This window comes from Arthrobacter sp. zg-Y895 (assembly GCF_020731025.1).
In the GTDB taxonomy this organism is placed as follows: domain Bacteria; phylum Actinomycetota; class Actinomycetes; order Actinomycetales; family Micrococcaceae; genus Arthrobacter_B.
In genome coordinates this window covers 111404-226746 of sequence record NZ_JAJFZY010000004.1, presented here as the reverse complement: position 1 = coordinate 226746, position 115343 = coordinate 111404, and the positions used below count along the sequence as shown (strand labels likewise).

Below are 115343 nucleotides of genomic sequence, written 5' to 3'. Positions count from 1 at the left end.
AACGATCTCGGCCAGCGGCAGGCGGTACCGGATTTCCACCCGGTCCTCGGAGAGATAGTCCATGCCGCCCAGGACACCGCGGCGGGACTGGCACAGCTCCATGATGGCGCCGACAAATTCGTTCGGCGCCAGGATCGTGGCCGAGACCATCGGCTCGCGGACCTCTTTGATCTTGCCTTCGGGGTACTCGCTGGGGTTGGTCACGGTGACCACCTTTTTGTCTTCGAGCGTCACCTCGTACTCCACGTTGGGGGCGGTGGAGATCAGGTCCAGGTTGTACTCGCGCTCGAGCCGTTCACGGGTGATTTCCAAGTGCAGCAGGCCCAGGAAACCCACACGGAAGCCGAAGCCCAGGGCCGCGGATGTCTCGGGTTCGTACACCAGCGCGGCATCGTTGAGCATCAGTTTTTCCAGCGCTTCGCGCAGCACCGGGTAGTCGGCGCCGTCGATGGGGTACAGCCCCGAGAACACCATGGGTTTGGGATCTGCGTAGCCTTCGAGTGACTTCTCGGCCGGCTTCGCGAGGTTGGTGACGGTGTCGCCCACCTTGGACAGGCGTACGTCCTTCACACCGGTGATGAGGTAGCCCACCTCACCGACGCCCAGGCCCTTGGACGGGGTGGGCTCGGGAGAGCTGACGCCGATTTCGAGGAGTTCATGGCTGGCCCGGGTGGACATCATCTGGATGCGTTCACGCGGGGACAGCGAACCGTCGATCACGCGGACATAGGTGACGACGCCGCGGTAAGTGTCATACACGGAGTCGAAGATCATGGCTCGGGCGGGAGCATTGGGGTCGCCCACCGGTGCCGGAATCTCGCGGACAATCTGGTCCAGCAGGGCTTCAACGCCAACACCGGTCTTGCCGGAAACCCTCAGTACGTCCTCCGGATCGCCGCCGATCAGCTTCGCCAGTTCCTCGGCGTACTTCTCCGGCTGTGCCGCCGGCAGGTCGATCTTGTTCAGGACCGGAATGATGGTGAGATCGTTTTCCATCGCCAGGTAAAGGTTCGCCAGCGTCTGCGCCTCGATGCCCTGGGCGGCGTCCACCAGCAGCACTGCTCCTTCGCAGGCAGCCAGGGAACGGGAAACTTCGTAGGTGAAGTCCACGTGGCCCGGTGTGTCGATCATGTTCAGGGCGTAGGACTGCCCGTCCAGCTCCCACGGCATGCGCACGGCCTGGGACTTGATGGTGATGCCGCGCTCACGCTCGATATCCATCCGGTCCAGGTACTGGGCCTTCATGTTCCGGTGCTCAACCACTCCGGTGGACTGGAGCATGCGGTCGGCCAGGGTGGACTTGCCGTGGTCGATGTGGGCGATGATGCAGAAGTTTCTGATGATCGCCGGATCCGTCGCGGCAGGCACCGGCGAGAAGCGGGCCATGGGTGACACTGTGGCGGTTCCTTTACTGTTCCGGGACAAGCCGGACGCGGCGCGGTGCGCGGGTGTCCTTGGTCCTGGCGGTCTGGTGGGTGTTCTATCGAGTTAACAGTCTCCCACGTTTGCCTGCCGCAGCAGGAACCGGACGCACCTGAGGTTTCGTGGCCGGGAGCATAACGTAGTGCCATGCCCTTTAATGCCCGCGCCTTTGCCTCCTTTGCCCGCTCGGCCCTGCGCCTGCTGCGCTCTGCTTCCTCCTCCGCCGGCCCCGCCGAAAGCAGCCGCGAAACCCGCCGCCCGGCCCGCCCTCGCACGCCGGAGACCCGCCGGGCGCCGGAAACCCGCCGGACGCCGTCGCCCTCCCCCGGGACCAAGGCAGCACCCCCGCGCACCCCGGCGAACCGGCAGTCGCCGCCGTCGTCGCCGTCGTCCGCGCGGACTGCGCCGGCGGCCGCCGGGACGGGTTACCTCGGTGACTACTCCGGTCCCGTCACTCCGGTCTACGCCCCGCAGCCCGACGGCGATCCCGATCCCGGCGAAGTGGTGTGGGCCTGGGTCCCGTACGAAGACGACCCCAGCCAGGGCAAGGACCGTCCGGTCCTGCTGATCGGGCGGAGCGGCGGCTTGCTGCTGGGCCTGATGATGACCAGCCGGGACCGGAACAACAGCAGCGGTTCGGACCCGAGGTACCTCGACGTCGGCACCGGCCCGTGGGACAGCAAGGGGCGTCCCAGTGAGGTCAAGCTGGACCGCGTGCTCCAGCTCGAACCGGGCAGTGTGCGCCGGCAAGGTGCAATCATGGATAGGAACGTGTTCCAGACAGTTGCCCGTCGGCTGGCCGTGATGCGCCCGGCACGCTGAACCGGCACTTTAGTTACCGGAGCCCAAACTCTGCTAACATTTATTGCTGTGTGTCCGCGCAGGTCGACGGGCACTTTGGTTCAGACGCCATTACGGTATCCCCACGCCGCTCAGTCAATGTCTGGGCTGAAATACCCTCACCGACCAAGTCCGCAATACAAAGAGAGTTTATAAGTGGCCAATATTAAGTCCCAGAAGAAGCGCATCCTCACCAACGAGAAGGCGCGTCAGCGTAACAACTCGGTGAAGTCCGAGCTGAAGACCGTCATCAGCAAGGTTGATGCCGCAGTCAAGGCCAGCGACAAGGACGCAGCAGCCGAAGCGCTGAAGACCGCCAGCCGCAAGCTGGACAAGGCCGTCAGCAAGGGCGTAATCCACAAGAACAACGCTGCCAACCGCAAGTCGGCCATCTCCAAGAAGGTCAGCGCGCTCTAACCAGCAGCCAGCATTACAGACTTACTCAGCGTGGCCGGTCCCTCGGGACCGGCCACGCTTTGGTTTAAGTCGGCGCTTCCGGACTGTTTCGGGCGTTTCCAGCGTTTCCGGGTGCTTCCGGGCGTTTCGGGCGTTTCGGGCTGTTCCGGACAGCGGTGCGGTGCATGCCGGCGGGGCGGGTGAATGCGGGACACTGGGCGCAGCCCGCTGGTGTGTCGGCGGGCATAGCGGGACCAGCACGTGCCCGCAGGGCATAGCGGGACCAGCGCGTGCCGGCTGGCTAACTGCTGCTAGCGCCCGGAGGCCGCCAGGGCTATGACGGTGACGGCCCGTTCCACGGCGTACACGGGATCCCGTCCGGCGCCCTTGACCTGTGCATCCGCTTCGGCGAGGGCCTGGACGGCTTCGATCAGGGACTCCGAGGTAAACCGCTGGGCATCCCGCCGAGCCTGGTCCACTTGCCAGGGCGCCATGGACAGTTCCTTGGCCATCGAGGCAGAGGAGCCACGCAGGTTGGCTACCCGCGCCACTGCACGGACCTTCATGGCCAGGGCGCCCACGAGCGGCACCGGATCCACGCCGGTGTCCAGCGCATGCCGGAGCATGGACAGCGCCTGCGCAGCGCGGCCGGCCAGAGCGGCGTCGGCGACTTTAAAGGCCGTGGCCTCGACCCGCCCGCCGTAATAGCGCTCTACGAGTTCCTCGGTGACCTCGCCGGTGGAATCGCTGATCAGCTGCTGGCAGGAGGCTGCAAGCTCGGAGAGGCTGGACCCGACGGCGTTTACCAGCGCCCTGGCCGCGCCCGGGTCAATCCTGCGACGGGCAGTGCGGAACTCCGAAGTGACGAAGTCCAGCTTCTCTGCATCCTTCTTGAAGGGCTGGCACTCCACGACCGGGGCTCCGGCCGCCTTGACCGCATCCAGCAGCTTCTTGCCCCGGTTGCCGCCCGCGTGGTGCAGCACCAGAACGGCATCCGGAGACGGATCCTTCAAGTAGGCCAGCGTTTCGGTGAGGAAATCCTCGTTCATCGACGCTAGATTCACGGCCTCGATAAGTTTGGCCTCGCCGAACAGTGAGGGGCTCGACTGCAGTGTGAGTTCCCCAGAGGCATAGGAGGAGGCATCGAAGTGCACCAACTCCGTGTCGGGCTGCTTCTCCCGGAGCAGCCCGCGCAGCCGGTCCCGGGCCCGGGAGGCCAGATAGTCCTCGGGGCCTGCCAGCAGGACCACCGGGGCGGGTTCGACCTCACGCCAGGAGACCGTCGCTGAGGACTTACCTGCCGAAGACTTACTGCCGGAGCTGCGTTTGGAAGGGACTGCCGGATTCACAGCTGGTGCTCCTGGGATTGTGTGGCGGCCTTTCCGGCCTGCCGGGGCGAAGGATCGAAAGGTATCCGCACCGCGGATAGCCTCCCTCCAAGATTGCCACGGTCCCGGTCGGCGGCCAATTTTCCGTCCCCCTGCCGCCGTGTCTGCCGATCCTCAGCAGGACCTACGGGCCTACGGGACCTACCGGACCTACGGCGGCAGGCTCTGGACCTCAAGACCGTTGCCTTCGCGGACCACCACTACCGTGCCGTGCTGGTCGGTCCGTGCCACCCAGGTGCCGGCAGCCCGGAGCTGTGCCAGGATTTCCGGTGCCGGGTGCCCGTACTCATTATCGGCACCAACGGAAATCAGTGCCAGGGACGGTCGGACTGCGCGGAACCAGCCATCACCGCCGTTGCGTGCCCCGTGGTGGGCTACCTTCAGCACGTCGACGCCGGCACGAAGATCGGCCTGCGTTGCGAGAATCTCTGCAGCCGCCTCCTCCTCGGCATCACCGGTGAACAGTATCCGCAGCGGCCGCTCCCCCTGGCCCGGACCCCCAACAGTCACCAGCAGGACGGCACTGGCATTGTTCTCCTCCCCGTCTCCGGCCGCAGGTACCGCACTGTCGGGAGCAGGCGGCCAGAGGACCTCCCACTGTACGAGGCCGGCCGTTCCAGCCATCCCCCGGGTCAGGCGTGTCCGGGGTGCTGCCGTTCCGGCCAACTCCCCGGACAGTTCCTCCGGCAGTTCAGGATCCGCCGATGAGTAGCCCACCTGCAGCACGGACCGTCCGGAAAGCACTCCGGCAGCACCGCCGTAATGGTCCAGATGCGCATGAGTGAGTACCAGGAACTCAACGGTCCGCACCCCCAGCCGATCAAGGCAGGCATCCATGGGGTCGGGTTCTCCGCCGGCATCGATCACCACCGCACTGTCCGGCCCCGCACGGATCGCAAACCCGTCCCCCTGCCCGACGTCGCAGGCGGCAACAACCCACTCATCCTCCTGGCCCCGTTCTCATTGCAGGGCACGGACAGCAAGGACCGCACCGCCCGGCAGGACCAGCGAAGCGGCGGCTCCTGCCGCTACCAAGCGCCGGCGGGGGCTGCGCCACCCTGCGAAGCCTGCCTCCGCGTTTGTTGCCGAAGCACGGCGCCGGGACCCGGCGCGTCTGTCCCCCTGGTCCGCTTCGTCCTTCCCGTCCTTCCCGTTCGCCCGTTCCGCCCGTTCCGCCCGGGCCGGGAATACCCCGCCGCCCGCGCGCCGCGAGAGGTACAGGATGCCAACAACGGCTGCGCCCGCGCACACGCCCATGAGCACCACACCAAGGCTGCCCTCCGGCCACGCCGCCAACGCACCGGGAGCGGACTGAAAGAACCGGGCAGTTTTTGCCACCCACCAGGCTCCCGCGGCCGCAAGCAGAAGCGGCGGTGCCGCCAACGCCGGAGCAACACCCACCAGTGCGACGGCAAGCATCCCCGCAATCGTCACGGCAGGAACAACGGGCGCGGCCGCCAGATTCGCAGGGACCGAGTACACCGGCAGCTGAGGTTGCAGGAGCACCAGGACCGGGGAGCAAAACAGCTGTGCTGCGACGGGTATGGCCAGGGCCGCTGCCAACCAGCGGGGCAGGCGCCTCGACAGCACCCGCACCAGATGCGGTCCCAGGACAATAAGACCCAGCGTCGCGCAGACTGACAGGATGAACGCGTAGCTTCCGCACAACCAGGGATCGATGCACAGCAGTACGGAGATCGACAGGAAGAGCAGTGCTGCCGAAAGCCGTCCCCGTCCGGAGAGCACAGCGAGGGTGCCCAGCCCGCCCATTACCGCTGCGCGCAGCACGCTGGGGTCCGGCCGTACCAGGAGCACGAACGCGGTGAGCCCGGTCAAGGCCAGCAGCACCGCCGGCGCCCGCGGCATCCGCAGCGCCCGGGCACTCAGGAAGATGAATGCCAGCAAATAGCTGCAGTTGGCGCCCGAGACAGCTGTCAGATGGGTCAGGCCGGTATTCTTCATCGCCTGCTCCAGGCCCGGATCGAGGCCGCCCCGGTCACCGAGCACCATGCCCGGAAGCAGTCCCTCGACGTCCGCACCGCGGTCTTCGGCCGCCCGGACAAACGCTCCGCGGAGTCCGGCCGTCACGGTGTACCAGCCGCCGGCAGGCGTAACCTCGGGTGGAACGGCAGCCCGCAGCAGGGCAAGGTTCCGGTCCCCTGCCGGAAGAGGCTGAAGGGATCCGGCACTGCTGAACCGGTCCCCCAACCTGATGGAGGCATAATCCACGCCGCCAACAACCAGGAGCGTTGCCGAGGTACCGAACCGATGGCCGTCCGCAGTGCCCGATTCCGCCACGGCGTCAATGAGATAACGCGGCTTTCCCGTAAACCGGTCCGCCGCCGCAGGCCGCGCGTCCGATGCGGCCCGCAGTTCCGCCGTGATGGCGGCTTTTTCGGCAATAAGGCCGGAGATAGGGCCGCCGGTGCGTGCCGCCAAGCTGGCCGTTGCGCCAGCACAGACCAGTGCTGCCGCCGCGGCAGGGACAGCGGCACCTCGCAGGAACGCAGCGGCACCGGCATGCACGAGGCTGCTTCTGCGGCCGCGGGGGGTCCTCCGGGATGTTGCCGGACGGGTGCTTCCTCCCCGTGGATCCCGCGCCTGCCCCCGTGATGCTGCCACGACCAGGAGGACCGCCAGGACAGCGGCCAGGCCTGCCAAAGCCCATCCCGCCGACGGCGGTAACCGGACCGCGGCAAAGGCTGCGGCCCATACCGTTGCTGCCGCAGGCAGGAGCCGCAGTTCACGGAGCGGAGGCGGCGCGTCAGCGGATGCGGTCTCCCGGTTGTCCCAGGCTTCCCGTGCCCTGCCGATTCCGACCCGGCGCCCCTTCCACCGGCCGCCGACGGCCGCGCCACGGTCCGTGTTTGCCTCCCCGTTAACTGCTTCCGGACGGCCGGTTTCCTGCGGAACCGAGGGCTGCGCTTCCGGATCCAATGCCGACGCGACGTACCGTGACCACCTGCTCTTTTCCCGGCTGGACATTCGTCAACTGCTAGACGGTAACCAGCGGGAGCAACGCAGCCATCATCGCTTCCCCGATCCCGGGAACCGCGTCAAGATCTTCGGGCCGGTTGAACCTCCCGTGCTCGGTACGCCACGCGATGATCCGCTCGGCCAGCACCGGACCGACCCTCGGCAGAGTTTGAAGCCGGGCCAAGTCTGCAGTGTTCAGGTTGATACTGCCCGAAGCGCCGTCGGACTGAGCTCCTAAACCAGCCGCGTTGGATGCACCGCCCTCCGCCGCATTTCCTCCCGTGCCGGCAGGGCGCGGCGGGTTCTCCCCGATCCTCGGAACAAGCACCATCGCGCCGTCCTCCGCCAACGCCGCGAGATTCACGCCCGAGAGGTCCGCGTCGGCTGCCGTTCCACCGGCGGCTTCAACGGCGTCAACGATCCGGCTGCCCGGCGGCAACCGGACGACGCCGGGGCGCTGCACGGCCCCAGCCACGTGAACCACCGTGGTTGCCGGGCCCCCGTCAGGCTCCCCCGGACCTGCCGGCAAAGCCGAAGGCAACGGGGTAGCGGACGCAGGAGACAAAGCATCCCGCCGGCTGCCGCTGCTTTCAGCGGACGGATCGAAGGCAGATGACGGGTCCGCGGCAGGCGGGGACAGTTCGATGCTGGCCACCGGAACCGGATCTCGGTCCCGGAACAGTACGATCGCTGCTGCGCAGCCCAGCAGCAGACACACCGCCAGCACCGCTGCCGGCAGGGAGAACGCCCAACGGCGCCTCAGTCCGGGGCGGGAATCGCCCGACGGCTCCGCCCCCTGCGGATCAGGGACATGGACGTCCGAGGTGTCCCAACGATGCTGTGCCATTGGACAAAACTAGCTATCGCCACCCGCCGGGGTTCCACGGTGTTGAGGCCGGTGGACGGACCGGAGCGAGCCGCCGCTCAGAAACGGCACTGTTGAGGACGAGACAAACGGCCGCGCATTTCCCGAAGCTACTCCTGACCCGTTGGGGTCCCTCACCGTCCCCAGCCGACCTCACGGTCCAAGACCTCTATTCCTGCCGGGAAGCCGTCAGCGAACCGAGGTGGATCCTGGACGGCAGGACGCTGGTCGTACCCGGGCGCCCCGGCATCCTTGAGTCCATTGCCGAGGCCCCCCCCGGTGCCGTCTGGGGTCCACAGGCGGGCTGTACGAGGGTTGCCATCCCCGAAAGGAAATGCTGCGCCAGGGTCCGGTCCGGATGGAACAGAAACTATCGGCCCCTGCATTAATCCGGTCCCGGATTTACTTGAAGATGTTCTTGGATCCTGCATCCATAACAACCTGGCCATTCTGCCAAGCCGGACGGAATTCACTCAGCGACTTTGAGTAACTCTCCAGCGACTCCACGACAACCCCTTCGGGAGTATTGCGAATAACTCCGATGGCAACAGTGAAGACGCTCATACGCTTGGAAGCATTTGCCGAATCGATAGTTACGCTGGTTCCGGAGCCGTTGTCGATTCCCAGCGACACCCCGTACTTACGGAAAGAGCCCATACCATTGGACTGAGCTGAGTAAGCAATGGGAACGACCGCTTCAATTTCGTCGGTCAGCTTGATTTCAATGGTTTCCTGCGCCTTGCCGTTCTGCCCGCGTCCCACGTCGCCAAGATGGCGGACTGCACCGCCGAGCAGTTCCGGTGTGGCAACCGGCTGGGCGTCAGAGCCGAAAGTGGAACAAACCAACTCTGTTCCATCCTTGAGAATGACCAGGGCGTATAGGTCATAGTCGGTGTTGGACGACCATTCGCAGCGGGCGGTGACTACCGGTGTTTTCTCAATGGTGACCCGGTTCCCCTTTTCAAGGGAAATGGCACCGGCTTTTTTTCCAAGGTCTACAGCCGGAGCGGCCGGAGCAGTTTCATTGTTCTTGCCGAATCCAAACGGTGCCATGGCAGTAATCGCTTTCAATCGGGGCAAATTTTCCGCTTACTATAACACCCGATTTTCACGCATTCACCACGATTTGTGCAGGCTAATTCTTGGCGCCGCCGCCGGAAGTCTTACTGCCCTTGGCTTTGGTCCCGGCGGACTTGGTCCGGGATGCCGAACCTTTGGCCACCGGTTTCCCGGCTGCGTTGCCGGTACCAGTGCGGCCGCCTTCATCTTCAGCGGCGCTCCCGTCCACCGGCGCATCACTACCAGCCGGGCCCGCGCCCTGCACGCTCTGCCGGGCAGGATCCGGTGCATCTCCGGCAACCGCTACGGCCAGCACCCCCAGCCCGGCATGCGCGGCCAGGACGGCGGGCAGCGGGCAGATGAGGATTTCCACCTCGGGCACGGCGGCGCCGATGATCCCGGCCAGCCGTTCGGCTTCCGAGGCGTTGCCGAAGTGGTGCACTGCCGCGCGGACCTTCCCGTCGCGTCCGGCAATGTCCTGCTGCACCAGTTCGGCCAGTCGTGCCAGCGCTTTGGGTGCGGTCCGAACACGTTCCAGCGGAACAACCATGCCGTCGCGGACCACCAGGATCGGCTTCACGGCGAGCAAAGTTCCCAGCCAGCCGGCCGCTGCGCCGATCCGTCCGCCCCGGCGCAGCTGGTCCAGGCTGGGGACGTAAAAGAGGATGGTTGCTTCGGCCGCTACCGAGCGGGCGCATGCCGCGACCTCCGCCGCGGAGGAACCGGACCGGGCACTCTCCGTCGCGGCCGCCACGGCAAAACCGAGGCCCATGGCCGCCGTCGCACTGTCGATGACCTCCACCGGAATTTCAGCCGAACGGGCGGCCAGCCGCGCCGAATCCACCGTCCCGGAAAGCTGCCCGGAGAGATGGACGGAAATTATGGACGTGCACCCGGCGGCAGTCAGCTCGCGGTAAGCCGCTTCGAACTGCCCCGGCGCCGGCCGGGAGGTCCGCACTTCGTGGCCCTGTGCCATGGCCAGGGCAAGGGCCGGAATCAGGTCCGCGGATCCTTCGCCGAAGATCTGGTCCCCGATCATCACGGGCATGGGAACCACCCGGACGAAATCAGCGGCGTTGGCCGCTTCCGCCCAGCCAGCCGGCAGTGCCGACGCCGAATCGGTCACCACTCCCACGGACGGCCCGGGGACGGCCGCGGTTTCCCGCTGCCGTCCCCTGGCCCGCGCTGCGAGCCGTTCGAGCCAGTCCATGGTTGTCCGGGCCCTAGGCCGGGACGATGTTGACGAGCTTCGGCGCCCGGACGATCACCGTACGGATACTGCGTCCGTCCAGGAACCGCTGCACTGCGTCGGATGCCAAGGCGGCTTCCCGCAGGTCCTGCTCGCTGATGTCCGCGGCGACCTCGAGCCGGTCGCGGACCTTGCCCTGCACCTGGACAACGGCGGTGACCGTGTCCTGCACCAGCAGGGTTTCATCGACCACGGGCCAGCCGGCGTTTACGACGGAGGCATCGCGGCCCAGCAGGTTCCAGAGATCCTCGGCCGTGTAGGGCGCGAAGAGGCTCAGGATGACGGCGACGGCTTCCGCGGCCTCGCGTACTGCCGGGTCAGCGGCGCCGGCACCGGAGTCGATGGCCTTGCGGGTCGCGTTGACCAGCTCCATCAGCTTGGCTACCACTACGTTGAACTTGTTGTTCTCCAGCAGGTCGGTGGCATCGGCAACGGTCCGGTGCGTGAGCGCACGCAGCTTCCGGTCCCCGGCCGAGTAGTCCACGCCGGGTTCGCTGGTGATGTCCTGCCCCAGGCGCCACGCGCGGGCCAGGAACTTGGCGGAGCCCGACGGCGACACATCCGCCCAGTCGACGTCGTCTTCCGGCGGGGAAGCGAAGATCATGGTCAGGCGCACCGCGTCCACACCGTACTTGTCCAGCTGCTGGCCCAGGTCCACACCGTTGCCCAGCGACTTGGACATGGCCTTGCCGCCGTTGAGCACCTGCCCCTGGTTCAGCAGCGAGCTGAACGGCTCGCTGGCTTCCAGCAGCCCCATGTCGTGGACCACCTTGGTGAAGAAACGCGCATAGAGCAGGTGCAGGATCGCGTGTTCAACGCCGCCCACGTACTGCCCGACCGGCATCCAGTTCTTCGCCGCTTCGGGATCGAACGGTCCCTCCGTGAAATGCGGGGACACGAAGCGCATGAAGTACCAGGACGAATCCACGAACGTGTCCATGGTGTCGGTATCGCGCCGGGCGGGACCGTCGCACTTCGGGCAGGCCACGTTGACCCACTCCTCCGCGGAGGCCAGCGGAGAGGTGCCCTTCGGAGCCAGCGCTTCGCCGCGCAGCCCGGTGGGCAGCGTGACGGGCAGCTGGTCATCGGGGACCGGAACCTCGCCGCAGTTTTCGCAGTGGATGATCGGGATGGGCGTACCCCAGAAACGCTGCCGGGACAGCAGCCAGTCACGCAGGCGGAAGTTCACGAACTTCTCGCCGGTGCCCTGCTCCTCGAGCATCCGGACGGCGGCGGGAATGGCTTCGGCCTTGGGCAGGCCGTCCAGGGCGCCGGAGTTGATCAGGGTGCCCTCGCCGGTGGTGGCCACACCGCTGACGGCGGGATCCTCTTCACCGGTGTCCAGGACCGCCTTGACGGGCAGGTCGAAAGTCTTGGCGAAGTCCAGGTCACGCTGGTCGTGCGCCGGGACTGCCATGATGGCGCCGGTGCCGTAGTCCGCCAGCACGTAGTCGGCGGCCCAGACGGGCAGCTTCTCACCGTTCAGCGGGTTCACGGCGTACCGGCCGGTGAAGATGCCGGTCTTGACGCGTTCGGTGGACTGGCGCTCGATGTCCGAGAGAGCCTTCACCGATTCGCGGTAGTCCAGCAACGCATCGCGGTTTTCGTCCGTCACCAGGTCCAGCGCCAGCGGGGCATCCGCGGCGACAACAAAGAAGGTTGCCCCGGCCAGGGTGTCCGGGCGGGTGGTGAAGACGGTGACCTGCTCGGCGGGCTTGCCGCCGTCGGCCTCGATGTTGAACCGGACGTGCGCGCCCTCGGAGCGGCCGATCCAGTTTTTCTGCATGGCCAGGACACGCTCGGGCCAGTGGCCCTTGAGCTGCTCCATGTCATCGAGCAGGCGGTCGGCGTAATCGGTGATCTTGAAATACCACTGGTTCAGCGACTTCTTGGTGACCTGGGTTCCGCAGCGTTCGCAGGCACCGTTGACTACCTGTTCGTTGGCCAGCACGGTCTGGTCCTTGGGGCACCAGTTGACCGGGGAATTCTTCCGGTAGGCCAGGCCGCGCTCGTAGAACCGGGTGAACAGCCACTGGGTCCAGCGGTAGTACTCGGGGTCCGAGGTGTGGATCCGGCGGGACCAGTCAACGCTGATGGCGTAGCGCTTGAAGGACTCCGCCTGCGTCTCGATGTTGCGGTAGGTCCAGTCACTGGGGTGCGCGTTGTTCTTGATGGCCGCGTTTTCCGCGGGGAGGCCGAAGGAGTCCCAGCCGATCGGGTGCAGCACGTCGTACCCGCGCTGGCGCCAGTAACGGGCGACGACGTCGCCCATCGCGAACGCTTCGGCGTGGCCCATGTGCAGGTCGCCGGAGGGGTACGGGAACATGTCCAGTACATAGCGTCGTTCGCGCGAGCCGTCGTCGGCAGGGGTGAAAACACCGAGGTCATCCCAGACCTTCGGCCATTTCTGCTCGATGGCCGCGAAACTGTAGACGGCCTCTTCCTGCTGATCAGTCTGTGACTGCGTGCTCACTATGCTTCGCCTCTGTCCTCAAAGAAAATCGATCCGCGCTGCGGGCCGTCGGTAAATCCGGCCCGATAAATTTTTGGGTCCTCCCCAGACACACAAAAGCCCCTCGACAAGCAAGGGGCGGCCGCGCACGGACGGTGCGCGGCTAGCTAAGGAGGAGTACTGCGATCATTTCTCCACTTTACAACAGCACACGGCCCCCGGGGCCAGTGCGTTCGGGTGAGCCGCAGGCAGGATGGACCCCGGCGTATCTTTTGCCCCTTCCCGTGCGTCTACCCGGTAGGACAAAAGCAAAAATGCCATTGTTGTCGCAGGAGCCGCCGGGGCGGCCGAACGGATGGAGCCAGGAATGTCAGTAGCAGCAACAAAGCCGGAACCGGTAAACGTCTCTGCCGGAGAACTCCGGCAGGCCAGACGGAACTTCCTTGTGGCGCTCGAGCCTGTGCGCCCGGCCGTTTACGGTTACTGCCGCAGATTGACCGGCACTGTCTGGGATGCCGAGGACCTGTTGCAGGAAACCCTGGTGAAGGCCCTCTCCGATGCCTCCCAACGGCACGAACCCATCAGCAACGTGCAGGCCTGGCTGATCCGGATCGCCACGAACACCTGGCTGGACACCCTGCGCCGCAGCGGCCGGATAACGGTGCAGGACTTCAGCGAACCGGGCGTCGATCTGCCCTACGACGGCGCGGACCCCCTGGTGTCCCTGGAGGTGGAGTCGGCGCTGGGGCATTTGCTGCTGGTCCTGCCTCCCCGGGAACGAGCCTGCGTGGTCCTCAAGGACGTGTTTCACTACTCCCTGGCCGAGATCGCGGAAATGCTGGATACCACCGCCGGGGCGGTAAAGTCCGCGCTTCACCGCGGCCGGGGCACGCTGGCAACAGCCCGGGCGGGAGAACCCGCCGACGACGGCGCTGCCGCCGGGTCCGGGTCCGGCGCCGAAACCAGGTCAACACAGGCCGGCTCACCCCAGCCGGAGGGACACCCGGAACTGCTGCGCCGCCTCGCGGATGCTTTCAACTCCTACGACATTGATGCCATGGTCAGCCTGTTCCTGGCCGGCGGACGCACGGAGGTGATCGGCAACGTCAGCGAAACCGGACACGAGGAAATCCGCACCGGCTCCATGACGCACACTTTCGGGCCGGACGCCGCAGAGCTCTACCGGGCCAGCGTGCACCGCTATGACGGCGAGGACGTGATCCTCCTGTGGGAACGCCCCAAGGATGCGCCGGAAACTCCCGAGGTTGTGGCCGATGTCCTTCGCCTCAGCTGTGCCGTCGGGGAACCGCTGATCGCCGAGCTCCGGTGGTACTTCTTCTGCCCGGAAGTCCTGTCCGAGGTGGCCGGCGGCCTGGGACTGCCCTTCAAGACGAACGGGGTTTCCTACTTCTGACGCAAGTCCCGGGCGGCGTCCCGGGCGGCCCGGAACGCGAGGAACGCTTCCCTGCTGGTGCGGGTGGGGGTAAACCCGAACTCCTGCTTCAGGGCGGTGTTGTCCAGCACCGGCCGGTAGCGCAGGAACCTCACCTGCTCCGGCCCGTGGACGGTCAGCCGCAGCAGGTGTCCCAGCCAGAGCGCGGCGGCCAGGACCGGTGCCGGAACCGTGACGGTGCCGCGTCCCAGCAGCCCGGCGATTTCGCGGACGGTCAGGGCCCCGTCTCCGGCCACGTTGAAAATGCCGCTGCGTCCCGTGATGACGGCCTGCACCATAATGCCGGCCACGTCTTCATCCCAGATGAAGACAAACGGAGACTCGCTTCCGGCTACCCGCAGCAGCCTCGGTGCGTCGAAAAGGGCGGTGATCTGGTTGCGGACCCGCTCGCCGAGGATAGTGCCGATCCGGAAGATGGTCTGCTGCAGTTCGGGATGTTCTTCGCGGACCCGGGCCAACTCCTCCTCGACCAGGCGTTTATGCCGGGAATACGCAAACTCGTCATTGCCTCGCAGCGGATCGGTTTCCTTCAGCCACGGGGCGTTGTCCGGGTGGTAACCGTAGGCGGCACCGGAGGAGGAAATGACCACGTGCTTTACTCCGGAAGAGATGCAGGCCGCCAGTACATTGCGTGAACCCACCACGTCCACGGAGAATTCCTGTTCCGGGGTGGTGTGCTTGCCCGGGTTCACGATGGCGGCCAGATGGACCACGGTGTCGATCCGGTGGAACTCCAGCAGCTGGGCCATGTACGGGGAACACACATCGGCCAAGGCGTAGTGCACGCCGTCTATCCTCCTGTCCTCCGCCGGTTCCCGGATGTCGAGGCTGAGGACATAGGAGATTTCGGGATGGTCCGCCAATCCGGCGACCACCGCACTGCCCAGGAAACCGTTGCCGCCGGTGACGCAGATGCGGGTCATCGTGCTGTCTCCCGCGGCTCTGGCTTGGCCGCCGCACTGCGGCGCGCATCCCGCCGTCGCCACCAGGCGGCCAGCAGCAGTCCGGCAAGGATGTCCCAGATGCCCCACCAGGCAGCCACCATCGCCATCCCGCCCAGCCCGGCAAAGAAGGTCAGGGTCAGACCCAGCCCGAGTCCGGTATTGCGGGCACCTACTTCGAAGGTAAAGGCCCGCCGGCTGGGTTCGTCCAGCCGCACCGCAGCCGCCGTCCAGTATCCGACAGCCAGTGCCACCGCATCATGCAGCAGCACGACCAGGAAGATGGTGCCCAAATGCTCGCGGAGCGGCCCAAGGTTGCTGGCCGTCCCGGCAACAATGAAAATCAGCAGGGCCAGCAGGCCGATCCGCTGCACCCAGGGCCGCAGGATGTCGGTCACCGCGGGGAAGCGCCGGGCGAGGGGCATGCCGACGGCAAAGGGCACGCCGATGATAAGCAGGACCTGGACCAGCATTTCCCAGCGGTCCAGCGAGAAGTCCCGCATCAGCCCGGCGGTGGCCGGATTCAGCCGCGCCCACAGCGCCACGTTCAGCGGCATCACGGCGATGGCCACCAGGTTGGAGACGGCGGTCATGGAAGCGGACAGGGCGACGTTGCCGTGCGCCCGGTGGGTGAGCACATTCGAAATGCCGCCGGGCGGGCAGCAGGCAACGAGGATCATGCCCAGGGCGATGGATGCCGGGACCTGGAGGAGGAGCGCAAGCCCTACCGTCACCGCGGGAAGCACCAGGTACTGGGCGCAGATTCCCAGCAGCACGGCCTTCGGGCTGCGCGCCACGGTCCGGAAGTCCGCCGGACGCACCTCGAGGGCGATGCCGAGAATGATGATCGCCAGCACCACGTTCAGGATCAGCAGGGAAGCCGGCGTGAAGTTCAGTACAACGTCGTCGATGGGCATTAGTGGTTCACCTTTTCACGAGCGGCAGCGGGGAGCAGGTCCAGGTGGGCATCGAGTTCGGCACGGTAGGCGTCCTTGTTCACGTAGTAGCTCATCCGGTCCAGACCCAGATAGCGGTAGCCGCCGGTGACATCCGGAGACTTCCCCGCCAGCAGCTGCCGGAACTCCCCCGCGGCCGCCGGGGAGTGTTTTTGGGCTTCAAGGTAGGCGGCTGCCAGTTCAGCCTGCCGGAACCTTCCCTCCCACCCCAGTCCGGAAGCTTCCACCATGCCGATGACCAGCAGGTTCTCCGCCTGGCGGCTGAAGATGTTCAGGTACAACGACGGCGACGGGCCGTCCCAGCCGAGCAGCGCCGGATCCAAAAACGGATAGTCCAGGGCGTAGCCGGTGGCGAGCAGGAGGAGGTCATACTCCCCCGTGCTGCCGTCCCGGAAGTGCACGGTGTTCCCGTCCAGCCGGGCAATGTCGCCCTTGACCTGCAGGTCCCCGTGTCCCAGATGGTGCAGGATCAGGGAATTCACCACCGGATGGGACTCGTAGATGCGGTAGTCGGGTTTCGGGAAGCCGAAGCGGTGCGGGTCTCCGGTGAACATGCGCAGCAGCCGCTTGTCGAAGAACTGCTTCAGCGGCCGGGGCAGCGGCTTGCCCTGGTTCAGGGTGTCGGTTGGCCGGCCGAAGACGTACTTGGGAATGAAGTAATAACCGCGCCGGACACTGATGTCGACGGCGGCGGCGTGGTGGACGGCGTCCACGGCAATGTCGCAGCCGCTGTTGCCTGCGCCGACAATCAGCACCCGTTTTCCCGCGAGCTCCCGGGCATCTTTGTACTGTGCGGAATGGCGGACCTCCCCGGCAAACCGGCCGGGCAGGGCGGGCATTGCCGGCGTGTGCAGGGTGCCGGACGCAACGATGACAGCACTGAAACGGCCGCTGCCGTGCCCGTCGGAGCCTTCCCACGAAACCGTCCAGGCGCCGTCGTCGGCCGGCACCGCTGCGGTGACCGACACGCCAAACCGGATGAAGCGGCGCAAACCGAAGTGGTCCGCATAGGCGCGGAAATAGGCGTGCAGGTGGCGGTGCCCGGGATAGTCGGGAGTGTCCCGGGGCATGGGGAACTCGGAAAACTGGGTGGTGGATTTCGAGGAGATCAGGTGCGCCGATTCGTAAACCGTGCTGGCTGGATTCTCGATGTTCCAGAGCCCGCCCACGTCCGTGTGCTGTTCAAAGCCGACAAAGTCCAGTCCCTGCCGGGACAAGGCACGCATGGCGGCAAGGCCACTGGGTCCGGAGCCTATGACGGCGACTGGCAGTTCCGATCGGACGGCGTTTGCTGCGGGAGACACTTCCACCTGTTTCTGTGACCTGCATCACTGTCGATGCTGCCCGAACGCTACCCAAGGGTGGATGTGCCGGTCAAACCGGCTCAGTGTGCAGAGATGCGAAAGGCCCCGGCAGTCTCGCTGCCGGGGCCTTTCACTATGCGTACGGATTACTCAACGTCGTCGTCAACCCAGTCGAAGGTCTTGGTGACGGCTTTCTTCCAAAGCCGCATCTGGCGCTGGCGTTCGGCGTCATCCATCTGCGGGGTCCAGCGCTTGCCTTCAGCCCAGTTCTGCTCGAGCTCGTCGGTGTCGTTCCAGAACCCGACGGCCAGGCCGGCAGCGTAGGCGGCGCCCAGTGCCGTGGTCTCGATGACCTTGGGCCGGACCACGTCCACGCCGAGGATGTCGGCCTGGAACTGCATGAGGGCGTCATTGGCGACCATGCCGCCGTCCACCCGCAGCTCCGTCAACGGAACGCCGGAGTCGGCGTTCACGGCATCCAGTACTTCCCTGGTCTGGAACGCGGTCGCTTCCAGTGCTGCCCGGGCAATGTGGTTCTTGTTCACGTAACGGGTCAGGCCCACCATCGCACCGCGGGCATCCGCACGCCAGTACGGTGCGAACAGTCCGGAGAACGCCGGCACAATGTACACGCCGCCGTTGTCCTCCACCTTGCGGGCAAGCTCTTCGATTTCCGGGGCACTGTTGATGATGCCCAGGTTGTCGCGGAGCCACTGGACCAGGGAACCGGTGACGGCAATGGAACCCTCGAGGGCGTAGACCGGCTTGGCGTCGCCGAGCTGGTAGGCAACGGTGGTGATGAGTCCGTTCTCGGAACGGACAATCTCCTCGCCGGTGTTGAAGATCAGGAAGCAGCCGGTTCCGTAGGTGTTCTTGGCGTTGCCCTTCTCGAACGCGGCCTGCCCGAACGTTGCGGCCTGCTGGTCGCCGAGGATACCGGCCACCGGGGTTTCGCGCAGCAGCTGCGAACCCGCAACCATGCCGTAGACCTCGGAGGAGGACTTGATTTCCGGCAGCATCGACCGCGGGATACCGAATTCCTTGAGGATCTCCTCATCCCAGGTGAGTGTCTCAAGGTTCATGAACAGGGTGCGGGAAGCGTTGGTCACATCCGTGATGTGCACGCCTCCGTCCGTCCCGCCGGTGAGGTTCCAGACAATCCAGGAGTCCGTGTTGCCGAACATGAGGTCCCCCGCCTCTGCCCGTTCACGTGCCCCCTCAACGTTGTCCAGGATCCACTTGATTTTCGTACCCGAGAAGTACGTTGCCAGCGGCAGGCCAACGGTGTCCTTGAAACGGTCCAGACCGCCCTTTTCCGCCAGCTCGTTGACGATGGGCTGCGTGCGGGTGTCCTGCCAGACGATGGCGTTGTAGACGGGTTCGCCCGTGTTGCGGTCCCAGACCACTGCCGTTTCACGCTGGTTGGTGATGCCGACGGCGGCAATGTCGTGCCGGGTCAGGTTGGCCTTGGACAGAGCGCTGCCGACAACTTCGCGGACGTTCGTCCAGATCTCCATCGGGTCGTGCTCCACCCAGCCGGCGTGCGGGAAGATCTGCTCGTGTTCCTTCTGCCCGGTGGAAATGATGTTTCCGTCGTGGCCGAAGACGATGGCCCGGCTGCTGGTGGTGCCCTGGTCGATGGCGATGATGTACCTGGGATTGTCAGGCATTGTTTCTGCTCCTTGCGGTGGGGGTCTTTGGGGGTGGCCGGGCCAGGGCACCGGCCGGTGCGCTTATACCGGAAGCGGGAGGGGAATCTGGGCGCCGAGAAGGCCGCCCAGGGCGCCGCCGATCAGCGGGCCGACGACGGGTACCCAGGCGTAGGCCCAGTCGCTGCTGCCCTTGCCCGGGATGGGCAGCAGGGCGTGCACGATGCGGGGTCCAAGGTCACGGGCCGGGTTGATGGCGTAGCCGGTGGGGCCGCCGAGGGAGGCACCGATGCCAAGCACCACGAGGGCCACGGCCAGCGGGCCGAGTTCCGTGGGGGTTCCCGCGAAGGCAACGATGGTGAAGACGAGGACAAATGTGCCCACGACCTCGGTCACAACGTTCCAGCCGTAGGACCGGATGGCCGGGCCGGTGGAGAAGACGCCCAGGATGTTGGCGGCGTCGGGTTCGTCGTCGAACTGTTTCTTGTAGGCGAGCCACGCCACGAAGGCACCAATGATGGCACCGGCCATCTGTCCGGCGAAGTAGACCATGGCCGCGCCGAAGGAAACCTCCACGCCCGGCGCAAACTCCTCGTTGCCGGCTGCCCAGAGGCCTACCGTAACGGCGGGGTTGATGTGCGCGCCGGAAATAGCGGCCGCGTACACGCCGGCAAACACACCGATGGCCCACCCCCAGTTGACCATCAGGAACCCGCCGCCGGCACCCTTCGTTTTCGCCAGCGCGACGTTGGCCACAACGCCGCAGCCCAGAATAATGAGGATGGCAGTGCCTGCCAGCTCACTGATGAAAACTTCTCCGAGAGTCACCATCGACTCCTCCGATCATTCGTATCTGTCCGCGACCCAAACGGGAGGCCGGACTGTTGGGTTCTATGCAACCAATCTTTTGCAAGAAGCGCCATTACCTTAGCCGACCTCTTTGGCGCCACGCCAATCTTTGGCCGGCAAAGCAGGTAGTCAGGGCAGGATTCGGCACCGTGCCCGAGCCTCGGTAAAGTCGTCCTATGCAGCCTGCAGCTCGAATTCCGCTCAATAACGGCGTCCTGATGGATCAGGTCGGCTTCGGCACCTACAAAATCCCGGCCGACGACGCCGCCCGGCTGTGCCTTGAGGCACTCGGGGCAGGCTACCGGCACCTCGACACGGCGGCCCTGTACGGCAATGAAGCCGGGGTGGGCGAGGCCGTGAACACCTTCACCCGCGCGAACGGCGTCGACCGCAGTGACATCTTCGTCACCTCGAAGGTCTGGAACACCGACCAGGGCTACGACTCCACTCTGCGTGCCTTTGATGCGTCCCTCTCCCGGCTGGGCCTGGACTACTTGGATCTGTACCTGATCCATTGGCCGTGCCCGCAGCGGGGGCAGTTCGTCGACACGTACCGGGCATTGGAGGAGCTTTACGCCGCGGGCCGGGTCCGTGCCATCGGCGTCTCCAATTTCCAGCCCGGCCATCTGCAGCAGCTGCTGGACGCGACCGGAATTGTCCCGGCCGTCAACCAGATTGAACTGCACCCCTGGCTGGCGCAGGAGGAACTGCGGCAGCTGCACCAGCGGCTCGGGATCCGCACGGCCGCGTGGAGCCCGCTGGGCCGCGGCAAAGTCCTGGCGGACCCGGTAGTGACACGGATTGCGGCCGAACTCGGCCGCACCCCCGCGCAGGTGATCCTCCGCTGGCACCTGGACCTCGGCAACATCGTTATTCCCAAGGCCAGCAGTCCGGAGCGGATTGCCGGAAACCTGGACCTGTATTCCTTCGAGCTGACCGATGATCACCGGGCGGCGTTGAACGGACTGGACCGGGGCCAGCGGTCCGGATCGCATCCCGACGAGGTGAACTGAATGTCCGGCACTGCAGCGCGTGATGCGTCGACGCCGTCGGGCGCCCCTGCACCTTTCGCGCGCAAGGCCGCCGTGCGGTCCTTTTCGGTGGACGGCACCGAGCAGGTCTGCCGGGACTTCGCGCCGGTAGCGGACGACGACGCCGGCCTGCCGCCGATCTTCATGGTCCACGGCTTCCGCGGCGACCACCATGGACTGCTGCGGATTGTCGAAGCACTCCCCCGCCACCGCGTCCTGGTCCCTGACCTTCCCGGGTTCGGCGCCGGTGCCGCCCTTCCCGGCACGCACGATGTCCCCGCCTACACCGCATTTGTCCGCGAAGCATTGGCGGACCTGGGCATGGGCCCGGACACCGTCCTGCTCGGGCACTCCTTCGGCTCCATTATTGCCGCGCACCTTGCGGCGCAATCACCGGAACTGATCAGTGAACTGGTGCTCGTGAACCCCATCTGCGAGCCTGCGTTGGAGGGCCCCAAGGGGATCACCAGCAAGGCGGCGGAACTCTACTACCGGCTGGCGGCGGCGCTGCCGGAAAAACCAGGCATGGCGCTGCTCCGCAGCCCGGTGATTGTCCGGGGCATGAGCATGCTGATGGCAAAGACGAAGGATCCGGGCCTGCGCCGCTGGATCCATTCCCAGCACGATGCGTACTTCAGCGCCTTCGCCAACCGCCGGGTGGTCCTGGATGCCTTCCGGGCATCCATTTCGGCCACGGTGCGCGACGTCGCGGCGCAGCTTTCCATGCCCGTGCTCCTGATCGCCGCGGAACAGGACGACCTCGGATCGGTTCGGGGGCAGCGCCTGCTTGCTGAACTGATCCCCGACGCAGAACTGCAGATACTGCCCGGTGTCGGCCACCTGGTGCACTATGAAAAGCCGGCTGAGGCGGCCGATACGATCGAGGATTTCCTGTCCCGGAGGCATATATGAGGATGCGCCTCGCCGTAGACGCCCGGTTTACCCGCACCGACCACCATGACGGCATCAGCCGCTACGGTGCGAGCCTGATCGAGGCGGTGGCCGGGCACGCCGACGTCGTGATGCTGATTTCGGACGAACGCCAGCTGGGACTGCTCCCGGACCTGCCGTGGGTGAAAATCAACAGTCCGCTTTCCCCCGCCGAGCTGTTCGTGGCTTTCCGGATCAACCGGCTCGGTGCCGATGCGGTCTTCTGCCCGATGCAGACCATGGGCAGCTGGGGCCGGAAATATCCGCTGGTCCTGACCCTGCATGACCTGATCTATTACTCGAACCCGACGCCGCCGTCGTTCCTTCCGGCGGCGGTGCGCTGGCTGTGGCGGCTGTACCATCTGGCCTACTGGCCGCAGCGGCTGCTGCTGGACAGGGCCGACGTCGTTGCCACCATCAGCGGGACGACGCGGGAGCTGATGTCCCGCCACCGGTTGACCGAACGTCCCGTCCGGATAGTGGCAAACGCGCCCCAGGAGGGTTCCGTGCCACGGGACCCGGACGCGGGAGCCGAGGCATCGCTGCTGTATATGGGGTCCTTCATGCCGTACAAGAACGTGGAGACCATCATCCGCGGCATGGAATACCTGCCGGATTACACCCTCCACCTGCTGAGCCGCATCTCCGATGCGCGGCGAAGCGAGCTTGAAGCGCTGATTCCCGCCGGCGCGCGCGTAACGTTCCACAACGGCGTGACCGATGATGAGTATGACGATCTCCTGCGCCGCACCACGGCCCTGGTGACACTGTCCAAGGCCGAGGGCTACGGGCTTCCGGTGATTGAGGCAATGGCCGTGGGCACACCGGTGATCGCAAGCGACATTCCGATTTTCCGCGAGGTCTCCGGCGGCGCAGCAATACTGGTGGATCCGGATGATCCGTCCGCCTTCGCCGGGGCCGTCCGGCAGCTGGGCGAGCAGGGGCGCTGGCAGAAGGCGTCCGACGCCGGCGTGCAGCGGGCCGCCGACTACAGCTGGGCTGCCTCTGCCGCCCAGCTCATGGAAGCGGCCGGGGAGGCTGTCCGCCTGTTCCCCGGCCGCCGCCGTCGTCGTTGATCCTTACTTGCCCAGGTTCACGACCATCTTGCCCTTGTTGGCGCCCTTCATCAGGTCGATGAAGGCCTGCGGGGAGTTTTCGAGCCCGTCCACGAACGTTTCGTCGTAGCGGACCAGGCCTTCCTGCAGCCAGCCGGTCATCAGGGAGGCAAACTCGTCGGCGTACTGGTTGTAGCTGCCCACGAGGAACCCCCGGAGCGTGATTTCCTTGCCGATGGCAATGGCGAGGTTCCGCGGGCCGACGGGCGCATCGTTGTACTGCGAGATGGCACCGCACATGGCGATCCGGCCGAACTTGTTCATCACCGACAGGGCAGCTTCGAGGTGCTCGCCGCCCACGTTGTCGAAGTAGACGTCAATGCCGTCGGCACCGGCGGCCTTCTTCAGCGCATCCTTCACGGGACCGTCGTGGTAGTTGAACGCCTCGTCGAAGCCCAGGTCCAGCAGCCGCTGGACCTTTTCGGCGGAACCGGCACTGCCGATGACCTTCTTGGCGCCCATGGCCTTGGCGATCTGCCCGACCAGCGAACCCACGGCGCCCGCGGCACCCGAGACGAAGACGACGTCGCCTTCCCGAAACTCCGCCACCTTGGTCAGGCCGGCATAGGCCGTCTGGCCGGTCATGCCAAGCACCCCGAGGTACGCGCTGGCCGGTGCGGCATCCGTATCGATGACGCGGGCACGGGGCCCGTCAAGGACGGCGTAGTCGCGCCAGCCGAGACCGTGCAGTACCTTGTCCCCCGGCATGTGGTCCGGTGAGCGTGACTCCACGACTTCACCGACGGCGCCGCCCTCCAGCGGTGCGTCAAGCTGGAACGGCGGAACATAGGACTTGGCGTCGTTCATCCGGCCGCGCATGTACGGGTCAACGGACATGTGCAGGTTGCGGACCAGGACCTGGCCGTCCTGCAGCTCGGGTACCGGCACCTCCGCCAGGCGGAAGTTCTGCTCCGTCGGCCACCCTTCGGGGCGGGAAGCAAGCTGGATTTCGCGGCCGGTTTCGGGGTAACTGCTCATGGAATGAACCTTACTGTCGGGGTTGATGGTCGGTATTTACTTCGCCACGGTGCTATTTCGCCACGGTGCTATTTCGCCACGGCCTGCCGCAGCGCGGCAGTGACCTTGGCGAGGGTGTCCTGCAGGCTCTCCAGGTCCTGCGGTGCCAGTCCGGCGGAAGCTGCGAGCCGGTCCGGCAGGTTCCTCGCGTCATGTTCGAGCGCGCGGCCGGCATCCGTCAGATGGATACGGACGCGCCTTTCGTCCTCGACGGCACGACGGCGCTGCACCAGGTCCGCTGCCTCCAGCCGCTTGAGCAGCGGCGAAAGCGTGCCGGAATCCAGGTCCAGTGCCTCCCCCAGGTCCCGGACGCTTTGGGCGTCCTTCTCCCAGAGCAGCGACATCACCAGGTACTGCGGGTAGGTCAGCCCCATCTCTTCAAGCATCGGACGATAGAGGGCCGTGGCCGCCCGGGAGGCGGAGTACAGCGAGAAGCACACCTGTCGCTGTAGGGATTCGTTCATGGACCCACCGTAGGGCACAATTCAATTGTGCACAACCTGTTTCCGGTCGGCGCGCTGGATGCGCGGTTGCCGGCTTGCCTGCTTCAGCACGAGGGCTGCCCTGCATGGGCGGTATCCAGTGGGTCTCGGGTTGGACTATGGGTACGCTCCCGCGCAGGCCAAACGCACACTGTTCGATCAAAAAAACAGGTATTTAGTCGCGTAGTTTTGGCCTTTTTGGGCAGTCCATGCGAACGCTAGACTCGAACACATGTTCGAATACACACCGTCGGCTGATCATCATCGGAGGGGGCCACTTGAGGTCCAATCCGCAGTGTTCGACGCCTGGGTGGAGTACTTGGCCGCAGATTCCGTGCCTAGTTCCGTTCCGACGCCGGAGGGCACAGCTTCGGAAAACGCCTCGGATGCGGAACTGATCGACCAACTCCGTGCACTGGAGGAACTGAAGGGTGCCGCTGCCGCAGCGCAGGCACGGATCTCGGCGGCCTTCGATGCCTCGCAGCGGAGCAAGCAGGAACACGCCGGACTTCGGAAGGAAGATCTGGGGCGAGGGGTAGCTTCACAGATTGCGCTGGCCCGGCGGGAGTCCGCCAACAAGGGCGGACGGTTGCTCGGTCTTGCAAAAGTCCTTACCTCGGAGATGCCGTACACGATGCAGGCCTTGTCCCTGGGGAAGATCAGCGAATGGCGGGCCACCCTCCTGGTGCGCGAGACAGCTTGCCTCTCCCTTGAGGACCGCAGGCTCGTGGATGAAGAAGTGGCAGGTGATACCGGTCTCTTGGAGACCCTTGGCGACCGGCAGATCATCGCCCGCGCCAAGGCTGCCGCATACCGGCTGGACCCGCGGGCGGCAGTGAACCGTGCCGCGAAAGCAGCATCCGAACGGTTTGTTTCCTGCCGTCCGGCGCCGGACACCATGACATACCTGACCGGATTGCTGCCCGTGGCGCAGGGGGTGGGCGTCTATGCAGCCCTTTCACACGAGGCTGACCGGCTACGTGCCGCCGGCGACGCAAGGGGGCGAGGCCAGATCATGGCCGACACCCTGGTGGAACGGGTCACCGGTCAGGGAGATGCCGGCTCGTTGAAGGTGGAGATTCAGTTGGTGATGACCGACCGGACTTTGCTGGCAGGCGATTCGGAACCGGTGCTAGTGCCCGGGTATGGCCCGGTTCCGGCGCAATGGGCCAGGGATCTGGTTCGACGCCGTAGCGGGCAGGGTCGGAGCAGCTTGGGCCGGAGCAGCCGGGGCCGGACTAGGGACCAAGCCGTGGGCGGTTCCGACAGGCACGCGGAACGCTGGATCCGGAGGCTCTACACGGCTCCGGACACCGGAGAGCTGGTGGCAATGGACTCCCGGGCAAGGCTGTTTCCCAAATCACTGGCCCGATTCATCGCGGCCCGGGACACTACCTGCCGAATGCCCTGGTGCGGAGCACCAATCCGGCATCTGGACCATATTGGCCCTCACAACCGCGGCGGACCAACAAGCGCCGCCAACGGGCAGGGGCTATGCGAGGCATGCAACCATGCCAAGGAAGCACCGGGGTGGAGCGCAGAACCAGTCCGAATAAGTAGTCCGCAGCCCGAAGCAGACGCCGGCATCAACACCGGAACCAGAGACACGGCAGACCCTGCGACCGTCGGACACACGGTAGACACGACGACGCCGACCGGCCACACGTATCGCTCCACCGCTCCGCCCCTGCCCGGGACGGCACCGCCCGGAACAATGCTGCGGCCGGCACCTCCGCCAAACCGCCGGTCACACCCGCCAAACCACCCGGCATATCCCCTGCCCCTTCCCCCACCGCTTTCCCTTGCGCGTTCCTTGGATTCCCCCGTTGAAGCATGCATAGCGGATTTTATTTGGGCCGCCTGAAGGCGAACCTTGGAGGACTGCCGCGGGCGAAAGCGCATGGCTATAGTGGCGGCCAATCAGCTTGTGGCAGCACATCAGCCAGTGGCAACCAATCAGCTTGTGTCAACACATCAGCACGCACGGATCCGGCAATTGCCCATTAGATGGAGCACCAGTCACCAGAAGGAGTACCAGTGAAGCTTGGACCGCACCTGCACCGCATCGGCAACGACATAGTGGCCGCTTATCTGGTGGACACGGAGGACGGGATTACGGTGATCGACACCGGGCTCCCCGGGCACTGGAAGGATCTGCTCGCTGAACTGAAGTCCATGGGCCGAACCCTGGACGACATACGCGGGGTGGTCCTGACACACGGGGACAGTGACCACCTCGGTTTTGCCGAAAGACTGCGCCGGACCCAGAACGTGCCCGTCTTCATCCACTCCGAAGATGCAGATCGTGCTCGCGGCGGCAAGAAGCCGAAGCCTGCAGTGGGCCCCATGCGGCCGGGTCCCGTGGTTCGGTTCTTCGCCTACGCGGTGCGCAAGCGTGGCTGGCGCACCACGTACCTCACCCGGGTCTCCGAGGTGGCGGACGGTGACGTCCTCCCGCTGCCGGGTGAACCGCGCGTCATAGCCCTGCCGGGACACTCCCCGGGGAGCATTGCCGTGTATGTGCCGGTCGCGGATGCGGTCTTTGTCGGGGATGCCCTCACCACCCGCGACGTGCTGACAGGGCGGAGCGGCATTCGGCCCGCACCGTTCACTGATGACCCTGCGCTAGCCCTGCATTCCCTGAACCGGCTGGCCGGCCTCGAGGCCAACTGGGTGCTCCCCGGGCACGGCGCTCCCTGGCGTGGCAACCCTGGCGAGGTCCAGGAGCTGGCACGCCTGGCAGCAGTGCGGACTGGTCGCTTAGGCAGCCGCTGAGACCACAAATTCAACACCGGAAAAAGTAGTTGGCACTCGCCCCATGAGAGTGCTAATCTCATTTCGCAAGTTGAGTGTTGCTGACTCAACTTTGGAACTGAAATTCGGCACCGCTGAAAAGCGATCACGTTGAAGGAGTTGGTACCACCATGGCTATGAAGTTTGATCCGTTCCAGGAACTGGACCGCATGGCTCAGGCACTGCGTGGCGAAGGAACCCTGCGCGGCATGCCCATGGACCTCTACCGGCAAGGCGACCAGTACATCCTCGCAGCAGATCTCCCCGGGATCGATCCCGGATCCATCGACATCGACGTCGACGGCCAGCTGCTGACAATCCGGGCCCAGCGCACACTGCAGAACGCGGACGGGGTCAAGTGGCTCACGCGCGAACGGGAAGCCGGTAACTTCCTGCGCCAGCTGAACCTCGGCCAGGGGATCGACACTGAGCAGATTTCGGCCCAGTACGAGAACGGCGTCCTCAGTGTCATCATTCCAGTGGTTGAGCGGGCCAAGCCCCGCAAGATCGCCGTCCAAACCTCTACGGAAGGTTCCGCCATCAACGGCGAAACAGTCGAAGGCAACAGCGCAGTCGAAGGTAACGACCGTGAAACCGTTGGGGCCTAATCCCTGACTCCAGTTTCTGCAACGAAGGGCTCCGGAGATCCGGAGCCCTTCGTTGTACCCGCCACCGGTGCACACCAGTGGCAAACTTCACCCCGATTCCGGTCAATTCCGCTTTCCGCGGGGCGGGATACTGGGAAATGTACGCCATGAAACGGATCGGGCCGGGGCAAGCGGATGGCAGTCACAGCTGCAGCTACCAGACTCCGGCTACCGGGAAAGGGGACGCAGCAGTGAGGCTGCCAACTGTCAATCATCGGTACTGGATGATCCACGGAGTACCCCGTGGACTGTTGGGCCGGTTGTCCCGGTTGGGCGGCGCCGCGCAGCTGGCTTTGCTTTCCCTCCTCGGTGCCAGCGCAGTGCTGTTTGAGCTGCTGTAAGCAGGAACTAACTGCAGGAACTCAAGCTGCCGTACGCCCGGCGCTAAAGGACGTCTGGAGCTGCCGGACGCCTGGACCCAAGGGACGCCTGAAGCTGCCGGACGCCTGGACCCAACCGGACGCCTGAAGCCAAGGACGCCAGGAACTTACAGAACGTCGGTTCCGTCCACTCGAATGTAGACGGGGTCGCCGGTCCGGCGGGCCGAGGCCGCTGCCTTGGTTGAACGAAGCACCGCCGTAATCGCGGGAGCTGCCGTGTACGGGAAAAACAGGAGTGTCCGGTAGCGCCCACCGGCGCCGCCCAGCTGCCCGTCCGGAGACTTGCTGTCCCGTTGCTGGGTATTCCCAGGCGGCGGGAATACTGCGGGCGCAAGAGGTGCCGGCCCCACTGTCCGGACACCCTCAGGCAGCTCGAGCCGCGTGATAAACGCGTCAAGCCCCTCCCGCGAGCCGGTCAGTTCGGCATACCGCACGGCCGGCGGCAAACCCAGTTCGCGCCGCAGCTCCAGTTCGCGTTCCGCCGCCGACGCCGGATCCCAACGGAGCAGATGGCCAACCGTTGCCGAATCATCAGCCGTGACAACCACGAGGCCTTTTTCCGTTGCCGGCCGGACCAGCGCTGCCGCCGTAAACCAGCGGCGCAGGGTGTCCTCCCCCGCGCGCAGCGATTCGCGGGACAACATCGCATTTCCGTCCAGCAGAATGGCCGCGGCGTAGCCGCCCGGAGCTACGGGTTCGGCGCCGGGGGTGGCGACGACCAGTGCCGGAGTGTCCGGAATCTCGGTCCGGATGTGGTCGCCGGCGGAAGAAATCACGGTGGTGGAGGGGAACGCACGGCCCAGCTCCTCCGCGGTACGCCCGGCACCGGCGGTGGAGCCCCGCAGTTGGGTTCCTCCGCAGTTGCCGCAATGCCACATGGGCTCCGGCCGCCCGCACCAGCGGCATGCGGGAATACCGTTCCTGCTCGCCAGGCCCAACGGACCGGAGCAGTTGCGGCACCGGGCGGGTTCCCGGCATTCCTGGCAGGACAACGCCGGCGAGAAACCGGTCCGGGCCACCTGGACCAGCACCGGTCCGCGCGTCAGTCCGTCCTGCGCTGCCTTCCACGCGGCGTGCGGTATCCGTGCACGGGCAGCCAAGGGGTCGCGTTCCATCGTGAAGGAATCGGTGGTGCTGACCACCCGCGGGGCATGCGCGCGGACGGTTGAACGGTCGGCCGCTATGCCGGCTGCCCAGCCGCTGGCAACCAGCCGCTGCGCCTCAGTGCTCCGCGAATGCGAGGCCAGGAGCAGGGCTGCGTCTTCCAGTTCGGCACGCAGCAGGAGTACGTCGCGGGTGTGCTGGTAGGGGGCCCGCTGTTCGGCGTGCAGATCATCGGCGTCGTCCCAGATGACGGCCAGCCCGAGATCCCGCACCGGTGCATAAGCGGCCGAACGGGTACCGATGGCCACACGGACATCGCCGTGCAGCAACTGGAGGAAACTGCGGTAGCGCGGAGTGGGTCCGTCTTCGGCCGTCAACCGAACAAAGGAGTCTGCACCGATCCGGGCAGCAAGCGCCGCCTGCACCCGCGAGAGGTCCTTGTTGTCGGGAACGACGACGACGGCGCCCCGCCCGGAGAGCAGTGTGGACCGGACAGCTTCGGCAATTTCGGCCGGCCAGTCCTGCGGGCCGTAACCGCCGAGCGAGGAGAGCACGGCGCGGGGGCGGTGGCCCGCGGCCAGATGGGTCAGGAACCGCGGTCCGTGCGGATAGCGTGCCAGCGGATTGGCTCCGGCCCCTTCCGGTCCGGGCGCCGCGTTGGCCGGTCCGGGTACGGTGTTGGCCGGTCCGGGCACCGCGCCAACCGCTGCCGTGGCCGAGACGGCGTCGGTACCGGAGTCGCCGTCGGCACCTGAGCCGGCATCACCGGATCCCGTCCGCGCTTCCGGAGTAAATTCCTTCTCCACCCGCGCCGCACGCGGCGGAATGGCCACCCGCAGCACGTCATGGACGGTTCCGGCGTAGCGTGCAGCGACGGCCTCGGCCAGGCGCAGGATCTGCGGCGACAGCACGGGCTGCGGGGAGATTACTTTCCCCAGCGGCATCAACCGCGCGGTGGTGTCCGCTTCGGCCGCGCGTTCAGTGATGAATCCCGGGAGTTCCTGGCCACCGAAGCGCACCTTGACCCGGGCGCCGGGCACAGCCTCGGCGTCGAGGTCCGCGGGGACCAGATAGTCAAAGGGGCGGTCCAGGTGCGGCAGCGGAGAATCCAGCAGGACACGGGCAATCGGCAGGGCGGAAGCCGGCTGCGCCTTGCCTACCGGTTTTGCCGACGGCGTGAAGCCGTGCAGCAGGGAAAGCTGCACGGCCTCGGTAGAGTCGTCGGCGGCCATGGCCGGCTACACGTTGAAGTAGCTGCGGAGGTCCTCGACCTTGTCCTTGCGCTCCCAGGTGAAACCTTCGTCCTCACGGCCGAAGTGGCCGTGGGCGGCAGTCCGCTGGTAGATGGGGCGCTTGAGGTCCAGGCCGTTGATGATACCCAGCGGACGAAGGTCGAAGACTTCCTTCACGGCGTCGGCAATCCGGGCCGGGTCCACAGTTTCGGTGCCGAAGGTTTCAACGTAAATGCCGACGGGGCGGGCCATGCCGATGGCGTAGGCGATCTGGATTTCCGCACGCCGGGCCAGGCCGGCGGCAACCACGTTCTTGGCTACCCAGCGCATGGCGTAGGCCGCGGAACGGTCTACCTTGCTCGGGTCCTTGCCGCTGAAGGCGCCGCCGCCGTGGCGGGCAAAGCCACCGTAGGTGTCAACGATGATCTTGCGGCCGGTGAGGCCGGCATCGCCGACAGGGCCGCCAATGACGAACGGTCCGCCGGGGTTGATGATGTGCTCGACGTCCGAAATGTCCAGGTCGGTTCCGGCAAGCACAGGGTTGACCACGTACTCGACCATGTCGGCCCGCAGCTGCTCCAGGTCCAGCTCCGCGGCGTGCTGCGTGGAGACAACCACGGAGTCCACGGAAACCGGCCGGTCGCCGTCGTAACCCACGGTGACCTGGGTCTTGCCGTCCGGACGCAGGTACGGGAGGGTGCCGTCCTTGCGGACGGTGGTGAGGCGTTCGGAGAGGCGGTGGGCCAGCCAGATGGGCGTGGGCATAAGCACCGAGGTCTCGTCGCTGGCGTAGCCGAACATGATGCCCTGGTCCCCCGCCCCCTGGGCGTCATAGGGGTCCATAACCTTCCCGGTCCGGTTCTCCAGGGAGTTGAACACACCGGAAGCGATTTCCGGGGACTGCTGCCCGATGGAGACGGACACGCCGCAGCGGGCGCCGTCGAAGCCGTTGGCCGAGGAATCGTAGCCGATGTCCAGGATGGTGTCGCGGACCAGCTGCGGGATTTCAACGTACCCCTCGGTGGTCACTTCTCCTGCGACGTGCACCAGGCCTGTGGTCACCAGGGTTTCGACGGCTACCCGGGACTCGGGATCGACCTTGAGCAGGCCGTCGAGGATTGCGTCACTGATCTGGTCACAGATTTTGTCCGGGTGGCCCTCAGTGACGGATTCCGAGGTGAAAAGGCGCAGGTTGGACTGCGGCTTGGAGGGGGATGATGTATCGGAAAAAGTCACGGGATTTACTCTACCGGGCCGCACCGACCATCGAAGCACGTGCAGGGCGCGCGGCCTCAGGCGGTGCGTGCGGCGAGCTCGGCGGAAATCCGCGCGATGATGCGTGCCGAAACGTCGGCTTTGGTACCGGCTGCGCTTTCGCCTGCATCCTCTGCGGCGTCTGCCGGTGAGAGAATCCTCACCTCGGTTTCGTCCTGGCCGAAGACCAGGGATTTGCCGACCCGGTTGAGGACCAGCAGGTCGCAGCCCTTGCGGGCCAGCTTTTTGCGCCCGTATTCGAGCACATCGGAGGTGGCATCTCCGGTTTCGGCAGCAAAGCCGACAATGAGTTTCGGGGTGCCCGTTCCGGCTGTGTCGCGCGCCTGGACAAGTTCCTGCAGGATGTCGGGATTCCGGACGAGGGTGATCACGGGATCCGCTTCGTCGTCGCGCTTCTTGATTTTGGTGTCCACCACCTGTGACGGGCGGAAATCCGCCACCGCGGCGGCCATGATCACGACGTCGGAGTCCGCGGCGGCCGCGTGTGCGGCGGTACGCAGTTCGAGGGCTGTTTCGACGCGGATCAGTTCGACGCCGCTCGGCGCCGGAACATCCATGTGCGCCGCGATGAGCCGCACCCGCGCTCCGGCCGCCAGCGCTGCTTCGGCCAGTGCTGTCCCCTGCTTTCCGGAGGAGCGGTTGCCGAGGAACCGTACCGGGTCCAGCGGTTCGCGGGTGCCGCCGGCGGTGATGGTGACGGTGGTGCCGGCCAGATCACCGGAAGCGGCTGCGGTGGTTGCAGCTTCAACGCTGTGAGATTCAACGCTGTGAGCTTCAACGGCGGCCAATGCGGCAGTGAAGATGGCATCCGGTTCCGGCAGGCGGCCGGGGCCGGTGTCCTTGCCGGTAAGCCGTCCGATGCCGGGTTCCAGCACCACGGCACCCCGGCTGCGCAGGGTGGCGACGTTGGCGGTGGTCGCGGGATGCATCCACATTTCGGTATGCATGGCCGGGGCGAAAACCACCGGCCCACGGGCCATCAGCAGGGTGTTGGTGAGCAGGTCGTTTGCCTGGCCTGCGGCAGCCCGGGCCAGCAGATCGGCAGTGGCCGGGGCCACCACGATCAGATCCGCTTCGTGTCCGAGCCGCACATGGTTGACCTTCTCCACTTCGTCAAAGACGGAGGAGGAGACGGGGTTGCCCGAGAGCGCCTCCCACGTTGCGACACCGACGAACTGCTTGGAGGATTCAGTCGGGACAACGGTGACGTTGTGCCCGGCTTCGGTGAAAAGCCGCAGCAGCGACGCGGCCTTGTACGCGGCGATTCCGCCGCCGACGCCCAGGACTATGCGCACGCTGCTGCCTTCCCCCTTGTGTTCGCTGAGCTTTACTCGGCGTTCTCGTTCGGGCGCACTACGAGCATGCCGTCGTTGATCTCGCGCAGGGCGATGGACAGCGGCTTTTCGTTCAGCTTGGTTTCCACCAGCGGGCCGACGTACTCGAACAGGCCCTCGTGCAGCTGGGAGTAGTAGGCGTTGATCTGGCGGGCGCGCTTGGCACCGTAGATGACCAGCGCGTACTTGGAATCTGCTGCTTCGAGCAGGTCGTCGATCGGCGGGTTGATGATGCCTTCAGACACAGGGTTCTCCAAAATTCTTGAACGGGATTCGCGGTTTGTCAGCGCGTGCGCGGACTGATTCCCATGAGTGATACAAGCTCAGCTGCAGCCCGCTGGACGTCATCATTAATGACGGTGTGATCGAACTCGGACTCGGCAGCAAGTTCCAGTTTAGCGGTTTCCAGCCGTTGCTGCTGCTCTTCGGGCGTTTCGGTTCCGCGCCCGACCAGCCGCCGGACCATTTCGTCCCAGGTAGGCGGGGCCAGGAACACGAAATTCGCCTCCGGCATGGACTTCTTGACCTGCCGCGCACCCTGGAGATCGATCTCCAGCAATACGCTGCGGCCCTCGGCCATGGCTGCTTCCACGGTGCGGCGCAGGGTTCCGTAGCGGTTGCGTCCGTGGACCACTGCCCATTCGAGCATCTGGTCCTGTTCAACCATGGCGTCGAACTCTTCGGCGCTGACGAAGAAGTAATGTACGCCGTCTTCTTCACCCGGCCGGGGAGCACGGGTGGTGGCCGAGACGGAAAGCCAGACTTCGGGATAGTTGTCCCGGATATAGGTGGATACAGTGCCTTTGCCAACTGCGGTTGGACCTGCCAGAACTGTCAGCCGCGGTTGCGACACGTAAACCTCATTCACTCGTTGTTGTTGCCGGCCTCCGGAGCCTAATGGCTCGCCAGCAGGTCTATCAGCGCCTTGCGCTGATGCACGCCCAACCCCCGGACCCGGCGGGTGGGCGCAATACCTACCGTAGCCATTATTCCAGCTGCGCGGCGCTCCCCGACACCAGGCAGGGCGCGCAGCAGGTCCATGACCTTCAGCCGGCCTACCGCTTCCTCTCCGGAACGGGACAGGATGACTTCTTCGATGCTGAGGTCACCGGACTTGATACGTGACTTGACCTCGGCACGGACGGCCCGGGCCGCAGTGGCCTTTTCGCGGGCGAGCGTACGCTCGGCTTCTGTCAGTGGCTTGAGGTTCAAGAGACGCTCCCGGACGAAGACACACCGCTTTCAGCGGCTCTGCTGGTAGGTCCGAACCTATCCGCAATCGAAGCCCAATTGCAATGGAAACCGCTTCGCAGGCGCCGCTCCACTAGCGTACGGATGCCAGCTCCGATCCGGTCCGCAGTGCTGCCTCACGGAGGCCCCGGAGATCGGGGCCGGCCCGCAGGATGCCGCGGCTGGAGGTAGCCAGGACATTGGGGTACGCCGCAGCGAAGGTTCCGCGCAGGTCGGCGGCCGTTGCTCCCTGGGCGCCCAGTCCCGGTGCAAGCAGCGGTGCCCGCGAGGCGGCGAGGTCGATCGCCAGGTCGGCCAGTGCCGTGCCGACGGTCGCGCCGACCACAAGTCCCACGGAGCCCAGTTCCTCCCCGGAACCACCCCCCGAGCCGGCATTTTCCGCCGCTGCCGCGTCGACGATCCGGGCAGCCACGGACCGTTCCGCTCCCCCGGCGCCGACGTGCTGAACGGACGCCCCTTCCGGGTTTGACGTCAGTGCCAGGACAAATACGCCGCGTCCGGTGGCGGCGGCAAGGTCCAGGGCGGGCCGCAGGGACCCGAACCCGAGATACGGACTGAGCGTCACGGCGTCGGCCGCCAGCGGCGAACCGTCCCGCAGCCACGCGTCCGCATAGGCCGCCATCGTGGAGCCGATGTCCCCGCGCTTGGCGTCGGCGATACTGAGCACGCCGGCGTCCGAACACTCCCCCAGCAGGCGTTCGAGGACCGCGATCCCGGCGGATCCGTGGCGTTCATACAGCGCCACCTGGGGCTTCACGGCTGCAACCTGCTCCCCCACCGCCGCAAGGACGGTGAGGGAGAATCGCTCGAGCCCGGCGGCGTCGTCGTTCAGGCCCCACTGGGCCAGCAGTTCGGGGTGCGGATCGATGCCTACGCACAGCTGCCCGCGGCGGTCCATGGCCGCGCGCAGCCGCGCACCGAAAGCGGGACGTGCCTCAGACACCGGCTGCCTTCAACCGGGCGGCGTGTTCCTGCAGGGACGTCACGTCCCATTCGTAGGACCGCATCGCGTCGATCGCCTGCACGGCGGCACCGAACTCGGAGACGGTGGTGACCACGGGGCAGCCGATGGACGTTGCCGCGGCCCGGATTTCGTATCCGTCGCCGCGGGCCTGTCCGCCGGAAGGCGTGTTGACCACCAGGTTGATCTCCCCGGCGGTAATCAGGTCCACAACGGTTCCTTCGCCGTGCGGTCCGGCACCCTCGCCGACCTTGCGCACCACCGTCGCGGCAATGCCGTTGCGGCGCAGCACCTCGGCCGTGCCGCCGGTGGAGAGGATCTCGAAGCCGAGGTCGCTCATCCGCTTCACCGGCATGATGATCGAGCGCTTGTCCCGGTTCGCCACCGACACGAAGACCTTCCCGGCGGTGGGCAGCGCACTGTTGGCGGCGGCCTGGGACTTGGCGAAGGCGGTGTCGAAGTACTTGTCGATGCCCATGACCTCACCGGTGGACCGCATTTCCGGGCCCAGGAGCGAGTCCACCACGGTGCCCTCGGGGGTCCGGAACCGGCTGAACGGCAGCACCGCTTCCTTCACGGCCACCGGCGCGTCCAGGGGCAGGGTGGAGCCGTCACCGACGGCGGTCAGCTTCCCGGCAGCCCGCAGCTCGGCGATGCTGGCGCCGGTGCCGATCAGCGCCGCGGCCTTGGCCAGCTGGACGCCGGTGGCCTTGGACACGAACGGCACGGTACGGGAGGCACGCGGGTTGGCTTCGATGACATAGAGGATGTCCGAGGCCAGGGCGAACTGGATGTTGATCAGCCCGCGGACGCCGACGCCGGCGGCGATCACCCGGGTGGCCTCGCGGACCCGGTCGATCACGTCGGTGCCGAAGGTGATGGGCGGCAGCACGCAGGCCGAGTCGCCGGAATGGATGCCGGCCTCCTCGATGTGCTCCATGATGCCGCCCACGTAGAGGTCGGTGCCGTCGAAGAGCGCGTCGACGTCGATCTCGATGGCGTCTTCCAGGAACCGGTCCACCAGGACGGGGTGGTCCGGGGTGATCTCGGTGGCGTTGGTGATGTAGCGGGAGAGGTTGGCTTCGTCGTAGACAATCTCCATGCCTCGGCCGCCCAGGACGTAGGACGGGCGGACCAGGACGGGGTAGCCGATTTCGTCCGCGACCCGCTTGGCGTCCTCGAAGGACACGGCCGTGCCGTTCTTGGGTGCGGTGAGCCCGCCCTCGTCCAGCACCTGCTGGAACGCACCGCGGTGTTCGGCCAGGTCGATCGCGGCGGGCGAGGTGCCCAGGATGGGCACGCCGGCGTCGGCCAGGGCCTGTGCCAGCTTCAGCGGTGTCTGCCCGCCGAGCTGGACGAAGACACCCAGGACGCCGCCGGTGCGCTGTTCCGCGGCGATGACCTCCAGGACATCCTCCAGGGTGAGCGGCTCGAAGTAGAGCCGGTCGGAGATGTCGTAGTCGGTGGACACGGTTTCCGGGTTGCAGTTGATCATCACGGTCTCGTGGCCGGCTTCGCGCAGTGCCATGGTCGCGTGGACGCAGGAGTAGTCGAACTCGATGCCCTGCCCGATCCGGTTCGGCCCGGAGCCGAGGATGATGATGGACGGTTTGGCGTGCTCGGCCACCTCGTCCTCCTCGTCGTAGGAGGAGTAGTGGTACGGCGTGTACGCGGCGAATTCGGCGGCGCAGGTGTCCACTGTCTTATAGACGGGGCGTACGTTCAGGGCGTGCCGGACGCCGCGCACCACTGCTTCGGGGGTGTTGGTCAGCGTGCCGATCTGCTCGTCCGAGAAGCCGTGCCGCTTGGCCAGGCGCAGGATGTCCTCGTTGACCGACGGCGTGGCTCGGATCTGCTCGGCGGTTTCGTTGATCAGCACCAGCTGGTCCAGGTACCACGGGTCGATGCCGGTGGCTTCGAAGAGCTCCTCGATGGATGCGCCGCCCAGCAGGGCCTGCTGCACCTGCTGCAGCCGGGCCGTGGTGGGCCGCCGCGACGCCTCAATGAGTCCGGGCACCTCCGCTGCGTCCACGGGGTCGAAGGACAGCGAGGCGCCCTTCTGCTCCAGGGAACGCAGCGCCTTCTGCAGGGCTTCGGTGAAGTTGCGGCCGATCGCCATGGCTTCACCCACGGACTTCATGGTGGTGGTCAGCGTAGGATCCGCAGCCGGGAACTTCTCGAAAGCGAACCGCGGAACCTTCACCACGACGTAGTCCAGGGTGGGCTCGAACGACGCCGGCGTCTTCTTGGTGATGTCGTTCGGAATCTCGTCAAGGGTGTAGCCGAGGGAGAGCTTCGTGGCGATCTTGGCGATGGCGAAGCCGGTGGCCTTGGATGCCAGCGCCGAAGAGCGGGAGACGCGCGGGTTCATTTCAATGACCACCACGCGGCCGGTATCCGGCTCGATGGCGAACTGGATGTTGCAGCCGCCGGTGTCCACGCCGACCTCGCGGATGACGGCGATCGCGATGTCGCGCAGCTTCTGGTACTCGCGGTCGGTCAGGGTCATGGCCGGGGCCACGGTGATCGAGTCACCGGTGTGCACACCCACCGGATCGAAGTTCTCGATGGAACAGACGACAACCACGTTGTCGTTCCGGTCCCGCATCATCTCCAGTTCGTATTCCTTCCAGCCCAGGATGCTCTCTTCAAGCAAAACCTCGGAGGTGGGGCTGTACTGGATGCCGGCCCCGGCAATGCGGCGCAGGTCCTCGGCGTTGTACGCCAGGCCGGAGCCGAGCCCGCCCATGGTGAAGGAGGGCCGGACCACCATCGGGTAGCCCAGTTCCTCGGCGGCGGCGAAGGCCTCGTCCATGCTGTGCACGATGATCGACTTCGCGGATTCGGCACCGCAGCGCTCGACGACGCCCTTGAACTTCTCGCGGTCCTCGCCGAGTTCGATCGCGGCGATGTTCGCGCCGATCAGTTCCACGTTGTACTTCTCCAGCGCGCCGCTCTTGTCCAGGGCGATGGCGGTGTTCAGGGCCGTCTGCCCGCCGAGGGTGGGCAGGATCGCGTCGGGCCGTTCCTTGGCAATGATCTTCTCGACCATCTCCGGGGTGATCGGCTCCACGTACGTGGCGTCGGCGAACTCCGGGTCGGTCATGATGGTGGCCGGGTTGGAGTTCACGAGGATGACCCGCAGGCCCTCCTCCTTGAGCACCCGCAGGGCCTGCGTGCCGGAGTAGTCGAATTCCGCGGCCTGGCCGATGACGATCGGGCCGGAGCCGATGACCAGGACGGACTTAAGGTCGGTTCTGCGGGGCATTAGATGCTTTCCTTGCTCTTGCTGGCTGCCATAAGCTCGACGAAGCGGTCAAAGAGGTACGCGGAGTCGTGCGGTCCGGCGGCAGCCTCGGGGTGGTACTGGACCGAGAAGGCGGGGATGTCGAGGCAGGCGAGGCCCTCGACGACGTCGTCGTTCAGGCTCACGTGGCTGACCTCCACCCGGCCGTAGCGGGCTTGAGGTGCGGTGACGGGGCCGTCCAGCGGGGCGTCGACGGCGAACCCGTGGTTCTGGCTGGTGATTTCCACCTTGCCGGTCCGCCGGTCCATGACGGGCTGGTTGATTCCGCGGTGCCCGTAGCGCAGCTTGTAGGTGCCGAAGCCCAGGGCACGCCCGAGGATCTGGTTGCCGAAGCAGATTCCGAAGAACGGAATCCGGGCATCCAGCACTTCACGCAGCAGGTCCACCTGGACATCGGCGGTGGCCGGGTCGCCGGGGCCGTTCGACATAAACACGCCGTCGGCACCCAGGGCCTTGATGTCCTCGAAGGTGCTGGTGGCGGGCAGCACGTAGGTGCGGATGCCGCGCTCGGCCAGGCGGACCGGCGTCATGGACTTGATGCCCAGGTCGATGGCGGCCACGGTGAACAGCGGGTCGCCGGCCCAGCCGTGGTCTGCCGGATCGATGAGGTAGGTTTCGTCCACGCTGACCTCTTCGGCCAGCCGTGCGCCTTCCATGCCCTGCTGGGCGCGGACCTCGGCGAGCAGTTCGCTGTCCGGGCGTTCGGCGTCGGGCCCGGAGAAGATCCCGGCCTTCATGGCCCCGCGTTCGCGCAGGTGCCGGGTCACGGCGCGGGTGTCGACGCCGGAGATGCCGACGACGCCCTGTTCCGCCAACTGCTCGTCCAGGGTGGATTCGGAGCGCCAGCTCGAGGGGCGGCGGGCGGCGTCGCGCACGATGTACCCGGCCACCCAGATCCGCCGGGACTCGGCGTCGTCGCCGTTGACTCCGGTGTTGCCGATATGCGGGGCTGTCTGGACCACGAGCTGCCGGGCATAGGAGGGGTCGGTGATGGTCTCCTGGTAGCCGGTCATGCCGGTGGCGAACACCGCTTCGCCCAGGGCGGTTCCCTGTGCGCCGTAGGCACGCCCGCGGAAGGTGCGGCCGTCTTCGAGCATGAGGACGGCGGGCGTGGGGTTGATGATTTCGTGAACTGTCACAGTTGTTCCTCGCTAGGGGTGGCCGATTCCGGCAGAAGTTCAGTAATGGCGCGGACAAGGGGGGTCTTCTCATCCGAGGAGCGGGTCCGGAAGCCGGTATCCACACGCTTGGGGCCCAGCTGCCAGGTCACAATGACCAGACCGTCCTTTTCCACGAATTTTCCGGCCATGCCGCGCTCCAGGCGGACGTCGTGCAGGTCCTGCCGCGGAATCCAGAGGTCCTCGGCACCGGAGCGGGCAAAAAGCACGCCTTCGGGGAAAACCGCCGCGGTGGCGTTGGACTTTACGCCCAGGCCGTAGAGTGCCACGCGGTCCAGCCAGTCACCGGCGGTGGTTGTGGCGACATATTGGCCCAGTGCCTGGAAGCCCGGATCGGACAGTTCGTCCGGCAGGGGCAGGGGACGGGGCGTGTCCTGCTGGCGGCGTCGTCGGCCGCGCCAGCCCAGGGCGAACAGGCCCAGGACCACGACGATAAGGGCGGCCAGGCCCAGGAAGAAAAAGACCAGTTCCATCAGGATTCCTTTGCGGCAGCGGGGTGGGGCGTGTTCAGTCTGCCGTTCAGGACGGTGGGGTGGCCGGCGTAGAAAACCGCTTCGACTCCACCGGGCAGTTCCAGTCCGGCAAACGGACTGTTGCGTCCCTTGCTAGCCATCTTAGAAGGGTCGACCCTCCTTCGCGCAGACGGGTTCACCAATATGACGTTGGCCGGTTCGCCTGCGGCAAGGGGCCTGCCTTGGCCCGGTACCCGGCCGATCAGCGCAGGTGTCGAAGAGGTGACGCGGGCGAAATCCGCCCAGTCCATCAGCCCCGTGTCGATCATGGCGTGCTGCACCACGGAGAGCGCGGTCTCCAGGCCGGTCATGCCCATGGCCGCCGTCTCCCACTCGCCTTCCTTGTGTTCGCGGGGATGCGGAGCGTGGTCGGTGCCGACAATATCGATGGTGCCGTCTGCGAGGCCGCGGCGGACCGCCTGCACATCCGCTTCGGTGCGCAGGGGCGGGTTCACCTTGTAGACCGGATCGTAAGTGCGGACCAGTTCGTCGGTGAGCAGCAGATGGTGCGGGGTAACCTCGGCGGTGACCCGGATGCCGCGTTCCTTGGCCCAGCGGATGATTTCCACCGACCCGGCGGTGGACAGGTGGCAGACATGCAGGCGGGAGCCCGTGTGCCGTGCCAGCAGGACGTCGCGGGCGATGATGGATTCCTCGGCGACGGCGGGCCAGCCGGCCAGTCCGAGGACGGCACTGACTTCGCCTTCGTTCATCTGTGCGCCTTCGGTGAGGCGTGGCTCCTGCGCGTGCTGGGCAACGACGCCGTCGAACGCCTTCACGTATTCCAGCGCACGGCGCATCAGCACCGGGTCCGAAACGCACTTGCCGTCGTCGGAAAACACGCGCACCCGGGCGCGGGAGTCAGCCATCGCGCCGAGTTCCGCCAGCTGCCGGCCTTCCAGGCCTACGGTGACCGCCCCTACGGGACGCACGTCCACCCAGCCGGCCCGCTCCCCCAGGTGAAGGACCTGTTCCACCACGCCGGCGGTGTCTGCAACCGGCATGCTGTTGGCCATGGCGTGCACGGCGGTGAAGCCGCCGAGCGCTGCGGCACGGGTGCCGGTCTCCACGGTTTCGGCATCTTCCCGGCCGGGTTCGCGCAGGTGCGTGTGCAGGTCCACCATGCCGGGCAGGGCGATCAGGCCCTCCGCCTCGACCACGGTGGCGCCGGGGGGCACCGGCAGTTCGGGGGCGACGGCGGTGATGGTGCCGTCCTCGATGCGGATATCCGCACGTTCGGTGCCGAGCAGTGACGCTCCGCGGATCAGATAGGTGCCGGTAGTGCTCATCGGGGCTGCTCCTGCTGGGTACGGGGGGTGCTGTTCTCTCCGGAGAGCAGCAGGTAAAGGGCGGCCATCCGCACCGAGACGCCGTTGCGGACCTGGTCCAGGACGGTCGAGCGGGGCGAATCGGCGGCACGGGCGGAAATTTCCAGCCCGCGGTTCATCGGACCGGGGTGCATGATGATGGTGTCCGTCAGGCCGAGGGTGTCCAGCCGGTCGAGGCGGACGTCGTCCAGGCCCCAGCGGCGGGAATACTCGCGGACGGACGGGAAGAACGCAGAGTGCATCCGTTCGCCCTGCACCCGCAGCATCATGACGGCATCCGGCCGGGTCGCCAGTGCCTCGTCCAGGTCGTAACTGACGGTGCAGGGCCAGGACTCGACGCCGAACGGCAGCAGCGTGGGCGGTGCAACCAGGGTGACCTCCGCGCCCAGTGTCCGAAGCAGCCACAGGTCCGAGCGGGCAACCCGCGAATGCAGCACGTCCCCCGCAATCACCACCTTCATTCCGGCCAGGTCGGTGCCGGCGGACTCCGTGCCGTGCAGCCGCGCCCAGTGCCGTCGCATCGTGAAGGCATCCAGCAGTGCCTGGGTGGGGTGTTCGTGCGTGCCGTCCCCGGCGTTGAGCACTGCGGCATCAATCCAGCCGGAGGACGCCAGCCGCGCCGGCGCTCCGGAGGATCCGTGCCGGATCACTACGGCGTCGGCGCCCATGGCTGCCAGCGTCTGTGCGGTGTCCTTCAGTGATTCGCCCTTGGAGACCGACGATCCCTTGGCGGAGAAATTGATGACGTCGGCGGACAGCCGTTTCGCGGCCGCCTCAAAGGAGATGCGGGTGCGGGTGGAGTCCTCGAAGAAGAGGTTCACCACGGTGCGCCCGCGCAGGGCCGGAAGCTTCTTTACTTCACGCTCCCCTACTGCGGCCATTTGCTCCGCCGTATCCAGGACGGCCAGGGCGTCGTCCCGGCTGAGGTCCAGCGTGGACAGGAGGTGCCTCATGCAATGCCCTCGATGACCACTTCGTCCGTGGCAGCTTCGCCTGTGGCCGTGCTGTCGCTTTCGGACAGCCGGACCCGGACCTGCTCGATGGAGGCGGTGGGCAGGTTCTTGCCCACGTGGTCTGCCCGGATGGGCAGTTCGCGGTGGCCGCGGTCCACGAGCACTGCCAGCCGGACGATGCGCGGCCGGCCCAGGTCCACGAGGGCATCGAGCGCGGAACGGATGGTGCGGCCGGAATACAGGACGTCGTCCACGAGCACCACCACTTTGTCGTCAATCCCGGTGACCGGGACGCGGGTGGCGTAGGGCGGCCGGGTGGGCCTGCGGGCGAGGTCGTCACGGAACATGGTGACGTCGAGCTGGCCGGTGATGGCAGCGGGATCGACGCCGGGAGCCGCCGCGGCGATCTTGGCGGCCAGGCGCTGGGCCAACGGATAACCGCGGCGCGGGATCCCCATCAGGACCAGGTCTTCGGGCCCTTTGTTGGCCTCGAGGATCTCATAGGCAATACGCGTCAGGGCGCGGTCAATGTCAGCTGAAGACAAAACAGTACGGCTGGAAAGAGCATCTTTGGCCGTCATATTCGCTTCCTCCTTCCCCGCCTCACAGGACGGAATTTAAAGGTTGAATGCCGCACCAAGCTATCACAGGCCACGCCGCCGCCCGCTGTGTGTGACGGGAAATGCCGCGGTGGAACTATCCTGTCTGCTATGAGCAGGCCCAGCGCATGAGCGCACCCGGTATCTTTCCCGACCCGCAGCATCCCGCCCCTCCGGGCTATGGCCCTGCCAACGGCGCCGCACCCGTCCAGACGTTCTGGTCCCCTCCGGCACCACGCCGGGACAAGGGCCTGGCGGCCACCGTAGTGCTGATTGCGCTCTCCTCCGTGGCACTGGCCTGGGTGGGCATGTACCTTCTGGACGGCCTCGGCCCGCCGGCCTTCATTATCTGCGGGCTCCTGGCGCTGGTCCCCCTGAGCATCTGCGTGCTGGGTATCTGGTGGGTGGACCGGTGGGAGCCGGAACCGCGGAGCAGCCTGGTTTTCTCGTTCCTGTGGGGTGCCGGGGTTTCGGTGGCCATCGCCCTGTTGGTTGGTCCGTACTTCACGTTTGCCCTGATTGAGCTGGTCCCCTACGGCTCGGCGGACCTGCTGGGCGCGGTGGTCCAGGCTCCCGTAGTGGAGGAAATCGCCAAGGGCCTGGGCATCCTCCTGCTTCTGCTGGTCCGCCGGCGGATCTTTGACGGGCCGGTGGACGGCATCGTGTTTGCCGCTGCCGTGGCAGCGGGGTTCGCCTTCACGGAAAACATCCTCTACTTCGGGGCAGCGCTGCGGACAGCCGGGCCCGAGACGGTGTACGAGCTCGGGTTTATTTTCATCCTCCGCGGGCTGCTCTCCCCCTTTGCGCATGTCCTGTTCACCGCCTGCACCGGGCTCGCGCTGGGACTGGCGGCGCGGCGTGCGGGCAACGCGTGGATCCTGCCGGCCTTCGTGATCGGATTGATTCCGGCCATCCTGGGGCACATGCTGTGGAACGGCGGCCCCGCGTTGTTTTTCGGGGACTTCTTCCTGTTCTACTTCCTGCTCCAGGTTCCGTTCTTCGGCGCGGCGGTCACCGGGGTGTGGCTGCTGCGCCGCGCGGAGCAGCGCCTGACCCTGCAACGGCTTTCCGAATACGCCATGGCGGGCTGGTTCACCCCCGCAGAAGTGCGGATGCTGGCCACCGGCGCCGGCCGCCGCCAGGCCATGGGCTGGGCACGGGCCACCGGGGCGGCACCGCACATGAAGGAGTTCATCCGGCGTGCCACCCGCCTGGCATTGACCCGGCAGCAGATAGCCTCCGGCCGGGATGTCAGCGCCAACATGGAGTATGAGCGGACCCTGCTGGGTGAACTCACCGGCATCCGGACCACCATGCTGGCCGGGCAGGCCCTCCAGGCCAGGTGAAACCCTGCAGCCCAGGTAAAACCCTCCAGCCCGGGTGAAACCCGCAGCCGAAGTGAAACGGCTGGAAACGCAGAAAAGACCGGCCCCGCGGGGCCGGTCTTTTCTGGATGCTTGGATCCTGGCTAAGCCAGCAGGGAGGGCTTCAGTTCCTGCAGCCGTCCGAGCAGGCCGTTGATGAAGGCCGGTGATTCGTCCGTGGAGAGTGCTTTCGCCAATTCCACGGCTTCGCTGATGGCCACCTTGTCGGGAACGTCGTCGTTGTAGAGAAGTTCCCAAGTGCCCAGGCGGAGGATGATGCGGTCCACCGAGGGCATGCGATCAAGCGTCCAGCCCTGCGAATACGTGCTCAGGAACTCATCGATCTGCTCCTGCATCGCAACCACGCCTTCCACCAGGTCCATGGTGTAGGGGTTGATGGTCTGGTCGGTCTTTTCGCGGCGGGCCCGAATGGCATCGAAGGCAGAAACCGAACGCTGTTCGGCTTCGAAAAGGACCTCCAGTGCCCGGGTCCGTGCTTTACTGCGTGCACTCACTCGTTAACGCGTCCCAGGTAGTCGCCGGTGCGGGTGTCGACCTTGACCTTGGTGCCCTGCTCCAGGAACAGCGGCACCTGGATCTCGTAGCCGGTCTCGATCGTGGCGGGCTTGGTGCCGCCGGTGGACCGGTCGCCCTGCAGGCCCGGCTCGGTGTACGTGATCTCCATGGTGACCGACGGCGGGAGTTCGATGTACAGCGGCGAACCCTCGTGGATCGCGATGGTGACCATCATGGACTCCATCATGAAGTTCGCGTTGTCACCGACGATCTTGCCGGGGACCGTGAGCTGGTCAAAGTCGGAGGTGTCCATGAAGACGTAGTCTTCGCCGTCCTGGTACAGGTACTGGTAATCGCGGCGGTCCACCGTGGCGGTCTCGACCTTGATGCCGGCGTTGAACGTCTTGTCCACTACCTTGCCCGAAGTCACGTTGCGCATCTTGGTACGGACGAACGCACCACCCTTGCCCGGCTTCACGTGCTGGAACTCGATGATGCTCCAGAGGTTGCCTTCAAGCTTCAGCACGGTGCCGTTCTTGATGTCGTTGGTCGTCGCCACAGTTTCTCTTCCGTTGTTCGTCAGTCGTTAGTCAAAGTACGTTCGTTAGTCAAAGTACGTTTTATTCAAGTCCGTCGACTATTCTACCCGCTCGCGCAGAACCTACAGGCTGAGGCGGATTCCGCCCTGCGGCTCGGAGGCGATCTCCTGGTAGGCCGCGAACAGCAGCGAGGTATCCGGCACCTCCAGCATGGACGGTTTCGCCAGTCCGTCCAGCACCACGAAGCGCAACAGGTCCCCGCGGGACTTCTTGTCCCGGCGCATGCCGTCCAGCAGGGCGGACCAACGGTCCTTGCGGTAGGTCACGGGCAGCCCCAGCGAGGAGAGGATCTCCTTGTGCCGGTCCGCAGTCGCGTCATCCAACCGGCCCACCGTCCGTCCCAGTTCCGCGGCGAAGACCAGGCCAACGGACACTGCCGCGCCGTGCCGCCACTGGTAGCGTTCCGCCAGCTCGATGGAATGGCCCAGGGTGTGCCCGTAGTTCAGGAATTCCCGCCGGCCGGATTCGCGCAGGTCCGAGGAAACAATTTCCGCCTTGACCCCGATGGAGCGTTCCACCAGTTCGCGCACGACGTCGGAAGCGCCGTCGGCCACTGCCTCCGGGTTCGCTTCGACCAGGTCCAGGATGGCAGGGTCGGCGATGAACCCGCATTTGATGACCTCGGCCATGCCGCTGAGCAGCTCGTTCCTGGGCAGGGTGGCCAGGGCGTCCAGGTCCGCCAGGACCCCGGCGGGCGGATGGAAGGCGCCCACGAGGTTCTTGCCTTCGGCGGTGTTGATGGCGGTCTTGCCGCCCACGGCCGCGTCCACCATGCCCAGCAGGGACGTGGGGATGTGCACCACTTTAATGCCGCGCAGCCACGTGGCGGCCACGAAGCCGGCCACGTCGGTGACCGCTCCGCCACCGACGGCGACAATGGCATCGGACCGGGTGAAATCGTTCTGGCCCAGGACCTGCCAGCAGAAGGACGCCACCTGGATGTGCTTGCCCTCTTCGGCGTCCGGGATCTCCGCGGTGACGGCGGTCAGGCCCGTGGCGGCGAGTTCGTCGCGTACGGTATCGCCGGTGGTGCGCAGGGCGCGCGGGTGGATCACCAGGACGCGGCGCACGCGCTCACCCAGCATGTCCGGCAGCCGGCCAAGCAGGCCGTTGCCTACGACGACGTCGTAGTTCTCTGCGGGGTTGGTGCCGGTCACCGGGATGATCGTGGGGTCGGAGGGCATCTAGTCTTCTCCTTTGATGAGGACGGAAGTCAGCCGGTCAATAATGGCCGGAACGGTAAGTCCCCTGGTGTCAATGGTGATGTCGGCCAGGGATTCGTATATGGGACGGCGGATGTCCGCCAGTTCCTGCCAGCGCCGGACCGGGTCCGGTGCGAGCAGGGGACGGTGGCCTGCACGGGTGATCCGTGGAAGCACGGTGGCAAGGTCCGTATCCAGAAACACTACAGTGGCGCGGCCGAGCAGTTGCTGGGTCCCCGAGTCCAGCACGGCGCCTCCGCCCAGGGAAATCACGGTGGGCACGCGGGCTTCAAGGGCAGCGGCAACGGTCCGCGCTTCGACCTCGCGGAAATAGTGCTCACCGTACGCGCTGAAAATGCCGGCAATGGGACCGTACCGTGCCACGACGGCCTCGTCCGTGTCCAGGAAGGGCATTCCCTGGCGGGCAGCGAACCCGCGTCCGACGACCGACTTCCCGGCCGCCATAAAGCCCATCAGGACCAGGTGCCGGTCGAGCCCGCTGGACCTGTCGCTCCTAGGGGACATCGGTACCGGCGGATTCCAGCGGCTGCGGAATGGCGGCCAGGTAGGCGTGCAGGTTCCGTGCAGTTTCGGGCACGGAATCGCCGCCGAACTTCTCGATCACGGCTTCGGCCAGGACCAGCGCCACCATGGCTTCGGCAACCACGCCGGCAGCGGGGACCGCGCAGACATCCGACCGCTGGTGGTGGGCCCGGGCCGGTTCGGAAGTACTCACGTCAACGGTGCGCAGCGCCCGCGGCACGGTGGCAATGGGTTTCATTGCGGCACGTACCCGCAGCAGTTCGCCGATGCTCATGCCCCCTTCGATGCCTCCGGCGCGGTTGCTTGATCGGACCACGCGGCCCTCGGCGTCCTGCAGGATTTCGTCGTGGGCAGCGGAGCCGCGGCGGGTGGCAGTGAGGAAACCGTCCCCTACTTCCACGCCCTTGATGGCCTGGATGCCCATCAGGGCGCCGGCGATGCGGGCGTCCAGCCGGCGGTCCCAATGAACGTAGCTGCCCAGTCCCGGCGGCAGGCCGTAGGCCAGCACCTCCACCACTCCCCCGAGCGTCTCGCCCTCCTTGTGCGCGGCATCGACTTCGGCCACCATGGCCGCCGAGACGCCTGCATCGAAGCAGCGCATCGGGTCGGCGTCGAGCGCGTCGACGTCGGCCGGGAGCGGCAAGGCCGAGTCGCCCGGCGCCATCACACCGGCGATGCCCACGGTGTGGCTGACCAGTTCAATGCCCAGCTGCTTCAGGAAGGCAGAGGCGACGGCGCCAAGCGCCACGCGGGTGGCGGTTTCCCTTGCGCTGGCGCGTTCAAGGACGGGACGGGCTTCGTCGAAACCGTACTTCTGCATACCGGTGAAATCAGCATGCCCAGGACGGGGACGGGTGAGGGGCGCATTGCGTGCAGAGTTGGCCAGGACCGCCGGATCCACCGGATCGGCAGCCATCACCTGTTCCCACTTGGGCCATTCGGTGTTGCCGATCTCGATGGCGACCGGGCCGCCCTGGGTCTTGCCGTGGCGGACGCCGCCCAGGATGCGCACGGCATCCTGTTCAAATTTCATTCGGGCGCCGCGGCCGTAACCGAGGCGGCGACGGGCAAGAGCAGCGGAGATGAGGGTGCTGTCCACCTCCACTCCGGCAGGGACACCTTCAACAATTCCAACCAAAGCAGGGCCATGGGACTCACCGGCGGTCAACCAACGCAACATGCTTTCAATACTGCCATGCCCGGCGTGGGCGTTCAGCGCCGCGGGATTCGCACAGCGTCACACATGGCGTTTATGACGCCGGGTTCGTCGAAGAACGCGTCCCCGGTAAACAGTTTTACCTGCTCCACGGCCTGGTAAAGCAGCATCTCGATGCCCGGCACCACCGTTCCGCCGAACCCGGACCAGACGGACGCGATCCGGCTTGGCCATGGGTCGTACGCGGCATCCAGGAGGATGGCGTCCTGCCGGACTTCGGAGATTGCGTCCGCGAGGCCGTCTGCACCGTGCGGCGGCAGCGTGCAGATTACGACGTCGGCCGCCTCGCAGGCTGTGGCTGCCTCCTCCCACGGCCGCGGGTGCACGGCAACGCCGGTTGCGTGGCCTGCCTCCAGCACCCCTGCCTGCCCGGGGGCAGGTACCGGGAAGCGTCGGGCGCAGACCACCGTTTCGGACGGGTCCAGCCGCGCCAGTGCCGCAACAGCGGCGCACGCGGTTCCGCCCGCGCCAAGCACCACGGCCCGCGCTCCGGAACCGACTCCGGCGTACCGCAGGGCGCCGACAATGCCGGCCACATCGGTGTTGTGGCCGGTCAGGACCGTGCGGGAGCCTGTCCGGGAGAAGGTCACGGTGTTCAGCACTCCGAGCGCCTTCACCAGCGGCCCGACCTCGTCCATCTCCTCCGCCATGACGGCCTTCAGCGGCATAGTGACGGACAGACCGGTCCAGCCCTCCTGCCCGCGGAGGGAGGCCGCGAATCCCGCGGCCTCCTCAACACGGAGGTCTATCGCCTCGTAGCTGCAGTCGAACCCCAGATGGTTGTACGCGGCCTGGTGCAGCCGGGGTGACTGGGAATGGCTGATCGGATGCCCCAGCACGGCTGCGCGCCGCGGGGCGCTATCCACCGCTAACCACACCGCCCGGCTTTTTGGGTACTGCACCAGTTCTGGTATTCCTCGACGTACTTGGCGTGCTCGGCGAGGGTGGAGGAGAACTTGGTTTCGCCGCTGTCCAGGTTGACGGTGACCCAGTAGTAGTACGGGACGTCATCAGGGTTGGCCGCTGCCTCAATGGCCTCCCGGCTCGGGGAACCGATGGGACCGACGGGCAGGCCGGGGTTGGCGTAGGTGTTGTACGGGTTGGATTTGTCCGCCTTTTCCTCCGCGGTGAGTTCATAGCTCTTGCGGTTCAGGCCGTACGTCACCGTGGCATCGGACTGGATCAGCCCGTTGGTTTCCTTGTTGTCCGGGCCCAACCGGTTCTCGATGGAGCCGGCGACGGCACCGTAGTCAGCCTCCCCGGCCTCGGCCTGGATGATGCTGGCCTTGGTCAGGATCCGGTACTGCTCGGCGGGATCGGTAATACCGGCCGCTTCGAGTTCAGCGAACGTGTTATCCACCATCTCGGTGATGATCTCGGTGGCGTCCTTTTCGACGTCGAACCGGTATTCGCCCGGATGCAGGTAGCCTTCAAGGCTTACTGCTTCCTCCGGCAGGCCGAACTGCTGCGGGTCCGCGGCCAAGGCCTGGAACTCAGAAAGCGGGATCCGGGTGGAGGTATTCAGGACTTCGAAGACCTCGCCCTGGCGCAGGTCGCGTGCCACTGCCGCGTAATGCACCTGGCTGCCGCCGTCCCCGAGCAGGGCATCCACGGCAGCGGAGGAGGACATCTGGTATTTCATTTCGTACGTCCCGGGCTGGATTTCCCGTCCGTCCGACTGGGCGGTGAAGGCGTTGACGAATTCCTTGGACGTGGCGACGATGTCTTCGGCTTCGAGCTTTCCGCCGATCAGCAGCGGGCCGTCACCTTCTGCCACGGTGAACGCCACGGTGCCGTTGCCTGCACCCTCGTAGTCCTGGATCTCGTTCATGCCCAGCAGGTCCCGCAGGAACATGATGAGGCCGAAAACCACGCCTGCGAACACGGCCAGCACGGTGACCATGATGATGGTGCGGCGACGGCGGCGGCGCTGCTTTTCACGGCTCGGCCGCTGGCTCCTGCGGCTGGGAAGGTCCGAGGGCTCCTCAAAGAACACGCCCACGGGGAGTTCATGACTGCCGCCCTGTCGGGGCCTGCGGTCAGGCTCCGCCATGGCCGGGTACTCGGGATATCTGTGGCTCACGGCGTATTACCGCTTTCGCGCTCGATGTCCTGCGAAATTTCGAACTCCTCGGTCGGGGCCGGCACCCCGCCGCTTTCGCGGCGCGGCCGGCGCAGTGTAACCAGCTCCCCTACGTCCCGGTTCAGGGATCGTTGTGTGTCAATAGACTGCTGCAGAATCGCTACAGCAGCCGCTTGATCAACCACTGTACGGTGATTCCGGCTGTTCATTCCAGCTTCGCGCAGGGAACGGTGCGCGGAGACCGTAGTCAGGCGTTCGTCCACCAACCGCACCTGCTGTTCCTGGCCGGCGTCGGCCAGGGCCCGGACCAGCGCCTGCGCGTAGTCCCGGGCCATCTGGGTGGAGGCGGTTTCGCCGCCGCCCAGGCTGCGGGGCAGGCCGACAAACACTTCGACGGCACCCCGCTCCGCAGCTTCCCGGACCACCACGCGGATGTCGCTGTTCTTCTTCGCGTCCCGCTTCAGCGTCCTGACCGGCATGGCCAGGACGCCGTCGGGGTCGCTGGCGGCGAGGCCGACCCGAACCAGGCCGACGTCGACACCCAGCTTCACCCCGTGCAGACCACTCAAGTCAGCTCCGCCCGGCCACGGCTTCGCGGATCGCCGTGAGGGCAGCTCCGATCCTGCCGGCATCGGAGCCGCCGCCCTGGGCGACGTCGTCCTTGCCGCCGCCGCCGCCGCCAAGCACGCCGGCGGCAACCTTGACGAGGGCACCGGCCTTGACGCCGGCGCCGCGGGCGCCTTCGTTGGTGGCGACAATCACTACGGGACGGTTGTTGGAGACACCGGCGACAGCCACCGCTGCGGGTTCGCTGCCCAGGCGGGAACGCAGGTCAAGGGCCAAGGTGCGCAGGTCATCCGCTCCCCCGACCTCGCCGGCATTGTGGGCCAGGAGCCGGACGCCGTCTACATCCACTGCGGTGCCTACGAGGGCGGCGGCGGAAGCGGCCAGCTGCTCGCGGCGCAGCTTTTCGAGTTCCTTCTCGGTGGACTTCAGCTTGGCCAGGGTGGCAGCGAGGCGGTCCGGCAGCTGCACCGAAGGGACCTTGAGCATCTCGGACAGCTCATTCACCAGTGCGCGCTCGGCGGCGAGGTGGCGGAAGGCGTCCATGCCCACGAAGGCTTCGACCCGGCGGTTGCCGGATCCGACGGACTGCTCGCCCAGCAGGGTCAGGCTGCCGATGCGGGAAGTCGAGGCCACGTGGGTGCCGCCGCAGAGTTCGCGGGACCAGTCGCCGTTCATTTCCACGACCCGCACGGTGTCACCGTAGGCTTCGCCGAACAGTGCGGTGGCGCCCAGTGCCTTGGCGTCCGCCAGGGACATGACCTTGGTCTCCACCTGGTAGTTGCTGCGGATCGCGAGGTTGGAGACCTCTTCGATTTCGGACTTCGCGGCGTCGGAGAGACCTTCGCCCCAGGAGAAGTCGAAGCGCAGGTAGCCGGCCTTGTTGAAGGAGCCGCGCTGCAGCGCTTCCGGGCCGAGGATCTGGTGCAGGGCCGCGTGCACGATGTGCGTGCCGGAGTGCGCCTGCTCTGCCTCGTGGCGGCGCTGGGCGTCGACGGCGGCCAGCACGTTGGCGCCGGCAGCGATCTCGCCTTCGCGGACAATCGCCTTGTGCACGCTCAGCCCCTTGACCGGGCGCTGGACGTCCTGCACCTCGAGGACGAAGCCGTCACCGGTGATGAGGCCGGTATCGGCGGCCTGCCCGCCCGCTTCGGCATAGAACGGCGTCGAGTCCAGCACCAGGGAGATTTCGGAACCCTGCCCGGCGTATTCCACCCGGGAGTTCCCCGAAATGATGCCGCGGACCTTCGATTCGGTCTTCAGCTCGTCATAGCCGGTGAATACTGTGGAGCCGGCGGCCAGCAGTTCGTTGAACACCGACATATCGGCGTGCCCGTGCTTCTTCCCGCGGGCATCTGCCTGGGCGCGCTTGCGCTGCTCGGACATCAGCGAGCGGAATCCGGCCTCGTCGACCTTCAGGCCCGCTTCCTCGGCCATTTCCAGCGTGAGGTCGATGGGGAAACCGTAGGTGTCGTGCAGGGCAAACGCTTCTTCGCCGCTCAACGGAGCTCCGGCGGCCTTGGAAACCTTGACGGCCTCTTCCAGGCGCTCGGTGCCGGAGGCGATGGTGCGCAGGAACGCCTTCTCCTCGGCATAGGCGATCCGGCTGATCCGGGCGAAGTCGGCTTCAACCTCGGGGTACGTGCCCTTCATGGCGTCGCGGGAGACGGGCAGCAGTTCGGGCAGCACGGCGGTGTCCACGCCCAGCAGGCGCATGGCGCGCACGGCCCGGCGGATGAGGCGGCGCAGCACGTAGCCGCGGCCTTCGTTGGACGGGCTCACGCCGTCGGAAATCAACATCAGGGCGGAGCGGATGTGGTCGGCCACCACGCGCATCCGGACGTCGTCCGTGTGGTGCGGGTCCGAGGGGTCTTCGGAGCTGGTGTAGGTCTTGCCGGAGAGCTCGGCGGCCTTGTCCAGCACCGGACGGACCTGGTCCGTCTCGTACATGTTCTCCACGCCCTGCAGGATCATCGCCAGGCGCTCCAGGCCGAGACCCGTGTCGATGTTCTTCTGCGGCAGTTCGCCGGCCACGTCGAAGTCCGTCTTGGAGCGCACGGCGGAGAGCTGGTACTGCATAAAGACCAGGTTCCAGATCTCGATGTAGCGCGTCTCGTCTACTGCCGGGCCGCCCTCCTGGCCGTAGGCCGGACCGCGGTCGTAGTAGATCTCGGAGCAGGGGCCGCCCGGGCCTGCCTGTCCGGTGTTCCAGTAGTTGTCTGCCTTGCCGGTCCCGATGATGCGGTCATTCGGGATGCCGATCTTGTCCCGCCAGATGGCGCGCGCTTCGTCGTCGCGCTCGTCGCCGTCTTCGTAAACGGTGACCCAGAGCCGCTGCGGGTCCAGCCCGTAACCGCCCTTCTCGACGTCGGAGGTCAGCAGTTCCCAGGCGTAGGTGATCGCTTCTTCCTTGAAGTAGTCACCGAAGGAGAAGTTGCCTGCCATCTGGAAGAAGGTGCCGTGGCGGGCGGTCTTGCCCACTTCTTCGATGTCCGCGGTGCGGATGCACTTCTGCACGCTGGTTGCCCGGCTGTACGGCGCCTTTTCGCGGGCGGTTAGGTAAGGGATGAACGGCACCATGCCGGCCACGGTGAACAGCAGCGAGGGATCGTTGGAGACGAGCGACGCCGAGGGCACCACCGTATGTCCCTTATCGCTGAAGTAATCCAGCCAGCGGCGTGCAATCTCGTGGGACTTCATGGTGGTTCTATACCCTTCCGGTAATGGTGTTTCAGCAGGCAGGTGGAGCTGCGTGCGTAATGCTGTGCTGCCAGTGACGAAGAAGTGCGGCGCTTAGCGGCGCGTGGACCTCAGGGTCTCGGCAACGTTGTCGGAGTTGTCCAGGCCCAGGGCGGCACGCAGCTCGCCCTCGCGCTGGCCCATGCCTTCACGCAGGGCTTCGGCGAAGCTCTGCACGGCACCGGCTGCGGAATCCACCGCACGGTTGATCCCCGCCTGGCTCAGGCTGGTCTTGGCCTCGGAAACCCGGCGGACGGCGATTACGCCGATGGCAACGCCAATGGACATCCAAAATACGCGCTTGATCATGGCTGGCTCCTGTAGTTGTTGGTGTGCTTAGCGGCTGCGCCGGCCACGGCCGGCGGTCCTGCGGGAGGCGAGGGCGGAACGTACGCCGTAGCTGAACGCCGAGACCTTGATCAGCGGGGAACCCACGGTGGCGGCCACCAGGGAGGACAGAGCGGACAAGTTGGCCGATGCGTCCGAAACGTTCGAGGAGATGCCGTCCACCTTCTGCAGCTGCAGGTTGGTGGTGGACACCGTGGTGGTGACCTCGTCGATCAGCGGAGTGGTCTCCTCGCTGAGCGTACGAATGGCGCCGCGCATCTCGTCGAAGACCTTCCCCAGTTTCCAGACGGGAACGGCCAGCAACGCGACCAATACGGCAAACACACCGGCCGCGATCAGACCGGCTATATCTCCACCCGACATGGGACTCCTTCTTGCGCAAAAATTCGTGGTTCGCATCGCCGTGAACGGCTCTGCCCGGAAGTCCCCGCCTGGATACGGCGAAAGACTCCGGTATGTACCTTACCTACTGCAACGCCGCGGCACTTACTTTTGCCGTGTACGCCACGAAAGGAGGAATACTGCCCCGGATAACGGAACAGCCCGCGGCACAAGGCCGCGGGCTGAACAGTAAACGGAAAAGTTTCCGTTATTAGCGTGCGTAGTATTCCACCACGAGCTGCTCTTCGCAGGTCACGGGGACTTCCGAGCGCTTCGGGCGACGCACGAGGCGTGCCTGCAGCTTGTCCAGGGAAACATCGAGGTAACCCGGAACGGCGGGCAGGACGTCGCGGTGGGCGCCGGCTGCGGCAACCTGGAACGGCGTCATGGTCTCGCTGCGCTGGTGCACGTGGATGAGCTGGCCTTCGGAAACGCGGAAGGACGGGCGGTCCACGCGGGCGCCGTCAACCATGATGTGACGGTGCACAACCAGCTGGCGGGCCTGGGCGATCGTGCGGGCAAAGCCGGCACGCAGCACGAGTGCGTCGAGACGCATTTCGAGCAGTTCGATCAGGTTTTCACCGGTCAGGCCGGCGGTACGGCGGGCTTCTTCGAAGACACGGGTCATCTGTGCTTCGCGGATGCCGTACTGGGCGCGCAGACGCTGCTTTTCGCGCAGACGTACGGCGTAGTCGCTGTCCTGCTTGCGACGGGCGCGGCCGTGCTCACCCGGGGGGTAAGGCCGACGCTCGAAGTACTTTGCTGCCTTGGGGGTCAAAGCAATGCCGAGGGCGCGCGATGCGCGTGCCTGCCGGCGTGCACGTGTGTTGTTAGCCACGTTCACCTTTCACTGTTTGGCGGTTTGGCCACGGCGGTAGTACGTGCCGTGACTGCTGCGAAATATGCTGGCCTCCATTAGGGAGAGCTCCGGCCAACCGCTGCCGTCTGCTACAGCCGAGGGTGTCGAAATCGACAACCGGCTTGCCAGTCAACCATCAATGCTAACACGCACTGCGGGGCCCGCCGGCAGGAACAGCCGGGGCCGGTCAGGACTTCTCGCCCCGGATGATTCCCCGCAGCCGCTCCAGCCTGGCGGAAATGTCGCGCTCCACTCCGTTGCCGGTGGGTTCGTAGTAGTTTTTTCCGACCAGGTCATCCGGCGCGTACTGCTGGCGTGCGACGCCGTGCGGGGAGTCATGCGAATAGATGTACCCCTTGCCGTGTCCCAGCTGCTTCGCGCCCGGGTAGTGGGCATCGCGCAGATGGGACGGAACGCCCTGCCCGCGTCCGGCCCGCACATCGGCGATGGCCGCGTTGATGCCGTTGTAGGCAGCGTTGGATTTCGGTGCGGTGGCAATATGCACCACCGCCTCGGCCAGGATGATCCGCCCTTCGGGCATGCCGATCAGCTGGACGGCCTGGGCGGCCGCGACGGCGGTCTGCAGCGCGGTCGGGTCCGCCATTCCCACGTCCTCCGATGCCGAGATGATCAACCGCCGGGAAATGAACCGGGGGTCCTCCCCCGATTCCAGCATGCGGGCCAGGTAGTGCAGGGCGGCGTCGACATCGGATCCCCGGAGGGACTTGATGAACGCGCTGGTGATGTCGTAGTGCTGGTCACCCGCGCGGTCGTAGCGCAGCGCCGCAACGTCCAGTGCCTCTTCGGCGTGTCTCAGGGTCACTTCGGGAATATCGTCGTCGTCCGCTTTTTCGGAGTAGGCGACGCCGGCGGCGGCCTCGAGCGCGGTCAGGCCGCGGCGGGCGTCCCCTGCCGCCAGCCGGACCAGGTGCTCCAGCGCCTCGGAGCTAAGCGTGACCCGTCCGGCCAGCCCCCGTTCATCCTCGACGGCGCGTTGGAGCAGGGCGGCGATGTCCTCCTCGGTCAGCGGTTTCAGTGTCAGCAGCAGCGACCGGGACAGCAGCGGGGAAACCACGGAGAAGGACGGGTTTTCCGTGGTGGCTGCCATCAGGACCACCCACCGGTTTTCCACCCCGGGCAGCAGGGCATCCTGCTGGGCCTTGTTGAAGCGGTGGATCTCGTCCAGGAAGAGGATGGTGGTGACGCCGTGCAGGTCCCGGTCCGTCAGGGCCTGCTCCATGACCCGGCGGACATCCTTGACGCCGGCCGTGATGGCGGAGAGTTCCACGAACTTGCGCCCGGCACCCCGGGCGACGACGTGCGCCAAAGTGGTCTTGCCGGTGCCGGGCGGCCCCCACAGCATGACCGAAGAAGGTCCGGCGGGATTGCGTTCATCGGCGAAGGAAGCCAGCGTGCGCAGCGGGGAGCCGGGGCCGAGCAGGTGCTGCTGTCCCACCACCTCGTCCACCGTGCGCGGGCGCATCCGCACAGCCAGGGGGCTGCGCGGCCGCACTCTCGTGCCCGGGGCTGCCCCGGCGTCGTCGAACTCTGCGTCGTCGTCTCCGTCTACGCTGAACAAATCATTCCCCGGCAAACCATTCACGCTTCAAGGCTACTCGTGCCGTAACCTGAGCAGGTCCACCCCGCTTTTCGTTGAAAGCAGACCCGGCCATGCCTGCCTCGCGCACCACCTATGTTCCGGCAGAGCGGCTGACCGGGTGGCTGGAACGGTTCGAAGCGGGCCAGGGTGCACTGGAGTTTGTCTCCGGGAATGAGGGTGTCCGGGTCCGTGCTGCGTCCGGCGCCGAGGCCGAGCTATTGGGGCCGTGGCCTGCCGACGGCCGCCCCGGGCGGGGAACCAACGACGTCGAACGCCTCGCTTCGCTGGCAGGGCAGGCCCGGACCCTGGGCCTGGTGCTGGTCCGCCGCGGCGGATATGCCGTGGGCGTTGCCCGGGAAGGCCGCCTGCTGGGCTCGAAGACGGGTTCGCCGAACAACCGCCGGGCAAACGCGGCCGATGCGTTGGCTGCCACCGCCGCGGAGCAGGCAGCGGCCGTATTCAGCAGCGCCGCTCCGGAGTACCTGGTCTTCGGCGGCGACCGGATGCTGGCCGAGCAGGTTGCCGGCCGGCGGGAGTTTGCCCGCTGGGCCGGGCTGCCCCGGCTGCGCCCGCTGGACGTACCTGACCCGAAAGCAGCGGTGCTGGCGCAGGCGGCCCGGGATGCGGCGTCGGTGTTTGTCCGGATCAGCCTGCCCTAGGAACGGTTACCGCATCCCCAGCCGCACGACAACGGCGGCGGCCGGCTCCGGCAGTGCCGAGTGGTAACCGGTTCCGGCCCAGAGGCTGGTGCCGTGCGGATTCCCCGACGCTGCCGCCTGTGCCCTGAGCCCCTTGGTGACCTGGTTGACCAGCGGGTAGGCGGCCGGAGCGTCAGAGTGTTGGGCCATAAACCGGTTGGCCAGTCCCCGTGCGGTGCGGCCGGAAAAGGCCCGGGTCAGTGCGGTCTCCGTAAACTGCGGGTCCTGCAGGGCCGCCCGGTGCACGGCCGCGGTCCCGGCCTCCGGGCTCAACAGCAGCGCGGTGCCGACCTGCACGGCGTCGGCCCCGGCAGCCCGCAGGGTCCGGACCTGTGCAGGAGTGCTGATGCCTCCGGCGGCAATGAGTTCAACATCGTCATTGAAGGCGTCCCGGACCGCACGCACCAGCTCATCCAACGACTGCGCGGACGGTTCCGCCGCGGCGTCGAAGGTTCCGCGGTGACCGCCGGCCGCCGGTCCCTGCAGGCACAGCATCCGTGCACCTGCCGCAACGGCCAGCTCCGCTTCCCATGAGGTGGTCACGGTGACGGCGACGGCGGTGCCTGCCTCCCGGAGCGCAGTAATAACGTCTCCGCCGGGCAGGCCGAAGGTAAAGGACACCACGGGTACCTGCAGGCGGAGGACCAGTTCGAGCTTGGCGTCCCATCCGTCGTCGTCCTCCGGGTCCGGCAGCGGCAGCAGCTCCGGCGGATAGTCCCGGGCCAGCTGCTCCCGGTAGGCCAGGGCGGCAGCGACCTGCCGGGATGTTCCGGAACCGCCGGTGTTCGCGGCATCCGGCACGAAGAGGTTTACTCCGAACGGCCGGCCGGTCAGCGCCCGGGTCGCCGTGATTTCCCCGGCCAGAGCCTCAGCGCTTTTATAGCCTGCCGCGAGGAACCCCAGGCCTCCGGCGTTGCTGACCGCCGCTGCCAGCGCCGGAGTGGACGGCCCGCCGGCCATGGGCGCGCCGACGACGGCGTGCGGAAGGGACCCCAGCATCAACATTCCCGCCGCCTACAGCTTTACGGTGCCGTCGATGCAGGTGGCGGTTTCCCCGCCGACCCAGATCTTCCGGTCCCGGGTAAAGATCCGCACCAGTCCGGAACGCTCCAGCACGGTGCCCTGCGTGACGGTGTAGCGCTCCGGTGCGAGTCCGGCTCCGATCAGCCACTGCGCCAGTCCGGCGTTGAGGCTGCCGGTGACGGGATCCTCCCGCACCCCGTGGCCGGGCGCGAAGGCGCGGACTTCGAAGTCCGTTTCGCCGCCGTCGGGCTGCGGGCCGATGACTCCCACGGCCAGGGAGCCCATAGCTGCCGGATCCGGCGTCAGGGACAGCACGGTTTCGGCATCCTTCAGGAGCAGACCCAGCCAGCCGGGACCGTTGTCGATCCAGTTCGAGGCGGAGACCTGGTCCCGGGTAATCCCGAGGGCGTCCACCGCCTGCTTCAGCACGGCTTCCTCCAGCTCGCCCGAGCGGATCAGCGGCGGTGCGCCGAACGCGGCCATCCCGGCCGAGGCGTGCAGGGTCACCAGGCCCACTTCGCATTCGGAAATCACCACGCCGGGGTAATGCGGGATGTTGCCGGCTTCGAGCCAGGCGTGGCAGGTGCCCAGCGTGGGGTGCCCGGCGAAGGGGATCTCTCCCCCGGGCGTGAAAATGCGGACCCTGTAGTCGGCGCCTTCCTGGGTGGGCGGCAGCACGAACGTTGTCTCGGACAGGTTGGTCCACCGGGCAAAGGAGGCCATGGCGGCGTCGGAAACGCCGTCGGCATCCAGCACCACGGCCACCGGGTTGCCCAGATAGGGCTTCGTGCCGAATACGTCCACCTGCTTGAACCAGCGATCTCTCATGCCCAAACACTATCGGGTGCCGGTGCCGGACTGTCCAGCGGAAGCGGGCATGTCAAAACACGGTTAAAGTACGGTACCCGGCCGCATGCTGCGACCGGGTACCGTACCTGCGGCGGGAAGCTATGCTTCCTTCGCGGCTGCTTCCTTGTCCTTCTTCGCCTCAGGCTTGAAGTCCACGCCGGCTTCCTTGCGCTGCTGCGGCGTGATCGGTGCCGGAGCCTGCGTCAGCGGGTCGTAGCCGCCGCCGGACTTCGGGAAGGCGATGACGTCGCGGATCGACTCGGTGCCGGCCAGCAGGGCCACTACGCGGTCCCAGCCGAACGCGATGCCGCCGTGGGGCGGTGCGCCGTACTTGAAGCCTTCGAGCAGGAACCCGAACTTTTCCTGGGCGTCTTCCTGCGAAAGGCCCATGACCTTGAAGACGCGTTCCTGCACGTCGCGCTGGTGGATACGGATGGAACCGCCGCCGATTTCGTTGCCGTTGCAGACAATGTCGTAGGCGTAGGCCACTGCCGACTCGGGATCCGTGTCGAAGGTATCCATGAATTCGGGCTTGGGCGAGGTGAAGGCGTGGTGCACGGCCGTCCAGGCCCCGCCGCCCACAGCCACGTCGCCGGCGGCAACTGCGGCCGACGCCGGCTCGAACATGGGTGCGTCAACCACCCAGACGAAGGCCCAGTCCTTGGGATCGATCAGGCCGGTGCGGTGGCCGATCTCCACGCGTGCGGCGCCGAGCAGGGCACGTGCCTCGCTCTTTTCGCCGGCACCGAAGAAGATGCAGTCACCGGGCTTGGCGCCCACCTTTTCGGCGAGGTTCTCCCGCTCGAAGTCGGTCAGGTTCTTGGCGACCGGTCCGGTCAGCGTGCCGTCTTCCTGGATCAGCACGTAGGCCAGGCCCTTCGCGCCGCGCTGCTTGGCCCATTCCTGCCAGGCATCAAGGGTGCGGCGTGCCTGGGAGGCACCGCCCGGCATCACCACGGCACCCACGTAGGGAGCCTGGAAGACGCGGAAGGTGGTGTCCTTGAAGAATTCGGTCAGCTCGGTGAGTTCCAGGCCGAACCGCAGGTCCGGCTTGTCGGAACCGTAGCGGGCCATGGCATCGGCGTAGGTCATGCGCGGGATGGGGGTGCTGATCTCGACGCCGATCAGCTTCCACAGCGACTTCACGATCTGCTCGCCCAGGGCGATGATGTCGTCTTCCTCAACGAAGCTGGCTTCAATGTCCAGCTGCGTGAACTCCGGCTGGCGGTCCGCGCGGAAGTCCTCATCGCGGTAGCACCGGGCAATCTGGTAGTACTTCTCGAAGCCGCCAACCTGCAGCAGCTGCTTGAACAGCTGCGGGGACTGCGGCAGGGCGTACCAGGAACCCGGGGCCAGGCGTGCGGGAACCACGAAGTCGCGGGCACCCTCAGGGGTGGACCGGGTCAGCGTGGGGGTTTCGATCTCCACGAAGCCTTCATCGTGCAGCAGTTCACGGGCCACGCGGTTGGCTTCCGAGCGCAGGCGCATGGCCGCGGCCGGTGCCGGGCGGCGGAGGTCCAGGTAACGGTGGCGCAGGCGTGCTTCCTCGCCGACCTCCACGTGCTCGTCGATCTGGAACGGCAGCGGGTCTGAAGTGTTCAGGATGACGACGTCGTCCGCGATCACCTCGACTTCGCCCGTGGCCAGGGCCGGGTTCTCGTTACCCTCGGGCCGCTTCTGCACGGTGCCGGTGATCTGCAGGACGTACTCGTTGCGCAGCCCGTGGAAGACATCCTCTTCACGCACCACAACCTGCGCCACACCCGAGGCATCGCGGAGGTCGAGGAAGGCAACGCCGCCGTGGTCGCGCCGTCGGGCGACCCATCCTGCGAGAGTAACGGTCTGTCCAATATGCTCGGCCCTCAGGGAACCAAGGGCATGAGTGCGCAGCACAGCTGTCCTTTCGAAAAACTTGCGGAAACCACTGTTTCCGCCCATTGTAAATACACGGTCTCCTTGAGAGTTTACCGGTGAACCGACCCCCACCCCGCCATGTACCTACCGATTGGATAAGCCTGTTGTCCGGCACTACCCAGCCGCGTGTTCCCCTGGGCGGCTTTGATGCCACCACTGCCGGCCTAGGCTCCATCGTCGGTGCGGGCGCGTTCGTCGCCTTCGCTCCGGCTGCGGCCGCTGCAGGACCGGCGCTGGGCGCGGGCCTCGGCATAGCCGCTGTTGTGGCCTTCCTCTGCGGGCTCTCCACCTTCCAGCTCAGCAGGGCCGTTTCGCGCCGGCTCCCCGAGGACCGGGGCGGAGACGCCACGGCGCGGACAGCCGCGCGGATCCTCCTGGGGCCGTACAGCGGTTTCCTTTCCGGCTGGACCCTGATCTGGGCGTTGCTGCTTTCCTCGGCTGTCCTGGCCCTCGCGTTCGGGGCGTATGTCTTCCCTGAGCATCCCCGGGCCGGCGCGGCGGGAGCCGTGTTTGTCATGGCTGCGGTGAACCTGCTGGGAGTGAACAGGAGTTCCTGGGTCACCCGCTTCATAGTGGCCTTTGTCTTCAGCGTCCTGGCCTTCACGGTGGTGGTGCTCTTCAACGAGGCGCCTCACCAGCCGGTGCGGGTGGGTGCGGAGATTGAGGCTTCCACCTCGGGCGTGCTGCAGGCCGCCGGACTGCTGTTCTTTATTTTCTCCGGGTACACGCGGCTGGCCACGCTGGGGTCCGGTGTGCGCAATCCCTCACGCAACCTGCCCATCGCGATCCCCGCTGCCATTGCCGTGGCCTTCGGACTGTATTGGTTCATGGGTTCATCAATGCTGGCCTACTACGGAGCGGCTGCCCTGTCCGCCGAGACGGCTCCCCTGCTTGAACCCCTGGAGAGCGTGGGCGCGGGCGTGGGCACGGGTGCCGTCATCCTTGCCGTTGCCGCCGCTGCCCTGGGCGGCCTGTGGTCGCTGCTGGAATCGGCAGGCCGGACAGCCTCCGACATGGCCGCCGACCGTGACCTTCCGCCCTTCTTTGGTGCGTCGAGGGAATCCCGCTTCGGCCGCGGGCAGACCCCTTGGGCCGCCGAAGCCGCGGCCGCCGCCGTCGTGCTGCTGCTTGTGCTGCTCGGGGATCTGGACGCGCTGCTGGGGATGGCGTCCTTCGCCCTGCTGTTCTACGCGGCCATCACCACCGTGTGTGCTTTCACACTGAAGGACCGCACGCGCTACGCACCCCGAGTCCTGAACCTGGCCGGGGCGGTGGGGGCGCTGCTGCTGGCACTCGCCCTGCCGCCGGTGTCCATCAGCCTGGCACTGATCATCCTGGTGGCGGGGCTCGTGGTCCGGTTGAGTTTCCGGCGGCCGCGGACCGCAAGGACGCCGCCGTTCTAGCCTCGTCCAGGGGCCGGCGCCCACCTAGGCGCCGGCTGCCTCCCACGCACGGACCTCACCCAGCAGTTCGGCGCGGCGTCCGGCAGAGGCGAACGAGGCTTCAATCGAGTTGGCGGCCAACCGGGCAAGCTGCGCCCTGCTGAGCCCGAAGGTTTCCTGTACCGCCCGGAAATTGTCATCCACGTAGCCGTCAAAGTAGGCCGGGTCATCCGAGTTCACGGAAATGTTCAGCCCGTGCTCAAGCATCCGCGGCAAGGGATGCTCAGCCAGCGCTGACACCGCCTGCAGCCGCACATTGGACAGCGGGCAGACGGTCAGCGGCACCTGATCGCGGACCAGCCGGTCCACCAGGTCCGGGTCATCCAGGCAGCGGATGCCGTGATCGATGCGGTCCGCCTGAAGCAGGTCCAGCGCCTCCTCGATGTAGGAGGACGGACCCTCCTCGCCTGCGTGGGCTACGCTCCGCAGCCCTGCCTCCCGGGCACGCCGGTACAGCTCGATGAACGACGACGGCGGGTTGCCCACTTCCGCGGAGTCCAGGCCGATTCCGATGATGGGCGCGTCCATGGCCAGCAGTTCCTCCAGCACCTCCAGCGCTTCGGCTACCGGGTGGTCGCGCAGGAACGCGGCAATCAGCTCCGTGGAGATCCCGAACTCTTCCTCGCTGCGGGCCAAAGCCGCCCAGACGCCACCCACGGAGACGCTCAGTGGGACGCCTCGGACAAGGTGCGCCTGCGGATCCATCATCATTTCCACGTGCCGCACCCCGGCCGCCGCTGCCCGGCGCAGGTAGGCACGGGTCATGTCGGTGAAGTCCGCCTCGGTCCGCAGCACATCCATATTGGAGTAGTAGAGGTCCAGGAAGGACTGCAGGTCCGTGAACCGGTACCGCGCACGGAGGTCCTCGAGGCTGTCGTAGGGCAGGTCCAGGCCGTTGCGGGCAGCCAGTTCGAAGATCAGCTCCGGTTCCAGTGTTCCCTCGATGTGGAGGTGGAGTTCGGCGCAGGGCGGGGTGGGAAGCAGGTCAACAGGCATGGTTAAAGCCTAGGGGCCTTATGCCTTGGACCGCCATTCACCAGGTCAGCGGCGGCCGGCACGTTCCCGGGGAGCGGTTTCAAACATTCCGTACACCGGACCGGCCAGCAGCCAGATCCCTGCGACCAGGCCGGCCCGCTTCACCCAGTCCCACAGCACCTCCGCTTCCCCGGGTGCGGCCACGATCCCGATCATGCCCACCAGGACGGCGACGGCAATCCCGGTGGCCAGCAGGACGCGGCCGTATTCCACCCACAATGACCGGCGATACTCCGGCGTCCCCTTCCCCGGCTTCACGGGTGCCGGTCCCCCGGCAAACCGGTGGGCAACCCGTACATCCGCCCACCGGATCAGGCTGCGGCCGAAGGCGACGCTGAAGCCAAGGTAGAACGCCGCAAGGCCGTGGATGGACTCGGCCCGTCCGCCCAGTGCCAGGTCAGCGGCGGATGCCGCCAAAAGCACGACGTCGAGCAGCGGAACGCAGGCGAGCAGCAGCAGGCCCAGCCGGCGGCGGTGAAGCAGGTAGCGGGCGCCCAGGCCGGCCGCCAGCAGGACCCAGAAACCGATCTCTGAGCCGATGATCAAATACACGAGGATGTCCATGACCCCAGCCTTCCGTGCGGAAAACCCGGTGTCGTCGGCGAAAGGTGCCACCGCGAGGGTGCCTTCCGTCATCCCTTTGGAGGACATAGCCCGCCGCCCGGGCCCAGGGGAACGCCGCTCATTTAGGCTGAACCCATGCAAAGAACCCCAAACCAGGGCACCGGGAACGGAATCTGGCCTTCCGGCGCCGCCGCTGCCGCCGGCTATCTGGTGGGCGGTACCGTGCTGAAACTCCTCGGGGTGAACGCCGCAGGTCTGTTCCCGCCGATTCCGGGCGCACCGGGCTGGGCCTGGGTACCGGTCCTGGTGCTGGGATGTACGGGCCTGCTGTTCCGCCGCCGGAATGTTCCGCTGATGCTGGCCGTCACCGGAACGGCAACCGGTGCCGGCGCACTGCTCGGCGGCGGAATCATTACCTACCTGCTCCTGTTCGAGGTGCTGTACGCCGGGATCCTCTTTGGCTCCCCGCGTGTAAGCCGCGGCGTGCAGCGCGCGGCGGTAACCGGCATGGTCGTCCTTCCCGTTTCCGTAGGACTGGTCTACCGGGGATGGCCGTACCTGCTCTTCGGTTTGTTCCAGGCGGTTTTTGTCTGCCTGGTTCCGCTCTGGTGGGCCGGCTCCCTGCGCCGCCAGACCGAGAGAGCGGAACGCGAACGGCAGCGGGCGGAAACGGAACGGCTCAAGGCCGAACGCACCGCCCAGCTGGCCGAGCTCAACCTGCAGGTTGCCGTGGCGTCGGAGCGCGGAGCCATGGCGCGCGAACTGCACGACGCGATTGCCGGGCATCTGTCCGCCATAGCACTGCAGTCCGGCGCAGCGCTGGCGGCAGGTGACGCTGCCCTGGACCGCAGGGTGCTGGCCCAGGTCCGGACGGAAAGCGTCTCCGCCCTGCGGGAAATGAGGTCCATGATCGACCTGCTCCAGTCCGACGGCCCGTTGGACAGTCGGGAGCAGGCGGAAGCCGCTGCGGCCGCAGGGGGCCTGGGCCATCTGGAGTCCCTGGCCGCTTCCGCCCGGCTGGCCGGAAGCCCGGTGGAGCTGGATCTGTCCGGCGACGTTGAGGTGCCGGTGCTGGTGGGCAGCAGCGTGTATCGGATCGTGCAGGAATCGCTGGCCAACGCGGTCCGGCACGCGCCCGGCTGCCCCGTGAGTATCTCGGTCCGGCGGCAGGACAAGCAGCTGGAGCTGCGGATCCGCAACGCGCTCCCTGCCTCCGAGGGCGGCAGTTCCGCAGCCGCCGGAAACGGTTCGGGCCTGCGGAATATGAAACTGCGGGCAGCTCAGCTCGGCGGCAGTTTCTCTGCCGGACGGGTGGCAGGTCCTGCCCCGGGACTGGATGCCGCCTGGCTCGTGGAAGCCACCCTGCCTACAGAAGAAGCCGACGGAGCCTCCGTGTTCCCCCGCGTGCTCCCCCGCGTGCCCCGCCAGCCCCAGGAGATGCTTTGAGCGCCGCCACTGTGCTGCTGGCGGATGACCACTCGGCCATCCGCGGCGGCCTGCGCATGATTCTGGAGTCCATCGGCGGCTTCACCGTCGTCGGCGAGGCTGCCGACGGAGCCGGAGCCGTGCGCATGGCACGGGCCCTGCGGCCCGACGTCGTCCTGATGGACCTCCGTATGCCCGGAATGGACGGAATCGCCGCCACCGCCGAGATCACCGGAGAGGGGCTGGCGGCGGTGCTGGTGCTGACCACCTTCGACATTGACGAGTACGTTTTCGCGGCGCTGCGGGCCGGCGCCGCCGGTTTCCTGTTGAAATCGGTGGAACCTGCCGAATTGGTCCGTGCAGTGCAAAGCGTGGCCGACGGTGACAGCGTCCTCTCCCCGGAGGTCACCGGCAGGCTGATCTCCGCCTTCGTGCAGTCACCGGCCGCGGCACCGGCAGCGGCTACCGGTGCCGGTGCCGGTGCCGGGACCGGAACCATGCCGGCGGAGTCCCTGACCGCACGGGAGGAAGCGGTCCTGGCCTGCATCGGCGAGGGATTGTCCAACCAGCAGATTTCCCGCCGGCTGGGCATCGCCGAGACCACCGTTAAAACGCATGTGTCCCGGGTCCTGGCCAAGCTGGGAGTCTCCTCCCGGGTGCAGGCCGCCATCGCGTTCCGGGGACGCGGCTAGCGGCCCGGGCCGCTAGGCGGACGGCACCTGTACAGGGGTCACCTGCACGGTGAGGTCCTCGGCCGGCGGAGTCCACAGCGCGGGATCCGCCGGCACCTGCTCGCCGGTGCGGATGTCCTTGACCTCGTGGCTGCCGTCCTCGGCGGTGAACCAGACAAACGGGATGCCCCGGCGGTCGGCGAACTTGATCTGCTTGCCGAACTTTTCCGCCTTCGGGGCCACTTCCACCGAAATTCCGCGGCCGCGCAGCTGGGCGGCGGTGTCCTGGGCTTCGGACCAGGACTCGTCGGCGGCCAGGGTCAGCAGCACGGTGGTGGGAACGCTGCGCGAAGCCTGCGCGAATTCCTGGCTGAGGATGCGCATGACCAGCCGCGTGACGCCGATGGAGAGTCCGACGCCGGGGAAGGTGCGGTTGCCCTTGCTGGCCAGGGAATCGTAGCGGCCGCCGGAGCAGATGGAGCCGAGCGCTTCATGGCCCACCAGGACCGTTTCGTAAACGGTGCCGGTGTAGTAGTCCAGGCCGCGGGCAATGCTGAGGTCTGCGAGGACCCGGCCCGGAGCGCGGCGGGAGGCTTCGCTGATGACCTGGAACAGCTCATCGAGGCCTTCGTCCAGCAGTTCATTGGACACGCCCAGTGCCCGGACCTGCTCCACGAACGAGGTGTCCTCCGTACGGATGGAGGCCAGCTTCAGGGCAGCCTCGGCCTGTTCGGGGGTGGCGCCGAGTTCTTCCTGCAGGAGCTCGGCTACGCGCTGCGCTCCGATTTTCTCCAGCTTGTCGATGCTGCGCAGCACACCGGCGGTGTCCGCCAGGCCGATGCCGCGGTAGAAGCCTTCGGCCAGCTTGCGGTTGTTGACCCTGATCTTAAACTCGGGGATGGGCAGCGCGCCGAGGGCTTCGGCAATCACCAGCGCCAGCTCGACGTCGTACCGGAACGGCAGCTCTCCGTCGCCCACCACGTCGATATCCGCCTGCGTGAACTCGCGGGCCCGGCCTTCCTGCGGACGCTCGCCGCGCCAGACCTTCTGGATCTGGTAGCGGCGGAACGGGAAGGAGAGGTGGCCGGCGTTCTCCACGACATAGCGGGCAAACGGCACGGTCAGGTCGAAGTGCAGGGCCAGCTGGTTGGGATCTTCCTTGCCGGCCGCCTCGCCCTCTTCGGCCTGCAGCCGGCTCAGCGCGTAGACTTCTTTGTCGATATCGCCCTTGCGCAGCAGCTGGCCCACCGTTTCCACGGCCCGGGTTTCGATGTTGGAGAAGCCGTGCAGTTCAAAGGTGCGGCGCAGTACGTCCAGGACATGGAGTTCAACAAGGCGCTCCTGCGGTAGCCATTCGGGGAAACCGGACAGTGAGGCCTTGCGTGCCATGGTGGCAACTCCTTAGGTGTGCGAAACGGCGCAGGCGGAACCCCGCCCGGCCACGGTGCACGCATGAGCGTGCATAAACTATGTGCGGCACTCATTTTAGCCGCTTGGGACGCAGCCCCCGTTTCAGACCGGCGCGCCGCTCCCAGCCCGATCCCGATCCGATCCAGTACAGGAGGCAACGGTGGCAGCAAACCGCACCAGCCGTGAAGACAGGCGCCGGCTGGCCCGGATGGAAGCACGGAAGGCTTTCGCCGCTGCCCGTACCAAGCGGCGCAAGCGTGACAACCTCTTCGCCGCAGCGGCCGCCGTCGTTGTCCTGGCCCTCGCCGTTGCACTGCAGGTGGCGTGGTTCAGTTCCGACCCCACGGCGAAGGACCTGGAGCTGCTGCGGGAACAGGCCGACGTCGCCGAGCTGCCCGACGTTCCGGATCCCTCTGTCGCCGAGGGCAGGACCTTCACCGGGTCCCTGGCGCTGGGCCAGGGCGAGATCGGCGTGGAACTGGACGGCACGGCGGCGCCGCAGGCGGTTGCCTCCTTCAAGACGCTTGCCGATGCGGGCTACTTCAGCGGCAAGGACTGCCACCGCCTGACCGCCACCGAATCCACGTCCGTGCTCCAGTGCGGTTCGCCGAACGGGGACGGAAAGGCCGACCAGGACTTCCTATGGGGGCCGGTGGAGAATTCGCCGGCGGACGGCTTTTACCCCGCCGGCACCATCGCCGTCGCCCGCGGTGACGACGTCATGAGCCACGGCACACAGTTCTTCATTGTTTACAAGGATTCGACGCTAACGCAGGAAACCGGCGGCTACACGATAATGGGTAAGGTAACGTCAGGTCTTGACGTACTGGAGGCCATTGCTTCCTCGGGGACAGCCTCCGGGGAGACCGATGGTTTCCCGAAAGACCCGGTGACGATTAACTCGTTCACCCTGAACTAAGTGGCGGCGCGGGCTTCGCAAACTGCCATCCATCGAGTGAAAGACTTTTAGCGGTGACAGACAGTCAGAAATCCGACGAAACAGCAGGCCCTTCCACTACGGAGACATCCCGGCCTGCCACTCCGAGCCCCGCAGCACTTGCGGCGCGTCGGCCCTCCCCCGCCGCCGTAGGCCCCCGGCCCGGCGCGGCAGCCCAGCCGGTGGTGGCTGTCCCGGCCGCCCACTCCACCCCGTTGGAGGAAGCCGCCCGCTTCGCGCGGGTCGAGGAGGACGGCCATGTCTTCCTGATCGTGGACGGCGAGGAATCCGCCGTCGGCCAGTTCCCCGACGCCTCCAAGGAAGAAGCGCTGGCCTACTTCGTGCGCAAGTACGACGACGTCGCCAGCCAGCTGCTGCTCCTGGAGCAGCGGGTGCAGGTCAAGGCTCCGGCCGCGGACATCCACAAGACCCTGAAGCACCTGGCCCAGCAGGTGGCCGAGCGCAAGATGGTGGGCGATATCAAGGCGCTCGATGCCCGCATCGAAGCACTCGAAGCCTCGCTCAAGGAAGCCGAGGCCGCCGAGCGCGCCGAGGCTGAGGCCGCCAAGGCCCGTGAGCTTGCCGCCCGTGAAGCCATTGTTGCCGAGGCGGAGGAAATCGCCGCCAAGGATTCGGCCACGATTCAGTGGAAGACCAGCAGCAACCGGATGAACGAGCTGTTCGATGCGTGGAAGACCGCGCAGAAGAACGGCCCGCGCCTGGGCCGCAGCACCGAGGACACCCTGTGGAAGCGGTTCCGTTCCGCCCGCACCGTCTTCGACCGCCACCGCCGTGCCTACTTCTCCCAGCTGGACAGTGAAAACTCGTCCGCCAAGGCTGCGAAGGAAGCACTCATTGCCCGCGCCGAGGAACTGGCGACGTCAACGGACTGGGGCAACACCGCCGCCGAATACCGGCAGCTCATGGACGAGTGGAAGGCGTCCAAGCGCGCCAGCCGCAAGGATGACGATGCCCTGTGGGCCCGCTTCCGTGCCGCGCAGGATCAGTTCTTCGCCGCCCGCCAGGCGGCCAACGAGGTTATCGACGAGGAATTCGCCGCGAACCTCGTAGTCAAGGAAGAGCTGCTGAGGGAAGCGCAGGCCCTCCTGCCGATCACGGACCTGAACGCTGCCCGCAAGGCCCTCCAGTCGATCCGGGAACGCTGGGAAGACGCCGGCAAGGTGCCCCGGGCCGATATGGGCCGCATGGAGGCCGGCATCCGCAAGGTTGAGGAAGCCGTGAAGGCTGCTGAAGACGAGCACTGGCAGCGGAGCAACCCCGAGACCAAGGCACGCACCAATTCGGCCCTGTCCCAGCTGGAGGCGACCATTGCGTCCCTCGAGCAGGACCTGGCCGACGCCGAGAAGGCGGGCAACGCGAAGAAGATCGCGGACGCCCGCGAGGCCCTGGAAGCCCGCCAGCAGTGGCTGGCAATGCTGCAGAAGTCCGCGCAGGACTTCGCCTAGGCCGCGTACCGGCTCCACGAAAGCCCCGCTCCTCCCGTTATCCACAACGGGCGGGGCGGGGCTTTCGCTTTGCCTGCAGGCTGCACATGCTGGTGTGCATGCCTGCGCAGCTCTTTCCCTACCCCGGTGCCCTCCCGCAGATCACCTCCACGGGCGGAGCGCTGTTCACCGCCGGGGACGTGTTCCGGCACGAGGAACTCCAGGCCATGGCGATGGACGGGTTGCTCCGGCACGTGTACGCGGGAACCTTTGTGCGCTGGGATGTCCGGCCGGACCCGGTGGTCCGTGCCCTCGCGGCGTCTGCCGAGCTGCCCGTGCAGCTGCGCCGCAGGCTGACCATGGGGAGACTGACGGCTGCCTGGATCTACGGCTGCGCTCCACGGCCGCCGCGGCTCGATGTCCTGGCGGACCGCCGCAGCCGCACCGGTGCCCTGCAGCCGTTCAGTACCGCAGTCCTCCACGAGGTCCTGCTGGGCCCTGCGGACCGCGCGGACGTAGGAACGGTGTCGGTTACCTCACCGCTGCGGACCGCCGTCGACGTCGCCCTCTATGCGGGCACCGCAGAAGCGGTTTCCACCCTGCGGCGCCTGGCGGCGCTCCCGGGTCTGGCTTGCCGGCTGGACCTCGTGCAGCGGGCCCTGGAAGCCGGACACCGGGTGCCGGGCAAGGCGGCGGCACTGGAACGCGTTGCGGCTGCCGCCGAGCCGACCGGTTAGTGGAACCCGGAGCCTAGACCCGCCGCTGCGACCCCGTGGTGCGGTAGACGTCGAACACGCCGTCGATCTTGCGGACCGCGCTGAGGATGTGGTTCAGGTATTTCGGATCCCCCATCTCGAACACGAACTTCGACATCGCCACACGGTCGCTGGAGGTGTTGACGCTGGCGGAGAGGATGTTCACGTGGTTTTCCGAGAGGACCCGCGTCACGTCCGACAGCAGGCTCTTGCGGTCCAGGGCCTCCACTTGGATCTCGACCAGGAAGACGCTGGACTGGGTGGGTGCCCACTCCACGGGGACTATGCGGTCCGGCGTGGCACGCAGTTCCTGTACGTTGCGGCAGTCGCTGCGGTGTACCGAAACACCCGAACCGCGGGTCACGAACCCGATGATCGGATCCGGCGGAACCGGGGTGCAGCAGCGGGCCAACTTGACCCACACATCGCCGGTACCGCGCACGGTGACGCCGGAATCGGAGAACTTGGGACGGCGGGCTGCGGTAGCCACCGGCGTTTCGGCCAGGTCCTCCTCGGCGCCCTGGTGCCCGCCCATCAGGTTGACCAGGTGCTCAATGACATTCTGGGCAGAGGTATGGCCGTCGCCCACCGCGGCGTACAGCGCGGAAATGTCCTGGTGGTGCAGTTCTTCGGCCACCGCCACCAGCGCATCATGCGTCATCAGGCGCTGCAGCGGCAGGTTCTGCTTGCGCATGCCGCGGGTGAGCAGGTCCTTGCCCTTTTCGATTGCCTCTTCGCGGCGTTCCTTGGTGAACCACTGCCGGATCTTGTTCCGGGCGCGCGGGCTCTTGACGAAGCCCTGCCAGTCCTGGCTGGGACCGGCGCCCTCGGCCTTGGAGGTGAAGATCTCCACCCAGTCGCCGTGCTGCAGTTCGCTGTTGAGCGGCACCAGTTTCCCGTTGACGCGCGCCCCGATGGTCCGGTGGCCCACCTCGGTGTGCACGGCGTAGGCGAAGTCCACCGGCGTCGAGCCGGCCGGAAGCGCCATGACCTCGCCCTTGGGCGTAAAGACGAAGACTTCGCGCGCATTGATCTCGAACCGCAGCGAATCCAGGAACTCGTCGGGATCCGAGGTTTCCTGCTGCCAGTCCACCAGGCTGCGCAGCCAGCCCATGTCGTCAGGGGCTTCGGGGCCCTTGTTTCCGTCCTTGTACTTCCAGTGCGCGGCCACGCCGTATTCGGCGCGGCGGTGCATGTCGTGCGTGCGGATCTGGATTTCCACGGGCTTGCCGCCGGGGCCGATCACCGTGGTGTGCAGCGACTGGTACATGTTGAACTTCGGCATCGCGATGTAGTCCTTGAACCGCCCGGGAAGGGGGTTCCACCGCGAATGCAGGGCACCGAGGGTGGCGTAGCAGTCGCGGACGGAGTCCACCAGGACGCGCACGCCCATCAGGTCATGGATGTCGTCGAAGTCCTTGCCCCGCACGATCATCTTTTGGTAGATCGAGTAATAGTGCTTGGGCCGGCCGGTGATGGTGGCTTTGATCTTGACCGCGTGCAGGTCATCGGCGATCTGCGACCGCACGGTGCCCAGGTACTTTTCCCGCTCCGGAGTCCGGTCGCCCACCATCCGGACGATTTCGTCATACACCTTGGGGTGCAGTGCGGCGAAGGAAAGGTCCTCCAGCTCCCACTTGATGGTGTTCATACCCAGCCGGTGGGCCAGCGGGGCGAAGATTTCCAGCGTTTCGCGTGCCTTCTTGGCGGACGATTCCGGCGATACGAAACGCCAGGTTCGGGCGTTGTGGAGCCGGTCCGCGAGCTTGATGACCAGGACGCGGATGTCCTTGGCCATGGCGACGACCATCTTGCGTACGGTTTCGGACTGCGCGGCGTCGCCGAAGGTGACCTTGTCCAGCTTGGTGACACCGTCCACGAGCATCGCGACCTCCGGGCCGAACTCGCGCCGCAGTTCGTCCAGGGTGTAGCTGGTGTCCTCCACCGTGTCATGCAGCAGGGCCGCGGCCAGAGTGGTGCCGGTCATGCCCAGCTCCGCCAGGATGGTCGCAACCGCCACCGGGTGCGTGATGTACGGATCCCCGCTCTTGCGCTTCTGGCCCTCGTGGCTCCGCTCGGCAACCACATAGGCGCGCTGGATCAGGTCCAGGTCTTCCTTGGGGTTGTTGACCCGGACCGTGCGAAGCAGCGGTTCCAGCATCGGCGAGTAGCCGGGGTTGCCCCGGCCGGCCAGGCGGGCGAGCCGGGCACGGGTGGAAGCACGGCGGCCGGTCGAGGGTGCACGGCCTGCGCCGCTGCCGGGTTTCACCGGTACGGGGGCCTTGGCCGGGCCGGGGACGGGAAGCAGGGCGTCAGTGTTGCTGGCGGCAGCATCCAATGCCGCAGCTTCGCGCGCTGCGGTGCTCTCGTGCCCCGGGTCGATCCCCGCGGTGCCGCTGTTTCCTGCCTCATCGGCAGGCGTTGCACTGTTGGCCACTGACGACCTTTCTTCGTACGCTCAAAAGCAGGTAATCAAAACGTTTTCGGCGGCCGCGCCTGACGCGGCTCCTGTCAACCAGTCTAAGCCTGCCCGCACCGCACTTAAACCGCCGGTTCCGTACTCCTTTGGCGTGGAGTACGGAACCGGATGGTCGGGGCGGGCTTTATTCCTTAGGCGCTGACCGCCGCGGAGCCCTTTGCTTCGTTAGCCCGGCGTTCGGCCACCCGCTTGGCCTGCTTGCGGATGTCCGGTTCGTTCCGGCGCAGCCACGCGTACAGCGGCGCTGCAATGTAGATGGTCGCGATGGTGCCCAGGATGATGCCCACGAACAATGCCAGGGACAGGTCCTTCAGGGTGCCCGCGCCCAGCAGCAGCGCACCGATGAACAGGATGGAGGCCACCGGGAGGACTGCCACCACGGAAGTGTTGATGGACCGCACCAGAGTCTGGTTCACGGCCAGGTTCACTTCTTCCGCGAAGGTCCGCTTGGTCCGCTTGTCCAGGTCCTTCGTGTTTTCCCGGACCTTGTCGAACACCACCACGGTGTCATACAGCGAGTAGCTGAGCACGGTAAGGAAGCCGATGATGGCCGACGGCGTGACTTCGAAACCGCTCAGCGCGTAGACGCCGGCGGTGACCACCATAACCACCAACAGCCCGACGACGGCGGCTACCGACATCTTCCAGGTCCGGAAGTACAAGGCCATCAGCACCGCGGCCAGTGCCACGAAGACGACGAGGCCCACCAGGGCCTGCCGGCTGACGTCGCTGCCCCAGGTGGGACCGATGAAGGTGGAGGTGACTTCGTCCTGGCTTACGCCGTAGGTCTCCGCCAGTGATTCCTTGACCTCGATGGTCTGGTCATCGCTCAGCTTCTCCGTCTGGATCCGCATGGTGCCCGGGGCGATGTTGGTGACCTTGGGGTCGGCGGTGCCGGCAACCTCGGCCACGGCCTTCTCGCCGCCGCTGACGTCAGTGTTGCTGACGTTGGAGACGGTGAATTCGGAGCCGCCGCGGAACTCGATGCCGAGGTTGAATCCGCCCTTGGCCACCGGTATGAGGATCGAAAGCAGCACGGCTGCCGCTGCGATGATGAACCACAGCTTTGCCTTGCCGACGAAGTTGTAGGACCGCTTTCCGGTGTAAAGGTCGTTGCCGAATGCGGCGAAACTGGGGAGCTTACTCATTACTCGCCGTCCTTCTCGGAGCTGCGGCCGGTACCGGCCATTGAATCCTGCTTTTCGGCAAGCCGCCGTTCGGCGATGGTCATCCTTCGTTCGGCTTCCTTGGCCGCTCCCTTGTTCTTGGTGCGCGCAGCCGGCGCTTCGGAGGGATCACGCAGCCGTCCGGCACCGCGGTAAAGCGGTACCGCACCCAGCTTGCTCGCATCGAGGCCGGAGAAGCGGTGGCCGTCGCCGAAGAACTTGGTTCGGGCCAGAAGCACCATGGTGGGGTGGGTGAACATAAAGACCACGATGAGGTCCGCAATGGCGGTGAGGCCCAGGGTGAAGGCGAAGCCCCGCACGTTGCCCACTGCCACGAAGTACAGGACGACGGCGGCCAGGATGTTCACGGCCTTGGAAGCCAAGACGGTGCGCTTGGCGCGTTTCCAGCCGTTGTCCACCGCGGAAACCAGCCCGCGGCCGTCGCGAAGCTCGTCACGGATGCGTTCGAAGTACACGATGAACGAGTCCGCGGTCTGCCCGATGGCGACGATCAGGCCGGCCACGCCGGCCAGCGAGAGCCGGTAGTTGTGGCTCCAGCCCAGGATGGCGATGGCCAGGTAGGTCAGCAGCCCGGCAACGACGAGCGAGATGATGGTAACGAAGCCCAGCGCGCGGTACTGGAAGAGCGAGTAGACGGCAACGAGGGCCAGGCCGATCAGGCCGGCGATAATGCCCATCCGCAGCTGGTCCGCGCCAAGGGTCGCCGAGACCTGCTGTTCGCTCTGGATCTCGAAGCTGATCGGCAGGGCACCGTATTTCAGCTGCTCGGAGAGCGCTTCGGAGCTTTCCTGCGTGAAGTTGCCGGTGATCTGGGGCTGGCCGTTGGTGATGACCGCGTTCACGGTCGGCGCCGAAATGATCTGCCCGTCGAGGACGATGGCGAACTGGTTCCGCGGGTCGCCCTGCGGGAAGGCGAAGAGACGCTCGGTCACTTCGCGGAACTTGTCGGTACCCTCGCCGTTGAACTCGATGTTCACGGCCCACTGGTTGGTGGAGACACCGTTGTTGCCCTGTGCCATGCCGAAGCTGGCGGTGGAGATGTCTACGCCGGGAACTTCGACCGGGCCCAGGATGTACTTGCCGGCGGTGCCGGGCTCGCAGGCCACCATCGGCTGGTCGGCCGGTGCCTGCTCAGCGTTGGCGATGGTGTCCGGGTTCAGGCAGTCAGTGGTTTCGAACTGCGTCTGCAGCTCGGGTGAAATCCAGTTGGTGTCCGAAGCATCCGTGGGTTCCGCCGACGGGGTGGGCAGCTGTTCCGCAGGAGTGGGATCCGTTACTGCTGCACCTTGTCCCCCGCCGCCGGCCAGGACCGGGCGGAACTCCATGTTCGCGGAAGCCTGGATCAGCTCGCGGGTCTCGGGATCGGGGACGCCGGGCAGCGATACCACGACGTTGCGGTTGGACTGCGTGCTGATCTCCGCTTCGGAGACGCCGCTGCCGTCCACGCGCTGGCGGATGATCTCCACGGCCTGGTCGAGCTGTTCGGTCGAGATTTCGGAGTCACCGCCCTGCACCTCGGGAGCAAGGATCATCTGGGTGCCGCCCTCAAGGTCGAGGGCGAGTTTCGGGGTCCAGCTGGCGTTGCTCCACATGGAACCACCGCCAAGCAAAAGGGCCAGGGCAGCAAAAATGACGCCCAACCAGAGGAGCGTCTTTTTCGCGGCCGAGCCGGGGCCGGTACGGGGCATAGGGAATTTTCCTTAAGGGCGAAGATCACCGGAACCGTCGTGGTCTCCGGGCGGCAAGCGGGGCACCGATGCCCCGCTTGGCTCGTGGAGAGTCTAGTTCTCTTTTTTGTCGTCGCGGTTCAGGCGCTTGAGTGTTTCTTCAGGCGTCTCGTCCTGCACGGCGTCGTTGCGCTCGGAGGTGTCCTTGCCGAGCGTGAGGGACGAGGCGTCATCGGGGACCGCGGCGGCGTCATCGGCCGGTGCTTCTTCAGCGGGAACAGTGACGACCTTGGTCAGTGCCTGAAGGTGAACCGTGGCGGTGTTGCCGGGGGAAAGCTCCAGCACGGCCTTGTTTTCTTCCTGGTCCACGGAAACGATCCGGCCGAAGAGCCCGAACTGGGTCATAACTTCGGTGCCGGGAAGCATTTGGGCCCGCTGCTGGACAACCGTCTGCTGCGACTTCTTCTGCTTGCGGAACATGAGGATGACGAAGACCGCCAGCAGCAGAGGGATAAAGAGATCAGCGATAGACACGTGGAGAGTTCCGTTTCTGTTGGGGTAGGGCGGGGCTGGTCCGGACATGGTGCCGGGACCGTGCCCTAGGGCCAGTCTAAACGGAAAACGTGGGAGCGGACGGTTAAGTTTCCGGCCCGGTCTCCTCGGCGGGAGCGGATGAGGTGTTGGTGCCGGGGCCGGAAAACATGTTCTGCGGCATCGCGGCCGCCACGTTCTCGGGCATCTGGAGCCCCAGATGCTCCCACGCGGCCCGGGTCGCGATGCGGCCCCGCGGGGTCCGGCCGAGCAGGCCTTCACGGACGAGGTACGGTTCGGCCACCGTCTCCACTGTCTCCGGTTCCTCGCCTACGGCGATCGCCAGCGTGGAAAGGCCCACCGGTCCCCCGTTGAACTTGGTGATCAGTGCGGTCAGCACGGCGCGGTCCAACCGGTCGAGGCCGAGGACGTCCACCTCGTACATATCCAGCGCCGCTCCGGCCGAGCGGGCGTCGATCTGCTCGATGCCGTGCACCAGCGCCCAGTCCCGGACGCGGCGCAGCAGCCGGTTCGCGATACGCGGGGTGCCGCGCGAGCGTCCGGCAACCTCGGCAAATCCCGCGGAGTTGACCTTCATGTCCATCAGCATGGCCGAACGGCGCAGCACCAGTTCCAGTTCATCCGTCGAGTAGAACTCCAAGTGGCCGGTGAATCCGAAACGGTCCCGCAGCGGACCGGGCAGCAGGCCGGCGCGGGTAGTGGCTCCCACCAGGGTGAACGGGGGCAGGTCCAGCGGAATGGCGGTGGCACCGGCACCCTTGCCGACGATGATATCGACGCGGAAATCCTCCATGGCCATGTAGAGCATTTCCTCGGCCGGCCGGGACATGCGGTGGATTTCGTCCAGGAACAGCACCTCGCCCTCGGTCAGGGAAGACAGGATGGCTGCGAGGTCCCCGGCATGCTGGATGGCCGGCCCGGAACTGATCCGCAGCGGTGCGTTCATTTCCGCGGCAATGATCATGGACAGGGTGGTCTTGCCCAGGCCGGGCGGGCCGGACAGCAGCACGTGGTCGGCGCTGCGGCCGCGCAGCCGGGACGCTTCGAGTACCAGCGACAGCTGTTCGCGGACGCGCTTCTGACCTACGAAGTCGTCCAGGTTCTTGGGCCGCAGGGCGGCTTCGATGGCTTTGTCGTCCGGATCGGGACCGGGCGCGACGAGGGAGTCGGCGGTGGACACCTCAGCCGGCCTTTCGGCGCGAGGAGGTCCGGGCGCCGTCGGTCCCGAGGCGCCGCAGCGTCAGTTTCAGGATTTCCCCGACGTTGCCGGCGGCAGCGACGTCGGGATGCTCGGCGGCGGTGTCGTCCATGGCGGCGGTGGCGTCCTTTTCGGACCAGCCGAGGCCGGTCATTGCGGCCAGGACCTGTTCCTGCCAGCGCGGTGCCGCCGGGTTCTCCACGGTGCCGTGCGGCACCAGCTTGTCGGCCAGCTCGAGGACAATGCGGCGGGCGCCCTTGGGGCCAATGCCGGAAACCTTGCTGAAGGCCTTGTCGTCCCCGGTGGATGCGGCCACCCGGATGGCTTCAGGAGTGTGGACGGCCAGGACCGCGAGGGCGATCCGCGGACCCACGCCGCTGACGCCGAGGAGGATTTCAAAGACCTCGCGCTGGTCCGCGTCGCTGAACCCATACAGGGTCATGGAGTCTTCGCGCACGATCATGGCGGTATGGACGCTGGCTTCACTTCCCGTGCGCAGCGAAGCCAGGGTCTGCGGGGTGGCCTGGACGAGCATCCCGAATCCTTGGACATCAATGACGGCAGAGGTAAGGCCCACGTGCGAAACGACCCCGCGGAGGGAACTGATCATGAAGGAACTCCAGAGGCTGTATAGAACATATCTACGAATACCCTACTTGCTGGCGCCCGCATTCCCCTGCTGTTCAGTAGCTTCCGCGTTTTGCCCGCGCTTCCGCTTCGGCCCACAGCCGCTGGGCCGGAGTTAACCCGGTAGCCGGTGCCGCGCCCCGCGAGGCGGAGCCGGCGGTGGGTCCGGGACCGGCGACGCCGCGGCGCCAGGCGTGGGTGATCGCCAGGGCAAGGGCGTCGGCGGCGTCGGCGGGCTTGGGCATCTCGTCCAGCCGCAGGATCTTGGTCACCATCTTGCCCACGGCGTCCTTGTTGGCCGAGCCGGAGCCGGTGACCGCCGCCTTGACCTCGGTAGGCGTGTGCAGGGCGACCGGGATGCCGCGCCGGGCGGCGGCGGCAATAACGACGCCGGAGGCCTGGGCGGTACCCATCACGGTGCTGACATTGAGTTGGCTGAACACCCGTTCCACGGCCAGGACATCGGGCCGGTGGGTGTCCAGCCACAGATCGATGGCTTCGGAAATGACCAGCAACCGGGCGTCAAGCGCGGTGCCGGCCACTGTGCCGACAACTCCGACGGCCACGAGGGTGGCCCGGCGGTTTCCCTCGACCTCAACTACTCCAAGGCCGCAGCGGGTCAGGCCGGGGTCCACCCCCAGGACGCGTAAAGACACAGGTACGTCTTAGTCGTCTTCTTCAAGCTCGGCCATAACGGCGGCCGGGATATCAGCGTTGGAGTAAACGTTCTGGACGTCGTCGAGGTCTTCCAGCGCATCCACGAGCTTGAGGAACTTGCGGGCAGCATCCGCATCCAGTTCCACATGCATGGACGGAACGAATTCGGCTTCATCGGTTTCATACTCGATGCTCGCCTCTTCCAGCGCACCGACGACGGCACGGAGGTCCTGCGGCTCCGAGATGATCTCGAAGTTCTCGCCCGATTCCTTCACTTCGTCCGCACCGGCGTCAAGGACGGCCATCAGCAGATCGTCTTCGGTGAGGCCGTTCTTGGGCAGGTTCACTACGCCCTTGCGGGTGAACATGTAGGCGACGGAACCGGGATCGCCCATATTGCCGCCGTTGCGGGTCACGGCAAGGCGGACCTCGGAGGCCGCACGGTTCTTGTTGTCCGTAAGGCACTCGATCAGGAGGGCGGAGCCCTGCGGTCCGTAGCCCTCGTACATGATCGTCTGGTAATCGACGGCCTCGCCGAGCAGGCCGGCGCCGCGCTTGACCGCACGGTTAATGTTGTCGATCGGCACCGACGTCTTCTTGGCCTTGGAAACGGCCAGTTCAAGGGCCGGGTTGCCTGCCATGTCGGCTCCGCCGGCGCGTGCTGCAACTTCGATGTTCTTGATCAGCTTGGCGAAGGACTTGGCGCGCTTGGCATCAATTACGGCCTTCTTGTGCTTGGTGGTTGCCCATTTAGAGTGGCCCGACATGCTCTACGCTTCTCCTCTGATCGATAAAAAAGTCCGGCTGCTTGCCACCCGTCCAGGACCCCGGGGAACCCGGGCCGAACAGGGAGACCAGCTAAGCTTCCCGAACGCACTGCCACAATTCTAGCGACCGAATCCGTTTCCGGGGCCGGAAACGCTTCCGCGCTCCGGGCCGGGGACGGATCCCGACGGATATAACACCGTTGACCTGCCCGGATGCGTGCAGCCTCACCCCTTGCGGATCGGTGCTGTACCAAGGGTGTGCGCTATATTCAGTAACCATGAGTTCTTTCTCCATCCTGGTCGGAAAACTGGTCCGCAGTGCCTCCAAACTGCGTGGCGGCGGCTCCGCCCTGCCGGGCCTGGTAGTGGAGAAGATCGATCCCGATTTCATTCGCCGTACCCTCGCAGACCTGCCGCTCGGCGTCGCCGTCGTGTCCGGAACCAACGGCAAGACCACCACTACCAAGATGGTGGTGGAGCTGCTGGAGAGCCAGGGGCTAAAGGTCTTCACCAACCGCACGGGCAGCAACTTCACCCGCGGCGTCGCAGCGGCGCTGCTGGGCGAAGTGAACCTGCGCGGGCACCTGGATGCGGACATCGCCGTCCTGGAACTGGACGAAGCCCACGCCGTGCACTTCGTGAAACTGATCCAGCCGCGCTACAGCCTGCTGCTGAATGTCCTGCGTGACCAGCTGGACCGGTTCGGCGAGATCGACAAGACCACCCGCCTGCTGGAATCCATTGCCCGCGCGACCACCGAGACGGTGGTGCTGAACCGCGAGGATCCCCGCGTGGCGGGCATTGCCGATTCCCTGAACGGCCAGCGTGCCGTGTACTTCGGTCTCGACGCGTCGCTGCGCAGCACCTTCCCCAACGACGACGAGATGCGCGGCAGCCTTGCCGAGGCGCTGGCCGCAACCCAGGAGGCCGACGTCGTCCTTGAACGCGTGAGTGAGACGGACGCGGATTTCCTGATCGACGGACAGGTCCGCACCTCGGGGCTGAAGCTGCGCGGCGTTTACAACATCTTCAATGCCGCCGCTGCCCTCGCCTTTGCGCGGACAATCAAGGGCAAGGACCTCGACTCCGACGCCTTGTTCGAGGCGCTTGCCAATGTGGAGCCTGCATTCGGGCGCGGCGAGTCCCTGACCGTCAACGGCCAGCCGCTGGAGCTGGTCCTGGTGAAGAATCCCAGCGGCTTCCGCCTGGGCCTGAAGTCCTTTGCCGCACACGGCTACTCAACAATGATCGCCATCAATGACAACTACGCCGACGGCCGGGACATGTCCTGGCTGTGGGACGTGGACTTCGAATCCCTGGCCGAGGGCGGAGTCGACGTCGTCAGCGGTGTGCGCGCCTACGACATGGCGCTGCGGCTGAAGTACGACGACGTACCGGTGCGCACCATCGAAGCGGACATCACGGATGGATTGAAGCGTTTCATCAAGGACTCCCCCGGGGTTCCCATGCGGATCTTCTGCACGTACACGGCCATGCTGGCCGTACGCCGGGAACTCTCCAAGATCACGAAGGTAGAGGTGGTCTCATGACCGAGGACCGCACAATCAAGATCCTGCAGCTGTACCCGCGGGAAATGAACATTTACGGCGACTGGGGCAACGTGCTGGTGCTCAAGCAGCGCCTGAAGTGGTACGGCTACACGCCTGTTGTCGAGGAGTACAACGCCGGGGACGAGTTCCCTGCCGATGTTGACATCATTGTCGGCGGCGGCGGCCAGGACAGCGGACAGGTGGTGATCCAGCAGGATCTCCAGCAGTTGGCACCTACCCTTCAGGGACTTGCCGAGGACGGCCTGCCGATGCTGGTGATCTGCGGTTTGTACCAGTTGTTCGGACGGTTCTTCAAGACGCATGAGGGTGCGCTCATTCCGGGAATCGGCATCCTGGACATGGAGACCCACGGCGGTGACGTGCGGTTGATCGGCAACGTTCTTTCCGTCAGCGAAGAGTTCGGCGAGATCCACGGCTATGAGAACCACAGCGGCCAGACCTTCCTCGGTCCGGGCGTGAAGCCGCTGGCGGAGATCCGCAAGGGTGAAGGCAACAACACCAAGGACAGCACCGAGGGTGCGCGGTACAAGAACGTGGTAGCCAGTTACCTGCACGGTTCCCTTCTTCCCAAGAATCCGGCAATTGCGGACTTCCTGATCGAGAAGGCAGCCACGCGGAAGTTCGGCAGCTTCTCCCCTGTTCCCCGTTCGGAACAGGACCTGGCCGAGCTGTCGAAGCTTTCGGAAATGGCACGCCAGCACGCCGGGCAGCGGCCGCGCTAGCCTCTCTTGCCTTGGCGGGCGTTGGGCGGCCTTCCGGTCCCGTCATGCAGGGAGACGTGCTGCGTCGTACCAGCGCAGAACCCGCAGTGCCCTGAGAGTGTTCCACCGGCTCGGCGTCCCATCGGGTTCTTCGAATCGAAAGTGGACAGCACCGGGGTGACTGTTCTCCAGCAGCCAACGTCCATCTGGCTGACGCCTGGCACGAACTTGTTCGATCGCCTCAACCAGCCGCGGATCGGCAGGGCCGCCGCGCAGAGCGAAATAGCTCGTTGCCTTGAGCAGGTCATAGTGCCAGCGGGGAGGGTAGGAGAACTGAAGCCATTGTGGGTTCACCACCTCGCCGGTGCGCAATGAGCGGAACAGGGTACGTCGAAGCAGATACTCCTCGCCGTCATGGCGAGCCCGGCGGACCTCATCGGATCCACCGGTGTGTCGTTCCCACCTGAGTAAGGCGTCAACCACGTCAAGAGTGCTGGCGAAAGAGCCCGGCGTCGAAGGCGTCTCTGCCCAGCAGTTCCAGCCACCGTCAGGCAGCTGGTCGGCCACGAGCCGCTGCACCACCGGGTCGACGTCGATGCCCAGGAAGGTGCCGATCAGGATAGTGCCGGCGTTGATGCAGCAGTCGACTTCGCCGGCGAAGAACGGCAACCCGTTGTACTCCCACCGGCAGTTGTGGACGACCAACTGTGCGGTCTCCCGCATCACCGCACTGTCCGGCGGTACACCCAAGTGGCACAGGTCGAGCAGCACCGGGTAGGTAGCGGTCCATGGTTGCTCCGGTTCCTTTCCCGGCTGTTCTCCGGGCTGCTCATCTGGCTGCTCATCTGACTGCTCGCCTGGCGCTTCGGCCGGTTCCGCGTCGGGTTCCGCGTCGGGTGACGGGAACGGAGGCGGTGGCTCGCCGGCAGCCAGGGCCTGTGCGGTACTCTCGGCGAACGCCGCGGTGTCCGGGAAGCATGCCCCGTTTGCCCACTGTCCGTCAGGTGCCCGCAGCGCGAGCAGTCCAGCGCCCCATCCTTCGTGCTCCACCCGTGCCCGCTCAGCTGCCACCTCATCCTGCGGGGCGTCGAGGATGTCGCGTAACACCTGCCAGCGGATCGCTGGATCGCCTTGCAGCAGCCACTGCACGACCGGGTCGTCCTTGGCTGGCGGCGGCGTCCGGGGGACGTAGGCATCGTATTTCCTCTGCGGAGTTTCCACCGGGACATCGTATGCGGGCATGGTGATTGTGGGTAGAAGTGGTTGTGCCGGTCAGAACCCGGTGAAGGTTGAGCCCTTGTTTATCGTTGCCTGTTCGTTCGCTTCGCTGTGACGAATGACCAGGGAGATTGTGATGAGTACGGCGGAGAGCAACACGAAGGTAACCAGTAACAGCAAATAGATCAGCGATACCGCCACGGCAACAGGTACTGTCTCCCAGACCGCGGAAAGCCTCATAGAGTTAAGACTGTCTGCTATACCGAAGTTCCTGTTGATAAACGGACCCAGGACGAGGAGGACGACCGCTGCAATACCGAACCTTGTGCCGAACCTCATCGTGGGCCGCGCCAGTGTTGCACCAGACATCTCACTCCTAGGGTTCGGTGGGCGGGTTCGTCCTGCATCTGCTGTCTGAGTATGCACACCGTCTACGGCAGCATCAACACTGGGTTCGGATCGGAACCACCCGCCAGCCAGGCGTCCCGGTCAAGGATCGGCTACGGGACATCCATAATCGACGGTGCAAACATGGCGCTGCGCAACCTGCCAACTAGCGCTGCGACTCAGGTGCCCGGCAGCGGCGGCGCCGTGGATTGATAGGTGTATCCGGTCGGCGTGGTGATTTCGACCGCGTGCCGGCCGGGACTTCCAACACTCCTTGCCTGCCAGCCGGGTGCTTCCTTGGCTTGGTTGCAGGCTTCGCACAGGCCCTGCAGGTTTTCGGCCTTTGTACTCCCGCCGATGCGGTGCGGACGGATATGGTCGCGGTGCCGGATTGGGGCGTTGCACCACGGTGTCCGGCAGGTTTGGTCCCTCACGGAGATGAACCTCGCCAATAATCCAGGGACAAACCGCGCCTTGGAGTCCAGGCCAATGAGTTCACCTGAGGTCGGGGCCGTGTAGAGGCGCCGGAGCCAGAGGTCCGGCGACGCAGATGCTCGGCGACGGCTGGTCGGTTCTTCGTGTCCGGCTTTGTGTGACCGGTCCTTTCCGGTCTTTTCACCGCCGGGGCTGACGCTGTCGGCGGTATCCTCTCCGCCGCTGCAGCTTCCGGCATGGGCCTCACCGCCCTTGCGGCTTCCGCCCAATCCGCGACCAGCAATGCCGCTCGCGGCCAGACCACCACCAGCCTTGCCGTTCGCCGCTTTCCGCACCGCGTCGCGTGCCCACATGGCCGGCACCACGCCGTATCCGCTGAGGTAGGCCGGTTCGTTCGAACCCGCCAGCAGCGTACGGTCGGTCATAACAAGCTGGACCTCCAGCGGCACCCGGTCAGCGTGGGTAAGACCGGTGATTCTTTCAACCAGCGTGTCAGCCATGATCTGGCCCCGGCCGCGTTCATCGCCACGTGCCCGGAGGGAATCTGCTTCGCGGCTGAGGGCGGCAAAGACCGCGACCCCCTGGGCCACCGGCAATAGGCCTGTCAGGTAGGTCATGGTGTCCGGGGCAGGCCGGCAGGAAACATAGCGGTCCGACTGGGCCTTGGCTGCACGCCGGACCAGCGCCTCTTGGTCGATCCGGTACGTTAGTTTCCGAATCCTGCCAATCAGACGCCCGTCTCCGAGCCCCTCGAGTCCGGCAACGTCTCCGGCTACCTCACGGTCCACCAAGCGACGGTCGGATACCGACAGGCATGCCGTCTCACGGACCAGAAGCGTGGCCCGCCATTCGTTGAGTCTGCCCTCGGACAGCGCCCGGAGTGTGCATGGCATTTCAAGTGCAAGCGCTTTGGAAAAGCCAAGAATCCGCCCGCCGCGTGCCGGCGATTCGCGCCGGGCGAGGGCAATTTGAGCAGCAATGCCTCTCCCCTGCTGCTCTTCGGGAATGCCGGAGCGTGCATGTGCTGCACGGACGGAGGCATCGAAGGCGGCGGCGACACGAACCTGGGCTGCTGCAGCAGCGGCCTTGAGTTCTTCCAGGACGCGCAGCCGGCTTATGAGACCCGCGTCTGTATCGGAGGCGATCTCTTCCAGAGCGCGCCCGGAAGACAGCTCGGCGATCCACGCGGCGACCGGCGAGGATGGCGGTTCGTTGCCGCAATGCGCCTCCGCGACGGTTGCCGGACCAGGGCGCTCACGGCTGGACAGCGCCGGCTCGGCCGCCGGACCAGGGCGCTCACGGCTGGACAGCGCCGGCTCGGCTGCCGGACCGTTGTTGCCACTGCGGTGCCCAGCGGCTGTACCGAAGCGGAGCTCAGCGCCCTCAACGGATGCTGGATAGTCCCGATTTGATTCGAACATGTGTTCGATGCTATGGACTCAAAACCAAGCCTGCAATAGGAGTTTTCGTCCTTGTGGAAAACTACCCACACCTCTGGGTACCCCGGCTCTGACTTGGGAAAACAGTTGAAAGAGAGGGTCCGGATGCCGCGGCCTGCCAGTCCCGGGTGCTCGTTGGAGGCGTGCCTTCGTTGGCCCGGAGGCGAGGCTGGATCCGCTGCAGTCTGGCGGCTGGGCGTCCCGACGTCGGTCCACCCCAGGTCCGCCGGTCGCCTCCGCCAGCCAGCCCCAGGTCCAGGTCCGGCACGCGTGCTACCGTTCAGGCGCGCACCCAGACCGAACCCATCCTGCTCCCCAAGTGAAAAACCACCGACTGAAACGAGCCGCATGACTCCATCGGAGCCCGGGAACTACTACGCCGTCCCTGAACTTGCTGCCGCCTATGACGCCGATACGGAAGCCCGCCAGGACCTGCCGTTCTATTTGGCACTGGCTGCCGAGCTGGGAGCCCGCCGCGTTGCGGACATCGGATCAGGAACAGGCCTGCTGTGCAGCCTGCTGGCAGGGCAGGGATATGAGGTCACGGGAGTCGAACCTGAAGAAACCATGCTTTCGCTCGCAGCCACCCAGCCGCATGCCGACGCCGTCACCTGGATCCGGGGAACCGCGGACCACCTGCCGGCAGCCTGGGCCGATTTGGTGCTGATGACCGGGCATGTAGCGCAGTACTTCCTTGATGACGCCTCATGGGTGCAGGTCCTCACCCATGCCGGACGGGCGCTGAGGCCCGGAGGCCGGCTGGCGTTTGAAGTGCGCAACCCCGCCGTCGAAGCCTGGCGCCAATGGGAGGGCACGCACAGCACCAACCGGGGAACAGTCACCCAGACCGTCCGGCGGCAAAAGGACCTGGTCACGCACACCGATACCTGGACCGACGATTCCGGAACGCGGACGACAATCGAGACCCTCCGCTTCCCTTCCTGGGACACGGTTACCGCGGGTTTGGAAGCGGCAGGACTTACGGTCGGTCAGTGCTGGGGTCACTGGGATCGAAGCCCGGTGCGGCAGGATTCACCGGAGTGGATCTTTCTCACCGAAGCGGTCTGACCCGCCCGTACGCGGCCCGCCACCCCCGCACACCCCACGCTTACCCTCCCCCGCCGTCCTGCGTCATCAGCCATTCATGCGCCCCGGCGTCGGCCGCCCCCAGAGATTCGACCACCGGAACAGTCCGTGCGCGCACCGCTTCCCGCTGGGCCGGCGGCGCGCACTCCCCCTGCGGCAGGTCCCCCGCAACGGAACACCACCGGTACGGATCCCGGACAATCACCGACGGCGCCCAGGCGAGGTCGCTGACCGTCCAGGCCCCGGCGTCGTCGCGGGCGAACTGCGCCCGGACTATCAGGCCCTCGTTATTGACGTCGTACGAAGGCGAAAGCTCCGTCACGGCATTGCCGAGCCCGTAGACAATCCACGTGCCGTTGTAATTCTCGATAGGCAGTACCGAATGCGTGTGGTGGCCGTAAATGAAGTCGAACTCGCCGCTGTCCGCCAGCGCATGGGCGGTTTCCACCTGCTGCGCATTGGGCACCGACGCGTATTCCTCACCTGCGTGGATGGCAGCGACGACGACGTCGGCCCCTTCCGCACGGGCCGTTCGGGCCTTGTCGATCATCGCGGGGGCGTCGATCAGATCCACCTGCCACGGATACTCGGCAACCAACCCGTTCAACCCGTAAGTGGCTTCGATGACGGCCAGGTCGCCCGCCGGAGCGGACAGGAGCATGGGCGCGCCGGCGCCGGTCTCGGCGGCGTACGATCCGGTGTGCGCCAACCCCAGGGAATCCAGTACGCCTAGCGTGCGGTTCAAGCCGGCCGTACCGGCGTCGATGGTGTGGTTGCTGGCGGTGGTGCAGCCGGAATAGCCGACGGCGGCCGCTGCCGTGAGGATCTGCGGCGGCACGTTGAACATGGGATAACCCGTATACGGCCCGTCCGGTTCGGCCACCGGAGTCTCCATGTGGCACACGGCCAGGTCCGATCCGGAAATGTAGGTCCGTTGCCCGGCCAGCAGCGGCTCGAAGTCCAGCGGTCCCTTACCCGAGGCACCCGCATCCGCCGAGGCCTGCTCCCACAGCTGCGGATGGACCAGCAGGTCCCCGGCAAGCATCAGGGAAAAGCAGTTCTCCGTGGGACAGGCCGGACCCTTGCCGGGGTTGCCGGGCTCGGCGGACGGTAACGACGGCGGCGCCGACCGGGCAGGCGACGCTGGGGAGGATGACGCTGCCGGGGATGACGACGCCGACGACGGCCCGCCGGCGCCCTCGCCGCCCTCCGGCCCGTCTCCACCGGCCGCCATGCAGCCGCCAAGCAACAGGGCCAGCACCACCGCGAGCCCCGGCACGCGGAACAGCCCCGCAGGACGAATACCCGGATTGCGTTTCATGAACTTCCCCACGCATCTCCCCAGGCCCGCAGGCTGCGGCAGCGGGGAATCGGACCGATCCTACTGCAGTGCCAGGTTGGAGCGGGATGCCCCGCTGTGCCAGTCTTGGGCTTTATGGACAACCCTTTCCTTTACCCGAGTAGCCTGCCGTACCAGCTGCCCCCGTTCGAGCAGATCAACGAAGACGTTTTCCTGCCCGCCTTTGACTCCGGAATTTCCGGGCATGCCGCCGAGATTGAGCGCATTGCCGCGAACCCGCAGGCTCCGGACTTCGAAAACACGATCGAGGCCCTGGAATTATCGGGCCAGGAGCTGGGCCGCACCGCCGTCGTCTTCTTCACCCTCTGTGCCGCGCACGCCACCGACGGCGTGCAGCGGATCCAGCAGCAGATCGGCCCGCGGCTCGCCGCGCATGAGGACACGATTTACCTCAACCGGCAGCTCTTTGCCCGCGTCGAAGCCGTCGCTGCGAACCTTGCCGGCCTGGATGATGAGCAGGCACGCCTCGTGTCCGAGTACCGCCGCCGCTTCATCCGCGCCGGTGCGCAGCTCGATGACGCCGGGCAGGCCCGCATGCGGGAGCTGAACGCCCGGCTTTCGGAACTGGGCACCGACTTTTCCCAGCGCCTGCTGAAGGACACCAACGATTCGGCCCTGGTGGTGGACGACGCCGCCGAACTGGACGGCCTGTCCGACGACGACATAGCCGCAGCGGCGACCGCAGCGGCGGAAGCGGGACACGACGGCAAGTACCTCCTGTCCCTCGTGCTGCCCACCCCGCAGCCGGCCCTGGCGTCGCTGACCAACCGTGAGAGCCGCCGTCGGCTGCATGATGCCGCCCGTAACCGCGGTTTCCGGAACAATGACGGGAACACGCTTGCCCTCGCCGCCGAAATGGCCGCGCTGCGGGCGGAAAAGGCCGCACTGCTCGGTTTCGCGAACCATGCCGAGTACGGCACGGATGACCAGACCGCACCGTCCCTGGCCGCGATCCACGCCATGCTGGACAAGCTCGCCCCTGCAGCCGTCCGCAACGCCAAGGCGGAAGCCGAAGAGCTGCGCGAAGCGGCCCGGCGGGACGGACACGAACTGGCCGCCTGGGACTGGGCGTACTACTCCGAGCAGGTCCGTCGGGAGAAGTTCGACGTCGACTCCTCCGCCCTGCGGCCGTACTTCGAACTGGAGCGCGTCCTCACGGACGGCGTCTTCTATGCTGCCAACCGGCTCTACGGACTGACCTTCACCGAACGGGCGGACCTCGCGGGCTATCACCCGGACGTCCGGGTCTGGGAGGTCAAGGACGACGACGGCACCGGGCTGGGCCTGTTCCTGGGCGACTATTACACCCGGGACACCAAGAACGGCGGCGCCTGGATGAACTCACTGGTCCACCAGTCCCGGCTGCTGGATGCCCCGCCCGTGGTCATCAACAACCTGAACATTTCCAAGCCCGCTGCCGGTGAACCGACGCTGCTGACCTTCGGCGAGGTGGTCACGGCATTCCACGAATTCGGCCATGCGCTGCACGGGTTGTTCTCTGATGTCACGTATCCCCAGTTCTCCGGCACCGCCGTACCGCGGGACTTCGTTGAATACCCGTCACAGGTCAACGAAATGTGGATGCTGTGGCCGGAGGTGGTCGGCAACTTCGCGAAGCACTACGTCACCGGGGAGCCGCTGCCGCAGGAGGAAATCGACAAGGTGAATGCGGCGGCCGTCTGGGGCGAGGGGTTCTCCACCACCGAGTACCTGGGGGCCGCCCTGCTGGATCTGGCCTGGCACGAACTCGCACCGGGCGAAACGGTGCAGGATCCGGAAGCATTCGAGGCCGCTGCCCTGGCGGCGGCCGGCGTCGACCTGGACCTGGTTCCGCCGCGTTACCGCACCGGCTACTTCAAACACATCTTTGCCGGCGGCTACGCGGCCTCGTACTACGCGTACATCTGGAGCGAAGTGCTCGACGCCGACACAGTCGAGTGGTTCCGGGAGAACGGCGGCCTGACACGGGAGAACGGGGACCGTTTCCGGACGGAGCTGCTGTCCCGCGGCAACAGCATCGACCCGCTGCAGGCGTTCCGGAACTTCCGCGGACGCGATGCGCAGATCCAGCCGCTGTTGGACCGGCGCGGCCTGGCCTAAGCCCGACGAGGCCGCAGCGGCAACCGCAGCCGATAAACAGAAGGCGGGAACCGGATCACCGGTTCCCGCCTTCTATTGCGCCAACTACGCCTGCCTAGGCAGGGTTGGCCATCCGCGCCTGCTTCCGCACGGTGTGCATCCGCTGGCCGATGGTCACGCAGCTGGCCAGGGTCAGCAGGATCAGGACCACCAGCAGCAGGACCTCGGGGACGCCCAGGCCCACCAGCCCGGTAGCGACCAGCAGGGAGACCAGCCGCTCCGCCCGCTCGGCAATGCCGACGTTGGCGGAGAAGCCCAGCGACTCGGCCTTGGCGCGGATGTAGGACACCAGCATGCCGACCACCAGGCAGAGGATGGCCGCGATGCCGATCGCGTCGTTGCCGCCGCCGGTGAAGAACCAGATGGCGACGCCGGCAAACAGGGCGCCGTCGGCGAAGCGGTCGAGGGTGGAATCCAGGAACCCGCCCCAGCTGCCCTTGCGCTGCTGCTGCCGGGCCATGATCCCGTCCACCACGTCGGAGAAGATGAAAACGGTAATGAAGATGGTGCCCCAGAACAGCTCACCCAGCGGATAAAAGACCAGTCCGCCGACCATCACACCGAGCGTGCCGGCGATGGTGACCATGTCCGGGGTTACGCCGCGGCGGAGCAGCCAGGTGGCCAGCGGGCTGAAAACGGCAGTGAAGAATCCCCGTGCGTATTTGTTGAGCACGTGTCAGTCCTCGCTGTCCGGGCCGGAGCCCTCTTCGGGCCAGGCATCGGCCACTTGCCGGCGCACGTCGCCCAGGGTCTGGGTGATGGCCTTGGTCTGCGCGATGATCGGCAGGAAGTTTCCATCACCGCCCCACCGCGGAACGATGTGCTGGTGCAGGTGGGCGGCAATCCCGGCCCCGCCGGTTTCGCCCTGGTTCATGCCCAGGTTGAAACCGGTGGGGCTGGACACCTTCCGCAGCACGCGCATGGCGGTCTGGGTCAGCGCCGCGATTTCCGCCGTCTCCTCCGGGTCGATGTCCGTGTAGTCCGGCACATGGCGGTACGGGCAGACCAGCAGGTGGCCGGCGTTGTACGGGAAGAGGTTCAGGATCACGAAGGCGTGCCGGCCGCGGTGGACAATCAGCGATTCCTCGTCCGACCGCTCCGGCGCGGCGCAGAACGGGCAGGTCTCCTTCGAGGAGACCTGCTTCTGCCCGCCCTTGATGTAGGCAAGCCGGTGCGGGGTCCAGAGCCGCTGGAATGCGTCGGGGACGCCGGCGAGTTCGAACGTGTCCGTCACCGCGGCGTCGTCAGGTTGTTCTCCCATAGCGTCCCCGCCGCCCTACTTGTCCCGGTTACGGACGGCTTCGACAATCCGTTTGACGGCTTCTTCAACGGGTACGCCGTTGTCCTGGCTGCCGTCCCGGAAGCGGAAGGAGACGGCGCCTGCCTCGGCGTCGTCGCCGCCGGCGATCAGGACAAACGGGATCTTGTCCTTGGACGCGGTGCGGATCTTCTTCGGGAAGCGGTCGGTTCCGGTGTCCACCTGGGCGCGGATGCCGTGCGCCTTGAGCTTGTCGACGACGTCGAACATGTAGTCGTTGAACGCTTCGGCCACGGGGATGCCGACCACCTGAACCGGTGCCAGCCAGGCCGGGAACGCGCCGGCGTAGTGCTCGGTGAGCACGGCCATGAAGCGTTCCACGGAACCGAACAGGGCGCGGTGGATCATGACCGGGCGCTGGCGGGTGCCGTCTGCGGCCTGGTACTCGAGCTCGAAGCGCTCGGGCAGGTTGAAGTCCAGCTGGATGGTGGACATCTGCCAGGTGCGGCCGATGGCGTCACGGGCCTGGACGGAGATCTTCGGGCCGTAGAAGGCTGCTCCGCCCGGATCCGGGACGAGGTCCAGGCCGGAGGCTTCGGCAACCTCGGCGAGGGTGCGGGTGGCTTCCTCCCAGATGTCGTCGGAGCCGACGAACTTCTCCGGGTCCTTGGTGGAGAGCTCCAGGTAGAAGTCGTCCAGGCCGTAATCCTTGAGCAGGTCCAGCACGAACTTCAGCGTGGTGGTCAGCTCATCCTTCATCTGCTCGCGGGTGCAGTAGATGTGGGCGTCGTCCTGGGTCATGCCCCGCACGCGCGTCAGGCCGTGGATGACGCCGGACTTCTCGTAGCGGTACACGGAACCGAATTCGAACAGGCGCAGCGGCAGCTCGCGGTAGGACCGTCCGCGGGAGCGGAAGATCAGGTTGTGCATGGGGCAGTTCATCGGCTTCAGGTAGTAGTCCTGGCCGGGCTTGGTGACCTCGCCGGTCTCCGGATCGGTGACCTCGTCCACGTGCATGGGAGGGAACATCCCGTCGCGGTACCAGTCCAGGTGGCCGGATACCTCGTACAGGTGGCCCTTGGTGATGTGCGGGGTGTAGACGAACTCGTAGCCGGCCTCGGTGTGGCGCTGGCGGGAGTAATCCTCCATGGCCTTGCGGATGATGCCGCCCTTGGGGTGGAACACCGGCAGGCCCGAACCCAGCTCATCCGGGAAGGAGAACAGATCCAGCTCGGTGCCCAGCTTGCGGTGGTCGCGGCGCTCGGCTTCGGCCAGGCGCTCCTGGTAGGCCTTCAGTGCGTCCTTAGTGGGCCAGGCGGTGCCGTAGATGCGCTGCAGCTGCTGGTTCTTCTGGTTGCCGAGCCAGTAGGCGGCGGCGGAGCGGGTCAGGGCGAAGGCGTTGGAGATCAGCTTGGTGTTGGGCAGGTGCGGGCCGCGGCACAGATCGCACCAGACGACGTCGCCGGACTTGCGGTCCACGTTGTCGTAAATGGTGATCTCGCCGGCGCCGACCTCGATGCTGGCACCTTCGCCGGCTTCCTCGGCGCCGTCCTTCTTGCCCAGCAGTTCGAGCTTGTACGGCTCGTTCTTCATGGCTTCACGGGCTTCGTCTTCGCTGACCACGCGGCGGGCAAATTTCTGGTTCGAGTTGATGATCTTCTGCATCATCTTCTCGAGGGTCTTCAGGTCCTCCGGCGTGAACGGCTCGGCAACGTCGAAGTCGAAGTAGAAACCGTCCTTGATGTACGGACCGATGCCCAGTTTGGCGTCCGGACGCAGCTGCTGCACGGCCTGGGCCATGACGTGCGCGGTGGAGTGGCGCAGGACATTCAGTCCGTCTTCGGAGTCAATGGTGACGGACTCCACGATGTCGCCCTGCTCCAGCGGCGTATCCAGGTCCTTGAGGACGGAGTGCACGCGCATCACGACGACGTCGCGGCGTTCGAAGAAGAGCTGAGCACCAGTGGTGCCAGTATCCACCGTGGTCTCTTCGCCGTCGACGATGAGGGTGAACTTCTCTGGCACTGACACGGTTGTCTCCTAGATTTCGTTGTACGGCGTCTGCTGCACGGCCTGGACACGGCCGCACTTCCGCCCGTACCGATGTTATCCGCTGCGCTTGGACCCCACCAACATGCCGCGCTGACGGCCGGGTTTCGGAAGCGAGTCCGGGTCCGCCAGGTTCCATGCTTCGAGTGCCTGGAGGCTGATGCCCCGCGGGCCGGTGCGGCGGGTCAAGCCGCGGACCAGCAGCAGCTCCGTGCCGAAAAGCAGCGGACCGGATTTCTCCTGCGCCTCGTGGAAGAACGTGCAGTCAATGCATCCGGTGCCGTCGTCGAGGCTGATGAACACCACGCGGCGTCCCCCGCGCATGGGAGGAGTCTGAGTGGCCACCCGGATCCCGGCGACCAGCACCTCGGTCCCGTTGCGCAGGTCCATCAATGCTTCCGCGGGAGTGACGCCGAGTCCGCGCAGCAATGGACCGTAGCTTTCCATCAAGTGCGCGCTGACGTCCACGGACAAAAGATCCAGTTCGGTGCGGACCTTTTCCCGCAGCCCGGGTTCGGGCAGGTGATGGTGCAGGTTCGCCAGCTCGGTATCCCCCAGCGGCAGGGCCAGCTGCCCGGGAATCGGATCATGCTTCCGGGACGCGGACTTGGCCGGTGCGGCGTCCAGGTACTGGATCAGGTCCGCACGGCTGCCCTCGGAGCCGGTCTGCTTGCTGAGCGAATCGAACGCTCCGAGCTGCGCCAGCCGGCGCAGCGTGGGCCGGGAGACCTTCGCACGTGCCCTCAGGTCCGCCAGGGAGTCATAGGGCTGCCCGGCGGCGATGCGCATTAGCTCGACGGCGGACAGCCCGTAGATCCCGGCCAGGGACAGCCGGATGCCCAGCCGGCCGTCGTCGAGCCGCTCCACCCGGTAGGTTTCGCCGCTGCGGTTTATGTCCAGGGGCAGGATGGGGATGCCCATCCGCCGCGCCTCGGCGACGAGCAGCCGGCGCGGGTACATGCCGGGATCATGTTCGAAGATGCCGGCGAGGAACGCCGCCGGGTGGTGTGCCTTCAGCCATGCCGACTGGTAGGTGGGTACGGCGAAGGCAGCGCCGTGGGCCTTGCAGAAGCCGAAGCTGCCGAAGGCCTTGAGCGTGTCCCAGACCTTGTCGATGGTTTCCGGCGTGTAGCCGCGGGCGGCGGACTTGCTGCGGAAGTATTCCTCCACGCCCGGCTCGGCGGATTCGTTGCCCAGCAGGCGGCGCAGTTCGTCCGCCTTCGCCAGCCCGCAGCCGGTGAAGACATTCAGCGTCCGCAGCACCTGTTCGTGGAAGACGGTGACGCCGTGGGTTTCGGCCAGCACCGGGCGCAGCGCCTCGTGCGGGTAGACCTCCGGGGAGAAGCCGTGCCGGTGTTCCAAAAACGGCCGGACCATGTCGGATTTCATCGGCCCGGGCCTGAACAGGGAAATGTCGATGATCAGGTCATTGAACTCCCGCGGCGCCAGCTTGCCCACCAGCTCGCGCTGTCCCGGGGATTCGATCTGGAAGCAGCCCAGGGTGTGCGTGCTGCGGATCAGTTCGTAGGTGGGTTCGTCGTCGAACGGAACGGCGTCGAGGTTGATCCGGCCGTCGTGTTCGACGAACTCCGGGTCCGGCTCCTCCGGCCCGTCCCGATGCTTCCCGGCGGCAATGACCTCTTCACGGGAGGAGTGCACCCGCACCACTTCGCGTACGGCAAAGGCCATGGCGCTCTGCATCCGCACACCCAGCACGTCGAGTTTGAGCATGCCCATGGGGTCCATGTCGTGCTTGTCGAACTGGGACATGGGCAGGCCCAGGCCGCTGGGCTGCACGGGGGTGCGGTCCAGCAGGGAGGTGTCCCCCAGGATCACTCCGCAGGGATGCATGGAAATGTGCCGGGGCAGCCGGTCCAGGCGTTCGGTGAGGTCCACCAGCAGGTCCAGCTGCTGGTTCTTTTCCACCTGGCCGGAGAATTCCCGCAGTTCGGGCTTTTCGGCGAGCGCCTCGCGGAAGTTGCGGGCCGAGAAACGCCATAGCTGCTTAGCCACAGCGCCGATCTCCTCCTCGGGCATGCCCAGGGCCAGTCCGGCGTCGCGCACCGCTCCCCGTGCCCGGTAGCCGTTCTGCATGCTCATCAGCGTGACCCGTTCGGAGCCGAAGCGTTCGAAGATGCGGTGATAGACGTTGTGCCGCTCGGCGCTTTCCACGTCTATGTCGATGTCCGGCAGCGTGGAGCGGTCCCGGGAGAGGAAGCGTTCAAAGATCAGGTCGTGGTCCAGCGGGTTCACGTGGCTGACGCCCAGCAGGAAGTTCACCAGCGAGGAGGCCCCCGACCCCCGGGCAGCGGCGCGTACCCCCATCCCGGTGATCATGGCGGAGACTTCCGCAACCGTGAGGAAGTACGATGCGAAGCCCAGCCGCTCGATGATGCCCAGCTCGTGTTCGAGCCGGTTGCGCAGTTCCACCTCGGCAATCGAGTCCCGGGCGCGCAGCCTACGGGTAATCCCCGCCTCGCAGCGCTGGTGCAGTTCGATCATGGGTTCGGCCTCGATGCCGATCACCGAGGCTTCAGGTACCACGGGCTGCTTCCAGCCCATATCCGCCACGGGGTCTATCCGGCAGCTATCCGCGAGCGCCGCAGTGTCGGCCAGCATCCGTACCGCTCCCGAGGAACCGTAGCCCGCCTCGGAGCTGATCTCGCGGGCAAGCGCAGTCATCTCCCGTACCCCCTTGAGCCAGCCCTGCCCGTTGGGCTGTAAGTCCGGAAGGTGGGAGAGCGACGTCAGCGAGCGCGCGGCGTCGAGCACGTCAGCGGTGGCGGCTCCATCCTCGTCCACGTAGCGCACGGCATTGGTGAGGATGCCGGGCACACGCATCTCGTCGGCCAGCCGGAACATGCGTACGGCGTGGGCAAGGCTGAGGTTCTCCCCCGGGGCGGACAGATGGGTAACCACCTCGACGGCGAGCGCCCGGGCAGGGATCAGCGAGCGCCAGCGGCCGAACAGGGTACGGGCGACGGCGTAGCTTCGGCTGCGCATGGCCTGGCCGACGTCGGACTGCGGGCCGACGAGGACGGTGAGGACAGGTTCATCCTCCCCCTCTGTGCAGACGTACCCGGCCAGTTGTTCCATGGTGACGCCTACCGGTTTGCCGGCGCGTGCCCGGGAGGCTGAGGTGGCGGCGTGCGCGGCGGAGATCAGCCTGCACAGGGCACGGTAGCCTGCTCCCCCGGTATGCCCGTGGGCAAGGATGACTACCCGGCCCGTAACCGCGTTCCCGTCATCGAGCACGGCCAAATCCACGCCCACGATGGGATCGATACCGGCTTCCATGCAGGCCCGCAGGTGCTTGACCGTTCCGTAGAGCCCGTCCCGGTCTGTGCAGGCCAGTGCGTCCGCGCCGTCGGCCGCTGCGGACTGGGCCATTTCCTCCGGCCAGGACACCCCGTAGTGGGCGCTGAACGCGGTGGCGGCGTGCAGGTGGGTAAAGCTCATTGCTTAGGCACTGTCCCTCAGCGCGTCATGAATGCGGATCAGGCGCCAGCGGTCGCTGCGGACATGGTGCGAGAGGTCGAGGGTGCGCAGGTCGGAGCGGTCATTGACCCGGGCCTGGACCCGCCAGATCTCGGTATCCACCAGCCCGGCGCCATGTCCGCGTTCGGCGCGGGTTTCTTCCTCCCACCAGTTACGGCGTTCATACCAGCGCACAGGATCAGCCCCCACCTTGTAGGTGTGCCCGCCCCAGATAAGCCGGAGAGGCTGGCCCGCAGGCGAGCACACCACCTCGATCGCTTCGCTGAAGGTACCCATTCAGCTTCCTCTCCGCCCACGGATGCATGCGCACCGCACACGCACCAACCCACTGGTTATCCATTGGTTTTCAGTTGATTATCAGTTCGCAACTAATTCGAACATATGTTCGAACAGCTCCGCCACCAGTGTACGACCAGCAGGGGACAAACGGCACCACACGGAGATGGACGGGTAGGGAGATCCGCTCAGAAGCAGCAGCGCCCAGGTGTGCCGCTGACGGAGCCGACCCCCGCATGGTGCACACTGTTTCCAGACAGCTGGATTCTGCGCAGGATGCCTTGGTCCAGGCAATACTCATCGGATGGGGCCGGTTATGACAGCAGACAGCAACACACCGCCTAATGGACGGCAGCAACCGGAACCATGGAATCCGTTCGGGCAGGAGCCTGAACTGCAGCATCGGAATCCATATGCGCAGGACGTCCTGCCTGCGGATCAGGGAGCGGTTCCTCCAGAAGCGGCCTCCCGGAAAACACGGTTCAGCGCGGCAGCGATAACGGGAATGGTCCTCGTGTCGATCGTCTGGGCGATCGTCGTCCGCCCCCTCATCGCCTTCGCCGCCTGGGACACCTCCGGCTTCTCCATTTTTGGCTTCTTCGCCTTTTCCGGCCTGCTCACCCTGCTCGGAGGAGTAACGGGATTCATCGCGGCGCTTATCCAGGGAAACAGGAGGCTTGCCGCCCGCCTGTACATCATTCCCTCCCTGATCTGGCAGGGAGCGACCCTGGCTGCACTTTTCGCGCTGGTGTTCTCCCTATCCGGTTATGACGGCACCTAACCGCACCTAACCGCAGGTCCTATCTCCCGCTGTCCATGTCCACCCGGGCCGTGGTGGACAACGGCTGCTGCACAAGAAACAGCGTCAGGACAAAGGCCGCCGCCAGGATCGGCACCCCGAGCAGGAAGATCGGCGGCAGCGCCTCGCCGAACGCGGATTTGATGAAGTCCTGCGCCGGAGCGGGCAGCGCCCTGATGCTGTCCGGGCTGATCGAATTGGCGCCGCCCGACGCCGCATCGCCGGCTCCGGCCGGTGCGGAGGCCAGCTGGTCATTCAGCCGGCGGATGAACAGGGAACCGAACAGGGCAATCCCCAGGGAACCGCCCATCTGCCGGAAGTAGTTGGCGGTGGAAACCCCGGTACCCATGTCCTTGGCCGGGACGCTGTTCTGCACAATCAGCACCACGTTCTGCATCAGCGCCCCGATCCCCAGTCCCAGCACGAACATGCCCAGCGCGGTGAGGGAGTACGGCGTCGTGCTGGAGATGCGCGAGAGCAGCAGCAGGCCGCCGATCATGGTGAGGGACCCGAGAATCGGATAGATCTTGTACTTGCCCGTGCGGGAGATCAGCTGCCCCGTCCCGATCGAGGTGGTGAGCAGCCCTGCGGTCATGGGGAGCATCATCAGCCCGGACATAGTGGGACTGGCTCCGTTGACGATCTGCAGGAAGGTCGGCAGGTAGGCAATGGACCCGAACATGGCCAGCCCCACCGCCAGCCCAACCAGTGTGCAGATCAGGAAGTTGCGGATCCCGAACAGGCGCAGCGGAAGGATCGGTTCGGACGCGCGCAGTTCCACCGGAATGAAGATGGCGACGGCGACGGCGGCCACTGCTCCCAGTGTGAGGATGGTGGGTGAGGTCCAGGCGTAGTTGTTGCCGCCCCAGCTGGTCAGCAGCACCAGGGCGGCGCTGCCGACGGCAAGCAGTGCGGCACCGGCATAGTCCAGCCGGATCCCCTTGCGTTCGGACCGCGGCAGGTGCAGGGCGGTGACGATGACCGCGAGCGCCACCGCACCGATGGGCAGGTTGATGTAGAACACCCACCGCCAGGACCAGTAGTCGGTAAGGTAGCCGCCCAGCAGCGGTCCGCTGACGGAAGCGATACCGAACGCCGCCCCGATCATTCCCATGTACTTGCCGCGCTCGCGGGCGGGCACAATGTCACCGATGATGGCCTGCGCACCGATGATCAGCCCGCCGCCGCCTACGCCCTGGATGGCCCGGTAGGTGATGAGTTCGGCCATGCTGTGCGCCTGCCCGGACAGGGCGGACCCGCCCAGGAAAACCACGATGGCGAAAATGAAGATGTTCTTGCGCCCGAGCAGGTCCCCGAGCTTCCCGTAGATCGGCAGCCCGATTGTGGAGGTCAGCAGGTAGGCGGTGATCACCCAGGACAGGTGGTCCATACCCTGCAGGTCCCCCACGATGGTGGGCAGGGCGGTGGAGACGATGGTCTGGTCCAGGGCCGAGACAAGCACCGCCAGCATCAGCCCGGCGAAAACGACGGCGATCTGGCGCCGCGAATGCCCGCCTCCCGCATCGGCGCTGCCCTGCACGCTGTCCCCGCCCGTTGGCGGGCCGCTCCGGGCCTGCGGCGTGTGCGCCACCAGAGGGACGGCGTTGACCGGCGCTCCCATGGCACCGGCCATCCCGGCTATCGGATGGGTTGCTGCGGTTCCGTGGGGAGTAAACCGGTCGGCCATGCACTCCTCCTTGGAAATTTCCGCCGGATGTGGGAGTCCGGCCGGGACTTCCATTCGACGCCCACCGTCCCGCCAAGTCAACGGTCGGCGGCGGCCACCCATGCCGCCGGTACCGGCAGGCGTCGTGGTGGAGGGCGTTGAAGTTACCTACTCTAAGGAACGGCTCCCTGCCTCGGCGTTGTTCCACGGGTAGGACAGGCGCACACTGGCACTGAAAGCGGACCGGCCATGATGTCGAAGCCGCACGGGATCACCTTCGGGGTACGCCATGAACCGTACAATAAGCGTCATTTTCCGCGCCATACCGCTTCTGATGGGCGCTGTCTGTCTGTCCTATGGCCTCTACATCCTGTCCGGGCGGAACGATGCCGATCACTTTGTCGCCGGACACGTCAACGTCGGGCTGACCGCCATCTGTTATGCACTGTTCACCACGGCGGCCACCATCATTCGGCAGCTCATCAACCGCTATGGGCGCGTATGGGGGATCATCCTGCCGCTCTCCGGCTACGTGGCTGCTGCCGCCGCCGTCATCTGGGGCATCCTTCTGGCCAACCGGGACAACACCGCGGAGAACCTCACGGCGGGCTTCGTTGTGATCGGCATCGGCTTCGTCGCCGCGTGCGTCAGCACCGTCGCGGCCGCGTCCACGAAATTCACTCTCATCCAGTCAGCACAGTTACTCGAGCCACAGGGCGGCCCGCCGGAAGGTGCCCACTCCCGCGCCGTCGGCGCCGGGCTGCTCGCAGTTCCGGTTGGAGCCGCCGTCGTCGGTTTCTCCCTTGCGATCGGCCTGTTGGTGCGCGGGGATACGCCCGGATTCGTTGCCGGCCACGTCCTGATCGGCCTGTCGGCGATCTGCACGGCGCTGATCGCCCTGGTCGCGAGCATCGTGCGCCAGGTGCGCAACGAATTCAGCGACGGCGAGCGTTCCGCTTGGCCCTGGCTCGTCGCTGCCGCGGGCACGATCAACGTGCTGCTCGGACTATTCGTGCTGTTCAGTTCAGACGAACCCTATCGGCTGGCCCCGGGATGCGTGCTGATCGGCCTCGGGCTGATCTGCTTCAGCATCCTGTCGAAGGTGCTGTTGCTCGCCCTCGTCTGGCGTCGCACGTTTGCCCTGGCCAACCGCATCCCGCTGATGCCCATCGGAACAGCGCTCAGCTGCCTGTTCTTCGCCGCGTTCCTCTTTGAAGCCGCAGGCACAGACCCGGCGTTCTTTGTCCCCGCGCACGTGCTGGTTGGACTCGGGGCTGTCTGCTTTACGCTCTTCTCAATCGTGTCGATCCTCGAAGCGGGAACGTCGGAGTAGCAGGGCAGCATTAAGGCGTGGAGGGAACTGCTCCCCGCCAGGTGCGGATGCCGGTGCGGACTGCCTCCGGCAGCCCGGCGTCGTCAAAGAGCCGGTCCAGCGAAAAGCCGTCCGCCGCCGCGCGGAAGGCACCGTCCATGCTGGTTCCCTGCCCGGCGCACAGTCTTTCGCTCTCTGCCTCCGGATTGGGCCGTCCTGTTGCTGCTGCGAAGGCATCCGCGTTGCGGACGGTTTCGAAGTAATCCTCCCGGATCTCCTCCGGCTCCGCGTCCACTGCCGCGAGCAGGACCATTGCGGTCATTCCCGTCCGGTCCCGGCCCGCCATGCAGTGGAAGAGCACCCCGCCGGGCGGGGCATCGGCGAGCGCCTGCAGTACGGCGCCCATCCGGTCCGGCAGCCGGGTGAGGTGCGGCAGGTAGTACAGCGGCGTGCCCATCAGTCCGTTGTTCCAGTACCCCTCCCAGAACTCCGGATTTTCCGCCAGCCCGTCCAGGTCCACGGGAACCGTGGTGAGCCAGTCCGGGCGGGCGGCGGTGTCCCGTGCGCGTTCGGGCGGCTGCCGGAGGTCGACGACGGTACGCACTCCCAGCGCATGCAGGGTGTCCCAGCCGCGGGGGCGGATCAGGTCCACCGTTTCGGAGCGGAAGAAGACCCCGTGCGGCGTGAGCGTGCCGTCGCGCCGTCGTCGGCCGCCCAAGTCGCGGAAGTTCACCAGCCCCTCCACGGGGCGAAGAACCCGCGCGTCGGCTGCAGGGAGGCTGGCCGTATCCGGGGAACTAGGCAAATTCCATTCCTTCCGCCGGACGGGGGCGGGTGAGCCAGTACTGGGTGCCGGCGGCATCCCGGGCCACAATGCCTTCATCCACCAGATAGCGGCGGATGGCAGCGGGGTCTGCGGTGAAGGCCGTCAGCCGGGTGGTGAGTTCCTTCTCCGACAGCACTGGCCGCAGCCCCGGCTCCGGCGGCCGGGCATGTTCAAAGACCTCCCCGGCCAGGAAATGCAGCAGCTCCAGCCGGTCGGAGCGTTTGCGCGGGTAGGCCTCGACCCTGCCGTTGACCAGGAAGCGGCGGGCCGACGTGTCGGTTGGCCGTATCCCGGCGGCCAGCAGATCAGCGAAGACGGACGCCACGGGTTCCACCCCGCGCTCGCCGACGCGGACCAGGCCGGCGTTCTGCAGCACCGCCAACGACTTGGCCTCGGCAGAGGTGAGGTCCTCCGGGTCCAGGCGTGCGCCGTCGTCGGCCGCCAACACGGCGCGGGCGTACAGGTGCAGGCGCCGGCGGTCTGCGAGCGCCGCCGCCACGGGACGCCAGCGGTTCGCCTCCGGCCTAGTTTCCCCCATGGCTCCCTTTCACATCTGTGTCCGGTTCCTGACCGTCCCTGACCGGCGGTGACAGCACCTGGACCGCCGGCGGACGGTGCAACATCCCCATGACCTGCAGTTCGGCGTACAGGTCCGCCACGGCCGGGGCACGCCAGTCCCTCACCGTGATGAGCGTTCCGTCCGGGTAGTTCTGCACGGCGGCAGCAGCAATGGGGAAGGGCAGCCGCCCGTAGGCCGTCCGGGAGAACCAGTTGAGGTATCCGACGGCGGGCTCCCGGAAAGATGCATGTCCCGGCAATCCCAACCGGGTCCGGCGCTCGCTGACCCTGTCATGAACTTCCCAGCTGGTCAGGCTCGCCGTCTCCGGCTCCCAGATGCGGATCAGCTTCCGGAACCAGGCGGAGGCTTCATCGGGGGTGCCGATAGTGAAGTCCGGCGGCAGTTTCAGGGAGATCTCGTTGGGCCTTGGGCCGAGGTTCCGGCCGGCGGTAACGTCCAGGGAGAACAGTGCTTCCTTGGCATCTGTGTCAGCGTAAAGCCGGAACTGTGTCTTGCTGGTGCCGGTGGAGAACGGCGAGTCGGGGGCATCGCGCTCGCGGAAACTTTCAATCGCCCTGCCCAGCGCGGACGGGTCGGCAAAGTCTGCCGCCTCCCTGAACACAAGTGCCCGGCCGTGCCACCGCATCTCCGCAGCGTCAAACCGTCCCCGGAACAAATCCAGCATCGGCAGGATCCGGGCGGCCACCTGCTCCGCAGTTTCCCTCCGGGCACCCCACACCAGCCGGACACGGACAGCCTTATCCTCCGGAAACAGGTCGGCCACAGTGAGTGTCATGCGGCACAACCTACCCGATTCAGGACCCGTCTCCGCCGGCAGGCGCATCCAGGACCTGGAAAGCAGGCATCGTGTGAAGCATTCCCATGGTCTCCAGCTCCGCATACAGATCGGCCACCGCAGCAGCGGTCCAGTCCTTGACGGCTATCAGGGTCCCGTCCGGGTCCTCCCGGGTTACTGCATCCAGGGGGAAGGGAACCCTGCCGTACCCGGTCCGCGAGAACCAGTTCAGATAGCCGACGGACGGGGTGTAAATCGAGCGGTTCCCTCTGCCTAGCCGTTTCTCCATCTCCCTGCAGGCATCCATGGTGTCCGGGGTAAAAAGGCAGGCGGTTTCCGGCTGCCAGATCCGGGCCAGCCCGCCGAACCAGCTGTGGGCCTCCTCCGGTGGGCCAATGATGAATTCTGCTGGCGGCCGCAGGGAGATGCTGTTTGCCGGGGTGCCCCAGACATTACTGCGGCCGGCAGAGATATCGAACTGAAACAGTCCGTTGTCCGGATCGCCGGAACCGGTCAATGAGAATTTTGCCCTGAGTGTTCCGGTGTCCACATGCGAGTCGGGAACATCGCGCTGGCGGGGACTTTGAATCAGCGCACCCAGCGCTTCCGGCGCGTCCGGGATGTCGACCCATTTAGGTCCGGGCCCGAAGAGGGTTTTCACGGACATCTGCCATCGCGCATCGGGATCCGGGAACCTGCTTCGGAACAAGGGAAGCGTCAGCAGGATCCGTTCGGCGACCTGTACCGGAGTCTCCTTGCGCGACCCCCATTCCAGGGACAGCCAGGCATGGACCCGGTCGGTCTTCGGGAACAGTTCCCCCACGGTTTGTGCCATGGGCCACAACATACCCGACATGTTTCCGGTCCAGGGAGACAACCCGGCCGGGACGGGCGACCGGTTTCCTAGCTGCGGCTGAAGGCGTCCAGCTTACGCTGGGTCTCCATCTCGTGGCGGACCTTCAGCTCGTAGTCGATAAAGGCCTCGATCATGGCCGTGTACGTGCGTTCCACCACATTGCAGTCGCCGTCCTGCTCCTGGGCCGCATGGCGGACATGGGCAATGACTTCCTCCATACGCTTGGGCGAGCGGACGGCGTCGTCGTTGTCCTTCAGTCCCCCGGCGAGCCGGACCAGCCGCTGCCGCCGCCAGATCAGCGCGACAATTTCCTCATCGATTTCGTCAATTGCTGTCCGGACATTATCGAGCTGTCCCGAAACGGATTTCTGCTCAGCTGGTTCCATGCCTTAAGAGTAACCACCCCCGGGCTGCGGGCGCCGCACCGGGCCTCCGCTGCCCGGGTATGGCCGTTCGGCGTCTTCATGGCAGGATCAGAGGCGTGAACCCCCACGTTTCCGTGGTCACCGTAGGCGTACGGGACCTCGAAGTAACTCACGCGTTTTACGTTTCGCGGCTCGGCTGGGAAACAGTCCAATACGTCCCCGACGAGGTGATCTTCTTCCAGATCAACCACGGGCTGCTCCTGGCCTTTTTCCGGGCAGACCATCTGGCGGCGGAAGCCGGCGCGGTCGGCGAGCTCCACAACGCCCCGGTCACCCTCGGGCACAACGTGGACTCGGCCGCAGAGGTAGACGCCGTGCTGGCCAACGCCGCCGGTGCAGGCGGGGTCATCACCGCCCCCGGAACCCAGATGAGCTGGGGCGGCTATTCCGGCTACTTCACGGACCCCGACGGGCTGCGCTGGGAAGTCTGCTTCAACCCCGGCCTCAGGGTGGACGACGCCGGCCGGGTCACCCTGGCAATGATTTCCGAATAGGCTCCCGCTAGAACAGCACGTCCTCCGTCGGCACCGTCTCCGCCGGGTCCGGATGCAGCAGGTACTCGCCGTCGTTGCGCACGTTGCCCACGGCGGGGTGGGCTTCGGACAGTGCCCAGTCCGCCGCCGTCGTGTAGGCCTGTGCCGTAGCCAGGGCTACCAGCATGCCGGCATCCCGCCGTGCCGGGTCCAGCCAGGCAGCCATTGCGTCCGGGGACAGCGGCAGCGGCAGCCGGTCATGCAGGCCGGCCAGTTCGCCCAGCACGGGTTCGGCGCTGTCCGCCGGAGGCGAGGCGACGGTGAGGATCGACGTCGAGAGCAGCCACTTCTCCGGGTCGCCTTCGGCCTTGGCCGGATCCCGCCACCACTCGTACAGGCCGGCAAAGTAGATCGGGGCGCCGTCGGCCCGGGAAACGTGGAACGGGCGGCGGACCTTGCCGGGGCCTGCCTTCCATTCGTAGTAACCGTCCACCGGCACCGCGCAGCGGCGCGAGAGAACTGCGTCACGGAAGGTGGGCTTTTCCAGGACGGTCTCGCTGCGGGCATTGAACGCACGTACGCCTACGGATGCATCGGCTGCCCACCCCGGCACCAGGCCCCACCGGGCAACGTGGATCTGGCGCACCTGCGTCCGTCCCCGGCCCGGCACCTCCACGAACCGTTCCAGGACAACGGGGACGTCCGACGTCGGGGCCACGTTCCAGGACGCGCGCAGTTCCAGACGGGCGTCAGCCTCCGCTTCAGCGTCGGCCACAAGGTCCCCCGCGGAGCGGGCCATGACGTATCTTCCGCACATGCCTCCAGTCTGCCACCGGGAATGCCGTCGGCCGGAATACTGTTGGATCAGGCAACAATCCATTTCGACGAAGAGGAGCAACCATCGTGGCTGCCACTGCTGAAGCTTTCACTCCCGCAACCGGAACCATCACCATGTTCTCCACCTCCTGGTGCGGATACTGCCGGCGGCTGAAGTCCCAGCTGGATGCCCAGGGCATCGGTTACACCGAGGTCAACATCGAGGACGTGGAAGGTACTGCGGATCTGGTGGCCTCGCTCAACGGCGGCAACCAGACCGTTCCGACCGTGATTTTCCCGGACGGTTCAGCGGCCACCAACCCTTCCGCTTCTGAGGTGAAGTCCCGCCTCGGCCTCTAGCGGGCGGGGCCCCTCGGGGCCGTCGGACGGCGGAACGACGTGCTTGACTCTCGGTTACTGAGTAGTAGTGTGGGGGCTCTTCCAGAGGGAACGGTACTACCGGGACACGAAGGAGCGAGATGAAGACCACGATGACACGGACCGCCGTCCTCCTATCGACAGCCGGACTGATCGCCGGTTCCGCGGTTTTTGCGGCACCAGCTTCAGCGGCCGTCACCGAATGCGAACCCGGATCGACGGCAACCACCTTCACCGGGTCCACCACAAGCCGGGAAACAGCCGGCACGGCAACGCTCACGAACAGTTCCACGGTCACTGCACCTGTCGGGCTCACCAGTGAACGTTCCGTGACCAGCCAGGCGTCTACCAAGGGGCCGGTACCGCTCAGTGCAATTCTCCCCGCAGTGCGGACCGAGGTCAGCCCGCTGGCGTTCGAAACCGCCAGCTGGCGTGCCGGACAGTCGATATTCCAGCTGACCTTGCCTGCGGGCCAGTCACACGATGTGACATACGGGTTCAACCTGATGTCGTTTTCCGGTTCGCAGCAGGAATGCGGACTCGACGGACGCTTCGGTCCCGCAACGGACTTCAGCGGCACCGTTCCGACCGGAACCTTCGTAGACTTCTAGCGCCGCGGGTGGGAACCTGCCGGGCGGTGAGTCAGGGACGCAGCAGTGCCTTTATGGTCCGCCGTTCGTCCATGGCCCGGTAGGCTTCCGGGGCCTCGCCCAGGGGCAGCTCCAGGGTAAACACCTTCCCCGGGTCGATTTTCCGCTGCAGGATCAGCCCCATGAGTTCGGGCAGGAACCGGCGTACCGGTGCCGGGCCCCCCAGCAGATGGATCTCCGCGAAAAAGAGCTGTTCCCCGGGCAGCTGCACGCCGTGCGGCACCCCCACGTAGCCCATATGGCCGCCGGGGCGGGTGCAGCCGATGCCCTGCAGCATCGAAGCCTGGGTTCCCACTGCCTCGACCACGCTGTGGGCGCCCAGCCCGCCGGTCAGCTCGCGCACCGCTGCCACGCCGTCGTCGCCGCGCTCCTGGACAATGTCCGTGGCTCCGAACTCCCGGGCCAGTTCCTGCCGGTCCGGGTGGCCGCTCATGGCGATGATCCGTTCGGCGCCCATCTGCCGGGCGGCCAGCACGGCCAGGAGGCCCACCGCGCCGTCGCCCACAACCGCAACTGTCTTGCCGGGCGCGGCTTCGGCAGCAGCCGCCCCGAACCAGCCGGTGCCGAGCACGTCCGAAGCGGCAAGCAGCGACGGGATCACCTCTGGCTCCGGCGCTTCCGCCGTCGCCACGAGCGTGCCGTCCGCGAGCGGAACCCGCAGATACTCGGCCTGCGCTCCGCCGACGCCGGCGGCATGGACACACCGGCTCTGATACCCCGCTGCACAGATCTCGCAGGTGTTGTCGGAGGCGAAGAAGGAACCCACCACAAACTGGCCCGGCTTGATCTGTGACACGGCCGTGCCCACTTCTTCGACCACACCCACGTATTCGTGCCCCATCGGGCGGGGACGGCGCACCGGCTCGATGCCCCGGTACGGCCACAGGTCCGATCCGCAGACACAGGCTGCCACGACCCTCAGGATGGCGTCAGTGGACTCCTTGAGCACCGGCCGGGGGACATCCTCCACCCGGACATCCCGCTCTCCGTACAACAGGGTTCCTAGCATGGGCACTTCCTGGTGTTGGCAGCCGACAGTCTCCGGACCCGTTCCTGCCTTCCATGCTAGGACGGTGCCCGGCCCGGCGGCAGGCCCTGACGGCTAAGCCCGGAGCGGAAGGGTAATTCCGGCTTCGCTCCCGGCGCTTGGGGTCCATAGGATGGGAAGCGGGATGCTGGACTCAGGCTTCCCGCCCGGACATCGAAAGAGGCAGCACACTCATGGTTCATAAGGTTCAGGCCGTAGTCGTCAAGGAAAAGAACGCCCCCGTCTCGCTGGAGACCATCCTGGTTCCGGATCCCGGGCCCGGCGAAGCGCTGGTGGACATCCTCACCTGCGGCGTCTGCCATACCGACCTGCACTACAAGCAGGGCGCCATCAACGATGACTATCCGTTCCTGCTCGGACACGAAGCCACCGGCGTCGTTTCCGCCGTCGGTCCCGACGTTACCGAGGTAGCCCCCGGCGACCGCGTGGTGCTGAACTGGCGCGCTGTCTGCGGCGAATGCCGCGCCTGCCGCAAGGGCGAGCCGCAGTACTGCTTCAACACCGCCAACGCCACGCAGAAGATGACCCTGGAGGACGGCACCGAGCTGACGCCCGCGCTGGGCATCGGCGCGTTCGCCGAGAAGACCCTCGTGGCCGCCGGCCAGTGCACCAAGGTGGACGACGACGTCGACGCCGCCGCGGTGGGCCTGCTCGGCTGCGGCGTGATGGCCGGCATCGGTGCCGCCATTAACACCGGCGCCGTGCAGCGCGGAGAATCCGTGGCCGTAATCGGCTGCGGCGGCGTGGGCATTGCCGCCGTCGCCGGCGCGAAGCTGGCCGGGGCCACCACCATCATCGCCGTGGACATCGATTCGGCCAAGGTTGAACTGGCCATGGCCCAGGGCGCCACGCACGGCATCAACTCCAAGGACGAAGATCCGGTGGAAGCCATCCGCGCCCTCACCGGCGGCTTCGGCGCCGACGTCGTGATTGACGCGGTGGGACGCCCGGAAACGTATAAGCAGGCCTTCTACGCCCGCGACCTCGCCGGCCGCGTGGTCCTGGTGGGCGTGCCGAACCCGGAGATGAAGATCGAGCTGCCGCTGGCGGATGTGTTCGGCCGCGGCGGCTCCCTGAAGTCCTCCTGGTACGGCGACTGCCTGCCCTCCCGGGACTTCCCCATGCTGGTGGAGCAGTACAAGCTCGGCCGGCTGGACCTGGATGCCTTCGTCACCGAGCGCATCGGCCTGGGCGACATCGAGGAAGCCTTCACCAAGATGCATGACGGCAAGGTCCTGCGTTCGGTGGTGGAACTGTAATGTTCCGCATCGACAACGTGGTCACCTCGGGGACCTTCTCCCTGGACGGCGGCACCTGGGACGTGGACAACAACGTCTGGATTGTCGGCGACGACGCCCAGGTCATCGTCATCGACCCCGCCCACAACATCAACGCGGTTGCCGAAGCCGTGGGTGACCGGGAGGTCATGGCCATCCTGCTCACCCACGGGCATGACGACCACATCCGTGCCGTCGGCGAGGCCCGGGACCGGTTCAGCGCCCCGGTGTTCCTGCACGCCGCGGATCGGATGCTGTGGGACGCCGTGTTCCCCGAGGAGGGACCGGACGATGTGATCGAGGACGGCGACACGTTCGAGATTGCCGGCCATACCCTGCGCGCCCTGCACACGCCGGGCCACTCCCCCGGGTCGGTCTGCTTCTCGCTGGCGGCCGGCGAAGACGTTCCGGAGCCCGTGGTGTTCAGCGGTGACACGCTGTTTAACGGCGGTCCCGGTGCCACCGGCCGTTCCTACAGCGACTTCCCGACCATCATCGAGTCCATCCGGGAACGGCTGCTGACGCTGCCGGCGGAGACGAAGGTGCTCACCGGGCACGGGGATTCGACGTCGATCGCCGCCGAAGGCCCGCACCTGCAGGAATGGATCGACCGGGGGCACTAGGACCCGCCGTGGTCTTCCATGCGCATGCCTTGACCGCCCGGGTTAGGGTATGCGCATGGGGGACCACAGGAACATGCTGCTGGATTTGACCGTCGACGAGGCCCGCGCGGAGGAACACGTGGTCCATGTGCGGGACTGGTTCCGCCGCACCGGGTGGAGCAAGGCCGATCCCGAGGCTTATGACGAGTCCTACGAGATGTACCCCGCCGATTCCTTCGGAGAGCGCAGTGCCACGCTGTTTGCGGGAAACGGCGTGTACTCGTTTGTGCCCCTTCACGGCATCTACACGGGCGGCGGTGATTCCTACGGTCCGCGCTGCCGGGAATGCGGCACGGAATACGACCTCGACGAAGCTGTCCAGCTGGCGATTGCCTGGTCGGACAGCCACGTCGAGCCGGTCCTGTCCTGTACGAGCTGTTCCAGGCAGGAGCCGATGGGCGACTGGGAGATCCTCAGTTCCCTGACGGTGGCCTCCTTCGCCGTCATCATCGATGTCCACGACCGCTCGTTGGATCCCGATCGCCTCATCGCTGCCCTGCGGGAAGAACTCCGCAGCCAGCTTGGCGGACGCTGGGTCCATATGGTCGAGAACATGTGAGCATCTCCAGCCCTGCGTTAGGGTATGCGCATGGGGGATCACCGGGAGATGCTGCTGGATTTGTCCGTCGACGATTCGAGTGCCGAAGCGCGGATGCATGAGGCACGGAAATGGTTCCGGGACAGCGGCTGGAGTGCATCCGCGCCCGACAACTACGACTTGATCCATAGCAAACATGTGTCCGACGGACCTGGCCCCCGCCTGCTGGGGCAGCTGGACCCACGCTCGCCACACTTTGTCTTCACCTTCATCCCCGGCCGCGATTTATACATTCTGGGCGACAGCACGGCAGGTCCGGAGTGCCGAAAATGCGGTGAAACTACGGATATCGATGAGGTTGCCGGAATGGTCGGGGAGTGGCTGGACTCCTACCGGGAACCAGACCTTACCTGTCCCCGCTGCTCATGGCATGCGCCTTGGGGAAACTGGGACCTCAGTTGGTCACTGGTGGTTTCCTCGTTTGCCGTCATCATTGACCAGGACTCGCAGACCCCGGACCAGCGCGAATTTCCCCGGTACCTCATGTCCCGGCTACAGGCCGACCTCGGCGGGCGATGGGTACTCATGCACTATCACGATTAGGGGCCGGGGCCGCCGATTCGGGCAGACCCTTGTATCGGGTGTTATCCCGCCGGAAACTGAACTTATGGCCCTGCAAATCAGTCCCGCTTTCTGGAAAATCCTGCCGGAGTTGCGCTACGAACCCACGCCGCGGCGTATCCGTGCACAGCTCGGCGGCAACACCGTGGTGGACTCCACCGACGCCGTGCTGGCCTACGAGCCGCGGCGGGTCACCCCCATCTACGCAGTGCCCGCCGAGGACATCGCGGCAGAGGCGACAGCTGCCTCGGAGCCCGACGGCGACCCGCTGGCCGAGGTGCCCCCGGATGCCCTGATGGACCCGCGCTACCCGTTCTCGGCACACACCGCCCCCGGCCAGCCACTGGACCTGCGCGCGGGATCGCACGAGCTGCCCGGCGCCGGGTTCCGTCCGGATGATGCGGATCTTGGCGGGTATGTGCTGCTGGACTTCAACGCGTTTGACCGGTGGCTGGAGGAAGACCAGGTGGTCGAGGGGCACCCCCGGGATCCCTTCCACCGGGTCGACGCCCGGGATTCCTCGCGTGCGGTGCGGGTGCATCTGGACGGACAGCTGCTGGCCGAGACCCGCCAGCCGCTGCTCGTCTACGAAACCATGCTCCCGCCGCGGACCTATTTTCCGCGCCAGGATGTTGACTGGGATGTCCTCAACGCATCAACCTTCCGCTCCGTCTGTCCGTACAAGGGGACGGCGAACTACTGGTCGGTGACCGGGCATCCGGGGGGCGCGGACCTGGCCTGGTCGTATGAACGGGTGCTGCCCGATTCGGCGCAACTGAAGGACCGGGTCTCGTTCTTCGATGAGCGCACCGAGGTCTACGTCGACGACGCCAAACAGGAGATCACCTCCCTGTTCCGCTTCTGAGGCTGTTTCAGTCCGCCGTATCAGCGATCTGGATGAGGTTGCCCACGGTGTCAAAGAAAACCGCCGTCGTTATTGGTCCCATCCGGGTAGGCGGCTGAGTGAAGGCCACGCCCAGGTCCAACAGCCGGTGAAATTCGTCCTCCACGCTGTCCACGGCGAAGGAGGTGAACGGGATCCCGTCCGCTACCAGCGCCTCCGTGAACGGCGCGACGGCGGGATGCCCGGCCGGTTCGAGCAGCAGTTCCACCCCGGCGTCCTCCCCCGGCACCCCCACGGTCAGCCAGCGCGCCCCGCCCGCCGGCACATCCTGCCTCTGTTCGAATCCCAGCACCCGCGTGTAAAAATCCAGTGCCTTGTCTTGGTCGTCCACAAAAATACTGGTCACCACAATTCTCATGGGTGCTCCCTGTCCGTTCGGGTTTTCACGAGCCGACTATCCGGGAGTTCCGTCGGCACACGGCCAGTATCCGGTGCACCAGGCAAATGCGGGAGGGGGTCCTGTCAAACCCCCGGCTGTGCAGGGCACTGGCCGCTGATTACCGGGACTCGTAGCGTTGTTGCCCCAATGCCGCATCAATAGGGAAGGCAACACCATGTCAACGCCTAATGAATCGTACGAACTTGCCCGCCGGCGCGTCATCGCAAAAACCATCTACAAGGGAGTGGTCGGTCTCTGGCTGCTGCTCGCGGTCCTTCAGGTCGCTATCTGGTACTTCACGACGCCGGACGGCTACTTCTGGCCGGTCTGGCCGATCCTGGGAACTCTTGTCGCCGCAGTCATTGCGGGGATCCCCGTCTACGCAGGCCGTCCCGCCATATCGGATCGCCGTATTGAGGCCGAAGTGGCTCGGATGCGGCGAGACGGCTGACCCGTACCAGGAGAGGACATCATGCTCGACAGCACCCACCAGGTCATCGCCGGCGTCGTTCTCCTCACCGTCATCGGCGTCGCATACGGTGGCCGGTTCGTCTTTACAGCGGTAACCGGACGATTCCCGGCGAACGACCTCCAAAAGAGCTTCTTCCGCGCCGGCCACGCTCACGCGGGAGTGCTCATCATCCTCGGCCTCCTGGTCATGGTGATCGTGCAGGCGAACGGCGTGCCCGAGCCGTTCGCCACGATTTCCCTCGGCGTCCTCGTGGCTGCAATCCTGATGCCCGCCGGTTTTTTCGTCTCCGTCATCGGCCGCGATCCCGCACGGCCTAACCGGGCCATTATGCTTCTCTGGATTGGAGCGGCTGTGCTGGGCGTCGGCCTGCTGGCCGCAGGCGTCGGACTCATCATTCAGGGGGTCACGTCAGCGCCATGAACGTGACTGAGACAGTTGCCCTGGTAACCGGAGCGAACAGGGGGCTGGGGCGTTTCTGGATGCAGACACGCAAGCCGTCAAGGACCAGCTGAGCCTGCCTCCCGAAGCTTTTTACGCAGGCATGGGGCCCTTCGCCTGAGCCGCTGCCGGGGTTGAGCTGACGGACCGTTGAGCGCGCTGCAGATTGCGGATGAGTTCCTCGCGGCTTTGTCCATCGACGTGGTGCCGCCACATCGGCGTACCGGGGCTGCTGCGCCAGGATTCGCTCAGCGGACTGTTATCAACTGCGTCGAATCCGAGATCGTCATAGAACCGGGTCACCAGTTCGACGGCCTCCGGATAGTCGCTGGAGACGACCAGCGCCTTACGGTCAGGTGCTCCGGCCGGTCGCGCCAGCCGCATGATGGCCGGCAGCGCGTCGCTGGGGACACGGAGGTGGAAGCGCTCATGGAACTGGACGTGATTGAACGCCTTGACGACCTTCGAGGTGGGCAGCTGTTCCTGACGTAACTCATGAATTGTCTTGAGCCCCGAATCGACGTCGGGGAAGTTCCCGTCGCGCCAGACCATGTAGTTGTTGTTGTCGATGACGACCTTTCCTGCGAGTTCCTGCACCGGCAGCCGGTCACCGGGCGCATACGGAAACGCGGTAACCGCGAAGTCAGCTGCAGCCGCAGCCTCTGCCGCGGTGGCGACGCGTGCCCGCGGTCCCAAGTCCTTGACCAGCCGCTGCAAGGTTTCGGGTCCCCGCGAATTCGCGATAACGACGTCGTAGCCCGCCGCCGTTGCCACCCGGGCAAGCGTTGTTCCGGCCTGGCCCGCGCCGAGGATGCCGATAGTAGTCACGGTATTACTCCTTGGTTAGCCTGGCGCCGGTTTGCGGATGTTCCTGGCTCGTGTTCGTCGACAAGGCTGCGGAGGCAAGGAGCGCAAGTTTCTCGGCATTGTCCGAGCCGGCGTCGGGGTGGTAAACGACGAGCATCAGTCCGTCCGCTCCGTTGATACCCAGCCGCTCCCGGTTGAGCGTCATTTCCCCGACCTGCGGGTGGTTGAGCAGCATCGGTGTGCCTCTCTGGGCCCGCACTTCATGCCGTGCCCACATTCGGCGGAAGTAGGGGCTCGCCAGCGAAAGCTCTCCGACGAGTTCTATGAAACGGGGATTATCGACATCCTTGCCCACGGACTGCCGAAGGTTCGCAATGAAGCACTCCGTCACCACTTCCCACTCCGGATAAAGGGCCTGCTCGGCCGGGTCGAGGAACATGTCCCTCAGCTGGTTCCCCCCGACATCAAGACGCGGTGAGAGCGCTTTCGCCAGGCTGTTCGCGGCCAGGATATCGAAGTACCGCCCCTCGATGAAGGCGGGCTGGGCCAGCGAATCCAGCAGCTTGAGTGCACCGGCGGGAACGGTTTCCTTGGACGGCCGGCGCACGCGCTGCCGGGGAACGTCCGCGACCAGCGTGAGCAGGTACGCGAGGTGGTCGTCGTCAAGTTGGAGCACGCGG

108 protein-coding genes and 1 pseudogene (2 of these 109 running past the window's edge) are annotated in these 115343 nt (G+C 66.2%); 34 read left to right on the top strand and 75 right to left on the bottom strand.

The window, feature by feature from the left end; all coding sequences use genetic code 11:
• Positions 1-1395, bottom strand: the 5' portion of a protein-coding gene (gene lepA / locus LJ760_RS07790) for a translation elongation factor 4 (RefSeq protein ID WP_227921442.1). 459 nt of this gene lie to the left of the window's left edge; 1395 of the gene's 1854 nt are visible here — the first part of the coding sequence; its start codon is at positions 1393-1395; its stop codon lies beyond the left edge, outside the window.
• 174 nt (positions 1396-1569) lie between these two features.
• On the opposite strand from lepA, the gene LJ760_RS07785 reads away from it, so the two are divergent.
• Complete coding sequence (locus tag LJ760_RS07785) at positions 1570-2244, top strand: type II toxin-antitoxin system PemK/MazF family toxin (RefSeq protein ID WP_227921441.1); 675 nt, start codon at positions 1570-1572, stop codon at positions 2242-2244.
• 174 nt (positions 2245-2418) lie between these two features.
• Positions 2419-2679: a 30S ribosomal protein S20 gene (rpsT, locus tag LJ760_RS07780; RefSeq protein ID WP_146361896.1), complete on the top strand. Its 261-nt coding sequence runs from the start codon at positions 2419-2421 to the stop codon at positions 2677-2679.
• A 290-nt stretch (positions 2680-2969) separates the two neighbouring features.
• On the opposite strand, the gene holA is transcribed toward rpsT, so the two are convergent.
• The 7 genes and pseudogenes from holA to leuS all read right to left on the bottom strand — a co-directional run bounded on the left by holA (position 2970) and on the right by leuS (position 12671).
• On the bottom strand, positions 2970-4007 hold the full coding sequence (gene holA / locus LJ760_RS07775) for a DNA polymerase III subunit delta (RefSeq protein WP_227921439.1): 1038 nt from the start codon (positions 4005-4007) through the stop codon (positions 2970-2972).
• Positions 4008-4196: 189 nt separating this feature from the next.
• A pseudogene (locus LJ760_RS07770) lies at positions 4197-4952 on the bottom strand (ComEC/Rec2 family competence protein); the annotation flags it as partial.
• A gap of 54 nt (positions 4953-5006) precedes the next feature.
• Positions 5007-7031: a ComEC/Rec2 family competence protein gene (locus tag LJ760_RS07765; RefSeq protein ID WP_227921437.1), complete on the bottom strand. Its 2025-nt coding sequence runs from the start codon at positions 7029-7031 to the stop codon at positions 5007-5009.
• A 10-nt stretch (positions 7032-7041) separates the two neighbouring features.
• Positions 7042-7869 (bottom strand): helix-hairpin-helix domain-containing protein, encoded by an 828-nt coding sequence (locus LJ760_RS07760; protein WP_227921434.1) that lies wholly within the window; start codon positions 7867-7869, stop codon positions 7042-7044.
• Positions 7870-8289: 420 nt separating this feature from the next.
• Entirely contained in the window at positions 8290-8958 is a 669-nt protein-coding gene (locus LJ760_RS07755; protein WP_227921431.1) for a hypothetical protein, read from the bottom strand.
• 64 nt (positions 8959-9022) lie between these two features.
• Positions 9023-10156 carry a DegV family protein gene (locus LJ760_RS07750; RefSeq protein ID WP_227921429.1) on the bottom strand — a complete coding sequence of 378 codons (1134 nt, stop codon included), beginning with the start codon at positions 10154-10156 and terminating at the stop codon, positions 9023-9025.
• Positions 10157-10169: 13 nt separating this feature from the next.
• On the bottom strand, positions 10170-12671 hold the full coding sequence (leuS, locus tag LJ760_RS07745) for a leucine--tRNA ligase (RefSeq protein ID WP_442860654.1): 2502 nt from the start codon (positions 12669-12671) through the stop codon (positions 10170-10172).
• Between the two features lie 343 nt (positions 12672-13014).
• On the opposite strand from leuS, the gene LJ760_RS07740 reads away from it, so the two are divergent.
• Positions 13015-14061, top strand: a complete 1047-nt coding sequence (locus tag LJ760_RS07740; protein WP_227921424.1) for a sigma-70 family RNA polymerase sigma factor — start codon at positions 13015-13017, stop codon at positions 14059-14061.
• Here the strand turns inward: LJ760_RS07740 and LJ760_RS07735 are convergent.
• The 5 genes from LJ760_RS07735 to LJ760_RS07715 form a co-directional block, all read right to left on the bottom strand.
• Positions 14052-15023 carry an SDR family oxidoreductase gene (locus tag LJ760_RS07735; protein ID WP_227921422.1) on the bottom strand — a complete coding sequence of 324 codons (972 nt, stop codon included), beginning with the start codon at positions 15021-15023 and terminating at the stop codon, positions 14052-14054. The genes LJ760_RS07740 and LJ760_RS07735 overlap by 10 nt on opposite strands.
• Positions 15020-15958: a bile acid:sodium symporter family protein gene (locus LJ760_RS07730; RefSeq protein ID WP_227921420.1), complete on the bottom strand. Its 939-nt coding sequence runs from the start codon at positions 15956-15958 to the stop codon at positions 15020-15022. Before LJ760_RS07730 ends, LJ760_RS07735 begins: the two co-directional genes overlap by 4 nt.
• Complete coding sequence (locus tag LJ760_RS07725) at positions 15958-17301, bottom strand: flavin-containing monooxygenase (protein ID WP_227921417.1); 1344 nt, start codon at positions 17299-17301, stop codon at positions 15958-15960. Before LJ760_RS07725 ends, LJ760_RS07730 begins: the two co-directional genes overlap by 1 nt.
• A 146-nt stretch (positions 17302-17447) precedes the next feature.
• The gene (gene glpK / locus LJ760_RS07720; RefSeq protein WP_227921415.1) at positions 17448-18971 is read right to left on the bottom strand and encodes a glycerol kinase GlpK; all 1524 of its coding nucleotides are present in this window, start codon (positions 18969-18971) and stop codon (positions 17448-17450) included.
• A 63-nt stretch (positions 18972-19034) separates the two neighbouring features.
• Positions 19035-19778 carry an MIP/aquaporin family protein gene (locus LJ760_RS07715; protein ID WP_227921407.1) on the bottom strand — a complete coding sequence of 248 codons (744 nt, stop codon included), beginning with the start codon at positions 19776-19778 and terminating at the stop codon, positions 19035-19037.
• A gap of 197 nt (positions 19779-19975) precedes the next feature.
• Here LJ760_RS07715 and LJ760_RS07710 point away from each other — a divergent pair, with 197 nt between their 5' ends.
• The 3 genes from LJ760_RS07710 to LJ760_RS07700 are packed head-to-tail and all read left to right on the top strand — an operon-like array spanning position 19976 to position 22836.
• Complete coding sequence (locus LJ760_RS07710; protein WP_227921406.1) at positions 19976-20812, top strand: aldo/keto reductase; 837 nt, start codon at positions 19976-19978, stop codon at positions 20810-20812.
• Entirely contained in the window at positions 20813-21742 is a 930-nt protein-coding gene (locus tag LJ760_RS07705; RefSeq protein ID WP_227921405.1) for an alpha/beta fold hydrolase, read from the top strand.
• A 2-nt stretch (positions 21743-21744) separates the two neighbouring features.
• Complete coding sequence (locus tag LJ760_RS07700; protein ID WP_227922745.1) at positions 21745-22836, top strand: glycosyltransferase family 4 protein; 1092 nt, start codon at positions 21745-21747, stop codon at positions 22834-22836.
• Between the two features lie 3 nt (positions 22837-22839).
• On the opposite strand, the gene LJ760_RS07695 is transcribed toward LJ760_RS07700, so the two are convergent.
• Together LJ760_RS07695 and LJ760_RS07690 are read right to left on the bottom strand one after the other, a co-directional pair.
• Positions 22840-23853 (bottom strand): NADP-dependent oxidoreductase, encoded by a 1014-nt coding sequence (locus LJ760_RS07695; RefSeq protein WP_227921404.1) that lies wholly within the window; start codon positions 23851-23853, stop codon positions 22840-22842.
• A gap of 68 nt (positions 23854-23921) precedes the next feature.
• Positions 23922-24356, bottom strand: a complete 435-nt coding sequence (locus tag LJ760_RS07690) for a MarR family winged helix-turn-helix transcriptional regulator (protein ID WP_227921403.1) — start codon at positions 24354-24356, stop codon at positions 23922-23924.
• A gap of 250 nt (positions 24357-24606) precedes the next feature.
• Here LJ760_RS07690 and LJ760_RS07685 point away from each other — a divergent pair, with 250 nt between their 5' ends.
• The 4 genes from LJ760_RS07685 (at position 24607) to LJ760_RS07670 (ending at position 28155) form a co-directional block, all read left to right on the top strand.
• Positions 24607-26238 carry an HNH endonuclease gene (locus LJ760_RS07685; RefSeq protein WP_227921401.1) on the top strand — a complete coding sequence of 544 codons (1632 nt, stop codon included), beginning with the start codon at positions 24607-24609 and terminating at the stop codon, positions 26236-26238.
• Positions 26239-26411: 173 nt separating this feature from the next.
• Positions 26412-27149, top strand: coding sequence for an MBL fold metallo-hydrolase (locus LJ760_RS07680; RefSeq protein WP_227921399.1), 738 nt, complete (start codon positions 26412-26414; stop codon positions 27147-27149).
• Positions 27150-27298: 149 nt separating this feature from the next.
• Entirely contained in the window at positions 27299-27775 is a 477-nt protein-coding gene (locus LJ760_RS07675) for an Hsp20/alpha crystallin family protein (RefSeq protein WP_227921397.1), read from the top strand.
• Positions 27776-28005: 230 nt separating this feature from the next.
• Positions 28006-28155 (top strand): hypothetical protein, encoded by a 150-nt coding sequence (locus tag LJ760_RS07670; protein ID WP_227921395.1) that lies wholly within the window; start codon positions 28006-28008, stop codon positions 28153-28155.
• 146 nt (positions 28156-28301) lie between these two features.
• Here the strand turns inward: LJ760_RS07670 and LJ760_RS07665 are convergent, their stop codons facing one another.
• The 13 genes from LJ760_RS07665 to pyrR all read right to left on the bottom strand — a co-directional run bounded on the left by LJ760_RS07665 (position 28302) and on the right by pyrR (position 43210).
• Entirely contained in the window at positions 28302-30530 is a 2229-nt protein-coding gene (locus LJ760_RS07665; protein ID WP_227921393.1) for a primosomal protein N', read from the bottom strand.
• A gap of 6 nt (positions 30531-30536) precedes the next feature.
• Entirely contained in the window at positions 30537-31766 is a 1230-nt protein-coding gene (metK, locus tag LJ760_RS07660; protein ID WP_227921391.1) for a methionine adenosyltransferase, read from the bottom strand.
• A gap of 56 nt (positions 31767-31822) precedes the next feature.
• Positions 31823-33100, bottom strand: a complete 1278-nt coding sequence (gene coaBC / locus LJ760_RS07655; RefSeq protein ID WP_227921389.1) for a bifunctional phosphopantothenoylcysteine decarboxylase/phosphopantothenate--cysteine ligase CoaBC — start codon at positions 33098-33100, stop codon at positions 31823-31825.
• A gap of 32 nt (positions 33101-33132) precedes the next feature.
• Positions 33133-33396, bottom strand: a complete 264-nt coding sequence (gene rpoZ, locus LJ760_RS07650; RefSeq protein ID WP_227921386.1) for a DNA-directed RNA polymerase subunit omega — start codon at positions 33394-33396, stop codon at positions 33133-33135.
• Between the two features lie 26 nt (positions 33397-33422).
• Complete coding sequence (gmk, locus tag LJ760_RS07645) at positions 33423-33992, bottom strand: guanylate kinase (RefSeq protein ID WP_227921384.1); 570 nt, start codon at positions 33990-33992, stop codon at positions 33423-33425.
• Positions 33993-34033: 41 nt separating this feature from the next.
• Positions 34034-34351, bottom strand: a complete 318-nt coding sequence (mihF, locus tag LJ760_RS07640) for an integration host factor, actinobacterial type (protein WP_227921382.1) — start codon at positions 34349-34351, stop codon at positions 34034-34036.
• A gap of 112 nt (positions 34352-34463) precedes the next feature.
• Positions 34464-35333 carry an orotidine-5'-phosphate decarboxylase gene (gene pyrF, locus LJ760_RS07635; RefSeq protein ID WP_227921380.1) on the bottom strand — a complete coding sequence of 290 codons (870 nt, stop codon included), beginning with the start codon at positions 35331-35333 and terminating at the stop codon, positions 34464-34466.
• Positions 35326-38619, bottom strand: a complete 3294-nt coding sequence (carB, locus tag LJ760_RS07630; RefSeq protein ID WP_227921378.1) for a carbamoyl-phosphate synthase large subunit — start codon at positions 38617-38619, stop codon at positions 35326-35328. Before carB ends, pyrF begins: the two co-directional genes overlap by 8 nt.
• Positions 38619-39755, bottom strand: a complete 1137-nt coding sequence (gene carA, locus LJ760_RS07625; protein ID WP_227922742.1) for a glutamine-hydrolyzing carbamoyl-phosphate synthase small subunit — start codon at positions 39753-39755, stop codon at positions 38619-38621. Before carA ends, carB begins: the two co-directional genes overlap by 1 nt.
• Positions 39756-39793: 38 nt before the next feature.
• Positions 39794-40309, bottom strand: a complete 516-nt coding sequence (locus LJ760_RS07620; protein WP_227921376.1) for a PH-like domain-containing protein — start codon at positions 40307-40309, stop codon at positions 39794-39796.
• Positions 40309-41637, bottom strand: a complete 1329-nt coding sequence (locus tag LJ760_RS07615; protein WP_227921373.1) for a dihydroorotase — start codon at positions 41635-41637, stop codon at positions 40309-40311. Before LJ760_RS07615 ends, LJ760_RS07620 begins: the two co-directional genes overlap by 1 nt.
• The gene (locus LJ760_RS07610; protein ID WP_227921371.1) at positions 41634-42629 is read right to left on the bottom strand and encodes an aspartate carbamoyltransferase catalytic subunit; all 996 of its coding nucleotides are present in this window, start codon (positions 42627-42629) and stop codon (positions 41634-41636) included. The genes LJ760_RS07615 and LJ760_RS07610 overlap by 4 nt, the downstream gene beginning before the upstream one ends.
• A complete protein-coding gene (gene pyrR / locus LJ760_RS07605; protein ID WP_227921369.1) occupies positions 42626-43210 on the bottom strand; it encodes a bifunctional pyr operon transcriptional regulator/uracil phosphoribosyltransferase PyrR in 585 nt (194 codons plus the stop codon). Before pyrR ends, LJ760_RS07610 begins: the two co-directional genes overlap by 4 nt.
• A gap of 146 nt (positions 43211-43356) precedes the next feature.
• Between pyrR and LJ760_RS07600 the strand changes: the two genes are divergently transcribed.
• Positions 43357-44574, top strand: a complete 1218-nt coding sequence (locus LJ760_RS07600) for a PrsW family intramembrane metalloprotease (RefSeq protein WP_227921367.1) — start codon at positions 43357-43359, stop codon at positions 44572-44574.
• Between the two features lie 122 nt (positions 44575-44696).
• On the opposite strand, the gene nusB is transcribed toward LJ760_RS07600, so the two are convergent.
• The 13 genes from nusB to LJ760_RS07535 form a co-directional block, all read right to left on the bottom strand.
• Positions 44697-45107, bottom strand: a complete 411-nt coding sequence (gene nusB, locus LJ760_RS07595) for a transcription antitermination factor NusB (protein WP_227921364.1) — start codon at positions 45105-45107, stop codon at positions 44697-44699.
• The gene (gene efp / locus LJ760_RS07590; RefSeq protein ID WP_227911484.1) at positions 45104-45667 is read right to left on the bottom strand and encodes an elongation factor P; all 564 of its coding nucleotides are present in this window, start codon (positions 45665-45667) and stop codon (positions 45104-45106) included. Before efp ends, nusB begins: the two co-directional genes overlap by 4 nt.
• A 102-nt stretch (positions 45668-45769) precedes the next feature.
• Positions 45770-46891, bottom strand: a complete 1122-nt coding sequence (gene aroB / locus LJ760_RS07585; protein WP_227921362.1) for a 3-dehydroquinate synthase — start codon at positions 46889-46891, stop codon at positions 45770-45772.
• Positions 46892-47434, bottom strand: a complete 543-nt coding sequence (locus tag LJ760_RS07580; RefSeq protein ID WP_227921360.1) for a shikimate kinase — start codon at positions 47432-47434, stop codon at positions 46892-46894.
• Positions 47424-48632, bottom strand: a complete 1209-nt coding sequence (aroC, locus tag LJ760_RS07575; protein ID WP_227921359.1) for a chorismate synthase — start codon at positions 48630-48632, stop codon at positions 47424-47426. Before aroC ends, LJ760_RS07580 begins: the two co-directional genes overlap by 11 nt.
• Positions 48633-48664: 32 nt before the next feature.
• Complete coding sequence (locus LJ760_RS07570; RefSeq protein WP_227921358.1) at positions 48665-49534, bottom strand: shikimate dehydrogenase family protein; 870 nt, start codon at positions 49532-49534, stop codon at positions 48665-48667.
• A 2-nt stretch (positions 49535-49536) separates the two neighbouring features.
• Entirely contained in the window at positions 49537-50751 is a 1215-nt protein-coding gene (mltG, locus tag LJ760_RS07565; protein WP_227921355.1) for an endolytic transglycosylase MltG, read from the bottom strand.
• A complete protein-coding gene (gene ruvX / locus LJ760_RS07560; RefSeq protein ID WP_227921352.1) occupies positions 50748-51320 on the bottom strand; it encodes a Holliday junction resolvase RuvX in 573 nt (190 codons plus the stop codon). Before ruvX ends, mltG begins: the two co-directional genes overlap by 4 nt.
• A 1-nt stretch (position 51321) precedes the next feature.
• Positions 51322-54015 (bottom strand): alanine--tRNA ligase, encoded by a 2694-nt coding sequence (gene alaS / locus LJ760_RS07555; RefSeq protein ID WP_227921350.1) that lies wholly within the window; start codon positions 54013-54015, stop codon positions 51322-51324.
• A 93-nt stretch (positions 54016-54108) separates the two neighbouring features.
• Positions 54109-54363, bottom strand: a complete 255-nt coding sequence (locus LJ760_RS07550; RefSeq protein ID WP_227921347.1) for a hypothetical protein — start codon at positions 54361-54363, stop codon at positions 54109-54111.
• A 27-nt stretch (positions 54364-54390) separates the two neighbouring features.
• Complete coding sequence (locus tag LJ760_RS07545; RefSeq protein ID WP_227921340.1) at positions 54391-54765, bottom strand: DUF948 domain-containing protein; 375 nt, start codon at positions 54763-54765, stop codon at positions 54391-54393.
• A gap of 229 nt (positions 54766-54994) precedes the next feature.
• The gene (rpsD, locus tag LJ760_RS07540; RefSeq protein WP_104054795.1) at positions 54995-55621 is read right to left on the bottom strand and encodes a 30S ribosomal protein S4; all 627 of its coding nucleotides are present in this window, start codon (positions 55619-55621) and stop codon (positions 54995-54997) included.
• 208 nt (positions 55622-55829) lie between these two features.
• Positions 55830-57125: a replication-associated recombination protein A gene (locus LJ760_RS07535; protein WP_442860653.1), complete on the bottom strand. Its 1296-nt coding sequence runs from the start codon at positions 57123-57125 to the stop codon at positions 55830-55832.
• A 188-nt stretch (positions 57126-57313) separates the two neighbouring features.
• Between LJ760_RS07535 and LJ760_RS07530 the strand changes: the two genes are divergently transcribed.
• Positions 57314-57901 carry a Vms1/Ankzf1 family peptidyl-tRNA hydrolase gene (locus tag LJ760_RS07530; protein ID WP_227921332.1) on the top strand — a complete coding sequence of 196 codons (588 nt, stop codon included), beginning with the start codon at positions 57314-57316 and terminating at the stop codon, positions 57899-57901.
• Positions 57902-57907: 6 nt separating this feature from the next.
• On the opposite strand, the gene LJ760_RS07525 is transcribed toward LJ760_RS07530, so the two are convergent.
• The 3 genes from LJ760_RS07525 to aspS form a co-directional block, all read right to left on the bottom strand.
• The gene (locus LJ760_RS07525) at positions 57908-58939 is read right to left on the bottom strand and encodes an NAD(P)H-dependent flavin oxidoreductase (RefSeq protein WP_331460713.1); all 1032 of its coding nucleotides are present in this window, start codon (positions 58937-58939) and stop codon (positions 57908-57910) included.
• A gap of 15 nt (positions 58940-58954) precedes the next feature.
• Positions 58955-59791, bottom strand: a complete 837-nt coding sequence (locus LJ760_RS07520; RefSeq protein WP_227921328.1) for a PhzF family phenazine biosynthesis protein — start codon at positions 59789-59791, stop codon at positions 58955-58957.
• 120 nt (positions 59792-59911) lie between these two features.
• Entirely contained in the window at positions 59912-61705 is a 1794-nt protein-coding gene (aspS, locus tag LJ760_RS07515; protein WP_227921325.1) for an aspartate--tRNA ligase, read from the bottom strand.
• A gap of 125 nt (positions 61706-61830) precedes the next feature.
• On the opposite strand from aspS, the gene LJ760_RS07510 reads away from it, so the two are divergent.
• Positions 61831-63129, top strand: a complete 1299-nt coding sequence (locus LJ760_RS07510) for an APC family permease (protein ID WP_227921322.1) — start codon at positions 61831-61833, stop codon at positions 63127-63129.
• A gap of 24 nt (positions 63130-63153) precedes the next feature.
• Here LJ760_RS07510 and LJ760_RS07505 read toward each other — a convergent pair whose 3' ends face one another.
• Complete coding sequence (locus tag LJ760_RS07505; RefSeq protein ID WP_227921320.1) at positions 63154-64164, bottom strand: adenosine deaminase; 1011 nt, start codon at positions 64162-64164, stop codon at positions 63154-63156.
• 45 nt (positions 64165-64209) lie between these two features.
• Positions 64210-64854, bottom strand: coding sequence for a hypothetical protein (locus LJ760_RS07500; protein WP_227921317.1), 645 nt, complete (start codon positions 64852-64854; stop codon positions 64210-64212).
• 48 nt (positions 64855-64902) lie between these two features.
• Here LJ760_RS07500 and LJ760_RS07495 point away from each other — a divergent pair, with 48 nt between their 5' ends.
• A complete protein-coding gene (locus LJ760_RS07495) occupies positions 64903-66213 on the top strand; it encodes a sensor histidine kinase (RefSeq protein WP_227921316.1) in 1311 nt (436 codons plus the stop codon).
• Entirely contained in the window at positions 66210-66884 is a 675-nt protein-coding gene (locus tag LJ760_RS07490; RefSeq protein WP_227921311.1) for a response regulator, read from the top strand. The genes LJ760_RS07495 and LJ760_RS07490 overlap by 4 nt, the downstream gene beginning before the upstream one ends.
• Before the next feature lie 12 nt (positions 66885-66896).
• Here LJ760_RS07490 and hisS read toward each other — a convergent pair whose 3' ends face one another.
• Positions 66897-68252: a histidine--tRNA ligase gene (hisS, locus tag LJ760_RS07485; protein ID WP_227921306.1), complete on the bottom strand. Its 1356-nt coding sequence runs from the start codon at positions 68250-68252 to the stop codon at positions 66897-66899.
• 181 nt (positions 68253-68433) lie between these two features.
• Here hisS and LJ760_RS07480 point away from each other — a divergent pair, with 181 nt between their 5' ends.
• The 3 genes from LJ760_RS07480 to LJ760_RS07470 all read left to right on the top strand — a co-directional run bounded on the left by LJ760_RS07480 (position 68434) and on the right by LJ760_RS07470 (position 71392).
• Positions 68434-69192 (top strand): peptidylprolyl isomerase, encoded by a 759-nt coding sequence (locus LJ760_RS07480; protein WP_227921303.1) that lies wholly within the window; start codon positions 68434-68436, stop codon positions 69190-69192.
• A 53-nt stretch (positions 69193-69245) separates the two neighbouring features.
• On the top strand, positions 69246-70676 hold the full coding sequence (locus tag LJ760_RS07475) for a DUF349 domain-containing protein (RefSeq protein WP_227921301.1): 1431 nt from the start codon (positions 69246-69248) through the stop codon (positions 70674-70676).
• Between the two features lie 98 nt (positions 70677-70774).
• The gene (locus LJ760_RS07470) at positions 70775-71392 is read left to right on the top strand and encodes a type IV toxin-antitoxin system AbiEi family antitoxin (protein WP_227921299.1); all 618 of its coding nucleotides are present in this window, start codon (positions 70775-70777) and stop codon (positions 71390-71392) included.
• Positions 71393-71405: 13 nt separating this feature from the next.
• On the opposite strand, the gene LJ760_RS07465 is transcribed toward LJ760_RS07470, so the two are convergent.
• From LJ760_RS07465 to LJ760_RS07430, 8 genes are all read right to left on the bottom strand, one after another.
• On the bottom strand, positions 71406-73847 hold the full coding sequence (locus LJ760_RS07465) for a RelA/SpoT family protein (RefSeq protein ID WP_374200049.1): 2442 nt from the start codon (positions 73845-73847) through the stop codon (positions 71406-71408).
• 173 nt (positions 73848-74020) lie between these two features.
• Positions 74021-75037: a protein translocase subunit SecF gene (gene secF / locus LJ760_RS07460; RefSeq protein ID WP_227921297.1), complete on the bottom strand. Its 1017-nt coding sequence runs from the start codon at positions 75035-75037 to the stop codon at positions 74021-74023.
• Positions 75037-76764, bottom strand: a complete 1728-nt coding sequence (gene secD / locus LJ760_RS07455) for a protein translocase subunit SecD (protein ID WP_227921294.1) — start codon at positions 76762-76764, stop codon at positions 75037-75039. Before secD ends, secF begins: the two co-directional genes overlap by 1 nt.
• A 93-nt stretch (positions 76765-76857) precedes the next feature.
• Positions 76858-77277, bottom strand: a complete 420-nt coding sequence (locus LJ760_RS07450; protein ID WP_227921292.1) for a preprotein translocase subunit YajC — start codon at positions 77275-77277, stop codon at positions 76858-76860.
• 103 nt (positions 77278-77380) lie between these two features.
• Complete coding sequence (ruvB, locus tag LJ760_RS07445) at positions 77381-78475, bottom strand: Holliday junction branch migration DNA helicase RuvB (protein WP_227921289.1); 1095 nt, start codon at positions 78473-78475, stop codon at positions 77381-77383.
• 1 nt (position 78476) lies between these two features.
• A complete protein-coding gene (ruvA, locus tag LJ760_RS07440; RefSeq protein WP_227921286.1) occupies positions 78477-79103 on the bottom strand; it encodes a Holliday junction branch migration protein RuvA in 627 nt (208 codons plus the stop codon).
• Between the two features lie 73 nt (positions 79104-79176).
• Positions 79177-79776, bottom strand: coding sequence for a crossover junction endodeoxyribonuclease RuvC (gene ruvC, locus LJ760_RS07435; RefSeq protein ID WP_227921282.1), 600 nt, complete (start codon positions 79774-79776; stop codon positions 79177-79179).
• A gap of 9 nt (positions 79777-79785) precedes the next feature.
• A complete protein-coding gene (locus LJ760_RS07430; RefSeq protein ID WP_227921280.1) occupies positions 79786-80544 on the bottom strand; it encodes a YebC/PmpR family DNA-binding transcriptional regulator in 759 nt (252 codons plus the stop codon).
• Positions 80545-80822: 278 nt separating this feature from the next.
• Between LJ760_RS07430 and LJ760_RS07425 the strand changes: the two genes are divergently transcribed.
• Both LJ760_RS07425 and LJ760_RS07420 read left to right on the top strand, forming a co-directional pair.
• A complete protein-coding gene (locus tag LJ760_RS07425; protein WP_227921277.1) occupies positions 80823-82094 on the top strand; it encodes a Mur ligase family protein in 1272 nt (423 codons plus the stop codon).
• Positions 82091-82837, top strand: coding sequence for a type 1 glutamine amidotransferase (locus LJ760_RS07420; protein ID WP_227921275.1), 747 nt, complete (start codon positions 82091-82093; stop codon positions 82835-82837). Before LJ760_RS07425 ends, LJ760_RS07420 begins: the two co-directional genes overlap by 4 nt.
• Before the next feature lie 42 nt (positions 82838-82879).
• Here the strand turns inward: LJ760_RS07420 and LJ760_RS07415 are convergent, their stop codons facing one another.
• From LJ760_RS07415 to LJ760_RS07405, 3 genes are all read right to left on the bottom strand, one after another.
• The gene (locus LJ760_RS07415; protein WP_227921271.1) at positions 82880-84058 is read right to left on the bottom strand and encodes a hypothetical protein; all 1179 of its coding nucleotides are present in this window, start codon (positions 84056-84058) and stop codon (positions 82880-82882) included.
• A gap of 30 nt (positions 84059-84088) precedes the next feature.
• Positions 84089-84403 carry a hypothetical protein gene (locus LJ760_RS07410; protein ID WP_227921269.1) on the bottom strand — a complete coding sequence of 105 codons (315 nt, stop codon included), beginning with the start codon at positions 84401-84403 and terminating at the stop codon, positions 84089-84091.
• Positions 84404-84600: 197 nt separating this feature from the next.
• On the bottom strand, positions 84601-86277 hold the full coding sequence (locus LJ760_RS07405) for an HNH endonuclease (protein WP_227921267.1): 1677 nt from the start codon (positions 86275-86277) through the stop codon (positions 84601-84603).
• Positions 86278-86643: 366 nt separating this feature from the next.
• On the opposite strand from LJ760_RS07405, the gene LJ760_RS07400 reads away from it, so the two are divergent.
• Positions 86644-87363 carry a class I SAM-dependent methyltransferase gene (locus LJ760_RS07400; RefSeq protein WP_227921264.1) on the top strand — a complete coding sequence of 240 codons (720 nt, stop codon included), beginning with the start codon at positions 86644-86646 and terminating at the stop codon, positions 87361-87363.
• A gap of 40 nt (positions 87364-87403) precedes the next feature.
• On the opposite strand, the gene LJ760_RS07395 is transcribed toward LJ760_RS07400, so the two are convergent.
• Positions 87404-88702, bottom strand: coding sequence for a CapA family protein (locus tag LJ760_RS07395; RefSeq protein WP_227921262.1), 1299 nt, complete (start codon positions 88700-88702; stop codon positions 87404-87406).
• Positions 88703-88816: 114 nt separating this feature from the next.
• On the opposite strand from LJ760_RS07395, the gene LJ760_RS07390 reads away from it, so the two are divergent.
• Positions 88817-90841, top strand: a complete 2025-nt coding sequence (locus tag LJ760_RS07390) for a M3 family metallopeptidase (protein ID WP_227921259.1) — start codon at positions 88817-88819, stop codon at positions 90839-90841.
• Between the two features lie 94 nt (positions 90842-90935).
• Here LJ760_RS07390 and pgsA read toward each other — a convergent pair whose 3' ends face one another.
• From pgsA to LJ760_RS07365, 5 genes are all read right to left on the bottom strand, one after another.
• Positions 90936-91553, bottom strand: coding sequence for a phosphatidylinositol phosphate synthase (gene pgsA / locus LJ760_RS07385; RefSeq protein WP_227921257.1), 618 nt, complete (start codon positions 91551-91553; stop codon positions 90936-90938).
• A gap of 3 nt (positions 91554-91556) precedes the next feature.
• The gene (locus LJ760_RS07380; RefSeq protein WP_227921255.1) at positions 91557-92141 is read right to left on the bottom strand and encodes an HIT family protein; all 585 of its coding nucleotides are present in this window, start codon (positions 92139-92141) and stop codon (positions 91557-91559) included.
• Between the two features lie 15 nt (positions 92142-92156).
• Positions 92157-94169 (bottom strand): threonine--tRNA ligase, encoded by a 2013-nt coding sequence (gene thrS / locus LJ760_RS07375; RefSeq protein WP_227921253.1) that lies wholly within the window; start codon positions 94167-94169, stop codon positions 92157-92159.
• A gap of 75 nt (positions 94170-94244) precedes the next feature.
• Positions 94245-97646 (bottom strand): DNA polymerase III subunit alpha, encoded by a 3402-nt coding sequence (locus tag LJ760_RS07370; protein ID WP_227921251.1) that lies wholly within the window; start codon positions 97644-97646, stop codon positions 94245-94247.
• A gap of 3 nt (positions 97647-97649) precedes the next feature.
• Positions 97650-97961 carry a DUF6504 family protein gene (locus LJ760_RS07365; protein WP_227921249.1) on the bottom strand — a complete coding sequence of 104 codons (312 nt, stop codon included), beginning with the start codon at positions 97959-97961 and terminating at the stop codon, positions 97650-97652.
• Between the two features lie 514 nt (positions 97962-98475).
• Between LJ760_RS07365 and LJ760_RS07360 the strand changes: the two genes are divergently transcribed.
• Positions 98476-98742, top strand: coding sequence for a hypothetical protein (locus LJ760_RS07360; RefSeq protein WP_227921247.1), 267 nt, complete (start codon positions 98476-98478; stop codon positions 98740-98742).
• A 19-nt stretch (positions 98743-98761) separates the two neighbouring features.
• Here LJ760_RS07360 and LJ760_RS07355 read toward each other — a convergent pair whose 3' ends face one another.
• Positions 98762-100447, bottom strand: coding sequence for an MDR family MFS transporter (locus LJ760_RS07355; protein ID WP_227921244.1), 1686 nt, complete (start codon positions 100445-100447; stop codon positions 98762-98764).
• A 268-nt stretch (positions 100448-100715) separates the two neighbouring features.
• Between LJ760_RS07355 and LJ760_RS07350 the strand changes: the two genes are divergently transcribed.
• Positions 100716-101759 (top strand): DUF2776 family protein, encoded by a 1044-nt coding sequence (locus tag LJ760_RS07350; RefSeq protein WP_227921242.1) that lies wholly within the window; start codon positions 100716-100718, stop codon positions 101757-101759.
• Positions 101760-101769: 10 nt separating this feature from the next.
• Here LJ760_RS07350 and LJ760_RS07345 read toward each other — a convergent pair whose 3' ends face one another.
• The 5 genes from LJ760_RS07345 to LJ760_RS07325 form a co-directional block, all read right to left on the bottom strand.
• Positions 101770-102543 (bottom strand): tyrosine-protein phosphatase, encoded by a 774-nt coding sequence (locus LJ760_RS07345; RefSeq protein ID WP_227921239.1) that lies wholly within the window; start codon positions 102541-102543, stop codon positions 101770-101772.
• Positions 102536-103102: a DUF2087 domain-containing protein gene (locus LJ760_RS07340; RefSeq protein ID WP_227921237.1), complete on the bottom strand. Its 567-nt coding sequence runs from the start codon at positions 103100-103102 to the stop codon at positions 102536-102538. Before LJ760_RS07340 ends, LJ760_RS07345 begins: the two co-directional genes overlap by 8 nt.
• A complete protein-coding gene (locus LJ760_RS07335; protein ID WP_227921235.1) occupies positions 103089-103919 on the bottom strand; it encodes a hypothetical protein in 831 nt (276 codons plus the stop codon). The genes LJ760_RS07340 and LJ760_RS07335 overlap by 14 nt, the downstream gene beginning before the upstream one ends.
• Before the next feature lie 19 nt (positions 103920-103938).
• Complete coding sequence (locus LJ760_RS07330) at positions 103939-104754, bottom strand: hypothetical protein (RefSeq protein WP_227921232.1); 816 nt, start codon at positions 104752-104754, stop codon at positions 103939-103941.
• Between the two features lie 68 nt (positions 104755-104822).
• Positions 104823-105161, bottom strand: a complete 339-nt coding sequence (locus LJ760_RS07325) for a chorismate mutase (RefSeq protein ID WP_227921230.1) — start codon at positions 105159-105161, stop codon at positions 104823-104825.
• A 95-nt stretch (positions 105162-105256) separates the two neighbouring features.
• Between LJ760_RS07325 and LJ760_RS07320 the strand changes: the two genes are divergently transcribed.
• Positions 105257-105694, top strand: coding sequence for a VOC family protein (locus LJ760_RS07320; protein ID WP_227921228.1), 438 nt, complete (start codon positions 105257-105259; stop codon positions 105692-105694).
• A 7-nt stretch (positions 105695-105701) separates the two neighbouring features.
• Here the strand turns inward: LJ760_RS07320 and LJ760_RS07315 are convergent, their stop codons facing one another.
• Positions 105702-106490, bottom strand: a complete 789-nt coding sequence (locus LJ760_RS07315) for an SOS response-associated peptidase (RefSeq protein ID WP_227921225.1) — start codon at positions 106488-106490, stop codon at positions 105702-105704.
• 134 nt (positions 106491-106624) lie between these two features.
• Here LJ760_RS07315 and LJ760_RS07310 point away from each other — a divergent pair, with 134 nt between their 5' ends.
• Together LJ760_RS07310 and LJ760_RS07305 are read left to right on the top strand one after the other, a co-directional pair.
• Positions 106625-106849, top strand: a complete 225-nt coding sequence (locus tag LJ760_RS07310; RefSeq protein WP_227922737.1) for a mycoredoxin — start codon at positions 106625-106627, stop codon at positions 106847-106849.
• A 119-nt stretch (positions 106850-106968) separates the two neighbouring features.
• Entirely contained in the window at positions 106969-107478 is a 510-nt protein-coding gene (locus tag LJ760_RS07305) for a hypothetical protein (protein ID WP_227921222.1), read from the top strand.
• A gap of 31 nt (positions 107479-107509) precedes the next feature.
• Here the strand turns inward: LJ760_RS07305 and LJ760_RS07300 are convergent, their stop codons facing one another.
• Positions 107510-108526 (bottom strand): zinc-dependent alcohol dehydrogenase family protein, encoded by a 1017-nt coding sequence (locus LJ760_RS07300; RefSeq protein WP_227921220.1) that lies wholly within the window; start codon positions 108524-108526, stop codon positions 107510-107512.
• Between the two features lie 212 nt (positions 108527-108738).
• Here LJ760_RS07300 and LJ760_RS07295 point away from each other — a divergent pair, with 212 nt between their 5' ends.
• The 5 genes from LJ760_RS07295 (at position 108739) to LJ760_RS07275 (ending at position 112528) form a co-directional block, all read left to right on the top strand.
• The gene (locus LJ760_RS07295) at positions 108739-109824 is read left to right on the top strand and encodes an S-(hydroxymethyl)mycothiol dehydrogenase (RefSeq protein WP_227921218.1); all 1086 of its coding nucleotides are present in this window, start codon (positions 108739-108741) and stop codon (positions 109822-109824) included.
• Positions 109824-110465, top strand: coding sequence for an MBL fold metallo-hydrolase (locus LJ760_RS07290; protein WP_227921217.1), 642 nt, complete (start codon positions 109824-109826; stop codon positions 110463-110465). The genes LJ760_RS07295 and LJ760_RS07290 overlap by 1 nt, the downstream gene beginning before the upstream one ends.
• A 55-nt stretch (positions 110466-110520) precedes the next feature.
• Positions 110521-111063, top strand: coding sequence for a hypothetical protein (locus LJ760_RS07285; RefSeq protein WP_227921216.1), 543 nt, complete (start codon positions 110521-110523; stop codon positions 111061-111063).
• A 30-nt stretch (positions 111064-111093) separates the two neighbouring features.
• The gene (locus tag LJ760_RS07280; RefSeq protein WP_227921214.1) at positions 111094-111645 is read left to right on the top strand and encodes a hypothetical protein; all 552 of its coding nucleotides are present in this window, start codon (positions 111094-111096) and stop codon (positions 111643-111645) included.
• A gap of 64 nt (positions 111646-111709) precedes the next feature.
• Entirely contained in the window at positions 111710-112528 is an 819-nt protein-coding gene (locus LJ760_RS07275; RefSeq protein WP_227921212.1) for a DUF427 domain-containing protein, read from the top strand.
• A gap of 7 nt (positions 112529-112535) precedes the next feature.
• Here LJ760_RS07275 and LJ760_RS07270 read toward each other — a convergent pair whose 3' ends face one another.
• Positions 112536-112925, bottom strand: coding sequence for a VOC family protein (locus LJ760_RS07270; protein WP_227921210.1), 390 nt, complete (start codon positions 112923-112925; stop codon positions 112536-112538).
• A 196-nt stretch (positions 112926-113121) separates the two neighbouring features.
• Between LJ760_RS07270 and LJ760_RS07265 the strand changes: the two genes are divergently transcribed.
• Together LJ760_RS07265 and LJ760_RS07260 are read left to right on the top strand one after the other, a co-directional pair.
• Complete coding sequence (locus LJ760_RS07265; RefSeq protein ID WP_227921207.1) at positions 113122-113397, top strand: hypothetical protein; 276 nt, start codon at positions 113122-113124, stop codon at positions 113395-113397.
• Between the two features lie 21 nt (positions 113398-113418).
• Positions 113419-113838 carry a hypothetical protein gene (locus LJ760_RS07260; RefSeq protein WP_227921205.1) on the top strand — a complete coding sequence of 140 codons (420 nt, stop codon included), beginning with the start codon at positions 113419-113421 and terminating at the stop codon, positions 113836-113838.
• A gap of 111 nt (positions 113839-113949) precedes the next feature.
• On the opposite strand, the gene LJ760_RS07255 is transcribed toward LJ760_RS07260, so the two are convergent.
• Both LJ760_RS07255 and LJ760_RS07250 read right to left on the bottom strand, forming a co-directional pair.
• Positions 113950-114684 (bottom strand): NADPH-dependent F420 reductase, encoded by a 735-nt coding sequence (locus tag LJ760_RS07255; protein WP_227921202.1) that lies wholly within the window; start codon positions 114682-114684, stop codon positions 113950-113952.
• Positions 114685-114688: 4 nt separating this feature from the next.
• Positions 114689-115343, bottom strand: partial view of a helix-turn-helix domain-containing protein gene (locus tag LJ760_RS07250; RefSeq protein ID WP_227921200.1) — the 3' portion only. Its footprint extends 218 nt past the window's final position; 655 of the gene's 873 nt are visible here — the last part of the coding sequence; its start codon lies beyond the right edge, outside the window — the gene reads right to left on this strand; its stop codon occupies positions 114689-114691.

Coding starts and splice junctions, on each gene's coding strand:
- LJ760_RS07470 (WP_227921299.1), top strand. CDS start 70,775: ATGCCTGCGCAGCTCTTTCCCTACCCCGGTGCCCTCCCGCAGATCACC.
- LJ760_RS07425 (WP_227921277.1), top strand. CDS start 80,823: ATGAGTTCTTTCTCCATCCTGGTCGGAAAACTGGTCCGCAGTGCCTCC.
- LJ760_RS07695 (WP_227921404.1), bottom strand. CDS start 23,853: ATGAGCAGTTACCCCGAAACCGGCCGCGAAATCCAGCTTGCTTCCCGC.
- LJ760_RS07500 (WP_227921317.1), bottom strand. CDS start 64,854: ATGTCCTCCAAAGGGATGACGGAAGGCACCCTCGCGGTGGCACCTTTC.
- secF (WP_227921297.1), bottom strand. CDS start 75,037: ATGAGTAAGCTCCCCAGTTTCGCCGCATTCGGCAACGACCTTTACACC.
- alaS (WP_227921350.1), bottom strand. CDS start 54,015: ATGAAGTCCCACGAGATTGCACGCCGCTGGCTGGATTACTTCAGCGAT.
- aroC (WP_227921359.1), bottom strand. CDS start 48,632: ATGTTGCGTTGGTTGACCGCCGGTGAGTCCCATGGCCCTGCTTTGGTT.
- LJ760_RS07505 (WP_227921320.1), bottom strand. CDS start 64,164: ATGCCTGTTGACCTGCTTCCCACCCCGCCCTGCGCCGAACTCCACCTC.
- LJ760_RS07740 (WP_227921424.1), top strand. CDS start 13,015: ATGTCAGTAGCAGCAACAAAGCCGGAACCGGTAAACGTCTCTGCCGGA.
- LJ760_RS07550 (WP_227921347.1), bottom strand. CDS start 54,363: ATGATCAAGCGCGTATTTTGGATGTCCATTGGCGTTGCCATCGGCGTA.
- LJ760_RS07270 (WP_227921210.1), bottom strand. CDS start 112,925: ATGAGAATTGTGGTGACCAGTATTTTTGTGGACGACCAAGACAAGGCA.
- LJ760_RS07750 (WP_227921429.1), bottom strand. CDS start 10,156: ATGGACTGGCTCGAACGGCTCGCAGCGCGGGCCAGGGGACGGCAGCGG.
- LJ760_RS07310 (WP_227922737.1), top strand. CDS start 106,625: ATGTTCTCCACCTCCTGGTGCGGATACTGCCGGCGGCTGAAGTCCCAG.
- LJ760_RS07285 (WP_227921216.1), top strand. CDS start 110,521: ATGGGGGACCACAGGAACATGCTGCTGGATTTGACCGTCGACGAGGCC.
- LJ760_RS07535 (WP_442860653.1), bottom strand. CDS start 57,125: ATGCGCCCGCGCACGGTGGACGAGGTGGTGGGACAGCAGCACCTGCTC.
- LJ760_RS07785 (WP_227921441.1), top strand. CDS start 1,570: ATGCCCTTTAATGCCCGCGCCTTTGCCTCCTTTGCCCGCTCGGCCCTG.
- aroB (WP_227921362.1), bottom strand. CDS start 46,891: ATGCCCTCCGACCCCACGATCATCCCGGTGACCGGCACCAACCCCGCA.
- LJ760_RS07760 (WP_227921434.1), bottom strand. CDS start 7,869: ATGGCACAGCATCGTTGGGACACCTCGGACGTCCATGTCCCTGATCCG.
- LJ760_RS07325 (WP_227921230.1), bottom strand. CDS start 105,161: ATGGAACCAGCTGAGCAGAAATCCGTTTCGGGACAGCTCGATAATGTC.
- LJ760_RS07410 (WP_227921269.1), bottom strand. CDS start 84,403: ATGTCTGGTGCAACACTGGCGCGGCCCACGATGAGGTTCGGCACAAGG.
- LJ760_RS07335 (WP_227921235.1), bottom strand. CDS start 103,919: ATGACACTCACTGTGGCCGACCTGTTTCCGGAGGATAAGGCTGTCCGT.
- LJ760_RS07290 (WP_227921217.1), top strand. CDS start 109,824: ATGTTCCGCATCGACAACGTGGTCACCTCGGGGACCTTCTCCCTGGAC.
- LJ760_RS07400 (WP_227921264.1), top strand. CDS start 86,644: ATGACTCCATCGGAGCCCGGGAACTACTACGCCGTCCCTGAACTTGCT.
- LJ760_RS07705 (WP_227921405.1), top strand. CDS start 20,813: ATGTCCGGCACTGCAGCGCGTGATGCGTCGACGCCGTCGGGCGCCCCT.
- LJ760_RS07265 (WP_227921207.1), top strand. CDS start 113,122: ATGTCAACGCCTAATGAATCGTACGAACTTGCCCGCCGGCGCGTCATC.
- LJ760_RS07420 (WP_227921275.1), top strand. CDS start 82,091: ATGACCGAGGACCGCACAATCAAGATCCTGCAGCTGTACCCGCGGGAA.
- LJ760_RS07520 (WP_227921328.1), bottom strand. CDS start 59,791: ATGAGAGATCGCTGGTTCAAGCAGGTGGACGTATTCGGCACGAAGCCC.
- LJ760_RS07735 (WP_227921422.1), bottom strand. CDS start 15,023: ATGACCCGCATCTGCGTCACCGGCGGCAACGGTTTCCTGGGCAGTGCG.
- LJ760_RS07315 (WP_227921225.1), bottom strand. CDS start 106,490: ATGTGCGGAAGATACGTCATGGCCCGCTCCGCGGGGGACCTTGTGGCC.
- LJ760_RS07415 (WP_227921271.1), bottom strand. CDS start 84,058: ATGCCCGCATACGATGTCCCGGTGGAAACTCCGCAGAGGAAATACGAT.
- LJ760_RS07395 (WP_227921262.1), bottom strand. CDS start 88,702: ATGAAACGCAATCCGGGTATTCGTCCTGCGGGGCTGTTCCGCGTGCCG.
- LJ760_RS07580 (WP_227921360.1), bottom strand. CDS start 47,434: ATGTCCCCTAGGAGCGACAGGTCCAGCGGGCTCGACCGGCACCTGGTC.
- LJ760_RS07260 (WP_227921205.1), top strand. CDS start 113,419: ATGCTCGACAGCACCCACCAGGTCATCGCCGGCGTCGTTCTCCTCACC.
- LJ760_RS07350 (WP_227921242.1), top strand. CDS start 100,716: ATGAACCGTACAATAAGCGTCATTTTCCGCGCCATACCGCTTCTGATG.
- LJ760_RS07390 (WP_227921259.1), top strand. CDS start 88,817: ATGGACAACCCTTTCCTTTACCCGAGTAGCCTGCCGTACCAGCTGCCC.
- LJ760_RS07525 (WP_331460713.1), bottom strand. CDS start 58,939: ATGCTGGGGTCCCTTCCGCACGCCGTCGTCGGCGCGCCCATGGCCGGC.
- LJ760_RS07295 (WP_227921218.1), top strand. CDS start 108,739: ATGGTTCATAAGGTTCAGGCCGTAGTCGTCAAGGAAAAGAACGCCCCC.
- LJ760_RS07300 (WP_227921220.1), bottom strand. CDS start 108,526: ATGCTAGGAACCCTGTTGTACGGAGAGCGGGATGTCCGGGTGGAGGAT.
- LJ760_RS07330 (WP_227921232.1), bottom strand. CDS start 104,754: ATGGCACAAACCGTGGGGGAACTGTTCCCGAAGACCGACCGGGTCCAT.
- LJ760_RS07275 (WP_227921212.1), top strand. CDS start 111,710: ATGGCCCTGCAAATCAGTCCCGCTTTCTGGAAAATCCTGCCGGAGTTG.
- LJ760_RS07700 (WP_227922745.1), top strand. CDS start 21,745: ATGCGCCTCGCCGTAGACGCCCGGTTTACCCGCACCGACCACCATGAC.
- LJ760_RS07405 (WP_227921267.1), bottom strand. CDS start 86,277: ATGTTCGAATCAAATCGGGACTATCCAGCATCCGTTGAGGGCGCTGAG.
- secD (WP_227921294.1), bottom strand. CDS start 76,764: ATGCCCCGTACCGGCCCCGGCTCGGCCGCGAAAAAGACGCTCCTCTGG.
- LJ760_RS07545 (WP_227921340.1), bottom strand. CDS start 54,765: ATGTCGGGTGGAGATATAGCCGGTCTGATCGCGGCCGGTGTGTTTGCC.
- carB (WP_227921378.1), bottom strand. CDS start 38,619: ATGCCCCGCAGAACCGACCTTAAGTCCGTCCTGGTCATCGGCTCCGGC.
- LJ760_RS07600 (WP_227921367.1), top strand. CDS start 43,357: ATGAGCGCACCCGGTATCTTTCCCGACCCGCAGCATCCCGCCCCTCCG.
- LJ760_RS07340 (WP_227921237.1), bottom strand. CDS start 103,102: ATGGGGGAAACTAGGCCGGAGGCGAACCGCTGGCGTCCCGTGGCGGCG.
- LJ760_RS07615 (WP_227921373.1), bottom strand. CDS start 41,637: ATGAGCACTACCGGCACCTATCTGATCCGCGGAGCGTCACTGCTCGGC.
- LJ760_RS07355 (WP_227921244.1), bottom strand. CDS start 100,447: ATGGCCGACCGGTTTACTCCCCACGGAACCGCAGCAACCCATCCGATA.
- LJ760_RS07665 (WP_227921393.1), bottom strand. CDS start 30,530: ATGGCCGCCGACGACTCTACCGAGGCCGTGCAGCTTTCCCTGCTGCAC.
- LJ760_RS07370 (WP_227921251.1), bottom strand. CDS start 97,646: ATGAGCTTTACCCACCTGCACGCCGCCACCGCGTTCAGCGCCCACTAC.
- glpK (WP_227921415.1), bottom strand. CDS start 18,971: ATGCCTGACAATCCCAGGTACATCATCGCCATCGACCAGGGCACCACC.
- LJ760_RS07495 (WP_227921316.1), top strand. CDS start 64,903: ATGCAAAGAACCCCAAACCAGGGCACCGGGAACGGAATCTGGCCTTCC.
- LJ760_RS07675 (WP_227921397.1), top strand. CDS start 27,299: ATGGCTATGAAGTTTGATCCGTTCCAGGAACTGGACCGCATGGCTCAG.
- LJ760_RS07620 (WP_227921376.1), bottom strand. CDS start 40,309: ATGGAACTGGTCTTTTTCTTCCTGGGCCTGGCCGCCCTTATCGTCGTG.
- LJ760_RS07765 (WP_227921437.1), bottom strand. CDS start 7,031: ATGTCCAGCCGGGAAAAGAGCAGGTGGTCACGGTACGTCGCGTCGGCA.
- LJ760_RS07730 (WP_227921420.1), bottom strand. CDS start 15,958: ATGCCCATCGACGACGTTGTACTGAACTTCACGCCGGCTTCCCTGCTG.
- LJ760_RS07610 (WP_227921371.1), bottom strand. CDS start 42,629: ATGAGGCACCTCCTGTCCACGCTGGACCTCAGCCGGGACGACGCCCTG.
- carA (WP_227922742.1), bottom strand. CDS start 39,755: ATGCTCGAAGACGGCCGCACCTTCCGCGGGCGTGCCTACGGCGCACAG.
- ruvA (WP_227921286.1), bottom strand. CDS start 79,103: ATGATCAGTTCCCTCCGCGGGGTCGTTTCGCACGTGGGCCTTACCTCT.
- LJ760_RS07380 (WP_227921255.1), bottom strand. CDS start 92,141: ATGGGAGAACAACCTGACGACGCCGCGGTGACGGACACGTTCGAACTC.
- LJ760_RS07685 (WP_227921401.1), top strand. CDS start 24,607: ATGTTCGAATACACACCGTCGGCTGATCATCATCGGAGGGGGCCACTT.
- LJ760_RS07530 (WP_227921332.1), top strand. CDS start 57,314: ATGCCTGCCTCGCGCACCACCTATGTTCCGGCAGAGCGGCTGACCGGG.
- hisS (WP_227921306.1), bottom strand. CDS start 68,252: ATGGCACGCAAGGCCTCACTGTCCGGTTTCCCCGAATGGCTACCGCAG.
- LJ760_RS07430 (WP_227921280.1), bottom strand. CDS start 80,544: ATGTCGGGCCACTCTAAATGGGCAACCACCAAGCACAAGAAGGCCGTA.
- pyrR (WP_227921369.1), bottom strand. CDS start 43,210: ATGACGGCCAAAGATGCTCTTTCCAGCCGTACTGTTTTGTCTTCAGCT.
- LJ760_RS07690 (WP_227921403.1), bottom strand. CDS start 24,356: ATGAACGAATCCCTACAGCGACAGGTGTGCTTCTCGCTGTACTCCGCC.
- LJ760_RS07710 (WP_227921406.1), top strand. CDS start 19,976: ATGCAGCCTGCAGCTCGAATTCCGCTCAATAACGGCGTCCTGATGGAT.
- LJ760_RS07280 (WP_227921214.1), top strand. CDS start 111,094: ATGGGGGATCACCGGGAGATGCTGCTGGATTTGTCCGTCGACGATTCG.
- LJ760_RS07305 (WP_227921222.1), top strand. CDS start 106,969: ATGAAGACCACGATGACACGGACCGCCGTCCTCCTATCGACAGCCGGA.
- LJ760_RS07365 (WP_227921249.1), bottom strand. CDS start 97,961: ATGGGTACCTTCAGCGAAGCGATCGAGGTGGTGTGCTCGCCTGCGGGC.